The 104065-nt window shown below is 66.8% G+C and carries 88 protein-coding genes; 43 read left to right on the top strand and 45 right to left on the bottom strand.

What is annotated here, in order from left to right:
- Positions 1 to 179, bottom strand: a 179-nt coding sequence (locus AAF184_02730) for an NTP transferase domain-containing protein (GenBank protein MEO0421222.1), incomplete at its 3' end; no start/stop codon positions are given.
- Entirely contained in the window at positions 179 to 682 is a 504-nt protein-coding gene (gene moaC / locus AAF184_02725) for a cyclic pyranopterin monophosphate synthase MoaC (protein ID MEO0421221.1), read from the bottom strand. The genes AAF184_02730 and moaC, both read right to left, overlap by 1 nt.
- 144 nt (positions 683 to 826) lie before the next feature.
- Here moaC and AAF184_02720 point away from each other — a divergent pair, with 144 nt between their 5' ends.
- The 3 genes from AAF184_02720 to glcF are packed head-to-tail and all read left to right on the top strand — an operon-like array spanning position 827 to position 4729.
- Positions 827 to 2338 carry an FAD-linked oxidase C-terminal domain-containing protein gene (locus AAF184_02720; GenBank protein MEO0421220.1) on the top strand — a complete coding sequence of 504 codons (1512 nt, stop codon included), beginning with the start codon at positions 827 to 829 and terminating at the stop codon, positions 2336 to 2338.
- A gap of 2 nt (positions 2339 to 2340) precedes the next feature.
- On the top strand, positions 2341 to 3459 hold the full coding sequence (gene glcE, locus AAF184_02715; GenBank protein MEO0421219.1) for a glycolate oxidase subunit GlcE: 1119 nt from the start codon (positions 2341 to 2343) through the stop codon (positions 3457 to 3459).
- 16 nt (positions 3460 to 3475) lie between these two features.
- Positions 3476 to 4729: a glycolate oxidase subunit GlcF gene (gene glcF, locus AAF184_02710; GenBank protein MEO0421218.1), complete on the top strand. Its 1254-nt coding sequence runs from the start codon at positions 3476 to 3478 to the stop codon at positions 4727 to 4729.
- Between the two features lie 110 nt (positions 4730 to 4839).
- Here the strand turns inward: glcF and AAF184_02705 are convergent, their stop codons facing one another.
- A complete protein-coding gene (locus AAF184_02705) occupies positions 4840 to 6456 on the bottom strand; it encodes an amidase (GenBank protein MEO0421217.1) in 1617 nt (538 codons plus the stop codon).
- Between the two features lie 170 nt (positions 6457 to 6626).
- Positions 6627 to 7904 (bottom strand): SPOR domain-containing protein, encoded by a 1278-nt coding sequence (locus AAF184_02700; GenBank protein MEO0421216.1) that lies wholly within the window; start codon positions 7902 to 7904, stop codon positions 6627 to 6629.
- Between the two features lie 264 nt (positions 7905 to 8168).
- Here AAF184_02700 and AAF184_02695 point away from each other — a divergent pair, with 264 nt between their 5' ends.
- A complete protein-coding gene (locus AAF184_02695; GenBank protein ID MEO0421215.1) occupies positions 8169 to 10667 on the top strand; it encodes a M1 family metallopeptidase in 2499 nt (832 codons plus the stop codon).
- Positions 10664 to 11176, top strand: a complete 513-nt coding sequence (locus AAF184_02690) for a DUF6702 family protein (GenBank protein MEO0421214.1) — start codon at positions 10664 to 10666, stop codon at positions 11174 to 11176. Before AAF184_02695 ends, AAF184_02690 begins: the two co-directional genes overlap by 4 nt.
- 19 nt (positions 11177 to 11195) lie before the next feature.
- Here AAF184_02690 and AAF184_02685 read toward each other — a convergent pair whose 3' ends face one another.
- Positions 11196 to 12152 carry a hypothetical protein gene (locus AAF184_02685; protein MEO0421213.1) on the bottom strand — a complete coding sequence of 319 codons (957 nt, stop codon included), beginning with the start codon at positions 12150 to 12152 and terminating at the stop codon, positions 11196 to 11198.
- A gap of 135 nt (positions 12153 to 12287) precedes the next feature.
- Here AAF184_02685 and AAF184_02680 point away from each other — a divergent pair, with 135 nt between their 5' ends.
- Together AAF184_02680 and AAF184_02675 are read left to right on the top strand one after the other, a co-directional pair.
- The gene (locus tag AAF184_02680; GenBank protein ID MEO0421212.1) at positions 12288 to 13709 is read left to right on the top strand and encodes a methyl-accepting chemotaxis protein; all 1422 of its coding nucleotides are present in this window, start codon (positions 12288 to 12290) and stop codon (positions 13707 to 13709) included.
- A gap of 48 nt (positions 13710 to 13757) precedes the next feature.
- Positions 13758 to 14270, top strand: a complete 513-nt coding sequence (locus AAF184_02675) for a hypothetical protein (GenBank protein ID MEO0421211.1) — start codon at positions 13758 to 13760, stop codon at positions 14268 to 14270.
- Positions 14271 to 14291: 21 nt separating this feature from the next.
- Here AAF184_02675 and AAF184_02670 read toward each other — a convergent pair whose 3' ends face one another.
- The 7 genes from AAF184_02670 to AAF184_02640 all read right to left on the bottom strand — a co-directional run bounded on the left by AAF184_02670 (position 14292) and on the right by AAF184_02640 (position 21156).
- Positions 14292 to 15473 carry a DUF1501 domain-containing protein gene (locus AAF184_02670; GenBank protein MEO0421210.1) on the bottom strand — a complete coding sequence of 394 codons (1182 nt, stop codon included), beginning with the start codon at positions 15471 to 15473 and terminating at the stop codon, positions 14292 to 14294.
- A 3-nt stretch (positions 15474 to 15476) separates the two neighbouring features.
- Positions 15477 to 17015 (bottom strand): DUF1800 domain-containing protein, encoded by a 1539-nt coding sequence (locus AAF184_02665; GenBank protein ID MEO0421209.1) that lies wholly within the window; start codon positions 17013 to 17015, stop codon positions 15477 to 15479.
- 92 nt (positions 17016 to 17107) lie between these two features.
- The gene (moaA, locus tag AAF184_02660; GenBank protein MEO0421208.1) at positions 17108 to 18148 is read right to left on the bottom strand and encodes a GTP 3',8-cyclase MoaA; all 1041 of its coding nucleotides are present in this window, start codon (positions 18146 to 18148) and stop codon (positions 17108 to 17110) included.
- An 80-nt stretch (positions 18149 to 18228) separates the two neighbouring features.
- On the bottom strand, positions 18229 to 19155 hold the full coding sequence (locus AAF184_02655; protein ID MEO0421207.1) for a MoxR family ATPase: 927 nt from the start codon (positions 19153 to 19155) through the stop codon (positions 18229 to 18231).
- Positions 19156 to 19168: 13 nt separating this feature from the next.
- Positions 19169 to 19969: a xanthine dehydrogenase family protein subunit M gene (locus AAF184_02650; protein MEO0421206.1), complete on the bottom strand. Its 801-nt coding sequence runs from the start codon at positions 19967 to 19969 to the stop codon at positions 19169 to 19171.
- A 64-nt stretch (positions 19970 to 20033) separates the two neighbouring features.
- Positions 20034 to 20507: a (2Fe-2S)-binding protein gene (locus tag AAF184_02645; protein ID MEO0421205.1), complete on the bottom strand. Its 474-nt coding sequence runs from the start codon at positions 20505 to 20507 to the stop codon at positions 20034 to 20036.
- A gap of 82 nt (positions 20508 to 20589) precedes the next feature.
- Positions 20590 to 21156 carry a carbon monoxide dehydrogenase subunit G gene (locus AAF184_02640; GenBank protein ID MEO0421204.1) on the bottom strand — a complete coding sequence of 189 codons (567 nt, stop codon included), beginning with the start codon at positions 21154 to 21156 and terminating at the stop codon, positions 20590 to 20592.
- Between the two features lie 257 nt (positions 21157 to 21413).
- Here AAF184_02640 and AAF184_02635 point away from each other — a divergent pair, with 257 nt between their 5' ends.
- A complete protein-coding gene (locus AAF184_02635; protein ID MEO0421203.1) occupies positions 21414 to 22556 on the top strand; it encodes an XdhC/CoxI family protein in 1143 nt (380 codons plus the stop codon).
- A gap of 6 nt (positions 22557 to 22562) precedes the next feature.
- Here the strand turns inward: AAF184_02635 and AAF184_02630 are convergent, their stop codons facing one another.
- The gene (locus AAF184_02630) at positions 22563 to 23732 is read right to left on the bottom strand and encodes a VWA domain-containing protein (GenBank protein MEO0421202.1); all 1170 of its coding nucleotides are present in this window, start codon (positions 23730 to 23732) and stop codon (positions 22563 to 22565) included.
- Here AAF184_02630 and AAF184_02625 point away from each other — a divergent pair.
- Positions 23731 to 24384, top strand: a complete 654-nt coding sequence (locus tag AAF184_02625) for a nucleotidyltransferase family protein (protein MEO0421201.1) — start codon at positions 23731 to 23733, stop codon at positions 24382 to 24384. The two genes, AAF184_02630 and AAF184_02625, sit on opposite strands and share 2 nt — an antisense overlap.
- Here the strand turns inward: AAF184_02625 and AAF184_02620 are convergent.
- Together AAF184_02620 and AAF184_02615 are read right to left on the bottom strand one after the other, a co-directional pair.
- Positions 24381 to 25847 carry an ATP-binding protein gene (locus AAF184_02620; protein MEO0421200.1) on the bottom strand — a complete coding sequence of 489 codons (1467 nt, stop codon included), beginning with the start codon at positions 25845 to 25847 and terminating at the stop codon, positions 24381 to 24383. The two genes, AAF184_02625 and AAF184_02620, sit on opposite strands and share 4 nt — an antisense overlap.
- Positions 25848 to 25851: 4 nt before the next feature.
- On the bottom strand, positions 25852 to 26598 hold the full coding sequence (locus AAF184_02615) for a response regulator (protein MEO0421199.1): 747 nt from the start codon (positions 26596 to 26598) through the stop codon (positions 25852 to 25854).
- 411 nt (positions 26599 to 27009) lie between these two features.
- Here AAF184_02615 and AAF184_02610 point away from each other — a divergent pair, with 411 nt between their 5' ends.
- The 7 genes from AAF184_02610 (at position 27010) to AAF184_02580 (ending at position 37319) form a co-directional block, all read left to right on the top strand.
- Entirely contained in the window at positions 27010 to 27507 is a 498-nt protein-coding gene (locus AAF184_02610; protein MEO0421198.1) for a plastocyanin/azurin family copper-binding protein, read from the top strand.
- A 213-nt stretch (positions 27508 to 27720) separates the two neighbouring features.
- Positions 27721 to 28206 carry an EF-hand domain-containing protein gene (locus AAF184_02605; protein ID MEO0421197.1) on the top strand — a complete coding sequence of 162 codons (486 nt, stop codon included), beginning with the start codon at positions 27721 to 27723 and terminating at the stop codon, positions 28204 to 28206.
- A 237-nt stretch (positions 28207 to 28443) separates the two neighbouring features.
- Positions 28444 to 29400: a LytTR family DNA-binding domain-containing protein gene (locus AAF184_02600; GenBank protein MEO0421196.1), complete on the top strand. Its 957-nt coding sequence runs from the start codon at positions 28444 to 28446 to the stop codon at positions 29398 to 29400.
- A gap of 68 nt (positions 29401 to 29468) precedes the next feature.
- A complete protein-coding gene (locus AAF184_02595; protein MEO0421195.1) occupies positions 29469 to 30692 on the top strand; it encodes a molybdopterin molybdotransferase MoeA in 1224 nt (407 codons plus the stop codon).
- Between the two features lie 19 nt (positions 30693 to 30711).
- Positions 30712 to 31128, top strand: a complete 417-nt coding sequence (locus AAF184_02590; GenBank protein MEO0421194.1) for a hypothetical protein — start codon at positions 30712 to 30714, stop codon at positions 31126 to 31128.
- A gap of 96 nt (positions 31129 to 31224) precedes the next feature.
- Positions 31225 to 33969 (top strand): pitrilysin family protein, encoded by a 2745-nt coding sequence (locus AAF184_02585; protein MEO0421193.1) that lies wholly within the window; start codon positions 31225 to 31227, stop codon positions 33967 to 33969.
- Positions 33970 to 34334: 365 nt separating this feature from the next.
- Positions 34335 to 37319 (top strand): diguanylate cyclase, encoded by a 2985-nt coding sequence (locus AAF184_02580; protein MEO0421192.1) that lies wholly within the window; start codon positions 34335 to 34337, stop codon positions 37317 to 37319.
- Between the two features lie 18 nt (positions 37320 to 37337).
- On the opposite strand, the gene AAF184_02575 is transcribed toward AAF184_02580, so the two are convergent.
- The gene (locus AAF184_02575; GenBank protein ID MEO0421191.1) at positions 37338 to 39317 is read right to left on the bottom strand and encodes a S9 family peptidase; all 1980 of its coding nucleotides are present in this window, start codon (positions 39315 to 39317) and stop codon (positions 37338 to 37340) included.
- Between the two features lie 274 nt (positions 39318 to 39591).
- Between AAF184_02575 and AAF184_02570 the strand changes: the two genes are divergently transcribed.
- Entirely contained in the window at positions 39592 to 42672 is a 3081-nt protein-coding gene (locus tag AAF184_02570; protein ID MEO0421190.1) for a S8 family serine peptidase, read from the top strand.
- A 111-nt stretch (positions 42673 to 42783) separates the two neighbouring features.
- On the opposite strand, the gene uppS is transcribed toward AAF184_02570, so the two are convergent.
- From uppS to AAF184_02550, 4 genes are all read right to left on the bottom strand, one after another.
- The gene (gene uppS, locus AAF184_02565) at positions 42784 to 43560 is read right to left on the bottom strand and encodes a polyprenyl diphosphate synthase (GenBank protein ID MEO0421189.1); all 777 of its coding nucleotides are present in this window, start codon (positions 43558 to 43560) and stop codon (positions 42784 to 42786) included.
- 39 nt (positions 43561 to 43599) lie between these two features.
- Complete coding sequence (locus tag AAF184_02560; GenBank protein MEO0421188.1) at positions 43600 to 44007, bottom strand: transcriptional regulator; 408 nt, start codon at positions 44005 to 44007, stop codon at positions 43600 to 43602.
- The gene (locus AAF184_02555) at positions 44000 to 44605 is read right to left on the bottom strand and encodes a hypothetical protein (GenBank protein MEO0421187.1); all 606 of its coding nucleotides are present in this window, start codon (positions 44603 to 44605) and stop codon (positions 44000 to 44002) included. The genes AAF184_02560 and AAF184_02555 overlap by 8 nt, the downstream gene beginning before the upstream one ends.
- Before the next feature lie 98 nt (positions 44606 to 44703).
- Positions 44704 to 45936, bottom strand: a complete 1233-nt coding sequence (locus AAF184_02550; protein ID MEO0421186.1) for an AAA family ATPase — start codon at positions 45934 to 45936, stop codon at positions 44704 to 44706.
- Between the two features lie 175 nt (positions 45937 to 46111).
- Between AAF184_02550 and AAF184_02545 the strand changes: the two genes are divergently transcribed.
- A complete protein-coding gene (locus AAF184_02545) occupies positions 46112 to 47362 on the top strand; it encodes a hypothetical protein (protein ID MEO0421185.1) in 1251 nt (416 codons plus the stop codon).
- A 26-nt stretch (positions 47363 to 47388) separates the two neighbouring features.
- On the opposite strand, the gene AAF184_02540 is transcribed toward AAF184_02545, so the two are convergent.
- Positions 47389 to 48609, bottom strand: coding sequence for a glycerophosphodiester phosphodiesterase family protein (locus AAF184_02540; GenBank protein MEO0421184.1), 1221 nt, complete (start codon positions 48607 to 48609; stop codon positions 47389 to 47391).
- Between the two features lie 71 nt (positions 48610 to 48680).
- Here AAF184_02540 and AAF184_02535 point away from each other — a divergent pair, with 71 nt between their 5' ends.
- Complete coding sequence (locus AAF184_02535) at positions 48681 to 49976, top strand: MFS transporter (GenBank protein MEO0421183.1); 1296 nt, start codon at positions 48681 to 48683, stop codon at positions 49974 to 49976.
- Between the two features lie 89 nt (positions 49977 to 50065).
- A complete protein-coding gene (locus tag AAF184_02530) occupies positions 50066 to 51877 on the top strand; it encodes a DUF885 domain-containing protein (GenBank protein ID MEO0421182.1) in 1812 nt (603 codons plus the stop codon).
- Between the two features lie 124 nt (positions 51878 to 52001).
- On the opposite strand, the gene AAF184_02525 is transcribed toward AAF184_02530, so the two are convergent.
- The 8 genes from AAF184_02525 to AAF184_02490 form a co-directional block, all read right to left on the bottom strand.
- Positions 52002 to 52541 (bottom strand): hypothetical protein, encoded by a 540-nt coding sequence (locus AAF184_02525; GenBank protein MEO0421181.1) that lies wholly within the window; start codon positions 52539 to 52541, stop codon positions 52002 to 52004.
- 12 nt (positions 52542 to 52553) lie between these two features.
- On the bottom strand, positions 52554 to 53270 hold the full coding sequence (locus AAF184_02520; GenBank protein MEO0421180.1) for a HupE/UreJ family protein: 717 nt from the start codon (positions 53268 to 53270) through the stop codon (positions 52554 to 52556).
- Between the two features lie 67 nt (positions 53271 to 53337).
- Complete coding sequence (locus AAF184_02515) at positions 53338 to 55245, bottom strand: integrin alpha (protein MEO0421179.1); 1908 nt, start codon at positions 55243 to 55245, stop codon at positions 53338 to 53340.
- A gap of 110 nt (positions 55246 to 55355) precedes the next feature.
- Positions 55356 to 56111, bottom strand: a complete 756-nt coding sequence (locus AAF184_02510; protein MEO0421178.1) for a hypothetical protein — start codon at positions 56109 to 56111, stop codon at positions 55356 to 55358.
- 91 nt (positions 56112 to 56202) lie between these two features.
- Positions 56203 to 58563, bottom strand: coding sequence for an MMPL family transporter (locus AAF184_02505; GenBank protein MEO0421177.1), 2361 nt, complete (start codon positions 58561 to 58563; stop codon positions 56203 to 56205).
- A gap of 73 nt (positions 58564 to 58636) precedes the next feature.
- The gene (locus tag AAF184_02500) at positions 58637 to 59803 is read right to left on the bottom strand and encodes a YCF48-related protein (GenBank protein ID MEO0421176.1); all 1167 of its coding nucleotides are present in this window, start codon (positions 59801 to 59803) and stop codon (positions 58637 to 58639) included.
- Between the two features lie 30 nt (positions 59804 to 59833).
- Positions 59834 to 61195, bottom strand: coding sequence for a DUF1329 domain-containing protein (locus tag AAF184_02495; protein ID MEO0421175.1), 1362 nt, complete (start codon positions 61193 to 61195; stop codon positions 59834 to 59836).
- 38 nt (positions 61196 to 61233) lie between these two features.
- Positions 61234 to 63099 (bottom strand): DUF1302 domain-containing protein, encoded by a 1866-nt coding sequence (locus AAF184_02490; protein MEO0421174.1) that lies wholly within the window; start codon positions 63097 to 63099, stop codon positions 61234 to 61236.
- A 352-nt stretch (positions 63100 to 63451) separates the two neighbouring features.
- On the opposite strand from AAF184_02490, the gene AAF184_02485 reads away from it, so the two are divergent.
- From AAF184_02485 to AAF184_02420, 14 genes are all read left to right on the top strand, one after another.
- Positions 63452 to 65584: a hypothetical protein gene (locus AAF184_02485; protein MEO0421173.1), complete on the top strand. Its 2133-nt coding sequence runs from the start codon at positions 63452 to 63454 to the stop codon at positions 65582 to 65584.
- A 162-nt stretch (positions 65585 to 65746) separates the two neighbouring features.
- Positions 65747 to 67135, top strand: coding sequence for a wax ester/triacylglycerol synthase family O-acyltransferase (locus AAF184_02480; GenBank protein ID MEO0421172.1), 1389 nt, complete (start codon positions 65747 to 65749; stop codon positions 67133 to 67135).
- Between the two features lie 134 nt (positions 67136 to 67269).
- Entirely contained in the window at positions 67270 to 67692 is a 423-nt protein-coding gene (locus tag AAF184_02475) for a DUF6524 family protein (protein MEO0421171.1), read from the top strand.
- 181 nt (positions 67693 to 67873) lie between these two features.
- A complete protein-coding gene (locus AAF184_02470; GenBank protein ID MEO0421170.1) occupies positions 67874 to 69046 on the top strand; it encodes a diguanylate cyclase in 1173 nt (390 codons plus the stop codon).
- Positions 69047 to 69117: 71 nt separating this feature from the next.
- Positions 69118 to 69699, top strand: a complete 582-nt coding sequence (locus AAF184_02465) for a TetR/AcrR family transcriptional regulator (protein MEO0421169.1) — start codon at positions 69118 to 69120, stop codon at positions 69697 to 69699.
- Between the two features lie 47 nt (positions 69700 to 69746).
- A complete protein-coding gene (locus AAF184_02460) occupies positions 69747 to 70073 on the top strand; it encodes a DUF1330 domain-containing protein (GenBank protein ID MEO0421168.1) in 327 nt (108 codons plus the stop codon).
- Positions 70070 to 71062 (top strand): alpha/beta fold hydrolase, encoded by a 993-nt coding sequence (locus AAF184_02455; GenBank protein ID MEO0421167.1) that lies wholly within the window; start codon positions 70070 to 70072, stop codon positions 71060 to 71062. Before AAF184_02460 ends, AAF184_02455 begins: the two co-directional genes overlap by 4 nt.
- Positions 71063 to 71141: 79 nt before the next feature.
- Positions 71142 to 72626, top strand: a complete 1485-nt coding sequence (locus AAF184_02450) for a SulP family inorganic anion transporter (GenBank protein ID MEO0421166.1) — start codon at positions 71142 to 71144, stop codon at positions 72624 to 72626.
- A gap of 12 nt (positions 72627 to 72638) precedes the next feature.
- Positions 72639 to 73493, top strand: a complete 855-nt coding sequence (locus AAF184_02445) for a universal stress protein (GenBank protein ID MEO0421165.1) — start codon at positions 72639 to 72641, stop codon at positions 73491 to 73493.
- 151 nt (positions 73494 to 73644) lie between these two features.
- Entirely contained in the window at positions 73645 to 75774 is a 2130-nt protein-coding gene (locus tag AAF184_02440; GenBank protein ID MEO0421164.1) for a molybdopterin oxidoreductase family protein, read from the top strand.
- 199 nt (positions 75775 to 75973) lie between these two features.
- On the top strand, positions 75974 to 76540 hold the full coding sequence (locus tag AAF184_02435) for a hypothetical protein (protein ID MEO0421163.1): 567 nt from the start codon (positions 75974 to 75976) through the stop codon (positions 76538 to 76540).
- The gene (locus AAF184_02430) at positions 76515 to 77300 is read left to right on the top strand and encodes a hypothetical protein (GenBank protein MEO0421162.1); all 786 of its coding nucleotides are present in this window, start codon (positions 76515 to 76517) and stop codon (positions 77298 to 77300) included. Before AAF184_02435 ends, AAF184_02430 begins: the two co-directional genes overlap by 26 nt.
- Positions 77301 to 77347: 47 nt before the next feature.
- Positions 77348 to 78259 (top strand): hypothetical protein, encoded by a 912-nt coding sequence (locus tag AAF184_02425; protein MEO0421161.1) that lies wholly within the window; start codon positions 77348 to 77350, stop codon positions 78257 to 78259.
- Positions 78260 to 78460: 201 nt separating this feature from the next.
- A complete protein-coding gene (locus tag AAF184_02420; GenBank protein MEO0421160.1) occupies positions 78461 to 79387 on the top strand; it encodes a hypothetical protein in 927 nt (308 codons plus the stop codon).
- A 2-nt stretch (positions 79388 to 79389) separates the two neighbouring features.
- On the opposite strand, the gene AAF184_02415 is transcribed toward AAF184_02420, so the two are convergent.
- Positions 79390 to 79836: a DUF2007 domain-containing protein gene (locus tag AAF184_02415; protein ID MEO0421159.1), complete on the bottom strand. Its 447-nt coding sequence runs from the start codon at positions 79834 to 79836 to the stop codon at positions 79390 to 79392.
- A gap of 76 nt (positions 79837 to 79912) precedes the next feature.
- On the opposite strand from AAF184_02415, the gene AAF184_02410 reads away from it, so the two are divergent.
- Together AAF184_02410 and AAF184_02405 are read left to right on the top strand one after the other, a co-directional pair.
- On the top strand, positions 79913 to 81658 hold the full coding sequence (locus AAF184_02410) for an oligopeptide transporter, OPT family (GenBank protein MEO0421158.1): 1746 nt from the start codon (positions 79913 to 79915) through the stop codon (positions 81656 to 81658).
- A gap of 16 nt (positions 81659 to 81674) precedes the next feature.
- Positions 81675 to 82208 carry a hypothetical protein gene (locus AAF184_02405; GenBank protein ID MEO0421157.1) on the top strand — a complete coding sequence of 178 codons (534 nt, stop codon included), beginning with the start codon at positions 81675 to 81677 and terminating at the stop codon, positions 82206 to 82208.
- A gap of 25 nt (positions 82209 to 82233) precedes the next feature.
- Here the strand turns inward: AAF184_02405 and AAF184_02400 are convergent, their stop codons facing one another.
- The 7 genes from AAF184_02400 to AAF184_02370 all read right to left on the bottom strand — a co-directional run bounded on the left by AAF184_02400 (position 82234) and on the right by AAF184_02370 (position 89870).
- Positions 82234 to 83136, bottom strand: coding sequence for a hypothetical protein (locus tag AAF184_02400; protein MEO0421156.1), 903 nt, complete (start codon positions 83134 to 83136; stop codon positions 82234 to 82236).
- On the bottom strand, positions 83133 to 83765 hold the full coding sequence (locus AAF184_02395; protein MEO0421155.1) for a hypothetical protein: 633 nt from the start codon (positions 83763 to 83765) through the stop codon (positions 83133 to 83135). The genes AAF184_02400 and AAF184_02395 overlap by 4 nt, the downstream gene beginning before the upstream one ends.
- A 5-nt stretch (positions 83766 to 83770) precedes the next feature.
- Positions 83771 to 85684, bottom strand: a complete 1914-nt coding sequence (locus AAF184_02390) for a sulfotransferase (GenBank protein ID MEO0421154.1) — start codon at positions 85682 to 85684, stop codon at positions 83771 to 83773.
- 33 nt (positions 85685 to 85717) lie between these two features.
- A complete protein-coding gene (speB, locus tag AAF184_02385) occupies positions 85718 to 86680 on the bottom strand; it encodes an agmatinase (protein ID MEO0421153.1) in 963 nt (320 codons plus the stop codon).
- Positions 86681 to 86687: 7 nt separating this feature from the next.
- On the bottom strand, positions 86688 to 88355 hold the full coding sequence (locus tag AAF184_02380) for a DUF885 family protein (protein MEO0421152.1): 1668 nt from the start codon (positions 88353 to 88355) through the stop codon (positions 86688 to 86690).
- Positions 88355 to 88864 carry a hypothetical protein gene (locus AAF184_02375; GenBank protein MEO0421151.1) on the bottom strand — a complete coding sequence of 170 codons (510 nt, stop codon included), beginning with the start codon at positions 88862 to 88864 and terminating at the stop codon, positions 88355 to 88357. Before AAF184_02375 ends, AAF184_02380 begins: the two co-directional genes overlap by 1 nt.
- A gap of 145 nt (positions 88865 to 89009) precedes the next feature.
- Positions 89010 to 89870 carry a zf-TFIIB domain-containing protein gene (locus AAF184_02370; GenBank protein ID MEO0421150.1) on the bottom strand — a complete coding sequence of 287 codons (861 nt, stop codon included), beginning with the start codon at positions 89868 to 89870 and terminating at the stop codon, positions 89010 to 89012.
- Between the two features lie 129 nt (positions 89871 to 89999).
- Between AAF184_02370 and AAF184_02365 the strand changes: the two genes are divergently transcribed.
- Entirely contained in the window at positions 90000 to 91142 is a 1143-nt protein-coding gene (locus tag AAF184_02365) for an alpha/beta hydrolase-fold protein (GenBank protein MEO0421149.1), read from the top strand.
- A 22-nt stretch (positions 91143 to 91164) separates the two neighbouring features.
- On the opposite strand, the gene AAF184_02360 is transcribed toward AAF184_02365, so the two are convergent.
- On the bottom strand, positions 91165 to 91854 hold the full coding sequence (locus AAF184_02360) for a peroxiredoxin-like family protein (GenBank protein MEO0421148.1): 690 nt from the start codon (positions 91852 to 91854) through the stop codon (positions 91165 to 91167).
- Positions 91855 to 92154: 300 nt separating this feature from the next.
- Between AAF184_02360 and AAF184_02355 the strand changes: the two genes are divergently transcribed.
- Positions 92155 to 92493 carry a P-II family nitrogen regulator gene (locus AAF184_02355; GenBank protein MEO0421147.1) on the top strand — a complete coding sequence of 113 codons (339 nt, stop codon included), beginning with the start codon at positions 92155 to 92157 and terminating at the stop codon, positions 92491 to 92493.
- A 2-nt stretch (positions 92494 to 92495) separates the two neighbouring features.
- Here AAF184_02355 and AAF184_02350 read toward each other — a convergent pair whose 3' ends face one another.
- The 7 genes from AAF184_02350 to AAF184_02320 all read right to left on the bottom strand — a co-directional run bounded on the left by AAF184_02350 (position 92496) and on the right by AAF184_02320 (position 99092).
- Positions 92496 to 93527 carry an ATP-binding protein gene (locus AAF184_02350; GenBank protein ID MEO0421146.1) on the bottom strand — a complete coding sequence of 344 codons (1032 nt, stop codon included), beginning with the start codon at positions 93525 to 93527 and terminating at the stop codon, positions 92496 to 92498.
- 6 nt (positions 93528 to 93533) lie between these two features.
- Positions 93534 to 95054, bottom strand: a complete 1521-nt coding sequence (kaiC, locus tag AAF184_02345) for a circadian clock protein KaiC (protein ID MEO0421145.1) — start codon at positions 95052 to 95054, stop codon at positions 93534 to 93536.
- Positions 95041 to 95346 carry a circadian clock KaiB family protein gene (locus tag AAF184_02340; GenBank protein ID MEO0421144.1) on the bottom strand — a complete coding sequence of 102 codons (306 nt, stop codon included), beginning with the start codon at positions 95344 to 95346 and terminating at the stop codon, positions 95041 to 95043. The genes kaiC and AAF184_02340 overlap by 14 nt, the downstream gene beginning before the upstream one ends.
- Positions 95343 to 96191 carry a response regulator gene (locus AAF184_02335; protein MEO0421143.1) on the bottom strand — a complete coding sequence of 283 codons (849 nt, stop codon included), beginning with the start codon at positions 96189 to 96191 and terminating at the stop codon, positions 95343 to 95345. Before AAF184_02335 ends, AAF184_02340 begins: the two co-directional genes overlap by 4 nt.
- Positions 96192 to 96350: 159 nt before the next feature.
- Positions 96351 to 96758: a response regulator gene (locus AAF184_02330; GenBank protein ID MEO0421142.1), complete on the bottom strand. Its 408-nt coding sequence runs from the start codon at positions 96756 to 96758 to the stop codon at positions 96351 to 96353.
- Complete coding sequence (locus AAF184_02325; protein ID MEO0421141.1) at positions 96755 to 98239, bottom strand: PAS domain S-box protein; 1485 nt, start codon at positions 98237 to 98239, stop codon at positions 96755 to 96757. Before AAF184_02325 ends, AAF184_02330 begins: the two co-directional genes overlap by 4 nt.
- Positions 98240 to 98402: 163 nt before the next feature.
- Positions 98403 to 99092, bottom strand: coding sequence for a haloacid dehalogenase type II (locus tag AAF184_02320; GenBank protein ID MEO0421140.1), 690 nt, complete (start codon positions 99090 to 99092; stop codon positions 98403 to 98405).
- Between the two features lie 151 nt (positions 99093 to 99243).
- Between AAF184_02320 and AAF184_02315 the strand changes: the two genes are divergently transcribed.
- From AAF184_02315 to AAF184_02295, 5 genes are all read left to right on the top strand, one after another.
- Positions 99244 to 100884, top strand: a complete 1641-nt coding sequence (locus tag AAF184_02315) for a long-chain-fatty-acid--CoA ligase (GenBank protein MEO0421139.1) — start codon at positions 99244 to 99246, stop codon at positions 100882 to 100884.
- A gap of 146 nt (positions 100885 to 101030) precedes the next feature.
- Positions 101031 to 101642: an inorganic pyrophosphatase gene (locus tag AAF184_02310; GenBank protein MEO0421138.1), complete on the top strand. Its 612-nt coding sequence runs from the start codon at positions 101031 to 101033 to the stop codon at positions 101640 to 101642.
- Between the two features lie 117 nt (positions 101643 to 101759).
- Positions 101760 to 102410, top strand: coding sequence for a peptide-methionine (S)-S-oxide reductase MsrA (msrA, locus tag AAF184_02305; protein MEO0421137.1), 651 nt, complete (start codon positions 101760 to 101762; stop codon positions 102408 to 102410).
- Between the two features lie 48 nt (positions 102411 to 102458).
- The gene (locus AAF184_02300; protein ID MEO0421136.1) at positions 102459 to 102809 is read left to right on the top strand and encodes a hypothetical protein; all 351 of its coding nucleotides are present in this window, start codon (positions 102459 to 102461) and stop codon (positions 102807 to 102809) included.
- Between the two features lie 105 nt (positions 102810 to 102914).
- Positions 102915 to 104065, top strand: a 1151-nt coding sequence (locus AAF184_02295; GenBank protein ID MEO0421135.1) for a PAS domain-containing protein, incomplete at its 3' end; no start/stop codon positions are given.

Below are 104065 nucleotides of genomic sequence, written 5' to 3'. Positions count from 1 at the left end.
CGCTGATCGGCGCGCACGGAGAGCTTTACCTCGCCGTCCAAGACGGTGCTGAGCAAGTCGTGGGTCACGGCCAGCTGCGTGCGCTGGTCGTGATAGCGCAGCAAGGCCTTGTCCTCGCGCATACGTCGGCTGCGTCCGCCCGCGAGGAGCAATCCGTGTAAGGGGGCCACAACGCCCATTACACCGTCTCTCCCGTACGCTCGAAGTCGCGCTTACCGCCCGCCTTGGCCATCAGCTTCACCTCGTGCAATACGATGTCGTGGGACAGCGCCTTGCACATGTCGTACACGGTCAAGGCGGCCACGCTGGCGCCGGTCAGGGCCTCCATCTCCACCCCGGTGCGGCCGCTGACACCCACGTGGCATTCGATCCGCACTTCCCGCGACGCCTCGTCGAGATCGATGTGCACCTTGCAGTTCTCGAGCGCCAAAGGGTGGCAGAAGGGGATGAGTTCGTGGGTTCGCTTGGCGGCCATCACCCCGGCGATGATCGCCGTATCGAACACCGGGCCCTTCTTGGTGCGCCCCCCGCCCGCCTGCAAGGCCTCCACCACGGCGGGCGGCAAGGCCACGCGAGCGAGCGCCGTCGCCGTGCGACGGGTGACCTGCTTGTCGCCTACGTCGACCATTGTGGGCCGGCCAGCCGCGTCCACATGACTCAGAGATTGCGAGGGGTCGGACACTGATCGTGCACTGCGGAGAACAATGCGTCAGTTTACCCGGGCGAATGTGACAGGCACTAGTGATCCTACGGACGATTCGCGGCTGATAGACTCAGACTTAAGTCAAAACCGCCGCCCCTGGCCCGACGCAGGACGCCCATTTCGATGACCACCGCCGCCCACGATCCCGCCCTCGACGGGATAGATGGCGCCAGGAGCGCTGATCCCGAAGGACTGCTGCTCGCCCTGCGCCGGCACTTTCCAGACAGCGACGACGTCATCACCGGCGAGGAAGCCCTGCGCCCCTTCGAGTGCGACGGGCTCAGCATGTACCGCGAAGCGCCGCTCTGCGCGGTCTTGCCGACCAGCGCCGAGATGGCCGCCGAGGTACTGCGCCTCTGCCACCGCCACGGCGTCCCCGTGGTCACGCGGGGTGCTGGCACGGGCCTGTCGGGCGGCGCCCTGCCGATGCGCCACGCCGTGCTGCTGGTCATGTCGCGCATGAACCGCATCGTCCAGATCGATGAGAAGAACCTCACGGCACGGGTGCAGCCGGGCGTGACCAACCGCGCCATCTCCGAGGCGGTGGCCCACCTCGGCCTTTACTACGCGCCAGACCCCTCCTCCCAGATCGCCTGCACCATCGGCGGCAACGTGGCGGAGAACTCCGGCGGCGTGCATTGCCTGAAGTACGGCCTGACGGTGCACAACGTGCTCGCCGCACAGATGCTCACCGTCGACGGAGAGTCGATCGGCCTGGGGCACCGCGCCCTCGATGGTCCGGGCTACGATCTGCTCGCCCTCGCCCACGGCTCCGAGGGCATGCTCGGCGTGGTCACGGAAGTCACCGTGCGCCTGCTGCCGGCGCCGCCAGAGCGAACTGTCTTGTTAGCCAGCTTCGATGAGGTAACGGTGGCAGCGGAGGCAGTCGCCCGGGTCATCGCCGCCGGTGTCCTACCCGCGGGCCTCGAGATGATGGACCAGGCGGCCATCTGCGCCGCGGAGGACTTCGTGCACGCCGGCTACCCGCGCGGTGCCGCCGCCATCCTGCTATGCGAACTCGACGGCAGCACGGCGGAGGTCGAACATGATGCGGAAGCGGTCAGCGTGCTCTTGCACGAAGCGGGTGCGACCGCGGTAAGGCGCGCCCGTGACGAGGACGAGCAGGCACGCTTCTGGTCGGGTCGCAAGGCCGCGTTCCCCGCCGTCGGCCGTATCGCCAACGACTACTACTGCATGGATGGCACCATCCCGCGCCGCGCCCTGGCCGATGTGCTGGCGCACATTCAGCAACTCGCCGAGCGCCACGACCTTCGCGTCGCAAACGTCTTTCACGCCGGCGACGGCAACCTGCACCCGCTGATCCTCTTCGACGCCAACGAGGCGGGCGAACTCGAGCGCGCGGAAGCGTTCGGCAGCGATATCCTCGCCGCCTGCGTCGAGGCCGGCGGCACCATCACGGGCGAGCACGGCGTCGGGCGGGAGAAGATCAACGAGATGTGCCTGCAGTTCAGGGAAGCCGAGCTGTCCCAGTTTCACGCCGTCAAGCGCGCCCTCGATCCCGATGGCTTGCTCAACCCCGGCAAGGCCGTACCCACCCTCGCCCGTTGCGCCGAGTTCGGCGCAATGCACGTGCACGGCGGCAATCTGCCCCACCCCGAGTTGGAACGCTTCTGACGGTGCCCACGCCAGAGCACGATCACACCGAGGCGCTGGTGGACGCGGTGCGTCTGGCCGCCCGCCGCCGCGAACCTCTTCGCATCGTGGGCGGCGACAGCAAGCGATTCCTGGGTCGTCGCACGCCCTACGCGCAGGAGCTCAGCACACGCGAGCACTGCGGCGTGGTGACCTACCAACCGGAAGAGCTGGTGTTGACCGCCCGCGCCGGCACGCCGCTCGCGCACATCACCGAGCACCTGGCTGCCCACGGCCAACACCTGCCCTTCGATCCGCCCCAGCTCGGCCCCGGCACCACCTTTGGCGGCGCCATCGCGAGCGGCCTGTCCGGCCCTGCCCGGCCCTTCGTGGGCGCCACCCGCGACTTCGTCCTCGGTATCCGCATGATCAACGGTCGGGGCCAGGTGCTACGCTTCGGCGGTGAGGTGATGAAGAACGTTGCCGGCTACGACCTATCAAGACTGCTCACGGGCGCCTTCGGCACGCTTGGCGTGCTCCTGGACATCTCGGTCAAGGTGCTGCCCGCGCCTGCACACGTTCGCACCATTTGCGCCTACATGAGCGCGCGCGAGGCGATCGACTGCTTCACGAGACTCCGCGCCAGGGCCTTACCCGTGACGGGCGCCATGTGGCACGACGGCGAGCTGTCCGTGCGACTCGCGGGCAGCGAACGCGCCGTGGAGGCAGGAGAGACCACCCTACGAGCGCTCATCCCCGACACCGAAATAGCTAATACTAACGATCGCTGGACCGCCCTGCGCGACCTCAACGGCCGCACCTTCAAGCGGTCGCCGGAACAAGGCTTGTACCGACTGTCGGTGGCGCCGGCGTCGCGCCCGGTCGACTTGCCCGGCACCTGCGTGATCGACTGGGCCGGTGCTCAACGGTGGTTGATAACGGACGAGCCGATCAGTCTCATTCGTAACGAGGCGGCAGCGCTCGGCGGTCACGCCACGCGCTATCACGGGCCCGGCGCGACGGCGCAGTCACCGCCCGAGGAGAGCGTAGAAGATGCCTTCCATCCCCTGCCGCCGGCCACCTACGCCCTCCACCGACGCCTGAAGGCGGCCTTCGACCCGCACGGCGTGCTCAACGCCGGTCGACTCTACCCAGGGATTTGAAAGGGATCTGAACCCGATGCAGACCGCTATCGACGAGCATCTCCTCCCTCCCCACGCACGCGCCCAGGCCGATGCAGCGCTGCGCAAGTGCGTGCACTGCGGCTTCTGCAACGCCACCTGCCCCACCTATCAACTCACGGGGAACGAGCTCGACGGCCCCCGCGGGCGCATCTATTTGATCAAGCAAGCCTTGGAAGGCAACGCGCCCACGCAGGTGACCCAGCGCCACCTCGACCGCTGCCTCACCTGCACCGCCTGCGAAAGCACCTGTCCGTCCGGCGTTCCCTACCACACGCTGCTCGGCATCGGCCGCGAGCTCGTCGACGAGCAGGTAGCACGCCCAGGCTCCGGCGGCTTGAAGCGCAAACTGATCCGGACCATCGCCTCGCGCACCTGGCTCTTTCGACTGGCCGTGTGGCTCGGGCGGCGCCTGCGCGCCGTGCTTCCAACCGCCTTGCGCGCTGCCGTGCCCACGCAAGGGAAGCCCCTGCGGCCCTCGCCCGAAGGCGCAGCATTACGGGCGGAGACAGACGCTCCGACAGCCGTCCTGCTGCGCGGCTGCGTGCACCCCGTGCTGGCACCCGCCACCCATGAGGCGGCGACCCGCGTGCTGACCCGCCTTGGCACCAAGGTGATCTCCGCGCGCGAGGTGGGCTGCTGTGGTGCGCTCCATCACCATTTCGGCGATGCCAAAGGTGCCCGACGACGCGTCCAACGCAATGTCAGTCGACTGGCTCGCCTAATGGATGAAAAAGGTGTCGAGTCGATCGTGACGACGGCCAGCGGCTGCAGCGCCTTCATGCGCGACTACCCATCGCTCCTCGCCGACCCGCACACGGGCGCTATCCCCGCCGAGGCGCAGCGCGTAGCCGACGCCCTGCGCGACATCGCGCAGGTGCTGCCCCCCGAAGCGCTGGCCGCCCTCACTACCGCCGAGGCCACGAGCCGGCGCGGACCGCAACTGCATTGCCCATGCACGCTGGAGCACGGCTTGGGCTTGAGCAGTCGCGTGCGGGAAGTGCTGCAGGCCGTGGGTCTGGATGCGAAGGCGGACCCGCACGCGGGCGCCTGCTGCGGATCCGCGGGCGCCTGGTCGGTGCTGGAACCGGAGATGGCACACCGCCTCGGCGAGCGCCGTGCAGGCCAGCTCGACGCGGACGACCCCGACCTCATCCTGTCCGCCAACGTGGGCTGCCAGCAGCACCTATCCCGCCACACGGACACCCCCGTGCGGCACTGGATCGAAGAGGTCGAGGCGCGTACGCGATAGTGCCCTGAGTTGTCGTTGAGTAATGCGCACGGGAGTTTTCGTTCCTGAGCGCGGCGCGACGACGAGCGTGGCAGGCCCCGCGACACTCAACGAACTCCCAACTCAGGGCACTAGATCGTCGCGCGGTAGGTCGGTAGCACGCGTCCCCCGTGCTGCTGCTCGAAGGCGTACGCCAGACGCAGGAGCAACGGCTCGGACCAAGCGCCCGCGAACAGGGAGATGCCGATCGGCAAGCCGTGCACTGCACCCGCTGGCACGGTGATGTTGGGGTAGCCGGCCCGCGCCGCGGCGCTCGAACTGCTGATCCCCACCCAGTTATCCCCGTTCACCCAATCCGTGGTCCACGCGGGTCCGTTGGTGGGCGCCACGATCGCATCCAGGTGGTGCTCACCCAGCGCCGCGTCGATACCCTCATCGCGGCTCATGCGCCGCACCTTGGCCAGGGCCTCCAGGTAAGCGGGATCCTCCACCCCGGCGGTGGCCTCTGAGGCGATCATGATGTCCTGGCCGAACCAGGGCATCTCCTGCTCGGCATGGGCCTCGTTGAAGGCGATCACCTCGGCCAGGGTCTTCGGCCCATCGCCGTCACGGGTAGCGAGGTAGCGCTTGAGACCATCCTTGAACTCGCTCTTCAGCACCTGATAGGACGCTTCGCCATAGTCATTCCAGTTCTCGATATCAACCGGGTCGATCAGCTCAGCACCGGCGGCACGCAAGGAGTCGAGGGCCCGCTCGTAGACCGCATCAACGCCCTCGTGGCGACCGTTCCAGCGCCGCATCACGCCGATCCGCGCACCGCGCAGACCATCGCGGTCGAGGAACTGCGTGTAGTCGCTGTGCGCGTGATCGGCCGCGGCGCTGGTCGCTGGGTCGCGTGGATCAACGCCCGCGACGCCGCCCAGTATCACGGCAGCACCGGTCACGTCGGTGGTCATCGGGCCGGCCGTATCCTGGGTGGCGGAGATCGGCACGATGCCGGCGCGGCTTACCAGCCCCACGGTCGGCTTTAAGCCGACGATGCCGCAGGTACCCGCCGGGCACACGATCGACCCGTTGGTCTCCGTCCCGATCGCGCCCGCGCAGAGGCCGGCCGCCACCGCAGCGCCGGAGCCGGAGCTCGAGCCACAGGGGTTGCGGCTGAGCACGTGCGGATTGCGGGTCTGACCGCCGCGCCCGCTCCAGCCGCTCGAGGAGCGCTCCGAGCGGAAGTTCGCCCATTCGCTCAAGTTCGTCTTGCCGAGAATCAGGGCACCGGCCGCCTCCAGCCGTTCGGCCACGGTGGAGGCGCGCCCGGGCATGCAATCCATCAACGCCAGGGAACCCGCGGTGGTCAACATCCCCGCACTCAGGGCACCGGCCGTGTCCAGGTTGTCCTTGAGCATGAGGGGCATGCCGTGCAGGGGACCCACATCGAGACCGCCCTGGCGCTGGCTATCGCGGGCGGCGGCGAAGGAGCGCACCTGCCTGTTCGTCTCGAGCACGGCGCGCAGGGTGGGGCCAGCGCTATCGAGGTTGTCGATGCGAGCGAGGTAGGCCTCCACGATGGACGCGCAGGAATGGCGTCCGCTATCCATCCACTCACGCAGTTGCATCAGGTGAGCCGAGGCCAGGGCCTGCACCGGCGGAGGCGTGCGCTTGGTGCCGTAGGGGGTGGCGGCAAGGGTCCGCGAACCGGCCATCGCCGCGGTGCTGGCGATCGCCAGGCGAATGAAGTCGCGTCTGTCCACGTCGATTCTCCTCGAGAGCTCGCGAGCCGACGAATTCGACCCCCTACTCACTCGATGGTAGTCCGAGCGGAGGCGCGACGCGCGGTGGTTAGCTCAAGGAGTGCCGGTCATGGCGAAGACGGTGGCGGCAAGGTGTTGGCGCTGGCTAGGGGATTACCTAGGAAAGCTCGCTAGGGCTGCAGGGCCTGCAGGGCGCCCACGCGTCGCAACCAAGGATCGCCACTCGCCAGCAGCGGGCGCACCGCCGTCGCGGCTTCGCCGGCCGCTGCACGGCCATCGAAGAGCCCGAGCACGACGGCATAGCGCACCGTGCCGCCGGCCTGGTAGGCCACCACGTACAGGGTGTCGTCCAGCTGCGCGCGGAGCTTGTCCGCGAAGCCCTCGGCGGTCTGCGCCGTGGACATGCTCGCCAGTTGCAGCACCCACGCTTGCGGCGAGGCCTCCTCGAAGTCCGAGGCGGCGCTGACCATCGCGGGCGCGCTTTGCGCAGGAACAGCGGTGGGCGCGGGGGCCGGGGTCGTCGGCGGCGGTGTCGGTGTCGGTGACGACCTGACCACGCGCGCCACGGGCGCCGGCTCAGCGATCGCGTCCCGAGGCTCTATGGGGGGTGCGACCACGTTCGCGGGCCGCGCCGTGCGTACCGCACCCGCGGTCGTCGTGGTACTGACCGATGACTCGCTCGGCTCGCGCCGCTGGCGACGCAGTTCGGCGAGCTTGACGACGGCGCCTTCCTCGCCGGCGGCGGCTGCTCGGCGCAAGAGGTCCTCGGCGCGATCGGTGTCGACATCCACCCCCCGCCCCGACATCAGCAACGACGCCAGGTTGTACTGGGCCTTGGGGTAGTTCTGCTCGGCGGCGCGCGCGAACCAGCTTGCCGCCTCCGCGTAGTCCCTCGGCACGCCGTTGCCGGTGGCGTAGAGCACACCGAGGCCGTGTTCCGCCCGCGCCAGGCCACGCCGTGCGGCGGCTTGGTAGAGCTCGTAGGCCTTGCCGTAATCCTGTGGCAGCCCCTTACCCGTGTGGTAGAGCAGGCCGAGATCGTACTGGGATTCCGGCAGTCCGCCGTCGGCTGCCTCGCGCCACCAGCGCGCGGCCTTGCCGTAATCCTGTGCCAGGCCGTCGCCGGCGTAGAACTTGGTCGCCAGGTTGTGGCGGAACTCCAGGTCCATTCCAGGCGCCGCCTGCTCGTAGAGCTCGGCGGCCGTCCCGGCCGAGCGCTCGACCCCTTGGCCGAACTCGTACATCAGCGCCAGGGTGGCTTGGGCGCCTGCGTCACCTGCGTCCGATAAGGGACGTAGCAGGTCCAGCGCGAGCTTGTAGTCGCCGCGGCGCCAGGCCGCGCGAGCGTCATCCAGGGGGTCGGCATGAGTGGTCCCCGCGCTTAGCACCAACAGCGTGGCGAGGAGGGCGGGTATCAAACCGGGGGCAGTAGCAGCGAATCGCGTCATTTTTAATTATCGGTAGATCAGTGAGTCTTGCGATATCCAGGTCCTGTTCGTCGACTTGCAGCCGGCGACGGAGCTGACGGGCGGGCGGTAGTGTAACGCCACGGGCAGCTCCGACGCCCGTGTTGCCGTTTCCCGCCTCAGCCTCGATCGAGATCTCGACGCCTGGCGAGGCGTCCATGGAGTCGACGCCCACCCGCCCGCGAGCTCCCAACCCTCTGCTAGGCTTGGCCGCTTCCCTCATCACCGCAACCTGCTCAAATCCCTATGAGTCACCGTCTCCTGATCGCCCTCGTGCTCCTGTTGCCCCTCGGCGTCGCCCACAGCGACGCGATTCGCCAGACCAAAGGCGACTTCTACGACGCCTTCCGCCAGCTGGGCGTCGACCTGCCGACGGCCAACGTCTACCGCACGGCCTCCGGCGCCCCCGGGCGAGAGTACTGGCAGCAACGCGCCGACTATCGCATCGACGTGGCGCTGGACGAGAAGGCCCGGCGCATCACCGGCGTGGTGGAGATCACCTATCACAACAATTCGCCAGACCGCTTGCGCTACCTATGGCTACAGCTGGATCAGAACCGCTTCGCCAGGGACTCCCTCGAGGCGCGCTCGAAGACCGCCGCCGACGCGGCGGGGCGCAACACCTGGCGCGACGCGCAGGGTGAGGGCAAGGACGTACTGAGCTACAAGGCGATCGCTCAGCATCAGAATCGCCAGGACGTCGAATACGGCTTCGAACTCGGTGCCGTCACTGACGGCACGGGCAACGCCCTTGCGCACACGGTGGTCGACACGATGATGCGCGTGGACCTGCCGACCCCCTTGGCGAGCGGCGAGCGCACGGTGCTGCGCATCGAGTTCGCCTTCAACGTGCTGCTGGAGATTCTCAACGACTCGCGCGGCGGCTACGAGCACTTCCCCGAGACGGATACGGCCCTCTACTTCCTCGCCCAGTGGTATCCCCGCGTGGCGGCCTACACGGACTACGCCGGCTGGCAGCACAAGCAGTTCCTCGGCCGCGGCGAGTTCACCCTCGAATTCGGCGACTTCGAGGTGGCCATCACCGTGCCCGCCAACCACATCGTGTCCTCCACCGGTGAGCTGCAGAACCCGGATGAGGTGCTGAGCGCCACCCAGCGCGAGCGCCTGGCCAAGGCGCGCACGAGCGAAGCCGAACCCGTGTTCATCGTGACGCCCGAGGAGGCGCTGGCGAACGAGAAGACCCGCAGCGCCAAGACCAAGACCTGGGTGTTCCAGGCCGAGAGCGTGCGCGACTTCGCTTGGTCGAGCTCGAGCAAGTACGTCTGGGATGCGATGTCCCACCGCCAACCGGGCGCCACCTACGACAACGTGCTCGCCATGTCCTTCTACCCCAACGAGGCCGGCAGGATCTGGGCGGACTACTCCACCCACGCGGTCAAGCACACGATGGAGGTCTACTCACGCTTCTCCTTCGACTACCCCTACCCCAGCGCTCAGTCCGTGAACACCTGGAAGAGCGGGGGCATGGAGTATCCGATGATCACCTTCAATGGCTATCGGGAAGATGAGGTGGACGCCGACCCCGAGGACCTGGTGGACGACGCGCGCAAGAGCACCTATTCGCGCAAGACCAAGTACGGCCTGATCGGCGTCATCATCCACGAGATCGGTCACATCTACTTTCCGATGACGGTGAACTCCGACGAGCGCCAATGGACCTGGATGGACGAGGGCATCAACAGCTTCCTCGACTACATGGCGGCGTGGGAGTGGGAGGAGAACTACCCCGCCTACCGCCCTAACCACGTGAACGTGCTCGACTACGTCACCGACTATATGACCAGCGAAGACCAGGTGCCGATCATGACCAACTCTGATTCGGTGCTGCACCTGGGCCCCAATGCCTACACCAAGCCGACGGCGGCACTGGTGGTGCTGCGCGAAACCGTGATGGGCCGCAAGCTGTTCGACTTCGCCTTCAAGGAGTACTCCCGCCGCTGGCGCTTCAAGCGCCCGACCCCCGCAGATTTCTTCCGCACGATGGAAGACGCCTCGGGCGTGGATCTCGATTGGTTCTGGCGTGGGTGGTTCTACTCGACGGACCACGTGGACGTGGCCATCCGCGACGTGCGCGAGTATCAGATCTCCAGCACCAACCCGGATATGGAAGGCCCCCTCGCCCGCGCCGAGCGGGAGCGCGAGGTACCCGAAGCGCTCGGCCAGCGTCGCAACCGCGAGGAAGGTCGAGCCACCTACCTCCAACGCCACCCCGAGCTCGCCGACTTCTACAACGAGAACGACGAGTTCACGCCCACCAACAAGGCGCGCAACGATCACGCCGACCTGCTCGATGGCTTAGAGGACTGGGAGTACGAGGCCCTGCGCCGCGCCGTCGCCGAAGGGCAGTTCATCTACTTCGTCGACTTCGACAACCTGGGCGGTCTGCCCACGCCCCTGCCCCTGGAGATCACCAACGCCGACGGCACGAGCGAATCGCTGATGCTGCCGGCGGAGATCTGGCGCCGCGACATCGCCAGCGTGACCAAGCTGCTGATCCGCGAACAAGCGATCAGCGCTGTCGCCCTGGACCCCCAGCACCAGACCGCGGACGCGGATTTCGCCAACAACCACTTCCCCCGACGCATCGAGCGCTCGCGTATTGAGCTGTATAAGTCGGAGAACGACACCCGTGACCTCATGCGCGAGACCCTGGACAAGCTCCGCGAGCGCAAGGCGGGTGAGGACGGCAAGGTGCGCACGGTGCCGCTGACCGGCGCACCGTGAATAGGACGCTGGCGCGCCGCGCGCGGGACGGGCTACTCGCCGTCCTCGCGCTGGCCAGCATCGGCGCTGCCGACGCCCACCGCGGTCCGGGCAGCGTGACCCGCATCGTGTGGAACCCCCGGAGCGAGCTCACGGAGATCACCCATCGCCTGCACGTGCACGACGCCGCCGTGGGGGTGGCCCAGGTCGAGGGCATCGAACGCCTCGACTTCGCCAGCCTCGAGGATCGGGCGCGTGCCGCGCTGTACGTCGAGGGCCGCTTCGCCGTGCAACTCGACGGCGAAACGCTAACCTTACGCACCCTGGGGGCGGAGCTGCGCGATGACTACTTGCTCATCTACCAGGAGTCGGATCGCCGCCTGAGCGACGGCACCCTACGGGTGGCCAACGATATCCTGCGCGATGCCTTCACCGAGCAGATCAATGAGGTGAACGTGCATCTGCCCGTGGGCGTGCGCACGCTTCGCTTCACTGGCGACGATAGCTGGCACGGACTGGCGAAGCACTGAGCGACCTCTGGGCGAGCGCTCACGACGACTCGCCAGCGCCCCCGCGCCCCTTGCGCCGCGCTTGCTTGGCTACGGCACGGCGCTCGCGCTTCTCCGTCTCCTTCTGCTCGCGGACTTCCTGCCGCGCTCGCGCCTCGGGCGACTGGGCGATGGCGTTGAGGCTCTCCAGCACATCTACCTCGCCCTCGGCGAGCAGGGTGTCGAAGTTGTCTCGGCACACGATCCAGGTGGCCCCGATCACCGCCAGCAACACCACGCCCATGAGCAAGGCGTAGGTGAGCACATCCGCTAGATCCCCCAACCAGTCCGGTGGGTACCAGCCGGTCACGGCACCGATCAGGGCGCTCGCGATGGGGCCTACGATGCCGATCTCGACGAACAGCAACACCATGACCCACATCGTGACCTGGAAGACGAACAGGCGCACGGCGAGGTCCCAAAGGGCCCGCAGCCACTTGCGCCGGTAGCACAGGGTGGCCATGGCCACGGCGTAGGCGGCAGCCACGGCCAGCATGTCCGCGAGCAAGCGCACCACGGCGTCGGCCACTTCCAGGGGCTCGGGCGATGCACCGAGGAGTCCCGGTAGGCTCACCGCACCGCGCCAGGCCTGCGCCAGAACCAGCACGAGTATCGCCGGCCCGATGGAGGCGGCCAGCCAGGGAAAGTCGCCGGAGTCCGCCTGGTCCGAACGGAACAAGTAGCGTCGAATCAGCGCCGCCTGCGCCGCGCCTAGCAAGGCGGCCGCGGGGTTCACGACACCGTCCAGGTCTATCGAGGGCATGAGCAAGGCCAACAGTTCGCCGGCCAGCACGCCGAAGACCGCCAGCGCCAGCAAATTTCGCCGCGGCGCCGAGCCGAATACGAGCTGCAGGCGTCCCTGGGTGCGCTGCTCGCCAGACACGAGCTCGCGCACCGTCGGCACCATGTCGCCCAAGCCATCCCGCGCCACCGAGCGCAGCCACTTCAAATCGTACATGGGTCTAGTCTAGCGACGGATTTCGATCCCGGTAATGCAATCCTCTGACCGCAGTGCGCACTGATCGACAGTTCGCGGAACGGACATAACCGAGACTTGGGCGTTCCGTTGTAAGCCGACGAGAGATCAGCTGACATGGCCGCTCACGCACCCGCCACCCCAAGCCACGACGCGCACGATTCATCCCAACTGGGCACCGTCCTGCGCGAAGTGTCCAATCAAGCCACGCTTCTCAGCACCGAGATCGTGGACATCTCCGCCAACGTCGCCACCGTCAGTGGTCAGGTGGTTGAGCAGGCCTCCCTGTTCTCGCGCCTGGGCCAGGACGCGGACGAGATGGCCCAGGTCAACCAGCAGATCACCGCGGCGGCCGAGGCGGCCCGGAGCGTCTCCAGCCGTACCTCCGCCAAGGTCGAAGAGTCGCGAGGGCAGGTGGACAGCGCCGTGAAGACGATCCACGAACTGGTCGAGGGCGTCAGTCGCGTCGGCGATCAGCTGGAGGGGATCAAGAAGACGCTCTCGGGCGTCACCAGCGTCGCCGCCGAGATCGATCGCATCGCCCGCCAGACCAACCTACTGGCGATCAACGCCTCCGTGGAGGCGGCCCGTGCCGGCGAGGCGGGGCGTGGCTTTGCGGTCGTGGCCGGCGAGGTGAAGGCCTTGGCCACGCAAACCTCGGAGGCCACCGCCGATATCGACAAGACCCTGCGCGGTCTCGCCTCCCAGTTCGAATCCCTGATCGCCGAGGGCAGCAAGAGCACCCACGCGGCTGAAGAGGTTCGCTCAGGCACCACCGCCATCAGCGAACTCGTGGTCACCGTGGACACGGCGATGGGCGAGCTGGGCGAGCAGGCCGATAGCATCGACACCGCTGCCGAGCGCATCGGGCAGCAGGTCACCCACATGCAGGACGCCTTCCGCGGCATGGTGGGCAAGGTCAACGACGCGAGCGCGGCGCTCAGCGACACGTCCACGCGCGTGGACAAGCTCATCAACGTCGGCGAGACCGTGGTTGGCCTCACCGCGACCAGCGGCATCGACACGCCGGATACGGAGTTCGTTCACCTGGCCCAGCGCACCGCGGCCCAGATCGCCCAGCTCTTCGAGCAAGCGCTCGACAGCGGACAGCTCACGATGGAGAGCCTGTTCGATCGGGAGTATCGACCGATCCCCTCCACCAATCCCGAGCAGGTGATGACCAAGTACGTCGACTTCACCGATCGCCATCTGCCGGCGATTCAGGAACCACTGCTGGACAACACCAAGATCCTGTTCTGCGCCGCGGTGGACGGCAACGGCTACCTGCCCACGCACAACAACAAGTTCTCCCAGCCACAGGGCTCGGATGTGGCGTGGAACACGGCTAACTGTCGCAATCGCCGCATCTTCGACGACCGCGTCGGGCTCGCCGCGGGACGCAACCGTGCGCCACAACTCGTGCAGACCTACCGGCGCGACATGGGGGGCGGCCAGTACGTGATGATGAAGGACATCTCCGCGCCGATCGTCATTCGCAACCGCCACTGGGGCGGGTTTCGCATCGGGGTGAAGGTCTGAGGTCGGGCAGACGCTCTGCCTCGCCTACGCAACCGCAGGACTCTCATCATGTCGCTCGTCACCGCCTGCCGTCATCTGCTGATCGCGAGCGTAGCCAACATCTTCGCTTGGTCGGGCATCGCCCACGCCAGTGACAACGTAACGATCACGATCAGCCCCGTTCTTCCCGATCGCACCCTCGCCCGCGCGGGGGGCGAGCCCGTGACTTCGGTCGTCACCATGCTAGGTGAGACGGTCATGCTCACGATCACCAACGGTCGGGACTTCACCCTTGCCGGCCTCGGCGGGTTGGCGGGCACACGCCTGGACGAAATGCCCACCGATGGCGATGTGGTGCACATCACGCCTGAGCCCAAGGAGAGCGAGGATGGCTACGTGCTACGCATTCAGACCTCGCGCTGGCGTAACGGCCAGGTGCGCGTGTTCAGCAGCACCGTGGGCGCCAGTGCCGGCGAGTGGGTTCGCCTGTGGGGTCGAAGCCAAGCGCCGGACGCGCGCAAGGTGCAGCGCTTCAGCGCGGGCATGCGCGAGGAGTCGCTCTACGTGATGGTGGAGCCGTGAGCCACGCTCGCACGGCGTGGCTCAGGCGATGAGATCGCGCACCGGCGCCACACGCCGGGTGTCCGGAAACACCTCGTTCCCCAACACGCGCTCACCCAAGCCGAGATGATCGGCGAGCACACCTTTGATCAGTGCGCGAGTGTCCAGCGTGGGCCGCAAGTCGCGCGCCTCGTGCAGCGCCTTCGGCGCCAAGCCCGGCCAATCCGTCACCACCTGGCGTCCACGCACGGCGCCGCCGACCAGAAAGCCCGCCCCGCCCGTGCCGTGGTCCGTGCCCTCGGTGCCGTTCATGGCCACCGTTCGCCCGAACTCGGTGAGCACCATCACCACCGTGTGCTGCCACGCTGACCCCAAGGAGACGCGCAAGGCGTCGAGCCCCGCGTCCAACTGGCGAAACTGACGCGGCAGCGCGGGACCGCTCTCCTGCCGCGCGTGGGTGTCCCAGCCGACGGACTCGAGCATCACCACCCGGGGACCTTCGGGGGCGGCGAGGAAATCTCCGGCCGCCTGGGCCAGCGCACCGAGATCGCGACGCCCACGCGGCGATCCCTCGTCCATCGGCACGAGATCGTTGATCTCGCGTGCTTGGGCGAACGCCTCCCCTAGGGTGGCGTCTTGGTCGTACAGGCGCTGCAGGCGGTCCAGGAGTTCTGCGTCCGGCGCGGGTAGGGCGGACGGCGACCAGGAACTCACGGGCGCCTCCCCCCGCAGAACCAAGGGCATCACCGGCACGATCGCCATGGCGGGAGACGTCGCCCCAAGGGCTGCTACCGCTCGGTTGAGCCACCCGGACGACAAGCTGTAGGGCACCACCCCACCGTGCTCCAGGACGTTCTGCGCATCGAAGTGGGAACGACCCTGATAGGGAATGCAGTGGGCGTGCAGCACCGCCAGCTCACCCGCCGCCCACCGCTCGTGCAGCCGGGGCAGTCGCGGGTGCAGGCCGAAGAAACCATCCAGATCCAGGGCCGTGTTCGCCTCTTCCCCCGGCGGCGCTAAGCCCCCCCCTCGGCGAGCCGCTTCAAAATGTGGATCCCCGAAGGCTGGCACGGCCGACAATCCATCCATGCCCCCGCGCAGCACGAGCAGCACGAAGCGCGGGTCGTCCTCGCGGCGACCGGGCGCGGCGGCGAACACCCGGCTCGAGGCCACCCCTGCCAGCAGACCGATAGATTTTATTAGCTCACGGCGACTTACGGGCATTCTCTACCTCCGCATGAACTCGGGGCTCAACAGCAGCAGCGCCAGCGCCTGTGAGGGCGATGAAGCGCCGGCGACCGACCGTGTCACCCGGTCGGAGTAGGCGCTGCCGAGCACCTCGGCCCCGAGCTGGCCGACATCGCGGGTGGCTGAGGCCGTGCGTTGGGCGAGGCGGGTCGCCCACTCGATCCGTTTCCATACGCCATCCGGCGAAGCCCAGTGTGCTTCCAGGTCGGACCAGCCGTCGGGGCCAGGGGCGAGATACAGGCCCTGCCCCATCACCCGCGTGGCACGCACGAAGGGCCGCACCTTGGCCGTCGGCACTTCCAAGGCTCGTAGCACGGACACCAGATATTCTTCGGGCCGCTTGAACTTGCGTGGCGGCCCCTCCCAGGCGTCGGGACACTCCAACAGCAAAGCTCGGTAGGTGGCGGTCAAGTCGCCATCGCTCTTGCGAAAGGCGCGCGCGACGCGGGCCACGGCTCGCGCTGGTGGTGTGTCCGCGATGAAGTGTCGACAGAGTTTGGTCGCGATGAACTGTGCGGTGTTCGGATGGTTCGCGAGATCATCGAGAATCGCTTGTCCCTGAGCCATGCCACCCTGCTCGTAACGCTTGCCGAGCACGGTCACCGCGCCCGGTTCGTGGGCACGCGCGTCGAAGTAGTAGAACGCCTCCCAGCCAGCCTCCTCGTAGGGCGCTCGCAACGCCGTCATCTCGCGCGCCAGAACACCTAGCGGATCCTCTGCGTGGATCACACGATTGAGGCGCGCACGTTTCTCATCGCGTGTCCCCAGCACCTCGCGCACACCCCAGCCCGTGAGGGCGCGAGCGAATTGCTCGACGTCGTCCTGATCGTAGCCACCATCCACGCCCACCGTGTGCAGTTCGAGGATCTCGCGCGCATGGTTCTCGTTGAGTCCCAGGGTTTTTCGGACCGGGCCACTATGCGCTTGGGCGTAGGCCTTGGGATGCTCGGCGTAGAACGAGTGCGGGCCTACGCTGCGGTAGTTGTCGAGGTAGCGCTGCATCGCCGGGTGGCGGGTCGCCGCCTGCAACAGGTCGGCGAAGCTGCCGGTGATGTTCGGCCGTATCACATCGCGCTCGAAGGCCGGCGGCAGCAATCGCATCGCCCGGCTCAGACCGGAGACGCTGAAGTGGTTGATCCAGAAGTGCACCAGGCGCTCGCGAAAGGGCGTATCGGAGCCGACGGCCACTGCCAGGCGAGCCTCGCTCGCGGCTAGCGCACGGGCTGACTCTTCCTTGCGCTGGATCTTGTTCCGCGATTGGGAATCACCCATGCCCGCGACGTCGACGCCTTTGCGCTCGAGGCGGCGATAGACGTCGCGTTGGGCTCTAGCGAAGGGCTCGTAGAGGATGTCCTCACGGGAGGGAGGCAAGGCGCGCAGCGCGGACGGCAGCGCCGATGTCGGGGTGAGCTGGGCGAGGAGCCAGCCTCGCGGATCCTTGGCGATCGCCGTCAGGTCACCTGGCCGGGCGCCGAGGCCGAAGCGGTTGGCAGCGATGGTAGCGTCGTGCAGCGACATAACCGTATCCGATGGATCACTCTCAGATAACGGCCTGAGCTCGGCGGCGTTGACCCACGCCAGCTCAAGCGCCCGCGCGCCGTGGGAGTCCCTCAACCGCCGATGTAGTACATCTCGATCTTCTCGCCACGCGGTGCGCCCTCGGCGCGTTGTTCGCTGTAGCGATCTGCACGACCACGCCAGACGGCGGCGACCAGCTCCTCGAGCCCCACATCGTCCAAGCCATCGCGCAGGGGCGCGCGAAGATCGAAGCCCTCGGTGGCGAACAGACAGGTGTAGAGCTTGCCCTCGGAAGAGAGGCGAGCCCGAGAGCAGGCACCGCAGAAGGGTTCGGTCACCGAGGTGATGAAGCCGATCTCCCCTGCCCCGTCGGCGTAGCGATAGCGGCTCGCCACATCGCTCGCGTGGCGACGCTTGACCGCCTCCAGGGGCCAGCGCTCATGAATCAAATCGACCAGGTTGCGCGCGGGCACCATGTCCGCGTGCTGCCAGTGGTTGATGTTGCCGACGTCCATGTACTCGATGAAACGCACGACCACGTCCGTGCCGCGGAAACGCTCCAGCAGATCGAGCACCGTGTGGTCGTTCACACCGCGCTGTACCACGGTGTTGATCTTGATCGGCCGAAGGTCCGATTCCAGGGCGGTCTCGATACCGTCGAGCACCCGTGGCACGCCCCCGCGACCGCCGCTCATGGTGGCGAACACCTCTGGATCCAGGGAATCGAGACTCACGGTGATCCGATCGAGACCGGCGGCCTTGAGCATGGCAGCCTGCTGTCCGAGCAACACTCCGTTGGTGGTCAGGGCGATGTCGTTGATGCCCTTCAGCTGAGAAAGCTCAGCGATGAGATCCGCCAGGCCAGGTCGAAGCAAGGGTTCGCCGCCGGTGATGCGCAGCTTGCTCACGCCCAAGCGGGTCGCCGCCCGTGCCACACGCACGATCTCGGCGAAGCTCAGCCGCTCGCCAGGATCGAGGAAGCGGAAGTTGCGGTGGAACTTGTCCTCGGGCATACAGTAGGGGCAGCGGAAGTTGCAGCGATCCATGACACTGATGCGCAGATCGCGCAGGGGGCGCCCGAGCGTATCGCGCGGGCTGCCCGCCGGCGCCTCGAGGCCCGCCCCGAAGGTCACCGGTGTTTCGGCGACCGTCGTTGGCAGGTCTGCCTGCTCGGCAGGCGATGAGCCGTCATCGGTTGGGGGAGTGGTGTCGCTCAAGGTCCTGTCCGTGTCTGCGCATCGCCGCGCACCTGCGCCAGCAGGCGGGCCGCCTCGGGGCCGCGAATGCGGGCGATGTCTTCCTGGGTCTTCAGTAGCGCGCCGAGCGTATCGTCCACCAGTTCCCCGGTCAGGGTCGACGCCTCGAGTTGGCTCAAGGCATTGGCCCAATCGATGGCCTCCGCCACCCCCGGTGCCTTGTACAGGCCCTGCTCACGCAGGCGCTGCACGAAGGCCACGAGCTGCTGGCCGAGGGCTTCGCTCACCACCGAAGCACGACTGGCGACGATGCGCTGTTCCGTCTCAGCATCCGGGTAGTCTACCCAGTGATAGAGGCAACGGCGCTTAAGCGCGTCATGCACTTCGCGTGTTCGATTCGAGGTCAACACGACGATTGGCGGCACCGGCGCTCGCACCGTGCCCAACTCTGGTATCGAGAGTTGAAAATCCGCCAACAGTTCCAGGAGCATCGCCTCGAAGGGCGGATCCGCCCGGTCCAGCTCGTCGATGAGCAACACCGGCGCGCCGCGCGCCTGGGGTCGCAGGGCCCGCAGCAGCGGCCGTTCGAGCAGGTAGCGCTCGTGGTAGAGATCCTGCTCCAGCCCTTGCGAACTCTGGGCCTCCCGCTCCGCCGCGCGGATGTGCAGCAGCTGTCGCGGGTAGTCCCACTCGTACGCTGCCCTCGCAAGGTCCAGGCCCTCGTAGCACTGCAGGCGAATGAGCTCGCGCCCGAGGGCGCTCGCGAGCGCCTTGGCGAGCTCCGTCTTGCCGACGCCCGCCTCCCCCTCGAGGAACAGGGGGCGATGCAGGCGCAAGGCCAGAAAGGTGGCCGTGGCGAGCCCGCGTGAGGCAACGTAGCCGGCGCCTGCGAGGAGCGTGGCGGCGCCGTCCACGTCCGCCGGCAAGGTTTGCGCCGCGTGCACCGACGACGGCGCCTCAGCCACCTGCCGCGTCGACAGCTCGCCCCGCCATCACCTCCACCAAATGGGCCCGATAGGCCGAAGAGGCATGGAGGTCTTCGTTGAGGGCCACCTCATCGGGCACGGTGATACCGGCGAGCGCCGCTCGCGAGAAGTCTGCCGCCAGCGCCTGCTCCATCGCCGGCACCCGGAAGACCTGTTCACCAGCCCCGGTCACGGCGACGCGCACTTGCGTGGCCGTCTGCGCCACCATGACGCCGACCACCGCGTAGCCCGAGGCGGGATTGGGAAACTTCACGTAAGCCGCGCGCTGCGGGATGGGAAAGCTCACCTTAAGGACCAGTTCATCAGCCTCGAGGGCGGTCTCGAACATGCCGGTGAAGAACGCCTCGGCGTCGAGCGCGCGACGGTCCGTGTGTACCGTGGCGCCCAAGCCCACTAGCGCTGCCGGATAGTCGGCGGCAGGATCGTTGTTGGCGATGGCCCCGCCCAGGGTGCCGCGATTGCGTACCTGGGGATCACCGATCCTTGAGGCGAGATGGGCCAAGGCCGGTATCGCCTCTCGCACTAGCGCATGCCGCGCCACTTCCGCGTGGCGCGTCATCGCGCCGATCACGAGCGCTTCCCCTGCCCGCGACACACCGTGCAGGGGCGACACCCCATCCAAGGCAATCAGCTGGGATGGGCTGGCCAAACGCAGCTTCATCGTCGGCAGCAAGGTCATGCCGCCGGCCAGGAACTTCGCTTCCTCATCGGCCTGAAGCGCGGCCACGGCCTCCTCGACCGACGTGGGGGCTCGATACCCGAAGGAGTACATACTCAACGTCAACAGCTCCGTTCAGTGGCTGGCAAGGGGCAGGCGCAGATCTGCTACCGCGACATCATCCATGCGCTAAAGCCAGCTCCTGCGCGGCCGCCATCACGGCATCCACGATGCCCTGGTAGCCCGTGCAACGACAGATGTTGCCGGCCAACCACTCGCGTACCTCCGCCTCCGATGGCGTGGGGTTGTGCTGCAGAAGGTCGGCAGCGCTCATGATCATGCCGGGCGTGCAGAAACCGCATTGCAGGCCGTGGAACTCGCGGAAGGCCTCTTGGATGGGGTGCAGTCCATCGGCATCGGCAAGGCCCTCGATCGTCGTGACCGTCGCCCCGTCCGCCTGCACGGCTAGCATGGTGCAGCTCTTGGCCGAAACCCCGTCGAGGTGAATAACGCAGGCGCCGCACTGGCTCGTATCGCAGCCCACGTGGGTGCCGGTGAGGTCGAGTTGGTTGCGCAGGAACTCCACCAGCAACGTTCGCGGCTCCACCTCGCCGTGAACTTGCCGACCGTTGACCGTCATCGCCACCTTCATCACATGCAACCCCTCATCGCCGGTGGACGCGCGCCGCGGCGGCGACGGTCACACTGCGTCGTCCGCACCGCCTGAGACCTTCTCATCCGCGACCGAACAGAATGAATAACAAAGTGCCCAACGCCACCGCACCGCCAGCCACCATCAGCCACGCCTTGCTGCCGCCCCCCTTCGCCGTCGGCGACGCGTCGCCATCGACCACTTGCGTATCGGCGCCGATGCGCTCGGCGAAGGCGTCGAAGAACTGATCTGAGATCTTGCGCGCCACCCCCACCACGAGGCGCGAACCCACCTGAGCCAGCTTGCCCCCCACCTTCAGGGTGGCCGCGTAGGTCAGGACCGTTTGCGCACCATCTTCGGCGAGCTCGACGGTGGCCGTGCCGCGGCCGAAGCCCGCCGCGCCGCCCTTGCCCTCGCCGTGCATGGTGTAGCGGGCAGGCGGGTGGAGTTCGGTGAGCGTAATCGTGGTCTTGAAGCGGGATTTGACGGGCCCGATGGCGGCGGTGAGGACCGCATTCACCTGCTCGTCCGACACCCGCTCCAGCGATTCGCAACCCGGAATGCACGCTTGCAAGGTGTCCGCCTCATGCAGGGCATCCCACACCTGCTGGCGCGGCGCCGCCAAGCGGTACTCACCGGCGATATCCATCGATCCCCCACGAACAACTCGGGAGCCTGATCGCTCCCTGCTCCAGGCTGGCGCGACAACCGCCTGACGGCCCGGCGCGCATCCCGCTGTAGCTTAGCATGCGATTTTCTGCCTTCAGCGCGTGGGTCGTGCGAGAACCTAGTGGCCTGTCCCGTAAGTTCGTTGAAGAACTCGCGGGACAGGACACTAGGCGTAAGATGCACGAGCGGGGCGACCGATCCGCCCCGCGTCCTGCGATCACGGAGACCTGCCGACCCATGACCATGCGCGCCCTTTGCGAGCAGTTTCACCGCTGGCGAGACGAGGCCGAGGCGATGGTGCTCGCCACCGTGATCGATACGGCCGGCTCCACCTACAGCAAGGCCGGCGCCCAGATGCTCATCGCCCCGGACCAGGGCCATCGCGGCTTGCTGAGCGGCGGATGCCTGGAGGGTGATCTCACCCTGCACGCGCAACGCTGCCTCACAGAGGGTCGCCCGCGGGTGGTGAGCTACGACATGCGCAACCGCGAAGAGGACGAAATCTGGGGCCTGGGCCTCGGCTGCGACGGCGCCCTCGACATCCTCCTGCAACCGCTGACTGACGAGGAAGCTTGGCAGCCCTTCGCCGCCATCGCAGACGCTGCCCGTTCCGGTCGACGCGCCGCCTGGGGGCTGGTAGTCGGACCTGCGCCCGGGCACGAGGAGGCTCCCCATCCCCTGCTCGGCAGCAGCGTCGTCCTCACGGACCCCACCAACGCCTCGCAGACCCGACGCGTGCGCGGCGCCCTCGATGAGACCGGCCTCGAGACCATCACCGAGCGCTGCCGCGACGTCGCCCTCGCCGGTGGTGTCGAGCGGCTCGCGCTTGCCGATGGGCAGGGGACGTCCCTCGATGTGCTCGTCACACCAGTCAACACACCTATTCGCCTACTGGTCGTAGGCGCAGGCCCAGACACGCTACCGCTCCTGCGCATGAGCCGGGAGCTCGGCTGGTACGTCACGCAGGCGGACCACCGCCCGGGCAGCCTCGCGGCCGCCAAGGACGGCGCACCGGTCGATGTCTCCGTGGAAGTGATCCCCGGTCGACTGCGCGAGCACCTGGCCCTCGACCGCTTCGACGCGGTGGTCATCATGAGCCACCACCTGGTGAGCGATCGCGCTTACCTGGAGGAGCTGGCCCTGTCCGAAGTGCCCTTCATCGGCCTGCTCGGGCCCGCCGCACGCCGGCGTCGATTGCTCGCCGATGTTACCGAGCGCCTCGCCAATGGCGGCGATCGCGTGACCGGTCTGCGCGATGCCCGCGCCCTCACGGCGCGCACCCATGGCCCCGTCGGCCTCGATCTCGGCGCCCGCGACCCCGCCGGTATCGCCCTCTCCATCGTCGCCCAGGTGCAGCAGTTTCACGCTCGCAACGGCTGATTCGCCTCAGAACGCCAGCAACCTCGCCAGGTCTTCCAACGAGCGCAGATTGTGCGCCGAACGCATCTCATCGACGTGGGGTAGCAGGGCGCGAATGCCGTTGGCTCGCGCCTCGAAGCCTGCGTAGCGCAAGAGCGGGTTGAGCCAGAGCCAACGATGCGCGAGGCGCTGCAGGCGGGCCGCCTCGCGACCCAGGCGATCGTGCGCTTCGCGTTCGAGCCCATCGCTCAGCAGGACCACCAACGCCTGGCCCGCCAACACGCGGTGGGCCCAGCGCCGATTGAACTCACCCAGGCAATCCGCAATGCGCGTTCCCCCATCCCAATCGGGCACCAGGCCACTCACCCGGGCGACGGCAAGGTCGGCGCTCGGGTGGCTCAGGGCCCGTGTCACATGACTGAGGCGCGTCGAGAAGACGAAACTGAACACCTCACGACGCTGCAGGGTGAGCGCGTGAGCGAAGTGCAGAAACGCTCGCGAGTAGGCCGCCATCGACCCGGAGACATCACACAGCAACACCACGGGCACTTGGCGCGAGTCGTTCCGGACACGGGCGAGCGCTGCGAGCTCGCCGCCGTAGCGCCGACCCTCACGCAGGGTGGCTCGCAGATCGATGCGCGAGCCCGTGTTTGGCGATGGCCGCTGACGGCGGGTCGGCCGTCGCGGCAGGGTGGGCAGGAGCTGGGCGATCGCGGCCTCGGCTTGCGCGAGCTCAGCGCTGGTCATCTGGGCGAAATCGCGCGTCCCCAGCGTGTCGCGATCGGACACGGTGAGGGGCGCATGGCGTGGGTGCATGGAGGCGGGTCGGTCTGCGCCCCGGCCGTCGTCCAAGCGCGGGCGTCCCCCTTCGAGATCGAGCGGCGGCGCGTCCTCGCCGGGTGGCGGCGCGTCCTCCCGGGCTTGCAGCGGCTGCGGCGTGCGCGCAACGGCGAAGAACACGTCGAAGAGGCTGTCGAAGCAAGCCCGCGTTTCGGGGTCGCGCACGAGCGCCGCGTGCAAGGACCAGTAGGTATCCTCGCGCGTTGCCAGCCCCACTTCGTGCACGCAGCGCAGGGCCTCCAGCACCTGCGCCGGCCCCACCGCCACGCCGTGCGTGCGCAAGGCGCGCGCGAAGGCGATGATGTGACCCGTGATGCGGGGCAGCGACGACGACGATGGGGGAGAAGGCGTAGCCATGGACGATCACACCGGCCCTGGAAGCGAGCCAGTGTTGCCGCCGCTGCCCGGCCGGATCAAGCCGGTGCTGCTGGCGGCCGGCGCGTCGCGGCGACTCGGCCAACCTAAGCAACTCGTCCAGTGGGGCGGCAAGGCGCTGGTCGCCCGCGCCGTCGACGCGGTGCTCGCGACCAGCCCACACCTCGCGCCGGTGACCGTGGTCACGACGAGTGCGCTGCGCCCCGCCATCGCTCGAGCCCTCGCCGGCCAACCGACCCTGCTCCTCGACAATCCCTTCGCCGAGCGCGAGGGCATGGCCAGCTCCCTGAGATTGGCGGTCGCGGCGGCCCGGTCGGCTCAGGCGGACGCGCTGATGATCATGCTCAGCGACCAACCGCTGATCGACGCTGGGGCTCTGCGTCGCTTGTTGAACGCGTGGATCGAGGCGCCAGGGCGCGCGGTGGCGAGCGCCTACGGCGAGGTGAGCGGGGGCGTCCCCGCCGTCTTCCCGCCCTCGATGTTCGCCGCCCTCGCCGGTCTGCGCGGCGACGTCGGCGCGCGCGCGGTGCTGCGAGCCACATCGTTCACCTCGGTGGCCATGCCTGAAGCGGCGCTGGACATCGATCGGCCAGAGGATCTGGCCCGCCTTCCGGCGACGTCCGCGCGCCCCTAGTCAGCGGCCATCGGCAAAATCACGCGGGCGACCAGACCCTCACCCGGTGCACTGGTGAGGCTCAACTTGCCACCTAACGATTCGATCAATGCATCGGTGATCGCAAGACCCAATCCTGCGCCGCCGGTTTCGCGCGAACGCGAGTCTTCGATCCGGTAGAAGGGTTCGGTCAGCTTGGCCAAGGCCTCCGCCGGCACCCCCGCCCCCTCATCGCGCACGGTCACCGTCAACAGCTGCTGCGCCGGCGCTCCCACCAGCGCCACCACGAGGTGAGCGCCCCGGCCGTAGCGCACCGCGTTCTCCACCAGATTGGCGAGGGCCCGGCGCAGGGGAGGCCCCGCGACCGCAACGCGCGCGTCCTCGCCGGGCGGATCCTCCACCTGCAAGGTGACCGCGGCGCCGGCGGCCTCGTGGGGTTCGAGCACATCGCGCAATAGGGGCACCAGGTCGAGCGCGGTCGGTGCCTCTCGGGCCTGCCCGCCGCCAGGGGTGGCGCTGGCATGGCGCGCGTAGGCCAGCGTGTCATCGAGCAACGCGCTCATCTCATCGATGTCGGCGATGGCCTTCTCGCGCTGGGTCTCGTCGGTGATGTACTCCGCGCGCAAGCGTAAGCGCATGAGGTAGGTGCGGTAGTCGTGGGCGATCGCCGCCAGGGTCATGGTGCGTTGCTCGACCAGGCGCCGAAGGCCGCCCTGCAGGCGGTTGAAGGCAGCGGCGACGCGACGCACGGGGCCGGGGCCGCGCTCCTCCAGCGGCTGGGCGTGCAGGTCGTCGGCGAAGGCCGTGATGCCCTGGGCCATGCGCGCCAGGGGGCGCGACGTGGCGAGCGACGCCCAGATCAACCCAGCCAGGAGCGCCAGCCCCACCACCGAGCTGATCACGAGGATCAGCGATAAGGCCAGCTGCCGCCGGTGCAGCGGGCTCGCTTCCATCACCAGCGCGCCGCCGCCGTCGAGCTGCACGATCAGGGCGAAGCCGCCGGTGCGCAAGGCGCGGTGGCGGGGTCGGCGGTGGGCATGGGCGCCACCCTGTGGCGAACGCGATCGCTCGGCGCCGTCCCCTGCCCCCGGCGGTGGTGGCGGGCGCGTACCACCGGGCGGCGGTTCGCGCTCGTAGGCGTAGAAGGCACGGGGGGCCAGCGCGCGCTCGTACACCTGGGCCAGATGGCTGGAGGCGGCGTCAGTTCCCGGATGGGGATCTTCGGCCGGGAAGGTCGGCACCAGCCGGTAGCGTACGAGCGGCGAGTTGACGGCGCGCAGCACTCGCGCGTGCTCCTCGGCGGGTGTCGCCTCGAGCAACTCGATGGTGGCCACCGTCTGCGCCACCAAGGCGGGGCGCAAGGGCACGCCGAAATCTCGTACGCGCAGCCAGGCACTGCCCCCGACCAACGCGATCTGCAGGGCCGTGAGCAGGGCGAGCACGAGGATCAACACGCGCATGCCGAGACCGTCCGACACCACCATCGGACTATTCGCGATGCACGTCGACGGCGAGCAGGTAGCCACCGCCGCGGACGGTTTTGATCAGCTGGGGATCGCGAGGCTTGTCGCCTAATTTTCTTCTAAGGCGCGAGAGCTGCACGTCGATCGCCCGGTCCACGGGGGCCGCGTGGTCGGCTCGGGTCCAGTCCAGGAGTTGGTCGCGGGAGAGCATCCGGCGCGGATGACGCACGAAGGCACTCAGCAGATCGAACTCGCCCTGCGACAGCACGACGACGGCACCTGCGGGGTCGATGAGCGTGCGCTCATCCAGATCGATGGTCCACTCGGCGAAGCGGTAGCGCTCGTGGGCAGGCTCGGTCGTGGGAGCGGCCTCAACGGGCTCGGCCAGTCGTGCGTGGCGACGCAGGACCGCGCCGATTCGCGCCATCAGCTCGCGCGGGTTGCAGGGCTTTGGCAGGTAATCGTCAGCCCCCACTTCGAGGCCCACGATGCGATCGACGTCCTCGCCCCGCCCCGACAGGAGGATCACGGGCACGGTCCCCGCGGCGCTCAAGCGACGACATATGGAAAGCCCATCCTCGCCCGGCATCATGATGTCGAGGACCACGAGGTCGATCGACGTATCGGCCAGCAGCCTGTCGAGGTCAGCCCCGTCGCGACAGGCGGTGACGCGCAGTCCCTGCTTGAGCAGGTAGTCCTGCAGCAGGTCGCGGATCTCCTGATCGTCCTCTACCAGGGCGATGTGGGGTTCGGAAGACGGGCTGGCACTCATAGGGGCACAGTTCAACAGATCCATGTAAGCCACGGATCGGCCGATTGTAACGCCTTCATTACAGGGCGATGAGGTGGCTCAACCGCCCTTGGAATACGTGAAACAACGTGACAGGCCCGAACTGAGGGCCGCGGCGCAGGTCAGACTCGTGGACGGCCAAGGGGCGTGACCCAGATGCCGCTTCGGCGCAACCGAGCATCTAATTTCACGCGCTTCCGACGGCCAGGGTGTTGAAACGAGAGAATTATCGTAGGTACCCTGCCTCACCGTTATGCGTTGGGCACCCGGGGGGGAGCACCATCGATGCTGGCTGAATGCCGCGCGACCGACCGTCTTCCCTGGCTGTGCCACCCACTCTCATCACGTGGGGCACGCGAAACTGCATTCCATCCATCGTTTCGGAGTTTGTTTGTGAAGACGAAAACAACCACAACGGTTTCCCTGCTCGCCGCCCTGTGCATGGCCACCTTCGGCATCTTTTCCACCGCCAGCGCCGAGCACCACGAGAGCACGACCGGGGGCACCACCCACACGGTCGCCGCTCAGGGCGTGAAGTTCAGCCCGATGTTCCTCTACATCGAGCCCGGCGACACGGTGACCTGGACCAACATGATCGGTCACAACATCGAGACCATCGACATCATGGTCCCCGAAGGTCAGGAAAAAGTCCTGACGGAGATGGGTCAGCTGCCGGCGATCAAGTTCGATACTGTGGGCATCGTGGTCTACAAGTGCACGCCGCACTGGGGCGCGCGCATGGGCGGCGTCATCGTGGTCGGCAAGCCGGATGACCCCAACGCGATCATCGATGCCTACACCGCTGCCATCGAAACCGATCCCAGCTCTAAGCCGGCCAAGGGCCTCCTGAAGAAGCTGCGCGTCGACATGGAGTCCAAGGGCCTGCTCTGAGGCACCGCTCCCCTGGCGCGGGTGATCGTCGGTCGCCCGCGCCTGCTCCCTCTCGATCTACTGTGAGCCCTTTGTAACAGCCGCGCCGCCCGGCGCCGCACGCGCTCACAAACGGCTTATTCCTGTGCAAGGTGCGTGAGGCATCGTAATGCTCCAGGCAGGGTTGAAGGACAGCCCTCGCTGATGGTTCAACGAACTGATCAGGAGCACAAGATGATCCACCTTACGAAGTCTCTCTCCACGCCGCTGCTGCTCGGCATCGCCCTGGCGCTTTCGAGCAACGTGACCTCAGCCGACCCAGGCTCGGCCCGGGGGGAGCGTCCCGACCCGGCGGAGCGCCTGGCGCAGGTCGACACCAACGACGATGGCCTCATCAGCCGCGAGGAATTCGTGGCGGCGCGGGCCGACCACTTCGCCATGCTCGACCGCGACGGCGACGGCTACTTCAGCGAACTCGACATCCCCGAACGCCTGCGCGGCCGCGATCACGCCCAGCACCGTCACGAGCGGATGCTGGCGGAGTTCGACCAGGACGGCGATCGCCTGGTAAGTCAGCTCGAGTTCGAGAGCGGCCCCACGCCGCACTTCGATCGCGCGGACAGCAACGGCGACGGGCAGATCGATGCTACCGAGGTACACCAGCTCCACCCGGGCCACGGGCGGGGTGGACGCAAGCAAGAACGGTCCGAGTACCAGTAATCTGCGGCGCGGCGGGCCCAGGGCTCGCACGGACGGACGGCGCATCGCCCCGGCGATGCGCCGTCCTTACCGCTGGACACCCAGAACCTGTCGCCTCCCACGACCGTTCGTGCAGGCGACCGACCTCCGGCGAAGACTTCGACGCTCCGGCTTACCACCCACCTGCTCAATACCATTAGGCTCTGCGCTCACCTATCGAGCGCGCGATTGCCGAGATCGCGCCGCGAGGAACTGACCATGGCCTTGAGCAACGCCACCGTGCTCGGCGTGGCACCGCTGTCCAGGGCGTTGCCGGCTGTGGGCATCGTGCTCGTCGCGCTGTTCGTGTTCGTCAAGCCCGAAGCAACCTCGGGATATCCGTTTCTGGCCCGGCTCGGGTTCTGGAGCGTGCACATCGGTGCAGGCCTCGGCAGCATCGTGCTGGCCAGCGCACTGCTCCGCCCGTCCGCCGTCCACCGCCTGCCGCTGGCGATCGCGCTGCTGCTGACGGGGCTGACCGGCGCCGCCCTGCTGGCGCCGGTGTACTGGCTGCTCGAGTTGCTCACGCCAGCCGAACTCGTGGCAGCGCCGGACGACTGGTTGGACCACTACGCCGCGGGCGGAGCACTGCAAGCGGTAATCGCCGAGTTCATCGAGGTGGCGCCGATGTTCGTGGGCGCCTGGTTCGCCGTCAATCTGCCGCTACTGCTGCGCAAGGAGCAGGCCGCGACCGCCGACCCAGCCCCCAGCGCCCCTTCGCCGCCGATCCTCCCGGAACCGAACAAATCGCCATCGGCGCATGAATCGGGCCCCCCGCCCGCTCCCCACCCCGACCTTGCGCCTCACCAACCCTCGGAGCGCCGCGCACCCCGCGGCGTGCTCGCGCGCCTGCCCCGGGCCCTCGGTGATGACGTGGTGGCCATCTCATCGGACATGCACTACCTGCACGTGCACACCACGCTCGGCAAATGCATGCTCCTCGGCACCCTGCGCGATGCGGCGACGGAACTCGGCGATCAGGGCTTGCTCGTGCATCGCTCCCACTGGGTCGCCCACGCCCACGTGCGCCGCATCCTGCGACGCGGCGCCGCCTGGGAGTGCCTGATGTCCACAGACCTGCGCGTGCCCGTGAGCCGTCGCAAGCAGAGCGAGGTGGCGCAGTGGTACGGGCAGAGCGGCGATGGCGTGGCGATGAGCGCGCGCGAGACCGGCTAGGCGATGCACGGGGATCTCCAGGGCTTCTGCTAGGCTTGGCTCCCGTTCCCACCCGACGTAGCCCACCCATGCTCCTCCAACCAAAGCAAGCCCATCAGCGCATCCTGGACACCATCCCCGAGCTGCCCGCTGAAGCGGTACCGCTGGAGCGGGCCGCGGGCGAGGTGCTGCGAGAGCCCGTCACCGCCGAACGCGATCAGCCCCCCTTCGACCGGGTGACGATGGATGGCATCGCCCTGCGCTACGACGCCTACGCCGCAGGCACCACGCGCTTGCGTTCCCTCGGCACCCAAGCGGCGGGCGCGGCCGCGATGCAGGTGACCGATCCCAGCACCTGCGTCGAAGTGATGACCGGCACCCCCCTTCCCCTCGGCACCGACTGCGTGGTGCCCGTGGAGCGGATCATTCGAGAGGAGGCGGCCGACGGCATCGTTCACCTACAGCTCGCGGACGATGCCAATCCCGTGCGGCACGAGTTCATCCATCCGCAAGGATCGGACTATCTGCGGGCCAGCACCCTGCTCGGCCCCGGCATTGCCCTGGGGGCGCCGGAGCTGGCCGTGCTCGCCTCCAGCGGGCTCGCCACCGTGCAGGTGTCGAGGCGCCCGCGCATCGCCGTGCTGCCCACGGGCGATGAGCTGATCCCGCCTGGCGCGCCGATCGAAGATCACCAGATCCGGCGCTCGAACGACTTCGCGATCAGCGCAGCCCTGCGCGCCCGCGGCCATCGCCATCTCGAGGTGGAAGCGCTCGCGGACGACCCCGCCCTGCTCGAGCGCGCCATCGCGCGACACCTCGAACGGCAGGACGCGTTGGTGCTGACCGGGGGCGTGTCCATGGGGAAGTTCGACCATCTGCCGAAGATCATGGACAAGCTCGGGGTGGAACGGGTGTTCCACAAGATCCAGCAACGGCCCGGCCGCCCCATGTGGTTCGGCGTCCACCCGGGGCGCGGCGTCTGCGTGTTCGCCTTACCGGGCAACCCCGTATCGAGCCTGGTCTGCCTCACCCGCTACGTGCTCCCGGCGCTGGACCACGCCATGGGACTCCCCGCACCCGCCCCCGAGTGGGTGCAGCTGGCGGAGGCCGTGACCTTCAAGCCCAACCTCTACTACCACCTGCCGGTGCGCCTAACGCACCGAGAACAGGACGGCGTCGCCCTGGCCCTACCGCACCCAACGAATACCTCAGGTGATTTCGCCTCCCTGGCCGGCAGCCCGGGCTTCGTGCAGCTACCCGCCGGCGAGAGCACTTTTCCCGCCGGGTTCGTGGCCGATCTCTGGCGCTGGTGAGCAGCGCCCAACGACGCCGATGAAGGGATCAGACTTCGAGGCAGCACTCGCCGAAGGCAAGCGCAACTCGCTGGGACGTACAGTAGAGGTGGCCGAGGCGGTGCTGGCGGACAAACGCAAGCTGAAGGCGCTGTTCGCCTGCTACGCCAGCGATGATGAGTGGGTGCGCCTGCGCGTATCGAACGCCCTCAAGCGCGTGATCCGCACCCACCCGAGCTGGATCGATCCGTGGCTGGACCCGCTGCTAAACGACGTGGTCACCCTCGATCAACCGTCCGCCCAGTGGACGGTCGCCCAGCTGTGCCTCGAGAACCAGGACCGCCTCTCGCCGCCGCATAGCGCACGCTATGCAAGACACGTCGGCCCGAGCGGCAATTCTTCCGATGGCATGGCTTGCGTGGCCATCCGATCACCTTCACGCAACAACGATTCGTGATGCAGGCGTCCGCGAAGCGCCTGCGACGCTGCACCGATCTGCAGCATCTAGTAGGGTTCGCAGTCCCTTCCATCTCACGTCGTGGAGAACCCCCGGATGAGCAACGCCCCCCGGCCCAGCTGGCTGGCCCGCCTCGCGGCCCTCGCGCTCGCCCTGACCGTCACCAGCAACGTCAGCGCCGCCGACATCGACATCCCCTACGAGAAGTTTGTGCTCGACAACGGCCTGCGAGTGATCGTGCACGAGGATCGCAAGGCGCCGATCGTGGCCGTGAGCATCTGGTATCACGTGGGCAGCAAGGACGAGCCGCAGGGCAAGAGCGGATTCGCTCACCTCTTCGAGCACCTCATGTTCAACGGCACGGAAAACTACGACGACGAGTTCTTCCGCCCCCTCGAAGACGTCGGCGCCACCCAGTTGAACGGCACCACCTACTTCGACCGCACGAACTACTTCGAGACCGTGCCCACACCGGCGCTCGAACTGGCCCTGTTCCTCGAGTCCGACCGCATGGGCCACCTACTCGGCGCCATCACCCAGGAGAAGCTCGACGAGCAGCGCGACGTGGTGAAGAACGAGAAGCGCCAGGGTGACAATCAGCCTTACGGCCTCGTTAACTACAAGATGCTCGAAGGCATCTTCCCGGAAGGTCACCCCTACCGCTGGTCGCCGATCGGCTCCATGGAGGATCTGAACAACGCCTCCCTGGACGATGTGAAGGAGTGGTTCAAGACGCGCTACGGACCTAACAACGCCGTGCTGGTGCTGGCCGGCGACATCGACGCGGCGACGGCGAAGCCCCTGATCGAGAAATACTTCGGCGACATCCCGCCGGGACCGCCCTTGCATCGCCGTCGCGAGTGGGTGCCGCGCCTCGACGCCAACGTCTACGAGACCATGCAGGATCGCGTGCCCCAGACGCGCCTCTACCGCTCCTGGCCGGCGCCTGCCACCAACAACCCCCAAGTCCAGCGCCTGGACCTCGCGGCGGCCGCCCTCGGCAGCGGCAAGAACTCACGCCTTTACAAGGCCCTGGTGTACGACACGCAGCTCGCCACCAGCGTCTCCGCCACCATGAGCGAGCTCGAGATCGCCGGTAACTTCGACATCGAGGTGACCCTCAACCCCGACGCGGATCTCGACCAAGCGATCGAGATCCTCGACGCCACCATCGCCGAGTTCCTGAAGACCGGCCCCACCAACGATGAGATCGAGCGTGCCCGCACGTCGATCGAAGCGGGCGTGGTGCGCGGCCTCGAGCAGGTCGGCGGCTTCGGCGGCAAGGCCACCACCTTGGCCCGTGGCGAACTCTACGCCGGCAACCCCGCCGACTACGCAGTGCGCCTGGCACGCCTCAACGAGGCGACGTCCAAGGAAGTGAAGGCGATCGCCAACGACTGGCTCTCGCAGGGCTACTACCAGCTCGTGGTGAGCCCGTACGGCGATCCCAGCGCCACCAGCGCCGGCGTCGATCGCTCGAGTCTGCCGGAGCCCTCGGGCGAGGCGAACCTGAGCTTCCCGACCATCGAGCGCGCCACGCTCTCGAACGGCATCGAAGTGGCCCTGGCCAGGCGCTCGACGGTGCCCGTGGTCAACGTGGCCGTTCAGTTCGATGCGGGCTACGCCGCCGACGTCGGGCGCAAGCTCGGCACGTCGAGCTTCGCCCTCGCCATGCTGGATGAGGGCACGGCTGACCGTACGGCGTTGGAGATCAGCGCCACCGCCGAGCGCCTGGGCGCCAGCATCAGCGCGGGCTCCAACCTCGACGTCTCCACGGCCAGCCTGTCCGCCCTCGTCGATAAGCTGGATCCGTCGCTGGAGCTGTTCGCCGATGTAGTGCGCAATCCGCTCTTCGCCGAGGCGGAGATCGAACGCCTGCGCCGTCGTTGGCTCGCCACCATCGGCCAGGAGAAGGTGCAGCCCGTGGGCCTCGCCCTGCGCGCCCTGCCGCCGCTGCTGTACGGCGAGGGCCACGCCTACGCCATTCCCTTCACGGGCTCCGGCACGGAGGCCTCCATCACCTCGCTCACGCGGGAGGACCTGGCCGAGTTCCACCGCCAGTGGATCCGCCCCTCGAACGCCACCATCTACGTCGCCGGCGATACGGACCTCGAGCGCATCGTGCCGCTGCTCGAGAAGCACTTCGGCAAGTGGAAGGACACGATCGACAGTCCGCCGGAGAAGGTGGTGGCGCAGGTACCCGATCAGGAAGGCTCTCGCGTGTTCCTGATCAACCGCCCGGCAGCGCCCCAAACCCTGATCCTGGCGGGCCACCTGGCACCGCCCAAGGGCGACCCCGCGAACATGGCGATCGAAACCATGAACGACGCCCTGGGCGGGCAGTTCACGGCGCGCATCAACATGAACCTGCGCGAGGACAAGGGTTGGGCCTACGGCGCCTACTCGATCCTCTACGACGCGCGCGGCCAGCGCCCCTGGCTGCTCTACGCGCCCGTGCAGAGTGACCGCACCGGCGATGCGATCGCCGAGATGCAGCGTGAGGTGGCCGAGTACACGGGCGAACGCCCGACCACCGAGGAAGAGGTTGCCCGGGTGGTGAACAACGCCGTTCGGTCCTTACCCGGGCAGTTCGAGACGGCCGGCGCCGTGCTCGGCGCCATGCTGTCGAACGCGCGCTACGGGCGCCCGGACGACTACGTGCGCACCCTGGTGCCCCGCTACCAGGCGCTGGAGACGCAGGCCGTGCGGGAGCAGGCTCAGCGCGTGCTCAAGGACAAGCCGATCACCTGGGTCATCGTGGGTGATCTCAGTGCTATCCAGGAGCAGGTAGAGGCCTTGGCGCTCGGCCCCGTTGAGGTGCTCGAGGTATCTGACCTCTAGGCGGATCGCCCAGACCCGCGGCGTGGCTCATGGCCGCGCCGCGGGGGCTTGCGCGTCTGTCCAGCGTTCGCGACCCTCCAGCCAAGCCGTCGCTGGTTCGATCGACATTGGCTCAGCTACCCACGGTCTCTGCCGCAGCGAGCCCCCAATGCTCGTCAAGGCGCAGGCCCAAACCTCACTCTGAGCGCTGAATGGCAGCGACGCCCCTTCGACCGGCAGTCGTCGCCCCCGGGCCGAGAACTGCGTGATCCACACCGCACTTTGACGGCGCGCCCTTGCGCCAGCGTGAACTGTTGCGCCGGGCGCAACCCACCGCAGAGGCATACTTGCGCGGAGCGCATCTCCGGACCCCACGCTTGAACGCCATGCAATCGCGCCCTACGCACGCCCGCTTCGGGCCGATCTCGCTGCTTCTGGCGGCCGCCACGCTGTGTGCGATGCCCGCCATGGGCCTCGATCGCGATCTGCAGAGCAGCCAGTGGATTGAGCGTCATTGGAACTCGCGCAACGGCCTGCCCTCGGAGACCGTCTGGGAGGTGCACCAGGACGGCGATGGATACCTGTGGATCGCCACCGACATAGGCCTCCTGCGCTTCGATGGCCTGGACTTCCACCTGTTCAATGGCGAAGCGGTGGAGGCCTTTCGCAGCAACGACGTACGTAGCCTCGACGAGGCCAGCGATGGCACCTTGTGGGTGGGCACCTACGGGGGTGGTGTTCTGCGGCGTCGGAACGGTCGCTTCGAACGCTTCGACGAGAGCCAGGGACTGGTAAGCCCAGTCGTCTTCAGCGTACGCGTCGATGGCGAGGACAACGTCTGGGCTGGCACCACGTCGGGCGTTTGCCGCATGCGGCAGTCCGAGGCGGTTTTCCAGTGCTGGACGCCCGAGGACGGCGTCGCCGAGGGGCGAGCCGCCCGGATCTCCGTGAGTGAGCAGGGCGATGTATGGGTGGGCTCATTGGATGCAGGCTTGACCCTGTTCCGGGATGAGCAGATTACCGTGTTCGATACGGACGACGGTCTCAACAGCGCACAGATCTTCTTTACCCACGACGACCCGGACCTCGGCGTCTTCGTGGGCACCTACGCGGGCGGTCTCTATTCGGTCGACCCAAGTGAGGGGGTCACGCCGCTGCCTCGCGGCGGCATCCCCGACGACGCCGTGGTGCTGAGCGCGACTCGAGACCTCGATAACACGCTGTGGCTAGGAATAAATCAAGGTGGCTTGCGCAGCTATCCAGATGGGCGCCTTATACGAACGAACAGTTTCGATAACCCCCACCCGTTTGGCATAAGCGTTGATCGTGATGGCGCGCTATGGGCAGCAACCACAGTCGGCTTATTTCAGTTTCGCGACGGGGACTTCACGCCGTGGGGTGCGCCGGAAGGCCTTGCCAACAGCACCTTCGTGCTCGCCGAGAACCCAAAGACCAAAGCGGTATGGGTTGGCACGGAAGGCAAGGGGCTATACCGAATCGCGCCGAATGGCGACATCGCCCACTTCACGACCGAACAAGGGCTCCCCGCGAACAGCGTCTCCGCGCTCTGGATGGACGATGATGGCACCCTGTGGGTGGGCACCTTCGGCGGCGGTATCGCGATCATGCGAGAGGGCACCGTCGAGGACATCATCAACGCGGACGATGGCCTCGCATCAAACCAGATTGCGGTCGTCTTTCGCGACCTTGACGATGTCGTATGGATCGGTACTCCCGCCGGAGTCAATCGCCTCCGCGCGCAAGAGATCACCCATACGCTGACGATCGACGATGGTCTTCCAACCAACTTCGTCCGACACATCGCGCAGCGAGGTGCCGGTCAACTACTCCTATCCACGGAGGAGGGCATCGCGTTTCTGGCTCCCGATTCGATCGAGGTTACCCGTGTGCTGGATGTGGACAGCGGCCTCGACAACGAGGTGATCGGTGCCACCTACGTCGACGACCGCGGCATCGTCTGGATCGGCAACCGCAACGGCGGACTCAGCCGCCTGGACGGCGACACGCTTTTCCAGTTCAAGCCCGAGCACGGTGTGAGTGCTCGCTCGGTCATGGCCATCACCGAGGATCTAGAGGGCAATCTCTGGCTCGCAGGTCGGGCGGGGATCTCGCGGATTGATCGCGCCGAACTGGATGCTGTGGCCCGCAGCGAGCAAACCCATGTGTCCTATCAGCGACGCTTCCGAGAGTCCGACGGCCTGCGCAGCCCAAAGGTCTTTGGCGGGTTCCAGCCCCCTATGTTGCGCGCCAGCGACGGGCGGGTGTGGATCGCCACCAATCGTGGCGCCACCGTGGTGGAACCCTCGCAGCTACGAACACCGGACACTCACCTGTCTGTCGTCATCGAAGCGGTACGTGCGGACGATCGACCTATCCCCCTGACAGACCCGATCCGGATTCCCGCCGGCGCCCGCGGCGTGGAAATCGACTATACGGTGCCGCGCTTGAACGATGCGGATCAGATGCGGTTTCGCTATCGACTCCACAGTGGCAGCAACCGTTGGCAGAACGCTGGCGTGAGACGAACGGCTTTCTTCACGTCCCTACCACCGCGCGCCCGCACCTTCGAGGTGCAAGCCACCTGGGAGGATCGTATCGATGGTTTCATGGAAGCGACCAGCACGCCGCTAGCGCTCTACGTGGAGCCGACGTGGCACCAGAGCCGCTGGTTCCAGGGATTGCTGTTGGTGCTGCTGCCAGCGCTACTCTTCCTTGGCTACCGCATCGCTTTGAGCGATCAGCGCCGCCGCCAGCGCTCCCTGCAACGGCTGGTCGACCAACGCACCTCAGAGCTGCGATCAGCGCTCGAGACGGTGGAGCAGATGTCCCGTCGCGACCCCCTCACCCAGGTGGCCAACCGGCGACACTTCGAGGAACGTCTGCGCGAAGAGTGGGCACGCACGGTGCGCCATCGCCTGCCCTTGAGCGTGATGATGCTCGATATCGACTACTTCAAGCAGTACAACGACAGCGCCGGGCACCTAGAGGGTGACGATTGCCTGAGGGCCGTGGCGGGCGCCTTGGCGGAACACGTACGCCACCACGACTTCGTCGCGCGCTACGGGGGCGAGGAGTTCATCGTCCTGCTCCCCGACACCAGTGGCGAGCAAGCCCGAGTGGTGGCCGAGCGTCTGCTGGTCGGCATCCGAGCCCTCGCCTTACCGCACCCAGGGCGGCCGGATGCGATCGGCGTGGTCACCGCGAGCGGCGGCTTCGCCACGGCGGAACCTGGTCATGTCGACCATCCGGAAGAACTGATCAAGCGCGCCGACGAGGCCCTCTACCTGGCCAAGCGCCAAGGCCGCGACCGCGTGGTCTTCGATCGCGACCCGAAGCGCCAGACGGCCTGACGCCTCGCCGCCAGCCGATCAATCCACGCCCAGGTGGCGCTCCAGGAACTGCGCCACCTGCGTGTAGGCGGTCACCCGATTGCCCAGGCGCGAGATGCTGTGGCCCTCATCAGCAAAGCGCAGGTACTGCGCCTGCCCCAGGTTGTCGCGGATGGCCTGCACGAAGCGGTCTGACTCGGTAACCGGGTCACGTGGGTCGTTGGCCCCGTGGATCACCAGCACCGGCGACTTGATGCGATCGACATTGTTGATGGGCGAGATGCTACGGAAGAACTCGCGGTCGTCGGGGTCGTTGATGTCGCCGTATTCGATACGGTCACTGGCCTTGAGCGCCGGCGATGCCTCCTCCAACGCACGCACCCAGTCGGATACCCCGACGAAGGACACGCCGGCCGCAAACAGATCCGGGAACTCACCGAGACCGGCGTTCGTGAGATAGCCCCCGTAGGAGCCCCCCATCAGGGCGACGCGCTCGGCGTCCACTCGCCCGTCTGCGCGCAGGAACCCGACCGCATCGGCCATATCGCGCACGGCGTTCGGCCGTTGGCGCTGATTGTCCAGGCGGGCAAAGCGCTTACCGAAGCCCGTCGAGCCACGGAAGTTGAGGTCGAACACCGCCACACCCCGGGCCACCAGGTACTGGGTGACGGCCCGGAAACTCGGGCGTGCCTGCCCCGTCGGCCCACCATGGACCATCATGACCACCGGTGGCCTAGGGCCTTGCCCGTCTATTTCGTTAGGTAGATAGAGCAAGCCGTTCAGGCGCACGCCGTCTCGTGCCTCGAAGTAGAGCGACTGGGGTTCCACCATCGCGGCGCGATCCAGGCCTGCGGTGGATGCGGGCACCACCGCATGGGTCTCGCCCGCCGCCACGTCCCACACCCAGAGGTCGCCCGGTGTTCGTGGGCCTGTCACCTGCACCATCAGTCGCGGGGCGTGGTGCGCTCCACTGAGGTTGTAGACGCCCCGCGGCAGCACTCCCGGCGCGTGCAGGGTGCGCCCCGTGCGCAGATCGCGCACCTGCAGGCGACTGTAGCCGCCATCGTTGATGCCCCACGCGACGTAGCGGCCATCGCCAAAGACGGCGAGGGTCTCAACGTCTGCCTGCGGTGTCTCCAACAGGCGGAGCGACTCGGTCGCGAGCTCGAAGTAGGCCAGCGCCGAGTACTCGCGATCCTGATTGGTGAGCAGGTAGAAGCCAGCGCCGTCCGCGTCCCACACGAAGCGGCTGTAGTCGGCGGCGATTTCCGGCTTGAACAGCGGCGAGATCGCGCCGCTACTGGCATTCAAGAGGTAGACATCGTCGGCATCCTCGCCGCGGGTCTCCGTGACGATCACGGTGTCACCGTTCGGCTGCCAGGCGTTGGCGAAGAAACCGAAGCTGCCCTCGAACACCTGACGGTCTTCATCGCTCGAGAGACTGGCGACGTGGATGTCGAAGTCCACGCCGTTGCGGGCCGTCGTGGCGTAGGTGAAGTGCTCATCGTCGCTCGCGAAGCTGCCGAACACGACGAAGGCCTCCGAGGCGGGTAGCACCTCTGTCTCGCGCAAACCGTCGGCGCTGATGCGCGTGTAGCCCTGACGTTCGTTACCGTCCCGGTCAGCCCCGTAGACGATGGCCGAGCCATCGGGCACCCAGCGGAAGCTGCGCACCCCGCGGCCGAAGGTGAGTTGGCGCGGGAATCCGCCGTCCACGGGCACAATCCACAGCTGAGGCTCGCCGGTGACGCCCGTCACGTAGGCGAGCTGACGCCCGTCCGGCGACAGCTCGCCACTGGCGCCGCGTGCCATCAGGTAGCGCACGATATCCGGCCGCCCCCCCGCCAGGGCAGGCGTTTCGCTGGACGCGCTGGGCACATCCTCCGGCCATGGCCAATCGCTCTGCGCCTGCGCGGAGAGCGGCGGCAGGATCACCCCAAGCAACAGAGCGCCTAGGAAAGCCCGCCGCGTCGGCGCGCTCGCGTGCCTGATCGTCGCGAGAAGATCTCTGGTGGTCATCCGCTTCCTCCATGTCGGGGTGTGTGCCCGTCTGCACCATAGAAGAGTCTGAGCCATGATGCACTGCGAGACGCCGAGCGCTTGCTAACGTCGGCGCTGCGCGGCATTGCTTGCCGACGGATCAGCGTGCATCGCGCCTTGAGGGTTACGACATAAGAGTCCCTTGTGGCTACCTGCCCATCCTGTATTTTGCATATCGCTCCGAAGGCCGGGCAGGCACCGCCTGCGCACCCGGCCGAACGCATCACGGACAGCTATTCACAGGATGGATACCATGCCGAAGACCAAGAAGGGGACTGCGCTAGGCGCGCTCGCACGCGTTGGCCTAACAGCGAGCGTCACGGCCCTCGCCGCGTCGGCGAACGCTGCTGATATCACCACCCGACCCAGCCACAAGGGGGTCGAAGCTGCACGCCTCACCACGCCCGTGCGCCGGGCAGCTCCCGCGGCTCCCGCCGAGCGAGCCGACTACCTTGTTCGCCTAAGGGCCGCACCAGCCGCACGCGGCGGCGCCCTCGCGAACATCGACGCCGAGCACGCGAGCTTCCGCCGCGATCGCCTGGCGAAGCTGCGTGGCCGCGTCATCAGCGAGCTTCGCCTGGCCACCAACGGCTTTCTGGTCAACATGAGCGAGAGCGAGGCCAGGTCGCTGCGTGAGGATCGTCGGGTCCTCAGCGTGCGCCGCACCGGCATCTACACCAACCAGCTCGAAGACACCGTGCCCTACATCGGCGCCTCGGCCGTACAGGAGCTCGGCTTCGATGGCGCTGGCATCAAGGTCGCCGTCTTCGATAGCGGCATCGACTACACCCACGCCGACCTCGGCGGCGAAGGCACCTTGGAAGCCTACGAGGCGGCCTACGGCACCGACACTTCCGATTCGCGCAACACCTCGCGCGACGGCCTCTTCCCCACCGACCGCGTGGTGGAGGGTTTCGACTTCGTGGGTGAAGTGTGGCCGAACGGCGACCTGATCCAGGACGACGATCCCATCGACTTCGAAGGTCACGGCAGCAGCGTGGCCGACATCATCGGCGGCAACATCGGGGTGGCACCTGGCGTGGATCTCTACGCCGTGAAGGTCTGCTCCGCCGTGTCCTCCTCCTGCAGCGGCACGGCCCTGATCCAGGGCATGGAGTACGCCCTCGATCCTAACGGCGATGGCAACATGGACGACCGCGTGGACATCATCAACATGTCCCTCGGCGCCAACTACGGCCAGCCCTTCGATGACGACCTCTCGGCCGCCGTCGACAGTGCTACGGCAGCGGGCGTGCTCACCGTCGCATCCGCAGGTAACAGCGCGGACAATCCCTACATCACGGGCACCCCGGCAGCAGCCGCCACGGCCCTGTCCGTCGCCCAGACCCAGGTCCCCTCGGCCGGCTTCCAGCAGGCGGAGATCGAGGACTTCGGCAACGTAGATGCGTCCTTCCAGACCTGGTCCGGCGAACTCACGGAAGTGATCTCCGGCGTGGTCCAGTACGGCGACGGCGAGGGCGGTGCCCTCGACGGCTGCAGCCTCGACCCGGATAACCCCACCGAGTCCAACCCCTTCCCGCCGGGCTCCCTCGACGGGCAGATCGTGATGGTCGACCGCGGTGTCTGCTTCTTCTCCGAGAAGATCTTCAACATCGAACAGGCCGGCGGCATCCTCGGCATCATCGCCCAGAACACGCCGGACGCCCCCTTCCCCGGTGGCTTCGGCGACAACACGCCGGAACCGCTCATCCCGGGCTTCATGATCGGCCAGACCTCGGGCGATCCCCTGCGCGGCAGCGACACGGTGGTCACCTTCGACCCGGCCAACGTGCGCTCGCTGGTCGGCAGCGTGGTGGCCTCTTCCTCGCGTGGTCCCTCGGGCTTCGATAACCGCATCAAGCCGGAGATCGGCGCACCGGGTGCCAACGTCTCCGTGGCCACGGGTACCGGCACCGCTCGCCGCGTGTTCGGTGGCACCTCAGGCGCCGCACCGATGGTCGCCGGCTCCGCCGCTCTTCTCCTGCAGGCCAGCCCCGGCTCCAGCCCACTGGATCTGAAGCAGGCGCTGATCAACGGTGCGGAGACCGACATCCAGAACGATGACACCTTCTCCCTGCTCGCTCCGATCTCGCGTATCGGCGGCGGTGAGGTTCGCGTCGACAGCTCCTTCGCCCTCCCGGCGGTCGCCTACGACGCCGATGACGAAGCCGGCGGTGGTCTGAGCTTCGGCGTCGTGCGCGCCGGGCGTACCACGGCCACCCGCGTGCGCAACCTCGCGGTGAAGAACATCTCCGACGAGCCCTTGAGCTACACGGTCACGCCCACCTTCCGCTACGAAGAGGATGCCGCCTCCGGCGCCGCTGCCGTGGAAGTGGCCGAGACCATCACCGTGGCCCCGGGCAGCACGGCGACTGTGCCTGTGACCTTGAGCATCACGCCGGCCAACCTGCCGGACAACGCCATGGACTCAGGACTGGCAGGTAACGATCCCGGTCCCTTGACCACTCAGGAGATCGACGGTTACCTGGTGCTCACCGCCGAAGACCACGAGCTCACCGTGCCCTGGCACGTGCTGCCGCTGAAGGTGGCCCACACCATCCCCGACAGCTTCGAGTTCAGCACCGGCGGCGAGGGCGCTACGGTGGGTCTGACCAACTTCGCCTTCGGTACCGCGCAGATCGACACGTTCTCCCTCCTGGGCACGAGCGACGACCTGCCGGAGGGCGACGCGGGTGCCCAGAGCCCGGTGCCCGACCTGCGCGCAGTCGGTGTGGCCACCTTCGAGTCCACCTGTGCCGCTGGCTTCACATGGGCCTTCGGGGTGAACGCTTGGGAGACCGCCACGCACCTGTTCCCCGTGCGCTACCAGGTGGTGCTGGATACGAACCGTGATGGCATCGACGACTTCGCCATCTTCAACCAGGATCTCGATCCCGCCGTCTCCAACAGCAACCAGGCGACCTTCGTGGAAGATCTCGCCACCGGCGCCCAGTCAGCGTTCTTCTTCACCGTGCACTCGATGAACAGCGGCAACGTGCAGCTGCTCATCTGCGGTGAGCAGGTGGGCCTCACGGCGGAGGACATCGGCGTCACGCCGGTGGACGCTCGCTTCGAAGCAATCGACTTCTACTTCGGCACCGGCGTCACCGACACGATCGATGGCATCACCATCACGCCGGCCGGTGAGCAGTACGTCGGCGCCGTCGAGGACATCCCCGGTCGCACGCAGGGCCTGGTGGAGATCAGCGACTTCGGCAAACTGCCCGAAAACTCGCAGGAAATCGGCGTCATGCTGATGACCGACGGGGTGCGGGCACTGCCGGGCGCGGCGTCGCGTCGTACGGCAGCGGTGCTGCTGGAAGCGACCGAGTAGCCTGAAGCGATAGGCCGGTGTCGGAGCCCGAGGTTCCGGCATCGGTTACCAAAGGGGCGAGCCGCTTGCGGTTCGCCCCTTTTTTTCACCCGGCCGGCAGCAGGTCGAGGGTCAGCGGGCGCGGTGGACCCTCGAAGCCTTGGCGGTGGCGGGCGCGTCGCCCAAGCGACCAAAGCGCCGATTGCGCAGGGCGAAGGCCTCGATGGCGTCGGCGAAGTCTTGTGCGGTGAAATCCGGCCACAGGACGTCGGTGAAGTGCAGCTCGGCGTAGGCGCACTCGAGCAGGAGAAAGTCACTCAAACGACGCTCACCGCCGCTGCGGATCAGCAGATCGACATCGCTGATCGGCTGCCTGGCGTGCACGAGAGCGGCGAGGCGATCGCGTAGGTGAGATGCGTCATGGGATTTCTCCGACGGCGGTCGCCCGGGGATCGACGGGCGGTTGGCCACCGCGCCGCCGCTCGCCAGGCGCTCGACGCTCTCGCGGCTGGAGTAGTCCACGGCGATCCGCAGCCGCATACGGTCACCCTCCGCGGTGGCCGCCTCCGCCGCATCGATGGCGCCGCGCAAGGCCCTGCCCAGGCGATCGCGTCGACCGATCACCTCGAGGGCGATCCCCTGCTCGAGGCAGGTACGCACTTCCTGCCGCAGGTACTCCTGAAACAGGGCCATGAGCACGGTCGTCTCGCCGAGGGGTCGCTGCCAGTTGTCACTGGAGAACGCGAACAGGGTGAGTTCCGCCACCTGCCGCTCGACCGCACACTCGACGATGCGGCGCACGGCCTTGGCTCCCCGGCGGTGTCCGGCGCTTCGCGGCAGACCTCGGCGGGTGGCCCAGCGACCGTTGCCGTCCATGATGATGGCGACGTGCGCCGGTGTTTTCCGCATAGTACTTTGCACTACAGAGTGAATAGGCAATGAAAGGGGTCAGCTATGCCGGGTCGCGGCGATCAGTGACTCCATGTGCTCGAGGTAGCGCTCGAGGGCCCGCCGGCCCTTCGCCAGCAGACGGTATTCGCTGCGCGGACTGCGCCCCTCGAACACCTTGCGACAGGAGACGTAGCCCGCCTGTTCCAGCTTGCGCGCATGGCCGGCGAGATTGCCGTCCGTGAGACCAAACAGTTGCTTCAACTCGGAGAACGTCAGCATATCGTGCACTGCCAGCGCGCTGACGATACCGAGGCGAATACGCTCGTAGATCAGCCGGTCGTGATCGCTGTCCGGCCCCTTGCCGATGCTGCTGCTCACCGCATCGAGCGCTGCACGCTTGCGCTCGCCCGCCTCTCCCTCTGCGGGCGATCTCCGCGTGGCGCTACGCTTGCTCGACTCAGCCACCGTGCTCCCTCCAGATGTACGCGCCGACAGCGATGTGCGACAGGCCGAAGCCGGCGATTAGCCAATACTGCTGTTGAGGCACCTCCAGCACGACGCACGGCAGGCCACAGGCGAGGCACAGCAGTCCGAGCACGCGGACCGCACGCACGGACACGGCGCCGGCGGCACATACGCTGGCGCCATAGCCCAACAACCAAGTCGCCGCCACCAGCGTCAGCTGTCCGCGCGAGAGCATCGCGATCGACAAAGTGCCACAGGCCAAAAAGCCGGGCAGCAGCGCGAACAGGAAGCGTCGCCCTACCCCCTGCGCCACCATGCTCGCGCCATTGCGTGCCGCCTTGCGCATCATCATGAAGATGCCCGCCGGACCGGCGATAGCGGCAGCAGCGAGCCAGATGAACGGCCACCAGTCGGCGAGCGAGGCCATGCTGAGGGTCAGGATACCCGCCACGCACGCCATCACCCCAGCGAAGACCGTCGCCGCTCCGGACACGGAGGTGAAGGCACCGCCCGACGCCATGGTGGCGCGGATGTAGCGCAGATTGACTTCAGCCGCGCTGCGCAACGCCGTCGGGGCTTGAGTCTGAGGGGTAGCCATGGTCGCGACCCTATCGAAACGCCTACCTGGGGTCAATGCTACAGAGTACTTTTCGCCATAAAGTGCGAGCTGGTCATCGTCACGGATGATGACCAGCTCTACTTGCGCCCTTCGGGCCAGCGCCAGGTCGGCTGATCGAGCATCGACTGACCGCACACCGCCGTCTCACCCAGCTCGCGCTCGAGCTGCAAGGTCTGGCAGTGCGGCGCGGCTTCCAGCGCGGCGATCAGACGCGAGGCGTGGGAGACCACCCACACCTGAGTGCGCGCCGATGCGGTGGTGATCAGTCTGGCTAAGGCAGGCAATAGGTCCGGGTGCAGACTCGTTTCCGGCTCGTTCAGCACCATCAGGGGCGGCGGTCGTGGCGTGAGCAGCGCCGCTACCAGTAGCAGGTAGCGCAGCGTGCCGTCGGACAGCTCGCTCGCGTCGAGGGGGCGCAGCAGCCCCGGCTGGTTGAGGCGCACGGACAGCCAACCCGCCTCGCTCGCCTGCACGTCCACCGCTGCTCCGGGGAACGCGTAGTCGATGGCGTCGTCCAGGGCCGCGACATCACCGATCTCGCGAATCGTCTCCAAGGCGGCGGCGAGGTGGCGGCCCTCGTCGTCCAGCGCCGTGGTGCGCGTGCCCACCTGGGGCTGGCGCGCGGGGGCATCGGCGTCGGTGCGAAGGTGATCGTAAAAGCGCCACGCACGCATGCGCTCTCGCAGGGTGAGTACTTCGGGCGCCTGGTCAGGATCGGCGAGGTGCGTGAGCACGCTGTCGAAGCCGCTCATGTGCTGGGTCACCACGTGCCACTCGCGGCCGCGGCGAACACGCACCATCGGACCGCGCCGTTCGAGCAAGGTCGAGGCGGGACGCCAGGCGGGCCCCGCCCAGATGCACTCGTGCTTGATCAGAGGATCCCGGCCGAAATGCGACGTGCGTCGGCTGCCGTCGGCCAGCACCACCTGTGGGGTGGATTCGGGCAAGCCCAGACCGATCGCGTAGCCGAAGTCCTCACCGCCGAATCCCAGGCGAAGGCGCACCACGTGCTGGCGTGGTTGCCCCTGCACGGGCACTTCGCCGCGGCGCATGCGGGCGCCGACGGTTTCCGGCCCGGCCCACAGCACGGAAGACAGGCCACCTTCACGCGCGAGCGGGGCTACGGGACCATCGCTCGCCGCGGCGGCCAGCAGGCGCAGGGCGCGATAGAGATTGGACTTACCGCTGCCGTTGGGGCCACAGACCACGTTCAGCCCGCCCAAGGGCGCGATCAACTCACGCAGGGAGCGATAGTTGGCCACGGCGAGGGTGCTGAGGCCATCCTCTCGCGCGTGCTCTTCCCTATCCATCCGCCTCGCTCCATCCCCGGCCGCCTTCCCCGAACAGTGCCTGGCGCATAGCAGCGCCGCAAGCCGGTTGAGCGGCCGAATCACGACCACACGATGTGACGACCATCACGACTCCCGGCCACGGGGAGTAGTTAACTCGAAGCTCGCAAACACCTCGCTTCGGAGAACGGCAGGGATGATCTGGCACACGCGCCGCAGCCACCCGACTCGCGCGCTCACGATGGCTGGACATCTAAGGCTTGGCGGCCTGCTTGCGATCGGGATCGTGGCCCTCGCGCCTCCCTTCGCTCACGCCCAAAGCTGCGCCGTCCCCGCGGGCGCGTCGTCGTGCCTGCGCCTGGAACTCGCCGAATCCCATCGCCACACGCTCGGCGAACTCGATCTGACCGTGACCGGCCAAGCGCCCGCCGGGGCCGCCAACGGCACGACCCCGCTGTTTGCCAGCCAACTGAACCTCACGGGCCTCGACGGGCGACTGCGCTACGAGTTGCGATACGCCTTCGACACCGGCGACATCCTCCGCGCCCCGGCCGACGAGGCGGCACGCCTGCACACCCTCGCGGCGGAGCAGCGCGAGCAGCGCTGGGGCCTGCGCCTGGCCACGATAGGCGGCCATCCCGCCGTGCTCGAGCATCGCCTGACGACGCAGCAGCGCTGGACCGTCCACGGCGTGCGCCTGCAGGGCGAGGAAAGCACGGAGTTGCGCTGGCAATCGCCCCGCGCGGATATCGAGTTGCACATGCGCGCGCCTCGCGCGGACCAGGTCGACGGCGCCACGGGGCTGCGCTGTGACACCTCGGCGTCGATGACCCTCAAGCCCGGCGCCGAGGGGAGATCCGTGCGCTTGCGGGCCAAGGGCTGCAAGCTGCCAGCGTCCGCTGGCGAGGGCGTCGGGAGCGACGGCGCGGCGTCCGCCCTCGAGCTCAGCTACCGTCGCGAAGATACCGTCGGCAGCGATACGATTCGTCTCGAGCAGCTCGCCGCCCGCCCCATCGGCGCGCCACGCGCCACGCACACCTATCGATTCCAATGGCAACATCAACGCAGGCTCGGCGCCTGGCGCACGGCCGCGCAGGCATCGCTGCGCCACCAGCAGGGTGCCGCGGCGACTGATCCAACCCTGCGCGCAACGGACTCCGCCTTGCAGTGGGCGGCCAACGCCTCCATCGCGCGCGAGTTGAACGGCGGCACCGCCTTCGCCCGCTGGAGCAGCTCAAGCGCAGCTGCCCCCCTGTACGCCCCACCGGCCGTCGGGCGCACCGACCGGCTCCACCTGGGCGTGGATCTCTCGCGTTGGCTCGTCGAGCGCATGCCGCGCGCGGCGCCGTCGCTCGTCATGCAATGGCAGGGATCGGTCTCCAGCACCCCCGACCGGCCCCGCGATCACGATCAGCGCATGGACATCAAGGTGGCCATGCGCTGGTGAGGCGGTGGCGCTAGTGTCCTGTCATGTTAGGGCGTGGTTGGCCCGCCGTCGTCTGCGAACCCTCGACGCGAGAGGACAGCGGGGCCCGGATCATCCGCGAAGACGCCATCCACCCCGTGCGTCAACAAGATTGCTAACTCCCGCTCCGCACTCAGCACGTCGCCGTGCTCGCCCAGCACGCGGAAGGGCGCCTCGGGACGCAGCGTGTAGGCGTGTACGGCGAGGCCCAGGCCCTTGGCGGCGGCGAGCAACGGATGCACCTCGCCGGTCAACCGCGGCAGCGGTGACCCGGGTCCCGCAGTCTCCCTCGGCAACAGGGCCGTAAGCCACGGTCCGAGTGCATCCGCGTAGCTATCGCCCAAGGCAGACAGGGCGTCACAGGACACCATCGATGCGTAGGTGAGCGCCTCCCCGCGTTGCATCCCCACAGCGGCGGCCAATGCACCGTACACCTCGCCGGGATCGTGGCCCGCGCGGGCGTGGTAGACCGTGTCCCAGGGGTGCGCAAACGCGAGGGCGGGGGGCTCGGGCGCGTTGCCCAGATCGCCGAGCAGTTGCACCAGCGGCAGCTTGACCCCCGCCGTTGGCATGATGCGATGGGCGAGCTGCAGCAGATTCTCGATTTCGAAGGACTGGATGTAGACGCGAGCCGGGTCGACGAAGTCCTCCGCCTTCAGCGTATCGATGAGCATCTGGCTGATGGACTGTGCAATCGCGGTGCCGTCGAGGTGGTGCCCCTCATGGGAGAAATAGGTGGGGTGCTTGGTCTCCGGGTAGATTCCAACCGCCCTGTCCGCCCCTTCGAGCTCGCGCACGAGGGCGATGATTTCAGCCAGGGTGGGAATGGTCTCGGCGGGGAAGCGAGCGTCGTTCTGAGGGCGAAGCTCGGGCAGGCGCTCGCGCGCGCGCAGGGTGCGCAGCTCGGCCAGGGTGAAGTCTTCGGCGAACCAGTCGGTGCGCGCCTCGCCGTCCACGCGCTTGGTCGTTCGGCGGTTCGCGAAGTGCGCGAGCTCAGCCACGTTGGTCGTGTCGTCGAGGCTGTTCTCATGGCGTGCCACCAGCACGCCATCGCGCGTGAGCACCAGATCGGGCTCGATGAAGTCGGCGCCTGCGCGAATCGCCTCGCGATAGGCCGCCAGCGTGTGCTCCGGGGCCCGCGCGCTTGCTCCGCGGTGGGCAATGATCATCGCCTGTGGGGTCGGCGAAGGCGACGCTGGCGGTGGTGTGCTGGACATGATGTTGGGCATCCCTCTTCCTGCACCGTGGCGGCGAATGGATGGGGCCGACGATGACTCACCCTAGCGAATGCTAGGATCGCGTGCGATCGCTTTGCACGTATCCCAGCGGAGGCACCCGTCTGACCGATCCACTCGATGCCCCCCGAGCCGAGGAGCAGCCCGAACCCGAGGGCCAGTACGCCCTGCTCGGGGCCAGCGTGCTCCTCGCCATGGGACTGTGGTTCTCCGCCTCGGCGGTGGTGCCGCAACTCGCCGAGGAGTGGGCCCTGGCTGGCGGTCAGTCGGGCTGGCTCACGGCCAGCGTGCAGCTGGGGTTCGTCCTGGGCGCCCTGGCGAGCGCATTCACCGGGCTCGCCGATCGCCTGCCGACGCGCACGCTGATCGCCGTGAGTGCCGCCCTCGCGGCCCTGGCCAACGCGGCGATCACCCTGCCCGGCACGGGCTTCGAAGGGGCGCTGGTCCTGCGCGGCCTCACGGGCATGCTCCTCGCGGGCGTGTACCCCCCGGGCATGAAGCTGGTCGCCAGCTGGACGCGCAAGCGGCGCGGCCTCTTCGTCGGCATGCTGATCGGGGCGCTCACGGTGGGCTCCTCCATGCCTCACCTGCTCAACGCCACCCTCGCCGATGCCGGCGGCAGCGCCCTGCCGGCCTGGCGAATGATCGTGCTCGGTGCGAGCTTACTGGCACTCCTGGGCGCCGCCCTCGCCCTGCCCCTGCGGCTCGGCCCCTTCGCCGCCCCGCCCGGCAGCGGTGCCTTTCGCTGGGGCGAGGTGCCGGCCCTTCTCGGCGCCCGTGACGTGCGCCTGGCCAACCTCGGCTACCTTGGCCACATGTGGGAGCTGTACGCCATGTGGACCTGGGTGCCGCTTTACCTATCGCTATCCTTCGCTTCGCAGGGACTCCCGGAAAGCAACGCACGCTGGGTCGCCTTCGCCACGATCGCCATCGGCGCACCTGCCTGCGTCGTGGCCGGCTGGTTTGCGGACCGCCTCGGTCGCACGGCGGTCACCGCCATCGCGATGGGTCTGTCGGGGCTGGCCGCCCTCGGCGCCGCTGCGAGCTTCTCCCATCCGCCCCTGCTCTCGGCGATCTGCCTGGTGTGGGGTGCGGCTGTAATCGCCGACAGCGCCCAGTTCAGCGCCGCGGTCAGCGAACTCACGCCACCCCATCGCATCGGCACCGCCCTCACGCTGCAGACGGCGCTGGGCTTTCTCCTCACGATGGTGAGCATCCAGCTCCTCCCCGTGGTGGCCGAGCGCGCGAGCTGGCCGATGGCCATGGCCCTGCTGGCGCTGGGTCCGATCGTCGGCGTGGCGGCGATGCTGCGCCTTCGCGCCCTGCCGGAGGCCACCGCCATGGCCGGCGGGCGCCGTTGAAGCGCAGGGCGAGTTGTAGCCTGCAACCAACCCGGTGAGCCGGGCATCAACGGGCGTACGGAACTCATCAACACAGGGGACTGCCGCCCATGTTCGCCCTCTCCCACCCGCCATCGCGCCTGGCCGCGAAGGCCGCCGCCGCTGTCGTCGCCACCGGCCTACTCGCCAGCACCGTTCACGCCGCCGAGGAGTATGACGATTGGGTGGAGCGCTCGAACGCCCACGCCAACGTCGTGCTCGAGATCCTCGCCAAGTACAACCCCGAAGGGGCCGGTGCCCTCGGCGTCGACGGCCTCGATGAGAAGATCATCGATCTGCGTCCACAGCGCTCTGAGCGCTTCAACGCCGACGTGGCCGCCGCCCGCGAGGAACTCGCCCGACGACTCGAGCAGGAATCCCACGCCCTGGTGCGGCAGGACCTGGAGATCCTCCTCAAAGCCACCGACGACACGCTCAAGAGCAACGCCCTGAACCGCGCTCACCTGATCCCCTACAACAACGTGGCGCAAACCGTGTTCCAGGGCATCCGCGCCCTGATCGATGACCAGATCCCCGCCGAACGCTACCCCGCCGCCGTGGTCCGCCTGCGACGCTACGCCGGCATGGAGGATGGCTACACCCCGCTCACGGAGTTGGCCAAGGCAAACACGGCCGCTCGCTTCGACGTCGACGGTCTGCAGGGGCCCTATCGGGGCCAGGTGGAACAAGATCTGCAACGCGCCGGCCGCTTCGTCGAAGGCCTCGAGCAACTGTTCATCAAGGCTGAGGTGGCGGGCTGGGAGAAGCCTTACGCCAAGCTCAAGGCACAACTGGAAGTCTACGAGCAATGGCTGCGCGACGAACTGCTCACCCGCGCCCGCGACGACTACCGTCTGCCGCCTGAGCTCTACGCCGACGCCCTTCACAACTGGGGCGTCGATGCCTCCCCGCAGGAGCTGATCGCCATCGCCACCCAGGGCTTCGCCGACATCAAGAACGAGATGATCGCCCTCGCCCCCCTGGTGGCCGCCGAGCACGGCTTTGACAGCACGGACTATCGCGATGTCATCCGCGAGCTGAAGAAGCAGCAGATCCCCGCCGACCAGATCCTGCCCTTCTACCGCAAGGTGCTGAGCGAGCTGGAAGCGCGTATCGAAGAGAACGATCTCGTTAGCCTGCCCGAGCGCGAAGCGGGTATCCGCATCGCCTCCGACGCGGAGACGGCGGCCCAGCCGGCCCCACACCTGGATATTCCGCGCCTCATGGGCAACACCGGCGAGTACCCCAACTTCGTGCTACCCAAGCTCGATGCGACCACCGCCAACCACGGTGGCGGCCACGACGACAACTACGAGGCCGGCGCCTGGACCCTGACCGCCCACGAGGCGCGCCCCGGCCACGAGCTGCAGTTCTCCGCCATGATCGAGGGCGGCGTGTCTTACACCCGGGCCGTGTTCGCCTTCAACAGCGCCAACGTGGAGGGCTGGGCCCTCTACGCTGAAGCCATCGTGAAGCCCTACATGCCGCTCGACGCCCAGCTGATCGGCCTCCAATACCGCCTCGCGCGCGCCGCACGTATGTTCCTGGACCCCATGTTGAACCTCGGCGTGATCACGCCCGAGGAGGCCAAGGCCGTGCTCACCGACGAGGTGGTGCTGGGCGAGTCCTGGGCCCAGAACGAGATCGAGCGCTACACCTACCGCATCCCCGGCCAGGCCACCGCCTACTACTACGGCTACACCAAGCTCCAATCCCTGCGCACGCGCACGGAGCTGAAGCTGCGCGATCGCTTCGACGCCAAGGCCTTCCACGACTTCATCCTGGCCCAGGGCCTGCTGCCGCCGGAGTTGCTGGAGCAGGCGGTGATGGAGACCTTCGTGCCTTCGCAGGCACCGGCGAGATCAGCCTCTGCGCGGCGTTGATCCGCTCAACCCGTCCGCAGCCGAGTCTCCCTGTTCCGGCGCTTGCCGGCAGGGAGACCAAGGTTCAGTTAGGTGAAGTTGATCGATTCACTTGGCCGCGGATCGAGGCGCCACGGCGGAACGCCTACGGTGCATCCATGTCTTTGATGCCGACGTACTGCCCGCCGAAGCTCAGGTCGATGGTCACCGCTTCTTCACCATCGTTGCGCCAGTACCAGCCGTGGGTGCCATCGAAGAGGGCGGAGAACTTGCCCTGCATCTCCCGCGCATTGCTGACCGCGTAGCTCTCGTAGTACCCGGTCGTATCTCCCTCCGGCTCCCCGTGCAGGTCTACGTGCACGACGGCACTGGCGATCCAGCGATACTCCAAGCGCTGACCTGAGGTCATGATCAGCTTGTACTCGATCCCCTCATCGGGAGCCAGGGTCACGACGTGGCTTCCCGGGGCACTTGCGGCCACCGCCGGCGGCTCGTCGCCAGCCTCGGCGGCGGCGGCGGGAGCGGGCCCCGCCAGCTGGAGCAAGCCGAGACGCTGGCCGATGCCGGTCGGATCGACCCCGTACTCCGCGGGCAAGACGGCGGTGAGCACGATCGTGACGCCGAGCACGAGCGCCGCGGCCAGCGCGCCCAGCGCGTTGCGAGGGCTACCTGCAGAGGCTGTCATGGATAATCCCTCCTAGGAGAAGTAATAGCCGCCGAGTTGCAAACCGATCAACACGACACCTGCGGTCATCAGCAGGGTATTGGTCAGCAATGCTGCGCCGGCGAAGGAGCGGTGGCGGCGCCACAGATTGAGCAACATGAGGATCACGCCGAGCGCCAACAGCTGGCCGATCTCAACGCCCACGTTGAAGGCCAGCAGGTTGCCGAACAGATGCTCGCGCGGCAGCTCGAAGTCCTGCAGCTTGGTCGCAAGACCGAAGCCGTGCACCAGGCCGAACAACGCCACCATGAGCTTCGGTTCCGGACGAGGCAGACCGAGCGCTGGAAACCCGCTGAGGTTATCAAAGCCCTTGTAGAGCACTGACAGGCCGATGACCGCGTCCACCAGGTAGGCGTTCAGCGATAGGCCCGCGAGCACGCCGAGAAGCAAGGTGGTGCTGTGACCGAGGGTGAACAAGGTCACGTAGGTCAACACGTCGCGGCTGCGCACCAGCAGGAACATCACGCCGAAGAGGAACAGCAGATGGTCGTAACCGGTCACCATGTGCTTGGCGCCGATGTAGAGAAACGGCCCGATCAGCAAGCCGCTCGCCTGGCTCAGGAAGTCGCGCGTGCCCTCGTCCACGCCGTGGCCGAAGCTCGGGGCCGCGGCGCCGAGCAGTAGCAGCAGCGTCGTGAGCGTAAACAGGAGCGCACCTGGGCGGGCGCGGTAGGCGAGTGTCGGTGACATAGGTTCGGCGAGATCAACGGCGTGCGGCGACCCGAGTGTAGAGCATCTCGCGCGACGGCAGGTCGCCTCAGGGGCAGGTGTCGCTGACGCCGGACGGTCCAGGCGGCTGCAACCGGCGCTGGAAGAGCGTCAGGGCGTCACCGATGTCGACGACCCCGTTGCCGTCGAGATCCGCGTCCCCGTCGTCCGTACCGAGCACGTCGCGCATGATGAACCAGTCCTGCGCCAGCACGATGCAGTCATCATCGAGGTCGGCGTCGCAGGCGTTGCCGTAGCCATCGCCGTTCGTGTCTCGCTGATCGCCATTGGGCACGTCGATGCAGTTGTCGAGTCGATCGGCGATGCCGTCGGCGTCGCTGTCCGCGCGGCCGTAGAGGACGAAGGCGGCACCTGCCGTGAACGCGTTCGGGGCACCGATGGTCAAGTCGTCGGTGCCATCGCCGTTGACGTCCCCACCGGCCGACATCGTCAACCCGAAGGTATTGTTGCCACCGTCGTCCAAGGTCAGCACGACGCCGCGGCTGCCGTCTCCGCCGTTGGCCGCGAACAAGTTCTCGAGATCGACCTGGGCCGGGAATCCGCCTTGGCGGCCGAAGAGCAGGTAGGCACGCTCGTTCGAGGCGGCGCCGATCACCAGATCGGTCAGGCCGTCGTGATTCAGATCCCCACTGGTCAGGGCCGTCAGCGAGTTGCGCTCGTCGCGGGCGGGGATGATCTGCACGCCGGCGCTGCCGTCGCCATCGCGTAGCTGGTTCAGATCGAACTGCGGTTCGAAGTTGTCGCCGCGGCCGTAGATGATGAACACCTGAGGGGGCGTCCCGAAGTCCGTGACGACGAGATCGTCCCGGCCATCGCCGTTCCAGTCCACGCCACCCAACAGCTTCGACCCGACAAGCGAGACGTCCCGACCTGTCTCGATAACGAAACCGAGGGCGCCGTCCGCGACCTGGGGCGCGAAGGCGCGCATGTCGTACTCCACCGGGAAGAGCTCCGTGCGGCCGTAGATCACCACCACTTGGCCGAGGCCGAGGGCGACGATCGCCACGTCATCCAGACCGTCTCCGTTCAAATCGCCAGCGGTGCTCACGGCGGTGCCGACGCGGCTGTCCTGCTCGAAACCATCCAGGACGAACCCCAGCGTGCCGTCGTTGCCGCCGCCGGCGGTCCAGTCGAGCAGATCGTTGTTGTTGCGCAGGCGATCGGTGGGGCCGTAGACGACGTAGCTTCGTCCGACTCCCTTGGGACGAGCGAGGTCGGGCAGGGAAGCTGCAGGGCCGCCGATGATCAGGTCGGAGATCCCATCACCGTTTACATCGCCGGCGGCGGCCAGCGCCCGTCCTGCCTCCTCATCGGGCAGCCCGGGCGGGGACTCCGGTTCCACGGAGCCGACGAAGTTGGCCCCCACGCCATTGAAGGTCAGTTCGTCGACATCGAAGATCGCCGGGAAGGGGGCGGCGCCGAGGCGCCCCTCCAGCAGGTAGGCGACGCCCGCACCGAGCGAGGGCGCCGCGAACAGCAGATCGTCCGTGCCATCACCGCTGAGATCACCGATGTCCGCGGCCGTCTCGCCGAGACGCACGGAGCCGAAGAACGTCGTGATCAGAAAACCCGCGCTGCCGTCCGGATTCGCCGCAGGGGTGAGTTGAGTGAGATCGATATCCGCGCCGAGCGCATCATCGCCGTAGAGCACGAAGACGCCACCGCTACGGTTGTTGCCGTCGAAATCGAACCCCGGGGCGCCGAGGGCGATGTCCGCGACGCCATCGCCATTGATGTCACCGCCCGAAGTCACCGCCTCGCCGACGGCGTCCTCATCCACCGCGCCGAGGATCGCAAGTCCTACGCTCCCATCTCCACCGTTCTGCGAGAGGAAGCTACTCACCTCGATCTCCGGGGGAAATACGGCCGCCTGTGCGAGGGTGCTCGCGAGCGCCACCCAACCGGCCGCCCAGCTCAACTTGACGCTGCCGCCCATGGGACACCTCCTTGTGTTGCGCCTACGATAGCAAACCAGCGGGTTCGCTCGGTGATTTGTAGAAACCACGCTGTTGCCGAACGACGATACACCCCAAGATGCAGCATAAGTTACGGCGTGGAGTTGTATCCGGCGACTCGAAAGGCGACCACCTGGTTGTCGTATCCCGTCGGGATCAGGACGAGTCCGGTACTTGCCTGATAGCCGTGGTTAGCGCTGCCAACGCCCTCCACGGCGGTGACCGAGGTCACCACGCCGTCGACCAACTGCACCAATGGGCCGTCGACCGGCGTCACCTGGAGCACGTGCGCGTCGACCACTTCGATGCCATCGATATCGGTGAGCCAGGCGGGGCCGATCACCTCGACGCCCAGAGACTCAAGGTCGATGCGCCACAGGCGCTCGCCCCCGACCCACAGCACGTCGTGATCCACGGCGATACCGTTGGCGCCCGGGAAGGCGGGCTGCGGTGTCAGCGTGGAGATTGCCGATGAGGGAGACACGACGTAGACGTGGCCGGCGGCGGTATCTGTGACGAGCAGCGTGCCGTCCTCGCGGACGGCGATGTCGTTGGCGACACGAGACGGCAACGCAATGGTGGCTTCCGCTGATAGATCTGCCAGGACGTACACGCGGACCGTGTTGCGGTCGACGACGTAAAGGCGCTCATCGTGACGCGCCATCCCCAGCGGCGCGTCCAGGCTGTCGATCAGCCGTTCCGTCACCACCTGACCGTCAGCCGAGAGTTCCGTTAGGTAGCCCGTACCGTCGGTACCGTAGTCGCAGACGTTCGAGACCAGCAGGCGATCGCCCGGCATCGGCAATACGGTCTCGGGCTCACAGAAGGCACCCTCGGCGATCCACACCGGCGCGACGATCAGGCATCGCTGCGAGCGCTGCGGCGGAGGCGGCGAGCAGACCCAAACCCATGGAGATGCTCATGGGCCGGGTGTATCCCTACGCGGTGGATCCCGCCGGCACGGCCTCGTCCGCGCTGGCCTGCTTGCCCGTATCGTAGTACTTGTCGAGCTTGATCAGCATCCGCGCCAAGGCGGGCAGCAGGACCAGGGCACCGAGCATGTTCCACAGGAACATGAAGGTGAGCATCACGCCCATGTCGGCCTGGAACTTGATGGGTGAGAAGATCCAGGTGCCCACGCCCACGGCCAGGGTAAAGCCTGTGAAGGCCACCGCGGTGCCGGTGGTCTTCAGGGTCTTGTAGTAGGCCTCACGCAGGCGGATACCGCGCTCGAGGTAGCGCTCCAGGCGACTGTAGATGTATATGCCGTAGTCCACGCCGATGCCCACGCCTAGGGCGATCACGGGCAAGGTCGCCACCTTCACGCCGATACCGAGCCACGCCATGAGCGCCTGGGCCAACACGGAGGTCAGCGCCAGCGGCAGGATGATACAGAGCACCACGCGCACGGAACGGAAGGTGATCAAGCAGAGCACGGCCACCACGCCGTACACCCAGGCGAGCATCTCGTATTGGGCGCGGGCGATCACCATGTTGGTCGCGGCCTCGACCCCCGCGTTACCGGCGGCGAGCTCGAAGCGCACGGTCTCGCTGTCGTAGCGTTCGGCGAAGTCCGACGTCGCCGCCACGACCCGCTCGAGGGTGGCCGCCTTGTGATCGTCCAGGAACACCAGCACGGGCGCCATGCTGCAGTCCGTGTTCATGAGCGTGCTGGGCGCACGGCTGGTGCTGTTGTTCAGCACGAGTCGATTGCGACTGAGCACGGCCCACTTGAGGTTGCCCTCGTTCATGCCGGCGTTCACCAGCTTGGCCACGTTCACCAACGAGAGCGCCGACTGCACGCCGGCCACCGTCGCCAGCTCCGACTGCAGGCGATCCATAGCCGTCACGGCCTCGTAGCTGCCGCACTGCTGGCTCTCGGTCTGCACCATCACCACGAACACGTCCGTGCTGGTGGAGTAGTGCGCCGTGAGGTAGGCGTTGTCCTGGTTGTAGCGCGAGTCCGGGCGCAGTTCCGGCGCGCCGGGATCGAGATCGCCGATCTGCAGCCCGCGGCCGCCGATCAGCCCCACCACGAAGAGCAGCGCCGCCACCCCCACGGTGATCCGAGCCGTCGTGGGATGGGAGAAGTTGGAGACGAAGCGCCACAACGGCTGCGGCTTGCCGCTGCGCGAGGCGTAGAAGTTGATGCACCCCTTGGAGACGCCCGAGAAGGACATGAGCAGGGGCAGGAGCACGAGGTTGGTGAGGATCAGCACGGCGATGCCGAGGCTGGCCGTGACCGCGAGCTCCTTGATCACCGGAATATCGATCACCCGCAGGGTGAAGAAGCCGATGCCATCGCTCACCAGGGCGATGATGCCGGGCGTGCACAGGCGCCGGAAGGTCTCCCGGCACGCCTTCTCACACGGCGCGCCGAAGGTGGACTGGATGGCGATCGTGTTGACCATCTGCACGCCGTGGGAGATGCCGATGGCGAACACCAGGAACGGCACCAGCATGGAGTACGGATCCAGGCCGAAGCCGAGAGCACGCAGGAGGCCCAGCTGCCAGACCACGGCCACCGTCGAGCAGAGCAAGGTGATGCCCGTGGCGTAGGGGCAGCGCGAGTAGGCGAAGAGCAGCACCATGGTGATCAGGAAGGCGATGGCGAAGAAGGTGGCCACCTGGCTGGAGCCCTCGATCAGATCGCCGACCACTTTGGCGAAGCCCACCATGTGGATGCGGATGTTGTCGGTCTGGTAGATGTCGCGAACGCGCGTCTCCAGCTCGCGGGAGAGCTGGCGGTAGTCGAGACGCTCGCCCGTGGTCGGGTTCTCATCGACGATCGGCGCCAGGATGATCGAGGACTTGAAGTCGTTGGCGACGAGTCGGCCCACGGTACCCGAGCGCAGCACGTTCGCGCGCAGCTCTTCCAGGCTCTCGGGCGAGCCGTCGTAGGAGTCGGGCACCACCGTGCCGCCGACGAAGCCCTCCTCCGTGACCTCGCTCCAGCGCACGTTGGGCGTCCACAGCGATTCGAGGCCGCCCTTATCGACGCCCTCCACGTTCAGGAACACCTCGTCGGTGATCTGCTTCAGCGCCTCCTGGTACTCGGCGCTGAAGATATCGCCATCCTCCGCGGCCACCACGATACGAATCGTGTTGCCGAGGGCGGCCAGAGCGGCGCGGTTCTCGATGTAGTTCTCGATGAAGGGATGACCCGTGGGGATCATCTTCAGGAAGCTGGCATCGGCGCGCAGCTGAGAGGCCTGATAGCCGAGCGCCAGGGTGGCGATGACGAAGGCGATCAGCCACAGGGGGCGGTTACCGAAGAAGAGCTTCTCGAAGAAGCTCACGAGGGCGCCCGTGGGCTGCTCAGGCAATTCGTTCGCCTGGTCGTCTTGCGTAGCCAAGCTGGCCTTCCTTAGCTTAGGGAATTTCCACTCGGTGGATGCCGGCTGCACCGACCACCACCACATGCGACGGGTCCGCCGCCGCCACACCGCTCAACGACAGGCGATCCTCTCGGTAGCTCACCGAGAAGGTGCGCCCGTGATCGGCGCTCACCAGGATGGCGCCCGAGTTGCCCACCAGGACCACCCGACCATCGGCCAGGTGCGTGCCGGCGGTGAGCGAGGCCTGGTTGGCGACGTCGATGCGCTGCCACTGCTCACCACGGTCCGTCGAGCGATAGATGTTGCCGCGCAGGCCGAAGGCGAGCACGTAAGCCTCATCACCGTCCGTGCCGGTGAGCACACTGAAGTAGGAGCCCTCGTAGGGGCTGTCCAGGGTGATCCAGGTGGCGCCGCCGTCATCGGAGCGGTACAGCAGACCCGCTTCGCCAACGAGATAGAGCGTGCCGTCGCCGGCCTGATCGATGCCGTAATAGTGATACTTGTCCGGGTTCTCGATGTTGCGCGCCGCAAGGGTCCACGCCTCGCCGCCGTTGGCCGTCGCGAACAAGGTGCCGTAGGCGCCCGCGGCCACGCCTTTCCCGCCATCGTCGAACCACAGGGCCAGGAAGGGATTGGAGGGCCCCTCATCGAGGGCTGTCTGGAGATCTTCCAGGGCCCACTGGGCATCTTCCACGGCGAGGGAGGCGTCCATATCGTCAGCCCCCTCTTCCAGGGCGTCGAGGGCCGCTTGGGCGCTGGTGATCTTCTCCTCGGCGAAGGCGATCTCCTGCTGGGTGGCCTTCACGCCATCGAAGCGCTCGGCCCAGGTGGCGCCACCGTCCTCGGTGGTCAGCACCATACCCTCATGCCCGCCGGCGGCACCGCGCTGGTCATCGATGAAGGCAACGCTCGTAAGGTTGACCGACAAGGGCACCGTCGCCTGGGTCCAGGAGTCGCCGCCGTCCTCGGAATAAGCGATCAACCCGCGCTCGCCGACAGCCACCAGACGGTCGCCGGCACGCGTCACCGCGAGCATCAAGGCCTCTGCGACGGTCGGATTCTCGAGCGCCGGCAGATGAGTGAAGTCGACGGACTCTTGCGCCTTCGCCGGCGCCATGGCCACCAGGGCCGCCGCCAACAAGGCACTGAGGGGTGAAAGGCGAAGCGGGCGCCGAACGCCCGCTTCTTCAGAGATAGACAACAAGGATCGCTCCCTCACCGAGCGAACGACTTAGCCACGCCCAGCGCGGCGCAGGGCCGACGGCGTGTACTCGGTCGCGTTGGTCTTGTAGTTCCACTCGTAGGTGTAACCGGAGAGCTCGTTCTCGAGGCCGATCGGCAGGTAGCGACCGTTGACGAGATCGTACTGCACTTCCACGGCGTACCAGGGCACCTTCACGTGGTAGTGAGTCATGCTGTGCGCTTCCTTCACGCGCCACAGCTCACCGCGACCGTCGTACTGGTCGACGGCGACGATCTGCCAGGTGTCCTCGTCGATGTAGAAGGTGCGGCGCGAGTACACGTGGCGCTTGCCATCCTTGAGCTTGGCATCGACCACCCAGACGCGACGCAGCTCGTAGCGCAGGTAGTCAGGGTTGATGTGGCCTTTGCCCAGCATGTCCTTGTAGCGCACGTCCTTGTTCAGCAGCTTGTAGTTGTTGCCGCCGATGTACATCTCACGCTTGCCCACCAGCTCCCAGTCGTAGCGATCGAGGGCGCCGTTGAAGAGGTCGAGATCATCGGAGGTGCGCAGACCGTCCGCCGCCGTGCCAGGGCCGTCGTAGGCCACGTCCGGGGCGCGACGCACGCGACGCTGACCCGCGTTGTAGAGCCAAGCAGCACGAGGTTCCGCCACTTGGTTCAGGTTCTCGTGCACCAGCAGCACGTTGCCCTCCAGGCGCGCCGGCGCGTCGATGCGCTGCTTGTAGAAGAACAGGCGGTTGGCGTCGATGTCGCCGTCCAGCTGGTTGGCCCAGCTGACCTGGTCTTCGAACACGATCGGGCTGAAGCTGGCGTTCTTCTGCACCGGGATCTGGGTGTAGGTGCGCTTCACGCTGCCACCGCGGTAACGCAGGATGTGGTTCCAGATCACTTCGGTGCCGTTGGCGGGAATCGGGAACGGGCAATCGGACTCGTTGTTGGTGATGCCGTTGCCGCCTTCCACGGTTTCCACCACGGTAGCGTTCGCCTTGATCTTCGCGTACACCTCGGCCGGATACTCGGCGATGCGATGGCTCGGATAGACGGGGATACGGTAGGTGTCCGGATAGCGCTTCAGCATGCCGATCTGGCCTGCGGAGAGCTTGTCCTTGTACTCCTCATGGTTGGCCGCCGTGATGGTGAACAGCGGTGCCTCGTCTGCGAAGGGATCTACCAGGGGCTTGCCCGCAACGAAGTCCGACGGAGGACTCGCCAGCGGCTCCCAGGCCGGAATGGAGCCATCAGCGTTGCCGGCACGCTCGGCGCCGATCGGTGTGAGCTCGTCGCCGCCCAGGCGGGCCGCGTCGTCGGCGGACACGGCGGCCGCCAGCGGATGCGCGAAGACGGACAGCACCGCGGCTGCCACGGTGGTGGAGAATTTGACGTTCAGCATTGTTTGGGAACCCCCTCGAGGTGATCGGCGTTGTTAGCTCAGAAGCTCACGCCGAAGCTGAGCGAGAAGAAGTCTCGGTCGCGGGACACGTTGTAGTCGCCGCCCGAGAAACGGGTGTAGGCAATGTCGCCAAAGTAACGGTTGTTGTAGTCACCGGCGAGGCGCAGACCCAGCACCTGGCGACCCTCCACGAAGATGGGCGCAGGCTCCGGGTAGTAACCGTCCACGTCGTGGGACCAGGCGATGCTCGGGCGCAGGTTGATGCCCTTGAACGCGTTGAGGTACTGCCACTCCAGGCGCAGGCGATAGCCCCAGGAGGTATCGGTCAGGAAACCGTCCCGGGTGCAGTTCTCCGGCGACGGATTCGGGACCAACCCGAGTGCCTCGTTGCCTTCACAGTTGACCGATAGGCCCGGCGCGAGTTCCAGGTCGCCGAAGTCGCCGATGCCGAAGGTGGCCGAACGACCGAAGCGCAGCTCTGACTGATCGGGCACGTCCTGCACCGAGGCAAAGCCCACTTCCGCCACCACGCTCAGGCGATCCGCCCCCATCACCCGTTCAAAAAACTTCACAACCGTGGCTTGCAGCTGAAGCATGTCGAAGCGTTCGAAGCCGGCGAAGTCCTGACCCGGCGCCGTGGTCAACACGGTCGGCGTCAAGGTGCTCCAGGGCGCGCCGGCGACGCCGGCTTGGAGCAGCTCGGTAGTGTTGATCTGCGCTGGCAGGTCCTGGCGATAGCTCGCCTCACCGGACAGGGCGAAGCCGCCGACGTTGGTGTTGAAGCTAAAGCCGTAGAGCTTGATGTCGTCCGGGAACTCCGCGAAGTACTGCGGGTTGCCGCCGAGGGGATCGCCAGGGATAAAGAAGCCGCCGGTGCCAGCCTCGCCCCCGAGCAGCACGTTGCTCGAGGTGGTGCCGCCGAGCAGCGGCAGGCGGCTGTGGTAGTTCACGAAGTACAGGCCGAACTCGGTGAAGTTCAACTCCTCGGCGAAGTACTTCAGGGAGATACCGAACTGGCCCTGGTTGTCCGGTTCGCGGTCGTCCGTGCGGGTGATGAACAGGCCGTTGGCCAAGGCGGCCTGGTCGGACACGTTCACCGGTTGCACGGTCACGAAGTTACAGCCGTCGGCGGCCACATCCACGGTCGAGAAGAAGGTGCCGCAACCGTCGATCGGGCTCTTCTGCCACTCCCACTGGTAGAAGGCTTCGACGTTGAGGGTCTCGGTGAGGCCCAAGGAGGTGTAGACCATGCCGACGGGCAGCAGGCCTTCCTTGATCTCCACGCCGGGCCGGCGGAAGGCGGTCACGTCGACCGGGTTGATGATGTTGATGCCGTTCTGGATGAACGTGCTCTCACCCCAGCTCACCACCTGCTCACCGATGCGCAGCTCGCCGGGCATGGAGCCGAGGTTGAAGTCACCGTACACGTACGCGTCCAGGAGCTGCGCGCCACGGGTTCGCGCGAAGTCGTTGAAGCCGCTGTCCTCCAGGGGCTGGTTCGGCGTGTAGGCGTTGAGGGAGTTGCCGAAGGGTCGATCGCCCTCGGTCAACTCGATGTCGTACCAGTACTTGAAGCGGGTGAAGACGCCGATGTTGTCGGTCTGCAGCTCCAGCTGGTGCAGGCCCTTCACGATGAAGGAGGTCTGGGCGCCCTTCTCGAAGTTGAGGTTGCCATCGTCGGTCACCGAGGTGGAGGCCCGGCCGCCCTCGAAGTTGCCGGAAAAGACCAGCGCGGGATCGACCCCCTCCGTACGCCAGCTCGAGCCGATGGAGATGTTCGAGGTGAAACTACCCTCGATCTCCCCGATGCGAAATTCCCCGGCGGTCGCGGGCAGAGCGAGCACTAACGGCGTGGAAAGAAGGCACGCCGAAATCGGATGGCGCAGGCGCTGGTTCATGAGCATATGGAATCCCCGAAGGACGGTGGCGGGCGCAGCCCGGACGTCCTCGCGAGCGTGGTCGTGGACACCGCATCCATCGTCCACCCCCTCGACGACGCTTCCCCAGCTATCGACCGAACGACTAAAACCCTCGCGAATGCTAGCACTTGACCCAAAGCGTGAGAACGCCCAGACGACGCTAAAAGCATCGATCGCTTTTCCGGCGATGCAACATTAGGTGACTTGAGGTGGCGGGCGCCGTCCTCCCTCGGCGATCGCCTTGCCATGCTTTGAACAAGCAGCGTACGCTCCGCGGTATTCTATACCGGGGGTGGAGAGCCGCCCTCGATCCATCCAGTGGTTAAGGAACGTTCGTATGGGAAGTCGTTGCCGTGCAGTCTTGGGCCTAGCAGCCGTCGCCGCGCTCGGGGGTTGTGAGACCGACGGGGATATCGGCATCGAGCCAGTGCAGGTGACACGGCCGGTCTTCGCTGCCAAGTACGTAGCCACCGAGGCGCTCACCGACGCCGACCGGCTACAGGCCCCGTACCCGAACGACATCTACTTCGCCGGCAGCGAAGATGGCACCCTGAACCTGCCGCTGTCGCCCCTGACCACCCAAGGTGCGCTGATTCCGCAGGTCAATCGCCTCGACGGCTATCCGCTCACCGCCAACGTCAGCATCCCGATGACGACGGAGACGGACCTCACCAGCATCGTGCCGTTCCTGCCGGACCCCACCACGGGCTTGCCGAGCATCCCCAACCCGAACCTCTTCGTCACTTTCGTCAACGCCGACTTCCCGGGCGGCTTCGCGGCCATCCCGCTGGTGCCGGGCATCACCGATGCGATCGCCGACTACACGGTACGCGTGTCGCCGTCCGTGGACGCCTCGGGCCAGCCGAGCAACATCCTCGAGATCGTGCCCCTGAAGCCGTTCCTGCCGGACACCACCTACGCCATCTACCTGCTCTCGAGCATCACGGACGTCAACGGCTCCGCACTCTCTGCAGACGTTGAGTTCGCCACCATCCGCGACGCTCACTTCGCCGGCGAGGCGGTGGAGAACGCGATCCTGGAAGGCCTGCGCGCCGCCGCCATCGGGCCGCTGCTGGACCAGTCCGCGCTGCTCGGCATCCCGGGCGAGGCGATCGCCATGGCCTTCAGCATGTCGACCATGTCCCTGCGCAACTCGCTGGAAGTGATCGACGAGACTCAGGGCCCCAGCACCGCGGTGCTCGCGCCCTCCGGATTTACCACCGCCGACGTCATCCCCGGCGTCCCCGGCGTGGCCGACATCTTCGTGGGCACGCTGGATGTACCCTACTACCTCGATCCGGCCGACCCCTACGGCTCGACCTGGCAAGGCGCTGGCGGCACGGACCTGAACCGCTTCAACCCGGTGCCGGTGCCGCGCACCACTCTGACCATTCCCGTGCTCGCCACGGCGCCTAATGCCTTCAGTGGTCAAACCAAGCCGGACACGGGTTGGCCCGTGCTGGTGTACCTCTCGGGGGTGAACAGCGATCGCTCGTCCATGCTGGCGCTGTCCGACTCCTTCGCCGCCGCCGGCTACTTCGTGATCGGCATCGATCTGCCCTTGCAGGGCATCATCGATCCGGCCAATCCCCTGTTCCAGGGCCCGGGCAACCCGCTCAATCCCTTCGGCGATAACGAGCGCCACTTCTTCCTCGACCTGTTCAGCAACACCACGTTCGTCCCCGGCGCCGACGGCATCACGGACACGGGCGGGCAGGTGTTCACGATCAGCTTGACGGACCCGCTCACGGCCCGCGACTACGTGCGCCAGACCACCGCCGACTTCACCACCCTGATCCGCACGCTGCCGACGATCGACCTCGACGCGGACGGCGAACCGGATCTCGACACCTCCCGCATCCATCACACGTCGGTGTCCCTGGGTGCCATCGAGAGCGCGACGCTGCTCGCCGTCAACGACGAAATCACCACCTCCACGCTCAGCAGCCCTGGCGGTAACTTCACCCTGTTCCTGACCGACGATGACAGCTTCTTCGGACGCGGCCTGGTGGCGGGCCTCGCCGCCTCCGGCATCATCGAAGGCACCGTGAGCTTCGACTACTACGTGCGCGACTGGCAGCACGGCCTCGACGCCGTCGACGCCCTGAATGGCGCCATCGCCGCCGCCGCGCTGCATCCCCTGCACGTGATCGAGATCCTCAACGACAACACGGTGCCGGATAACTCCACCGACCGCTTCGCTGAGGTGGCCGGCCTGCTGGATGTGTCGATGACGGCGGTGGATGCGGCAGGCGTGCGCGGCATCGTGCGTATGACCGACGGGGGCCACGTGTCCTACCTCGATCCGAACAGCCTCATCACCGACCTCGATACGGGCGAGGTGATTCAAGGGCCGAATCCGCTGGTCACGGTGGAACTGCAGACCCAGGCGGTGACCTTCGCGGTGACCAACGGCACGACGCTGCCGGTGGATCCGGACACGGGCACGGGCTGCGACTGCGTACAGTAGGCCGACTGCCTATCCCTCTTTGCGGCCCGCCGCGCGCGGCGGGCGTGCACCAGGCGAGCCGGCATCACCCGGCTCCCAACCGCCCTCGCGACGCCATCAGCGCCGTCGCCCGCTGCGCGCCACCGTAACGGCCCGCCCAGGTCCTCGTTAGGCACAGGCTAGATGAGTGAGACGCTGACACCGATCGACACGGCCTGGTTGCACATGGAGGATCCGAGCAACCTCATGATGGTGACGGGCGTGCTCACCTTCACCGGCAAGCTCGACCTCGCCACCTTCAAGCACACCTTCTGCGAGCGTCTGCTTCGCTACGAGCGCTTCCGTCAACGCGTGGTGCCGGGGCCGACGCCTCTGCAGCGTCCCCGCTGGCGCACGGATCCGACTCTCGCCGTGGACGCCCACGTGCACGCGATCGCCCTCGACGACCCCCAAGATCACGACGAGCTGATGCGTCTCATCGGCGAACTGGCGAGCACGGGACTCGACTTCGACCGCCCGCTCTGGGAGGTGCACCTCATCGAGGCGTTCCGCGGCGACAGCCTGGCCGTGATGCGTTTCCACCACGCCATCGCAGATGGCTCGGCGATGGTGCGGGTGATGTACGACCTGATGGATCCAACGCCGGACGCCGCGCCGTCCGCGCAGGCCCCGCGCGCCGAGGATCGTCACTCACCCTTGCCAGGCCCTGCGCTGCTCGAGCCCGCCCGACACGCCCTGAAGGTGGGCGGCCAGGTGGCCGACGTGCTCTCGCGCGAACTTCGAGAGAGCCTGCGCCGGCCGGCCCGAGCGCTCGAGATCGGGCAGACCCTGGGCCAGGGCGCCGCCGTGCTCGGCAACGCCCTGGCCATGGCGCCGGATCACGACACGCCCTTCAAGGGCCGGCTGGGCAAGGCCAAGCACGTGGCGATGTCCGCGCCGGTGGCCTTGCAGACGGTCAAGGACATCGGTGCCGCCACGGGCACCAAGGTGAACGATGTACTCCTGAGCGCCATGGCGGGCGCCCTCGGGCACTACCTGACCGAGGAACGCGGCGTCGATGTGGCCAACGCCAGCGTACGTGCGGTGGTCCCGGTGGACCTGCGACGCCACCCGAGCACCAAGCTCGGCAACGAGTTTGGCGTCGTGTTCCTCGCGCTTCCCATCGGCATCGAGAATCCCCTGCAGCGCCTCTACGCCGTCAAGCACGCCATGGACGAGCTCAAGGCCTCCCCCGAACCGTATGTATTCTTCAGCTTATTGAATATATTCGGTATGGCGCCGGACGTGATGGAGACGCAGATCGTCAACCTGTTCGGCAGCAAGGCCACCCTGGTGATGACCAACGTGAAAGGCCCGGCCGAGCCGCTGCGTTTCGCCGGGAGCGCGGTGAAGGACATGACTTTCTGGGTGCCGCAGTCCGGCCGCCTCGGAATGGGCGTATCGATCATGAGCTACGCGGGCTCGGTACGCCTCGGCGTGATCACGGACGCAGGCCTCGTGCCCGACCCGCAGACGATCACCACCCGCTTCACCGAGGAGTTCGCTCGCCTGCGACGTCGCCTCGCCGACTGAGCCACGCCTGCTGCATCGCACGTTCGGCGTTAGCCGGAACGGCGCTTGACCCCCTGTGCCGGCGCCCGCCATCATCGCGCCAGCGTCGGCGCCCGCCAGGTCCGGCCGTGCCCACTCACCGGAAGAGCTCCCCCATGGCAAACTCGTTCACCCTGCAAGGCGTGCTGCTGCGCTTCATCGCCGCCTTCGGCCTCGTCATCGCCACCTACAACCCCACGCCGTACAACTACATCGAGTGGCTGCGAGCGAACCTCACGGCGGGCACGACCGGTCCCGAGCACTGGTTCGTGCTGGTGGTGCTGCTGATCGGATGGGTGATCTTCTTCCGCGCCACCTGGCGCTCCCTAGGGCCCCTCGGGGTGCTGCTCACGGCCGGATTCTTCGGCACCTTCGTCTGGCTACTGGTCGATCGCGGTTTCGTGATGCCGTCCGGGCGCGGCCAGATGATCTGGACAGCGGAGCTGTCCTTGGCTGCGCTGCTGGCGACGGGGCTGTCGTGGTCACACGTGCGGCGGCGTATCACCGGGCAGGTGGATACGGACGATCCCGACAATTAGGGACTGCCCGAGCGCCAGCTGCTCAACACCCCGGGGCTGCCCGCCCTCAAAGCGCGACCTGCGTCTCGGATCGACCGCGGTGCCCGCTCCAAACGAAACCTCGGTGCACGAAGTGTGCCGGTGTTCCTGATCGCGCAACGCAGCGCGTAGACACTACGCAGGTCTCGCAGGAAGATCGGTCATGGCTGAGTACGCAACAATTGACGCACGAATCGATGGCCAGCTCCACGAGCGGCTCGTCGCGGTGCTCTATTCGCAGACTCTGCCTGCCATCACCGGATCGCTGGTGCTGGCGGCAATCGACCTCGCGTACTACTGGTCTCGCCTGCCCATGGCATCGATCGCGGGCTGGCTATCGCTGATCGGGGCGGGACTCAGCTTTCGCTACGGCCTCTTCCTTGCGCGGCGCTTCCACCAACAACGCCTGCCGAGGCTGATGTGGGAGCGGCTCTACGCCGCCTCGACCCTCGTGGCCAGCCTCGGTTGGTGTTTTTTGACCATCGTCAGCACCACACACCTCGATCTCGCCGGCAATCACTTCGCCAACCTGTCCATCGCCGGCCTGGTGGGCGCCTCGGTGGCCTCGCTGGCCGGATCACGGCTGGCCTTCATCTGCTTCGCCGTCCCGTTCATGGTGACGGTGCCCTTCGCTATCAGGCCGTCCAGCTTCGACGAGTGGTGCTACCTATTGCTTTGGTACGCTTACTTCGCAACCCTGCTCAAGAGCAGTCGCGGCGTGCATGCGGCATTGGTGGCAGCGGAGCGATCCCGCCTGGAGAACTCTCGCCTGGTAGGCGAGCTGGAGAAGCTCGCCGATCGCGATCCTCTCACAGGCCTCGCCAACCGACGGGCCCTGGCGGACGCCTTCGAAGCCGCCTGGGCTGGCCGCAGCAGCGGGCAGGTCGGCGTGCTCCTGTGCGATGTCGACCACTTCAAGCAGTACAACGACGCGCTCGGGCATCAGGCCGGAGATGAGTGCTTGCGTCGCCTCGCGGAGCTCTTCGAGGGGCTGACCCACAACCGTGATGCCCTCGCTTGCCGCCTTGGCGGCGAGGAATTCCTCATCCTGTTGCGCGACACCACCCCGGACGGCGCCAAGGCGTTCGCGGAGCGCGTTCGCCAAGCGGTCACGGCGTTGCAGCTGCCTCATCTAAGTTCGCAGACCCAGCCCCACGTCACGGTCAGCATCGGTGTCGCCACCGCCGTGGCCAGCCCCGCGAGCGATCCGGACACGCTGATGGGTGCCGCCGACAAGGCACTCTACGCGGCAAAAGCGGCGGGTCGAGACCGCGTCGTGATGTCCGCCGACAGCTCACCCGCCAGACAGTCCCTAGCCAGCAGTCAGTCCGCCTGAACCCTCATGGCGGGCCCCGGATTCGCCCGTTCGCACTTGCAAATTCACCGATCGGTGAATATGGTCTGCGAATGGCACGCACCAAACAGTACGACGAGGCCGACGCGCGCGCGGGCCTGCTCGCCACCTTCCTGGAGAAGGGCTACGCCGAGGCCTCCTTGGCAGACCTGGAGGCGGGTTCGGGCCTGAACCGGCGACAGATTTACAACGACTTCGGCGACAAGCGGAGCTTACTGCTGCAAGCCATCCAGGACTTCAAGACGGCGGTGGTGGGGCCGATCCTACAGCCGCTAGAGCGGTCGGCCCTGGGCGCGGACGCGATCCGCGGCACCCTGCTGAGCATGGTCGACGGTGCCGACACCGCCGAAGGACGCCTCGGCTGCCTCATGTGCAACACTTCGCGCGAACCCATCGCGGGCGACCCCGACGTCCGCGAGCAGCTCGATAGCTTCTTTCGTCGGGTGGAAGGCGCTTACCGCAAGACGATCCACCGCGCGCTCACCCTCGGCGAACTGCCCCCAGACACCAACTCGCGGACCCTGGCGAGGTTTTTCCTCGGGATCCACGTGAGCGTTTGCGTACTCGGGCGGGGTGGCGCCTCGAAGGCTGTTCTGCGAGACCTCACCAGCGAGGCCCTGGCCAAGCTCGGTTGATTTTTTTTCGCATTTAATTCACTGATCAGTGAAGATTGGAGATGACCATGACGGATGACCACGAGGTGTACTTGATCGCGCAACTCGAGGTGTCGGACCGCGACACCTTCATGCGTGACTACGCGGGGCCCTTGCAGCCGCTGAACGAGAAGCACGGCGCGACCGTGATCGCGGCCTCCGCACAGGCCCAGGTGCTCGAAGGGGAGTACGACCGCAACCTCACGGTGGTGCTCAAGTTCCCGTCGGCTGCCGCCCAGCAAGCGTGGTACGACGACCCCGCCTACCAACCGTTGATCCAGCGCCGCCAGGAACTCACCAATACCGATGGCTCCACGCTGATCGTGGTGCCGGCCGCGCAGGGAGAACCCGCATGAGTCGCCTGGCCCTCGTGAAGGAGACGAGAACACCCGCCTCGACAACGTCCTCGGCATCGACCCAAGCGCGGACGCGAGAGGACGCTCAGCTCGATGACTGGACCTTCGGCGGCAGCTGGCCCTACGCGCCGAAGTGGTTCGAGAGCGGCGACGGGCGCATGCACTACATCGACGAAGGGCCGCGCGATGCCCGCCCGGTGATCCTGGTGCACGGCAACCCCACCTGGAGCTACCTGTACCGACGCTTCATCAACGCGCTGGTGGCGCAGGGCCACCGGGCGATCGCCTTCGACCACCTCGGCTTCGGCCGGTCGGAGAAGCCAGATCATCCTTCCCTGTACGAGATACCGGCACACGGCGCCCGCGCCGAGGCCCTCCTCGAGGCGCTGGACCTGCAAGATGCCACCCTGGTGGTGCAGGACTGGGGCGGCCCGATCGGCCTCACCTGGGCCGCCCGCCATCCCGAACGGGTGCGCAGCCTGGCCATCCTCAACACCTTCTGCCATCGCCCGCAGATGGCGACGGCATTGCCGCTGCCGCTCACCCTCTTCTGCACACCAGGGGTGGGCGAGGTGATGGTCAAGGGCATGAACGCCTTCGTGAAGGTCTTTCTGTTCAAGGCCGGATTGGTGCATCCGCAACGCCTGAGCAAGCAGGACCAGGCTGCCTACCTGGCGCCCCACCCCAACTGGGCCTCGCGCACGTCCATGCTGGTATTCCCGCGGCAGATTCCGAGCGGGCCCCAGGGGAAGGTGAGCGACTACCTCGATGAGATACACCGCGAGCTAGTGCCCGCGTTCAGGCACAAGCCCGTGTTCATCGCGTGGCCGATGAAGGACGTCGCGTTCACGCCCGACATGTTGGACGACTACTGGCTACGCGATTTTCCTGACGCCCAAGTACATCGCATAGACGATGCCGGTCACTACATCCAGGAAGACGCCCATGAGCAGGTCATTCCCAAGCTCCTGCCCTTTCTCACGCTGTAGCCTCACCTAGCGCCCTGGTCGACACTTGGCGCCGCGTGACCTGTGGCACACTACGCCGCCCTCCCCACCTGGCACCCCCATGATCTCCCCCTACCGCTATCGCGATCAGTGGTTCGGCAACGTGCGCGCCGACGTGCTCGCCGGCCTCGTCGTCGCCCTCGCCCTGATCCCCGAAGCCATCGCGTTCTCGATCATCGCGGGGGTAGACCCCAAGATCGGCCTCTACGCCAGCTTCTCGATCGCCGTCATCGTCGCCATCACCGGCGGGCGCCCGGGGATGATCTCGGCGGCCACCGCAGCGACGGCAGTGCTGATGGTGACCTTGGTGAAGGAGCATGGCCTGCAGTACCTGCTCGCCGCGACGGTACTCGCCGGCTTGATCCAGATTGGCGCTGGCCTGCTCAAGGTGGGCACGCTCATGCGCTTCGTCTCGCGCTCGGTGATCACGGGCTTCGTCAACGCCCTCGCCATCCTGATCTTCATCGCGCAGCTACCGGAACTGATCGGTGTGCCGCCGCTCACCTACATCATGGTGGCGGCAGGGCTTGCCATCATCTACCTCTTCCCACGGCTCACCCGCGCGGTGCCGTCCCCCCTCGTGTGCATCCTGGTATTGACGGCCATCACCATCAGTTTGGGACTCGATCTGCGCACCGTCGGCGACATGGGGGAGTTGCCCTCAACGCTGCCCGTCTTCCTCATCCCCGATATCCCCTTCACGCTCGAGACGCTCCAGATCATCCTGCCCTACTCCGCGTCCGTGGCCGCCGTCGGCCTGCTCGAGTCCTTGATGACCGCCACCATCGTGGACGATCTCACCGACACGCGTAGCGATCGCAACCAGGAGTGCATCGGCCAGGGCCTCGCCAACACCGCCACCGGCTTCATCGGCGGCATGGCGGGGTGCGCGATGATCGGCCAGTCGGTGATCAACGTGAAGTCCGGCGGCAGAGGGCGCCTCTCGACCTTCTGCGCGGGCGTGTTCCTACTCTTCATGATCGTGGTGCTGGGCGACTGGGTGGCGCGCATCCCCATGGCCGCCTTGGTGGCGATCATGATCATGGTGTCCATCGGCACCTTCAGTTGGTCGTCCCTGCGCAACCTGCGCAGCCATCCGCGCAGCGCGTCCACCGTGATGCTCGCCACGGTGGCGGGTGTGGTACTGACCCACAACCTCGCCATCGGCGTGCTCCTCGGCGTACTGCTTTCGGGGATCTTCTTCGCCGGCAAGATCGCCCAGATCTTCCGCGTCAGCTCCACGCTCTCGGCGGACGGCACGAAGCGCGTGTACCAGGTGGAAGGTCAGCTATTCTTCGCTTCCTCCGAAGCCTTCACGCGGGCCTTCGATCTTCGCGAAGCACTGGAGAAGGTAGTGATCGATGTGAGCCGGGCGCACATCTGGGATGTCTCCAGCGTAGCCGCCCTCGACCTGATCGTCATGAAGTTCCGCCGCGAGGGCGCGGAGGTGGAGCTGGTGGGCCTCAACGAGGCCTCGGAGACGATCGTCGACAAGCTGGCCCTGCACGACAAACCGGGCGGCGTGGACGCCCTCATGGACACTTGAGGAGCCTCACCCATGTCTAAGCTACTCGCCCTGGTGGACGGCTCGATCTACTCGCGCAGCGTCTGCGAACACGCCGTGTGGATCGCGCAGCGCGCGGGCTTTGCCGTCGATCTACTGCACGTGCTAGCTCGTCGGCGCAATGAAGGCGGCGGCGGTAACCTGAGCGGCAACATCAGCCTCGGCGCCAAGTCCACCCTGCTGAACGAGCTCACCGAACTGGACGGCGAGATGGCCAAGCTGCAGCAAAAGCGCGGTCGCGCCATCCTGGACGACGCCCGCCAGATCCTAAGTGACGCCGGCGTGGATGAAATCACCACCCGCCTGCGCTTCGGCGATATCGTGGAGACCGTCGGCGCCGATGAGGCCACGGCCGACATGGTGTTGATCGGCAAGCGCGGCGAGGATGCGGACTTCGCTTCCACCCACCTCGGCTCCAACCTCGAGCGTATCGTGCGTTCATGCCACAAGCCGGTGATGGTGGCCGCCCGCGCGTTCACGCCCGTCGAGCGCGCGGTCGTGGCCTTCGATGGCGGCGAGAGCGTGATGAAGGCCATCGCTTACATGGAGCAGAGCCCGATCTTCAACGGCGTGGCGTGCGAGCTGCTGTACGTGGGCGAGCCTAACAACGCGATGCGCGAGCACCTCGACGCCACCGTCGCACGGTTGCAGGCCGCAGGACGCGAGGTCAGCACCGCCATCCGCGCCGGCCAGCCGGAACAGGTCATCGCGAGCGCCGTCGACGAGGGTGGTGCCAACCTGCTCGTGATGGGCGCCTACGGCCACTCACGCATACGCACCCTCATCATCGGTTCGACCACCACCACCATGATGCGCTTGTGCCGCGTGCCAGTGCTGCTGTTCCGCTAGGCCCTGCGCCAACCGCCTTTGCTAGCCTGCCCGAGTTCCTGACCGCCTTGCCCGGAGGGGCGATCGCAGCGCAACATCCCTCCACGTTCCACCGCCCGGAGAACTCCTGTACGGTGAGTTGCATCGTCAACGCACTCGCTGGGGGTCGAACGTGGTCGCAGTCAAGAAGGAAACGCATTTCGGGGGTTGTCCGCACGATTGCCCTGACACCTGTTCCATGCTGTTCGAGGTGGAAGACGGCAAGCTCACGGGCGTACGGGGCAATCCGGAGCATCCGCTCACGCGCGGCGGTCTTTGCGTCAAGCTCAAGGACTACGAGAAGCGCCACTACCATCCCGATCGCGTGCTCTACCCGATGCGCCGCGTGGGCGCCAAGGGCGAAGGCAAGTTCGAGCGCATCACCTGGGATGCCGCCCTCGATGAGATCACCGACCGCTGGAAGGCGATCATCGACGAGCATGGCCCCGAGGCGATCCTGCCCTACAGCTATCTCGGCCATCAGGGCCTGGTGCACGGCCTGAACGGCGCCGACGCCTTCTTCAACCGCATGGGCGCCACCGTGTGCGAGCGCACCTTCTGCGGCGAAGGCTCCGCCACCGCCTGGCTGCTCACCCACGGCCCGAGCGGCGGCATGGACCCGGAGAGCTTCATCCACTCGAAGTTCATCGTAATTTGGGCCTGCAACTCCGTCAGCACCAACCTGCACCACTGGCACGTGGTGAAGGACGCGCAGAAGGCCGGCGCCAAGGTGGTGGTGATCGATGCCTATCGCTCGCGCACGGCGAAGGAAGCCGATTGGCACGTGGCGCCCAAGCCGGGCACGGACGGCGCTCTGGCAATGGCCATGCTCAACGTCATCATCGAAGAAGACCTCATCGATAAGGACTACGTGGCCAACTACACGGAGGGCTTCGACGAACTCGCCCAACGCGCCCGTACCCGCACACCGGAGTGGGCCGCCGAGATCACCGGCGTCGACGCCGACACCATCCGCCAGCTCGCCCGCGAGTACGCCAAGACCCAGCCCGCCGCTATTCGCATCGGCGTCGCCCTGGAGCGTCACGCGGGCGGTGGTCAGACCATCCGCGCCGTGTGTTGCCTGGCCGCGATCACCGGCGCCTGGCGCAATGTAGGCGGCGGCATCTACCAGATGCCCGTGTGGGAGCACCCCTACGCCTTCGACGTCATCTGCCGCCCGGACCTGATCCCCGAGGGCACGCGCGTGGTCAACGCCCTGCAGCTCGGCCGCGCGCTAGTGGGCGAGACGCCCCTGGATCCACCAATCAAGTCCTTTATGTGCTGGAACGCCAACCCGGTCACCCAGGCGCCGGAGACGAACAAGATCATCGAGGGCCTGAAGCGCGACGACATGTTCGTGGTGTCCGCCGAGCACTTCATCTCGGACACGGCGGCTTACGCCGACATCCTCCTGCCCGCCGCCATGGGGGCGGAGATGGAGGACATCATCCTCTCCTGGGGCCACAACTACCTCACCTACAACGCCAAGTGCGCCGAGCCGCCGGGGGAGGCCATCCCCAACCAGGAGATCTTCCGTCGCCTGGCCGCACGGATGGGCTACGAGGAAGAGAACTTCAAGTGGTCGGACAGCGAGTGCCTGGAGCACTACATCGACTGGAACTCCCCTGCTTGCGAAGGCATCACCCTCGACCTGCTCCGCGAGCAGGGCTACGCCCACCTCAGCATCGGCGGGCGGGACGATCGCGCGCCCCACGCGCAAGGCAACTTCCCCACGCCCTCGGGCAAGGCGGAGCTAAAGGCCTCAGGGGCGGCGGGCGGTGACTTCGTGGCTGGCCCCTTCCGCCAGATGTACGACCACAAGCAGCCGGGCACGGAGATCGATCCCTTGCCCGACTACGTACCGCCACGCGAGAGCCCGGCCACCAACCCGGAGTTGGCAGCGAAATACCCGTTGAACATCGTGTCGCCGAAGAGCCACGGCTTCTTGAATTCCTGCTACGCCAACCTCGACTGGAAGATCAAAGGCCAGGGCGAGCAGTTCGTGATCATCAACCCGGCCGACGCGTCGAGCCGGGGGATCGCGGACGGCGCGAAGGTCCGCGTATTCAATGACCGTGGCGCCTTCGAAGGCGTGGCGCGGGTGAGCGATGACGTGAACGCGGGGGTGGTGGTGGCCACGCTCGGCTACTGGCGTCAGCTGAACCGGCCGGGCACGGTGAACTCGATCAGCTCGGCCGAGTTCGTGAACATGGGCCACGCACCTACCTTCTCCGATAACCTGGTGCAGGTGGCCGCGGGCTAGTCAACTGCTTAGTGCGGGTCGCCCTCAGCGATCCGCACTCCCTTGCTTGGCCGAGAACACCCTCGGGCGCCGGACCATATAGCGCGCCAGCGAAGGTGGCGCGGCACGAGCGAAGACACCGACCACGCCGCGTCCGTCACGGTTTGATCACTTTGCGCAGGCAGTTGATCCGCGAGACCCTCGTGGTCAGTATGCGCGCATGATGCGCAAAGCCCTCTTGCTCGCCCTCGCGCTTACGGCCCTCGTCGGGTGCGCCACCGTCGTGCGAGGCACGACCGATACGCTTACGGTGACCACCTTCCCTGAAGGCGCAAGGGTGGTCTCGGACATCCCCGTGTCAACTGACGACGCGTCCGCTAGCGCGTCTGGTGGCGTTTACGGTTGCAACCCTACGCCCTGCTCGATCGAGGTGCCCCGGCGTTCGGTCGGTCGCCTCACGGTATCGCTCGAGGGGTACCAAACGATCAGCTACCGAGTCGTCTCCTCCGCCACCACGAGCAACGATGTCGTGCCCCCGGGTACGCTCATCGCCGGCCTGCCGCCGGGCAGCTACGTGGTCGTCGGTACGCCCCAGGGAGGCCAGGTCGGCCTGCGCGGCGCGAGCGGCCTCACGGGCCTCGCCACCTACGGCGCGGGCAGCGTCATCGACGCGGTGAGCGGTGCCAATCTGAACGTGGCCCCGCGATCGGTGACCGTGTTTCTCGCGCCGACCACGGCGGCCACAGGAGGCGAGTCCACCGATGACACGATGCCCGCAGTTCCTTAAGGCCGCGACGCTGCGCGCAGCGCTGCTTGCCGTGCTCCTCACGCAGCTCGCCGCGTGCACCACGGTGAACCGAGGTACGACGGACTATTTCTTCGTCGATACGGTGCCGCAGGGTGCGCAGGTGAGCATCACGCGAACGACCGCCGGGAAGCCCGCCGAGTGTCCGAGCACGCCGTGCGCCATCGCGCGCCCCCGCGCCGACGAGTTTGTCGCCACCATTACCTACGACGGTTATGAGCCTGTGGAGCTGCTGGTGCTGCACAGCACGCAGCGTGCATCCTTGAACGGCACGGTCATCGGCAACACCGTGGTGGGTGGCGGCTTGACCGTCGCCAGCGCCGCGCTCGTCGGAGCCTGGGCGGGCGAGGTGGTGACCTTGGGGTTTGGCGGATCTGGCTTCTCGGGGGCTTTCGCCGCAGCCTCCGTGCCCCTGGCAGGTGGCGTCGTGGCCAGCATGGCGGTCATCGACCTGTCGACGGGGGCGGGGCAGAACCTGTTCCCTAACCCCGTGGTACTGGCGTTGGCGCCGGAGGGAGAAGGCGCGACCGAGTCGATCGATCCTCGCGTGGCGCTATTCGAGGAGCAGCTTGTATTGGAGGCGCGCAAAGACCGCTCCTGTGGGCGATCGGAGGCGCGGTATCGGTCGGAGGCGTGTGTGGAGGCGCGTCGGGCGTTGAGTACCAAGAAGCGCGAGATACGGGAGGCCTCGAAGGCGTTGTTCACGGTGGTGGGGGCGTCGGCGGAGAAGGCAGGCCCCTAGAGGGGCTTACCCCTTGGCTTGGCCATAGCAACTTGGAGGGCGATCAGGTGGAACACCCGGACGATCTGGATCCCCTGTACGTACGCTACAACGGCGGCATGCTCGGGTACTTTCTGTCCGGCGCGCCCGCGCGCTACGCGGCGGCGTACTACCCGGTGCTGGCGGGTCGGATGAACGCGTTCCTCGAGGAGATCGGTTGCCTGCCCATCCTCCCGCCGACGCCGCCCGCGCCCGACGCGACACCGCGCGTGATGCAGGAGACCCTGTTCCAGGTCGCCCTGGCGTCGGAGGCGATACGCGATGCCGCCCTGATGACCGCGACGGCGTTCCACGGCGTGATCCTGCGTGACGTCGATCCGGACGCGGCAGCGAAGGCGGAGCAGACGGCGCGAGGGCTCCTTCAGAACATGGGCGTTGCCGACGAGGCGCTGGATGCGTTCGCAACGGCCGTCACGCCCGAAGAAAACGGCTGGGTGTCAGCGGATGAACTGCACACCGCGGGGCTACAGTTCCTGCACGCCGTCATCGCGCCGGTGGCGACAGCAGCGCGCACGGCCTTCGTCGCCATGCCTTTCCAGCCCCCCTTCGACACCTACTTCAGCGACTTCTATCGACCCTTGCTGAGGGAACTCGGGTTACACGCACTGCGCGCCTGGGGCGGCCTCGCCCGAGAGAGCTATCAGGCGTTGATCGGCTTGCTCATACGCAAGTCGGGCACGGTGCTGGCGGACCTGACGAGCGCCAACGCCAATGTGCTCCACGAAGTGGGCATGGCGCAGGGGATGGAGAAACCGTTGTTGCTCATCCTTGCGCGCGACGCGCAGTTGCCCCCCAGCAACCTCCTCGACCTCGCCATCGTCGCCTACGATCGTTCCAACCCGGACTGGCAGGCGAGTGCGATTCGCGACAGCGCAGCGGTGCTCTCGCTCTCCCTCCTGGGACGATCGCTGGACAGCTGAGCGGGCGCTCGCGCCCCCGATCGCGCCCTCCCTTCGCACTTGCCGGCACCCTGACGGGCGGGGAAAGCACCTCGCTTGAGCCCTTTCGTGGGTTTCTTACGTGTACTCAATGAGCCGCCTGATAGCGGTCAACCGATAAGGGCGAGTCATGGGCTCGCCGACGACCCGCACAGAACGCCAACAGGGCGCCGGAGACACGCAATGCCTACGAACCAACGACCTTCTTACCGCCCACTCCACCTTGCCGCGCACGAGGACGCGCTGCGAAGTGCGCGCACCGCGTTGCTGCTGTGCTGCGCACTCCTCGGCACCCTCATCGGCGCTGCGCCGGCGCTCGCCCAGAATCCGACCGTACCCGTTCGCTTCGTTTACACCAGCAACACCACCTTCAACATCGTCGAAGACTGCTGGTTCTGCTCGGCGCCCGACCAGATCTACTACATCGGCATCGCTTTCCGCGCGCGCTTCGGTGACCCGGCCAGCATCTTCGTGGACGTCCGCGACACTCGCGACTATCCCTTCAACGGGCCGGGTCAGGTCCAGTTGAACCCCTTTGGTGACTACGTGTTCTCGCGCAAACCAGACGACCCGACGATGCTGGTGCCCGACGTGGAGTTCGTTGCGGACGAGGAGCAACCCATGCTGTTCGGGATCATCGTCATGGTGTTGGAGCGCAACCCCAGCCTGTCGCCCAATGCCATCCTGGACGCCACACGCGAGGCGGCTGACGACACGTTCGTGCAGTTGCTGAGGGAAGAGGTCGGCTTCGCCACGCTGACCAGCGAGACGCTCACCGACATCCCGGGCATTGCGTTCAACATCGCAGAGCGGGCCGCTGAAGCCATCCGACTCGACGTGGACGACGTGATCGAGGAGCAGGTGTTCTCCGGACTCAACCCCGATCACAAGATCGGTGCGAGCTCAATCATCGGCACCGCCTTCCAGAACCCGGAGACCGCACGCCGCGTGGAGGATGAAGCGAGATCCGATTCCTTCGTAGCACTCGATATCGACGCGATTGGCCATCGCCTGTTCCAGCGCCTGCGTCGACTGAACTACAAAGCCCAGCGGTTGGTGGAGATCAACGCGAAGTACGACTTCGAGCTGAGCGGCATGGCCCTCGAGTGAGCTCAGCGCGCGGGGCGCTGCAGGGCCGGCTCGACGCTATCGCTCGGACACGGCGCGCCGCACTGCCAACACTCGGCGAACTGGCCGTCGATGTGCTCACCGCACTGGGTGCAATGCCACGCGGCCTCTTCGCCGTCCGGCTGGGCGAGGAACTCGCTCAGCAAGCCCTTCGCCCGCAGCCAGTCGGCCGGCTTGGTCACCCACAGCTGCGGCCAGCATTCGAAGGCGGGAATCTCACCGAGGGCGCCGGAGAGGAACTGGTTGCGGATGGTGCAGCCGATGCCTTCGCCCTCGAGGATGTTCTTGAGGTGGACGATGGTCATCAGGTTGTCTGCGGTGTGAAGTTTGCGCGCCACGCACCATAGTCTGCCATAAGCACGCCCCGGCGGCGCCAGCACCCGATGTTCGCTGCCGCGGTGGATGACAGACCCGACCGGTTGTGGTTCCATCAGCCAGCATCCACGCCTGCTCTCACGCCCGCAGGCGGACTGTTCAGGACGACTGCAAAGCGAAGGAGTGCAGCGCGTGGCCGAGACTGTGTCAGCGGCGAGTCCCCTCATGGACGATCGCCTGCGTCGTGGGCCTTACCCGGAGCTTTCCTGGCACGCCGTCATCGTCGGCTGGTTCCTGGGCGCCATCATCGCCGTCTCCATCGGCTACGCCTCGCTCAAGCTCGGCTTCTCCATCGAGGGCTCGGAGCTCGCGGCTATCCTCGGCTTCGGCATCCTGCGCGGCATGCTGCGACGCCGCTCGATCGTCGAGAACAACGTGGCGCAGACGGTCGCGTCGGCGGTCAACGGCGCGTCCTCGGGGATGATGTTCTCGGTGCCCGCGATCTTCATCTTGGGTTATGGAAACGAGTTCAACCCGGTGCTGCTCACCTTCGGCTGCATCGCCGGCGCCTTCCTCGGCATCGCCTTCATCATCCCCCTGCGCAAGCAGATGATCGACTTCGAACGCCTCACCTACCCCGGTGGTGTGGCGGTGGCGACGATCCTGAAATCTCCCGGCGCGGGTGTGCGCAAGGCACAGTTGCTGATCGGTGCTGCGCTCGTGAGCGGCCTGGTGCATTACTTCAGCCAGGCGAACGGCGTGAGTAACTGGGGCATGGGCGCCATGCTCGGCCTGCCCGAGTACACCAACATCACCTGGTACCTGTCACTGCTCACGGTGGGCGTGGCATTCATCGCCGGTCGCGGCGGTGTGGCCTTCATCATCGGCGGCTTCGTCGTGTACTTCCTGATCGCCCCCTTGCTCGCGGCCACGGGCATGCTGCCGACCACCGAGGCAGGCGAGATCATTCGCGACCCCGAGGCCCTGCGCGGCCTGTTGTTCCGCCCGATCGGCATCGGCATGCTGATCGGCGGCGCCATGACCGGCGTGGTGCTGGCCCTGCCCCTGATCATCAGCGCCATTCGTTCGATGCAGAGCGCGGCGAAGCTCGAAGCGGCGATCTCCCGCGACGAGATGCCGATCAAGCTCCTCTACTTCGCCATCGCGGGCGCGGCCGTCGTGCTCTGCGTGATCGCGGTGCTGTCGGTGGAGTCGGTTGGGCTGCTGCGCGGCCTTGCGATGGCGGTGCTCGGCACCCTGTGGATCTGGATGTCGGGGATCATCCTCTCCGAGGCGATCGGCCGCACCAACTGGTCGCCGCTCTCGGGCATGACCCTGATCGGCATCACCCTGCTGATTCTCGTGACCTCCGGCCTCGAGTCGTCGGTGGATCGCATCGTGGCGGCCGTGGTGGTGGGCGCTGCCACCTGCGTGGCCATGTCCCAGGCCACCGACCTGATGCTGGACTTAAAGACCGGCTACCTGGTCGGCGCCACCCCGCGCAAGCAGCAGCTTGGACAATTCTTAGGTGCCTGGCTCGGCCCACTGGTCGTGATCATGCTGGTCTTCGTGTTGCACGAAGCCTATGGCCTCGGCAGCCCGGAACTGCCGGCGCCGCAGGGGCAGGCCTTGGCGGCCACCATCGAGGGTATCCTCGGCGGCGACGTGCCGGTGGAGAAGTACATCGCCGGCGCCTTCCTGGGCGCCTTGCTCTCCGCTGTGCAGGGCGGACTCGGCGTCACCGTCGGCCTCGGCTTCTACCTCCCCTTCAACATCGTGCTCACCTACTCCCTCGGCACCCTGACGCGCATCGTGGCCGATCGCCAGATGGGCGCCGAATGGAGCGAATCGGTGGGCATACCGATCGCGGCGGGACTCATCGTGGGCGAGGCGTTGGTGGGCGTTGGCTTCGCCGTGCAAGCCGTGCTCGGCAGCTGAGCCGGGAGAACTAGCAATGATTGGACGTGGATACGTACTGCTGATCATCGGATTCCTCGCCGGCACCTACGTGGCCGCCCTCGACCCGGACAGCACGAACTGGCGCTGGTTCGTCCCGGCGGTGGTCATCGCCGCCCTCGGCGTGCAGCAGATCAAGCAGGCGCAGGCGAGCGCCGCCCGCAACTCGACGCGGCTCACGGCCGATCGCGCGGAGCTGGAGCAGGCGCTCTCGAGCATCGTGAGCAACCTGACGGAGCTGCGCAGCGCTGGCGATGCGGTGCCGCCCTTCGAGCTGCGCTTCGAAATCGATCGCCTCTTCCGCGGTGACCTCATGCGCTTCGCCGACGCGCGCGACACGCTGGCACAGCTCTACGGCCTGCAGGCCTACGCGGACATCGTGAGCGAGTTCGCGGCGGGCGAGCGCTACATCAACCGCGTGTGGTCGGCCTCCGCAGACGGCTATCTGGATGAGGTATCGACATACCTCGATAAGGCGCAGGTGCAGTTCGAGCACGCCCTACGTCGCCTGGAGGCCGTGCAGGCCCACTAGCCGCCTGTTGAAGAGCCTCAGGCGGCTAGCGCCTCTCCGCGGCCGTTCGCTCCCGGAGGTGACCGACGCAGGCGCTGAATTGCGCCGAGGACTCCCGCGCGTGCCCCGTCCATAGCTCGCGCGCGATCGGGCCGTGCTGCGGGTCCTCAAAGCGCAGGTGCAAAGCCGCGGACTGCGCCAAGGACTCGACCAAGGCCAGCACCGCATCCCCCTCGAGGGCGTAGCCACCGGAGCCCCGCCGACTGGCTGCGGCGGTCCACGGCGCGGACCACTGGGCGCTACCCACCTGGAGTAGGAGTGGCCCCGCCGCCGGGTCTTCACGCTGCGTCGGCAGCGAGAGCGCCAGCTGCGCGCGCCCTGGCGACTCCTGCCGTGGCCCAGGACGGAAGCTGATCGCCAACTCCGCGGGCGTCGAAAAGGCTGGAAAGTCCACATGCGTTCGCAGCAGGCAACGATCCCCGTAGGTGGCGAAGAGCCAAGGATCTTGCAGCTCGGCGAGCTCACCGCGCCGATAGCGTTCCAACAACGCCAACGACATGCGGCCGTAGCGCCCGTACTCGCCGCCAAGCGCCTGCGTGCCGGCACAGGTGTTGACCCAACCGTCGTCATCGACGAACACCAGAAACTCCATGCCGACCTGCAGAGAGACGCCACAGGCACCGCCGAAGCCACCGCTTTGCAGGGCTTGGAAGGGCAATGTCCCTTTGAAGCGATCGATCAACTCGAAGCGCATCAGCACGGCGTCGCGAAAGCGCTCGCCAGGAGGCAGCATCTCCCCGCCCGTGATACGTGCGCGAAACACGTTGTCCGCCCGCTCGTAGATCCCCGCCAGCGACGTCGCCGCACACGAACAGCCCCAGGCGGGCGCCGCGAGCATCCCTAGCAGAAGGAGTGCAAGCGGCGACAGCGCGCCTACCCTCGTCCTCATTCGGACACCTCCTCCAGCGCCAGGTAGGTACCTTCGGGGCTGAGGCGTACGCGAAGATCGCGGTAGCTGAAGGCACCGTCCGCGCCCGCTCGTACCCCGTAGGCAGGGTCGAGTCGGTCAACGATGTCGAAGAACTCGCGAAGCTCGGCCGGATCGAGGCTGCGCAAGGTACGCTCTACGCGTTGCTTCAGCTCGTCGCCCGGGAAAGGCTTCCGAGAGGTCACGAGATCCAACGCCTCGTTCAGGCGGTACGCCCGGCCACCCTCCTGCTCCTGGATCAGACGCAGGGAGTCACACGTGGTGAGTGTGGCTTGGGGCTCGCGCAGGAAGTAGGTGTCGCCGTACGCCAGGCGTACCGGCGCGCCGCAGTCTTCCGGCGCCATAGCGACGAGCGACAAGGTGTCGACCGCCTCGCCGCGCAGCACCCGCTCCACCGCCAAGGTGAACTCGATCGTGCCGTCGTCTCTGCGCTGCGCTGACTGGACCTTACCCTCGACGATTATCCGCGCGGTGCCCAACGCATCCAAGGCCTGCTCCCAATCGCACGCGCACGGTGCCGTGCCACCTATCACGGGGAATAACAACAGGCCGGCGGCGGCAGAGGCGGCGTGAGCCAATAGACGCGCCAAAGCGCTCACTCGTCCCACGTCACGCCCGCATCGCGAAGCGCGTCGCGCAGGGGATCGAGCAGCGAGCCCCAAGCCTGGTGGCGATGCACGTGGCGCGCACTGATCGCCTCGCGCACCTGCAACTCGCTGAAGGTGAAGGCGGCTTCGCGACGGGTCGATGTATCCAGGCACGCCGGGTCCCACGCCAGCCCGGCGTGCTCGATCGCCGCTCGCGCGTGGGGCTCGGGATCGCCTGCCAGGGCTTCGTAGCGCACCTCGTGTACCAGCGAGGGGAAAGCGCTTTTCCAACCTTCCATGAGCCGCTCACTCTCGGCGTAGAAATGCGCCAGATCCGCTAGCTGGCAGGCGTAGCGGTGGCCGTCCGGGAAGCGACGGGAGTAGATCGACAGGCACACGTCGAGCGGGTGGCGACGCATCCAGATCACGCGGGCCCGAGCCCCGAACATGCCGGCGATGAGGCCCACGTGTTGCATGTTGTGGGGCATCTTGTCCGTGAGCGCTGTTGGCGCCCGCGAGAGCGTCCCAGGCACGCTGCGCGCCTTGTAGTCCGCGGCCAACACAGCCCATTGGGCGGCACTCATCGCTTGCGGTGCGGGCAGCGTGCCGCGCGCGAGGGCGTGCTCGTACCCGGCGGCGATGAAGGCCATGGCCTCGTTTTCCCCGCCCATGTGCACGCCCGGCAGACCGCCGAGGATACGCTCCATCAAGGTGGTGCCGCTGCGTGGCATCCCCAGGATGAAGACCATGGTGGGCGGCGTTGGCGTCGGCTGAGGAGCGCCGCCGAGGACACCTCCGTAATGCGCTAGGCGCTGGCCGTTGATCCGAGACTCCTGGGCGCTGTCGTAGGCGGCCCCTCGCGCGAGGAGCTCCGCGTGCTGGACGCGGTTGGCGGCCGAGAGTCCCTGCCAGGCCCTGTCCATCGCGCCCGCCCGCTCCTCCAACCGGGCGTAAGCGAAGCGAAGCAAGATCTCGTGGCCGGGACGAAACGCCTGCTGCGCTTCGAGGAGGGTCGCCAGCGTTTGCGCCGCGCCTGCTACCTCAGGCGCGGGCAACAGATCCGCTAACAGCTGCCAGGCACGGCCGTCGTCCGGGCGCACGCTCAGCACCCGCCTCAAGGCGCTCGAGGCCTCGGCAAGCGCATCCTCCAGCCGCGAGACTCGCGCTTCCAACAGGTCGCACTCGATACCCGCCGCGCCTTGGGCCTTCGCCGTCTCGAGAGCCTCGCGGGCGGGCTTGGGGCGGCGAGCCGACAGCAGTAGATCCGCATGAGCGAGGTAGTCCTCGGGGCGGGCGGGGCGGAGCAGGCTGAGATAGCGCTCGTGCGCACTCACCGCGTCGTCGTAGTCGCGTAGCGCAGCGGCCGCCTGGCTGCGCCACCGCCAGCGCTCCGGGTCCTGCGGCTGTGCCTGGGTCATGCGTTTCGCCAGGGCGCGGCCGCCGGCCCAATCGCCGGCACCGGCTAAGGCCTGCGCGCGCAAGCCGTCCAAGGTGCTGTCCGCCGCTGCCATGGCGAGCACGGTCGACGTCTCCTGGAACGCCTTCAAGCGCAGCAGCCGCTCGGCGGCGGGGCGCAGCACGGCGGCGTCGCCGGCTGCGGCCTGCGCGGCGTTCACGAACCCGCCGACAGCCTCTTCGCGTCGCGCGAGGCGCTCCAGCACGAGCGCGCGGTTGAAGTGGTACTCGGGCACGTGGGCATCGATGGCGAGCGCCGCATCGAGGGCAATCAACGCCTCGCTTAGCTGGCCTTGCTGAAGGCGTACGGTGCCCAGGCCATAGTGGGCGTCGGCGCGCTGCGCAGCGCTGGCAGAGGTCGCTGCCGTGACCGCTCCGTAGAGTTGGCAAGCGATGTCCAGCCGCCCTGAGCGATGCGCGGCCTGGGCGTCGATGAGCCCCTGGGCGACATCGCCCTCAGTCGTCACGGCAGCACACCAGAACGCCGTACGCGATCATCTTCACGACGACGCAGGCCCGCCGGGGCGAGCCGCGTACAGCCCCGTGAACTCGTAGGCGATGTGCGCGGCCGCCAGGGCCGTCATCTGCGCTTGGTCGTACGCGGGCGCCACCTCAACCACATCGCCACCCACCACATCGAGTCCCATCAGGGCGCGCAGGATCGCCAACGCCTGGGCGCTGCTGAGGCCGCCGCTCACGGGTGTGCCCGTGCCGGGCGCAAAGGCCGGGTCGAGACAGTCGATGTCGAAGCTCAGGTACACCCTGTGGCCCTGCAGGATCTCGCGCGCTCGCGCAGCGGTGGCAGCCACGCCCTCGCGGTGCACGTAGGGGGCATCGAGAATCGTAAAGCCCATGGTGTCCGGGTTGTGGGTACGGATGCCGATCTGCACGGATCGGGCCGGATCGACCAGACCCTCGTTGACGGCGTGACGGAACATGGTGCCGTGATCGTGCACACGACCAGGCTCGTCCTCCCAGGTGTCGCTGTGGGCATCGAAGTGCAGCAGGGACAGGGTGCCGTGCTTGGCGTGCATCGCCTTCAGGATCGGATAGGTGACGTAGTGATCACCGCCGAGGGCGAGGGTGGCGACGCCGGCATCGAGGATGCTGGCGAACTGCTCCGTGATGCGCGCCTGTATCTGCGCCGGGCGCCCGAAGTCGAAGAGCACGTCGCCGTAGTCGACCATCGCCAGGGCCGTGCGCGGATCGAAGGCCATGCCGTACGGGCGCTCCCAGGCCATCACCGCCGAGGCGGCGCGCACGGCCGCCGGTCCACCGCGGGCGCCGGGGCGATTGGTGGTGGCAAGATCGAAGGGCACGCCCACCACGGCGAGCTCAGCGCCCGTGAGATCCCGCGTGTACTTGCGGCGCAGGAAGCTCTGGATGCCAGAGTAGGTGGGCTCGACGCGTTCGCCGCGCAGCGGGCCATCGCTGATGGCGTGATCGATGTGGTGCTTGGTCATCGCCGCCTCAGTGGGTGGCCAACAAGGGCACGTAGGGTAAGAGCTGACGCAGCTCGTCGTCGTGCCCCGTCATCTCGTAGCGAATGAGGGATATAGGTATGCGACCTGCCGCCAGAAACTCATCGTGAAAGGCCCTCAGCTCGAAGTCATCGCCGAGCTGGCGGGCGCGGTCGGCGAGCAGGGCCTCCATCTGCACCATGCCGATGAGGTAGCCCATGCCGTAGCCCGGGGGGCGGCGCAGGTAGATCTCCGCGTCCACCCGCGCCACGTTCTCGTCGAGAAAAGGCACGCGCTCGACCATGTAGCGGGTGGCCTCTTCCACGCTCATGCGATGCTGTTGCATCTCGATGTCGGCGCGCACGCGCACCGCTCGCTTGATGCCGAAGATGTGGAAGAGTTCGCGGGTGCGCGGCAGCTCGTCCAGCAGGCCCGCGTTCAGGAACATCTCCTCCAGGTACACGGCCCACCCTTCCACGCGCGCGCCCTCCCAGTAGGGCGAGCGGATCGGGTCCTGCTGATTGGCGGCGTACAGCCAGTCGAAGCGGTGGCCGGGGATCACGGCGTGCACATGATCCGGGCGGGGATCGCGATACTGAATCTCCTCCCAGAAGTTGCGGCCCTGGGCGCGCACCATCCAGGGCACGTTGGTGGCCAACTCCCCCACGTAGGGCGGCACCGTGATGATGTCGCGCTCGACGATGAACGCGCGGATCTGCTCATCGGCCGCCCGAATGCGGGCCTCGTACTCTTCAGCGCTCTGGGCGGGTTGCAGCACCGGCAGGTGGCGATTGCGATGACGCTCCAGGGTGAGGTAGGCGACCAGGCGCTCGTACTCACGCTCGCCCAGGGTCAGCAAGGCATCGGTGTTGAGGGGGATCAGTTTTACCTGGCGCACGTACCAGTCGAACTGCGCTCGCCCGACCCCCGCCGTGCCCTGCCATTCGGCCCTGTGCTCATCGAGCCAGGCATGGAACTGGACGACGGCATCGCGCGCCTTCCTGGCCTGGGGCACCAGCTCCGCCTGGTCTTCCGCGACCCGGGCCAGCAAATCCTCGTACCACCCGATCACCCCGGCCGGTGGTTCGGCCCGATAGGCCTGGCCGTGACCCACCCCATCGTGATGGGTGAGGTTGTACAGGGCCAGGGTGACGTAGTCCGCGGCGGGATCATCTAGCTGCGCGCGTGCACTGGCGAGCAGCGCGGGGACGCGCTCGAGTCCATCGCGCAAACGCTGCAGGTCTTCTCCGCTCGCCGGGAATTGTACGAAGGGGAGTCGTTGGATCCGATCGACGTAGTGGCCTGGGTCACGCGCCCAGGGGCGGGACACGCGCAGGCGAAACTCGAGCCCATCCAGCAGGCTGCGCACGAGCAGCCAATCGACCCGTTGGCTGCGATCCCAGGACACCTCCGCGAGCGCTCCGTGGCGCTGGCGCAGGCCGCGCAGGGTGCTCAGGGTGGCGGCGATCGTGCCGGCAGACCAATCGGCCACGCCGCCCTCGTCCCGCACGGGCTCCATGAGGGCGCGGGTGCTGGAATGCACCTCGAGGAGTTCAGCGTAGGCTCGCTCAACGGTCAACGCCGGCGAGGGTTGCGCGCTCACCCACGAGGAAAACATCCCCATCGACAGAGCGCACCACGCCAGCACTGCGACGCCCCGGCGCGGGGAATGGGGCATCAATAGTCTCGCTGGCGATCCGAGGACTTGTTGTTCTTCTTGCCGAAACTACCGCCGAAGATATTAATTAGGCCGACGGGAGCACTGTCGTTTACGCCATACTCGATGCGACGCTCGTTGGCCGGATCGTAGGTGGGCAGGATGCGCAGGCTAGTGCCGAGCAGCGCATCGAAGCCCTCGAGGGCGACCTTGTTCGACATGCGTTCGCGTTCGAGCAGCATCGCCTGCATCTCACGGCGCTGAGAGCGCCAGATGTCCGTGCGCACGCTGTCCGGCAGTCCCAGAGGATCGCGGCGCCCGTACACGACCACCTCGTCTTCCACCGCGGAGGCGAAGGGCACCTGCGGACGCGCCGGGGGCGCAGGAGCGGCGATTTCGCTGCTCGAGGGCAGGGACAGGTCAGCGGCGGGCGCATCGTCTGACTCCGCCAGCTGCGCCGACAAAGGTCCGGCGGCGAGGCCGAGCCCCAAGGTGCTGATGAGTAGCGCGGCACGCGATTTAGCATTCATGGCTTTCACCCTCCGAATGGTGATGGGCCGACCCCAGTTGAGCGGCACCCAACGCTAGGGTCCGGGCAACACTCAGGGCCTATATCCCGACGATAACGCGGATCGAGGCACAGGCGAAACCGCGGCGCCTACACCCCTGGGCCGCTCAGAACAGCCGACCTACGATGCTTAACAAGTCGACGACATCGCCGATGCTCACATCGATATCACGCGGTGGCGACCCCAGACCGCCATCGGGCATGTGCGGCAGCGAACTGCGGCCCGGGCCGGCATCCCCGGGCCCCACCCCGGCCAGTGGGTTTGGCTTGGGCAGCACGTTCAGCTCGGCGCCGGCTCCGGCCAGCTGCATCAGGATGGCCAGTTCTCGATCGTCGAACCACACGCCGTGAGCGGTGCACACATCTACGATGATGCCCGATCGGTGGGCGGGGTTACGGCGCGTCATGATGGTGGCGCACTCGGGGCAACGCAGGTACACCACCTTTCGCTGATCCGGCAGGGGCCCGGCACTTGGCAGCTTGAGCATGCGTTCGCGCAGGGGCGACTGGCGCGTACGATCGTTCAACAGCGCGCCTAGCACCTCGTGATCGAGGAAGACGCCGCCGCAGTCGGTGCACTGGTCCACCAAGGTGTCGGCCAGCAAGCGCGCCTCCAGCGGCTTTTCCTCGCAGCGCGGACACTCCAGGGGCTTCTCGCGTTCGTCCTCCATCACCCTCGCCGGGGCCTGCAGGTCGCCACCGCACTGGGAGCAGTGCTTGTAATGGGCAGGATTGAGCGTGAGGCAGGCGGGGCAGCTGACCGTCGACATCGCTGCGTCGCAATATCCGCAGCGACGAGCCGTGGAAGGGTTCTGCGCTCCGCAGCCACCACAGCGCACGCCGTGCGAGGACTGCGCGTCCCGGGCCGGCACCTCGAAGGTGCAGCCGCAGCGGCATCGGGCACGCGTACCCGGAGCACGATTGCTGACGTCGTACCGCAGTTTGCAGGCGGGACACTGAATTATCATGACGAGCTGGGCGAGGAGTGCTGAAGCGTTCGGTGGGGACACCGGAATTTACCACGGCGTCCCCGGCGAGCCGCCAGCACACGGTTCACGCCCGGACGAACTCGCCGGCCTAGCAAAGGAGAGCAGCGCTTGCTGAAACGCCCCAACTGGCTCGAGGGTCGCCTGTTGACGCTCGAACACACCTCGACGCTACTGGCGGACAACCCCCTGGGCGACCCGACCACGCGCAAGGTGCACGTCTGGCTCCCGCCGCAGTACGACCGCGACGCGGGCCGCGCCCGACCTCGCCCCCTGCCGGTGCTCTACGACCTCGCCGCCTACACCTCGGCCGGCCCCGCCCACGTGAGCTGGCGTGGCTTTGAGGAGACCATCCCCGAGCGGGTGGCGCGCCTGCTCCATGAGAAGAAGATCGGCCCGTGCATCCTGGTGTTCCCCGATTGCTTCACGGGCCTCGGCGGCAACCAATACGTCAACTCGAGCGCGATCGGCCCCTACGCCGACTACCTGACCCGGGAGATCGTACCCTTCATCGATGAAGAGCTGCGTACGCTCGCCGACCGCGACCACCGCGGTTGCTTCGGCAAATCCTCGGGGGGCTACGGCGCACTGGTGCAAGGCATGAAGTACTGGCGCACCTGGGGCGCGGTAGCCAGCCACGCCGGGGATGCCTACTTCGACTTCGTGTACCGCAGCGGTTGGCCGGAGACCCTCACGCTGCTGGCGCGCTACCGCGAGCAATCATCGCCGGCGGAGAAAGCGAAGGCATCGGCGCGCGGCAAGAAGAAGCCACTGGCCGGCAAGAACGCGCGAGACAAGGCGCTCGCGGAAGGCTTCGATGATGGTCGCGTCGCACGCTTCCTCGAATACGCCTGGCAGCAACCGCGTCTGACCGGCCATGAGATCCATACGCTCATGAATCTCTGCATGGCCGCGACCTACGATCCGGACCCCACCGCCCCGAACGGCTTCCGCCTGCCCTTCCACCTGGACACGGGCGAGCTGCTCAAGGCGCGCTGGCGCCAATGGCTCACGCACGATCCGGTGAACATGGTGAGCCGCTACCGCAAGGGCCTGCAAAACCTGCACGGGCTGTGGATCGACTGCGGCTGGCGCGACCAGTACCACATCCACTTCGGCGCCCGCCAACTCTCGGCAAAGCTGCACGACGCGGCCATTGAGCACGTGTACGAGGAGTTCGACGGCACCCACTCGGGGATCGACTACCGCCTGGACCGCAGCCTCCCCTACCTCTACAAGGCGCTAGCCCCCTAGTGGACAGCGCCTAGAATTCCCGTTAGCGACTGTTGCGCAGGGGAGCCAGAGGCTTTTGCGTCAGCACCACCTCGGCGGCGGTGAGCAGCAGGCGCGGGTCCACACGGTAGCGGAAGTTCGGATTGACGTAGCTGAAGCGGATCACGCCTTCGGCGTCGATCAGGAACACGGCCGGCACGGGCAAGGTGTGGTGGTCGTAACCGGAAGCGGCCTCGAGGTCGATGCCGTAGCCCTTGTACTTCTCCACGTCCTCATCCGCCATGCGGAAGGCCACACCGAAGGCTTCAGCGACTTCCATGCTGGCGTCCGACAGGAGGGCGTAGCCGGGGGCTGGCGCATCGTCCTCGCCCTCGATCGCCATCTCAGCCACGGCCGCGGCCAGGGTCTTCACGCTGTCGGCGCTGGCGAAGAGCAGGTCGTAGCCGAGGGCCTGGAGGTCGTCTTCGATGGCGCGCATCCCCATCAGCTGGGCGTTGCAGTAGGGGCACCAGCCGCCGCGGTAGAAGGCCAGGAGCACGGGCCGCTCGAGCTGCTCGGGGTTGAACTCGTAGGCCTCACCTTCCGAGGTGCGCAGGGTGAAGGCCGGTGCCTGGCTACCCACCAGCACGGGCGACACCCCTTCCGCCGACTCGGCCACGACGGCGTGGGCGGGAACGCTGAGAGCCAGAACGAGCGCGGCGAGCAGTGGCCGGACGAGGGAGGCGATGGTCATCGATGGAACTCCGAGTTGGTGAAAGCATGAGCCGCGAGCGCGTCGCCGCTCGGCTGGCGCAGAGGCGGTCGACCTGAGCACGTTGCGTGAACCAGCAATCGGTTACGCGCCCTTCTAGGGCATAGAATCGGCGCTGCGCGCCATCGCGGTGCATCTTCCGCACCGAAAGCGTGCAAGCCTTTGAACGCACAGCGTCCCGCCGCGTGCTTGCGCCCAGCGGCCCGTGGCATGGAAACTGCACACTGAAAGCCGGCGGCCTCGGCACCGGCCGACGCTGACGGAGCACAGTCCGGAGGATCCATGAAGCTCATCACTGCCATCATCAAGCCCTTCAAGCTCGACGACGTACGCAACGCCCTGTCCGATGTCGGCATCCAGGGGATGACCGTGACCGAGGTGAAGGGCTTCGGCCGGCAAAAGGGTCACGCCGAGCTCTACCGCGGCGCCGAGTACGTGGTCGACTTTCTGCCCAAGGTGAAGCTGGAGATCGCCGTGGATGACGGCCTCGTCGAACAAGCCCTGGAGGTGATTCAGGGCGCGGCCAAGACGGGCAAGATCGGCGACGGTAAGATCTTCGTCTCAACGCTCGAGCAGGTCATCCTCATCCGCACCGGCGAGACCGGCGCCACCGCCCTCTAGCCCTACTCAGGCGGCGAGTGCGGGAGAGTGAACGACACCTTGCACCCCTTGCGGTAGGCGGGATCGACCCAGATCATCCCTCCGTGGTAGTCCACGATCTTCTTGCAGACCGCCAGCCCCAACCCCTTGCTGCCGATCGCAGCTTCGGAGTGGGCCAGTTGGGCGAATACGCCGAACACGTAGTCGCCCTGCCCATCGGGAATTCCCACGCCGTTATCACAGACGTCGATACGCCAGTCCACCTGGCGCTCCGTGGCGTTAACGGTCACCTCAGGGGCAGTGTAGGAACGGAACTTCAGCGAATTGGCCACCAGGTTCTGCAGCAGCTGCACCATGTGCACCGGGTTGGCCACGACGGTCGGTAACGGCGTCTCCGCCATCACCACGGCGTCCGTCGCTCGGATCTCGGCACCGAGGTTGGCAAGTACGTCTTCGAACACACGCCCCAGATCGCACGGCACCTGCGTGTCCATATCGCCACCCAAGGCGGCGTAATCGATCAGGGAGCTCACCATGCCCCGGCCACGCGCGGCGATGTCCTGCATCATCTGCACGAGCTTCTGAGCCTCGGTGGGCTCCGGCTTTGCGAAGTCCTCAAGGTAGGCCAGGGCCAGCTGTTCGATCGTACGCAACGGCTCTTGGAGGTCGTGGGAGACGGTGTATGCGAATTCTTCGAATTCCTGCGCCTTGCGGAACACACCACGCTCGCGTTCCCGTCGAGAGGTCACGTCCCGCAACACTACCAACCAAGCCGGCGTGTTGCCCCAGCTGATCCTGCTAGCGTTCAGTTCAGCAAGCCGTATGGACGTGCCGCTGACGAGTTCGATCTCCGCCAAGCCCGAGGCCGCCACGGGCACACCGAACAGGCGACCGACCATCCCCTCGTCACGAGCGTGACCGAACAGCCGATGAGCAGCGGTGTTAGCAAAGCAAACGACACCGGCCGGGTCGATGACCACCAACCCATCCGCCATTGCCGCCAAGAGCTCATGCCCTTGCGCCTTGCCTAATACCCCACTGCCATCGGGATCCATTAGGGCTTAAGGATCTCGGAACAGATCGGCGACACGCTCTTGCTCGCTCGCTGCCACGTGGGTGGGATTGCCCGCCATGATGCCGGTGACCGTGCGGAAGGTCTTGCCGATCTGCATCCCTGTCTGGTCGATCGCGAACTCTCGGATGTCCCTGTCGTGCCGCGAACCACGCATCTTGAGCACCGCGATACCGCGGGTAATTTCCCCGAAGAGCTCCACGTAACGCAGCAGAATGATCGAGTCGGTGATGGTCGAGATGTGCGCTTCGGTGATCGACGTACCTCCCATCAGGGAGGGAGTCACCGACGTGAACAGCCCGACGACTTGTTCGCGTTTGATGGCAGCGGTCAGTCCCAACACGAATTCGCGGAAACTCTTCGGGGAAGCTCCGCGCTCCAGCGCCGACAAGCTGTCCACCGCAATACGCGTCGGCTTGAACTCCTCGATCAGGGAGCGCATCCGCACCAGATGTTCCTCGAGCCCCATCACCTCCGGATAGTCACACACCACCTTGAGGCGCCCTTGACGCTCCATGGTGACAAAGTCGAAGCCCCAACCGTCAGCGTTGCGGATCAGCTGATCTCGACTCTCCTCGTAGGCGAAGAGCAGGCAACGATCATCGGCGCCACCGCCCGCCAGGAACTGGGAGGCCATGAGGGTCTTGCCTGTTCCCGTGGCGCCCGACACGAGCACAATGGAGTCGCGGAAGAAGCCGCCACCACACATCTCGTTGAGCTCGCCGTTGCCGGAGGTGGTACGTACATTGGACGTCTTCTGATTGAGCATCTCCGCCGAGAGGGGCACGCCCACGATGCCCTCATCGGCGATCACCGAGAACGGATACTCACCCTTCTGGTGATCGGTACCGCGGAACTTCAGGATCTCCATCGTGCGACGGCGCTTCTCGTTCTCCAGCACGTTGCGCAACACGACGACGTTATCCGCCACGAACTCCTCGACCCCATGGCGGGCGATCTCGCCGTACTCATCGGTTCGCTCGGCGGTCATGACTGCCGTCACTCCGATGCTGCGCAAGGAGGCAGCAATCCTCAACAGCTCCGAGCGCACGATGATGTGATTGTCGAACTTGGTGAACACGGCGCCCAGGGAGTCCAGCGATACGCGCCTGGCGCCGACACGCTGTACGGCGTTCTCCAGGCGCGCCATCAGCGCCCCGAAATCGAACTCACCGGTTATCACCGACTCCTCTTCGACCACCGGCGAGGCATCGACGATGGCGAGCTTGCCTTCGGCCTCCCAAGACGCGAGATCCCAGCCGAAGCTGAGCATGTTCTTTTTGATGTCCGCTGGCGTCTCCTCGAAGGTCACGAAGACACCTGCCTCTTCGTAGTCCAGCAACCCGCGCGCCAGGAACTGGACGGCGAATACTGTCTTTGAACTGCCTGCCGTGCCCGACACCAACGTGGTGCGACCAACGGGCAAACCGCCGTTGGAAATCGAGTCGAAGCCGTCGATGCCGGTCTTCAGCTTGGTCACCGCGCCAGCGTTTGCATTACTCACCCGCATTACCTCCCTCTGCTTCCTGCCGCGGCTCGACGCCGATAGCCCTAAGCACCGCTGCGTGATCGGATAGATCACCGATGACTCTGCGAATCGGGCCCGGCGATTCTTTAATGAGCGTGGGCGTGGCCATCACCCTCGAGGCTTCCGCGAGCTCGGGCGTCTCCAGCACGTCCACCACTGTCAGTTGGTACGGCTGACGCAGAGTTTCGCCGAACAGCTGCCGAACGTTGCGGGCCGCCGTTTCGCCGCGATGGCTGCGCCCCGTAATGAAGAGCCTTAGGTGAAACTCGTTCATCGACCTGCCGCCCTCTCGTCGTTGATCCCGCTCGCTCCCACGGACTGCCTGCGGTAGTACGAGCACAAGTTGCCGATCAGTTCCAGCAGCAGGTAACGCGACTCCTCCACCCGCGCACGCATTTTCTCCGGCGCGCCGCCGCTGCCCTGCATGCGTAATGCCTCGGTGTGTATTTCCACCACATCGCGTGGCTTGGCCAGCAGGCGCCCCATCGTGTCTGCCATGCTCCGCAGGCGGTCGCTCAAGCGATGATCCACATGGAACGCGCGCTGCTCGATCGCATCACCCACCACCTCAGCGTACGCCGTGACCAGTTGCTCGAACGCGCTCGGTACAGCCAGGCGCAAGGCCCGCTGCCCGTAGAGCTGCGAGCTGACCGGACTGCTCCCGTCGGAGCCGACCTCCTCGGTGAACGCGATCTCTCGCTCGTAGCGGGCGCGCTCGAGATCACGCTTCAGGCTGAAGCGTTCCACCGAGTAGCGGATGGAGCGCTGCAAGATCTCTGCTGTGAGGTCGCCCTTGTCCAGGTAGTCCTCCACGCCCATGTGCAGGGCACGGCGCGCCACGTCCTGGTCAGCGTTGCCTGTGAGGATGATCGTGGGGTAGATCCTGATTCGATCGCCGAAGCGTGACACGGTCTCGATACCCTGGCTCCCCGGAAGGCCCAAGTCGAGCAGCACCACGCCCACCGGCGGTTCCGCATCCATTCGATCGAAAGCAGCTTCCATCGTGGCGCAGGACACCAACGAGTACGAGTAGCCATCCGAGCCGTCGCGCAGCAAGCGCGACAGCAACATGTGCTGGACATCCTCATCGTCGATCGCGAGCACGGCGAGTGTGGGCAAGAGCGTCTCCGGGGCGGGGCTCCGCGCGCCGCGTCAATGAAATCTCAAGGACGCATTGTGGACAAATCCTGACCCACCTGCCGGCGCACGCGGCAACAATTTCGATTGACCAAAATTGTGCCGCAGCTTGCTGGCGGCGATGCTAATCGAATCGTTCGTTCAGCGTGCTTCGTAGAGCCGAAGGATCTCAGCCACGTCGGTGTCGTCGAGGGGCTTGACGACGTAGCCGGCGACGATGGGCAGACTCTCGGCCCGGGCTCGGTCGCTGGGGTTCGAAGAGGAGGTGAACATCATCACCACGAGCGTGGACGGAAGGGTCCCGTCTTCGACCCGTGCCTGCAGAGCGCTGACCGTTTCGAAGCCGTTCAGGCCAGGCATGTTGATGTCCATGAGTACGAGCGGATTCTCCGGCTCGCCGGCCAGCAACCCCTGGTCGACTTGATCGATGAACTGTTGGCCCGAGCGGGCTTCCAGCACCTTGCCGAACTCGTCGCGACGCCCGAGCTTGCGTTTGACGACGTAGCGATCCACCTCATCGTCGTCGACGACAACGGTCGTGATCTTCAATCACCCACTCCTTCCAATGGCAGCCTCACCCGAACCTCCGTGATGCCCTCCTCGACCACCCGGGCCCTCACCACACCCCCCATCCGTTGCACGTAGCGGCGCACCAGGGCGAGGCCGAGTCCATCGCCGGCGCGAGGATGCAAGCGGGAGAAGGGCTGAAACATCTGCTCGGCCTGCTCCCCGTCGATCCCCACGCCATTGTCGTTCACGGTGATCACGATGGATTCACGCACCTGCCAGCTGCACACCCTGACCCACGAGGGGCGATCGTGGGCGCGAAAGCGTACCGCATTTGCGAGCAACTGGTGGAGCACGACCATCAGCGCCTCGCGGTCGCAGAAGAAGGGCGCGTGGTGGCCGATGTCCAACACCAGACTGGACGGGCTCAAGGCGTTCGAGGGCAGGGCCCGCCAGAGGTGCTGGACCACTGCCTCGAGATCGATCGCCGCGCGCCCCAGTGGCTCATCGCCCGCTGTGGCCAGACGCAGCACCGCTTCCACCTTGTTGGCGCTACGTTCGGCGATCTCGGCGATACGCCGGAGGTTGTGACGCAGAGACGGCTCGTCCTGCGCGTTCAGATCCTCCAGACAGACATCCGCCATACCCTGGATCGAGGCGAAGGGCGCCTTTAGATCGTGGCTCGCGGAGTAGGAGAACTGGGTGAGTTCATCGTTCAGGCGACGCAACTCCCGAGCCTGCGCCTCAGCCGCTTCGCGCGCGGCCTGTTCTCGTTCGATGGCCAGCCGCTCAGCCAGGTCGACCACGGTGGCCAGCACCATGCGCTCACCCTCCCAGGTGATCGGCGTGAGCGCCACCTCGAGACGGAACTCGCTGCCATCGCGTCGACGACCATGGAGTTGCTTGCCCTCGCCCATGGCGCGGGATCTCTCTTCGTGCAAGAAGCCTTCGCGGTAGCGATGGTGGCGATCAGCGACGTCCGCCGGTACGAGATCTTCGATGGGGGCGCCGATCATCTGCGAGCGTTCGTAGTCGAAGAGCAGCAGCGCCTGGCGGTTGGCGTACACGATCTCCCCGTCCGGGCGCACCATCAGCGTGGCCGTCGCGGCCGCCTCCAGGGCGGTTTGCGCCAGGGACTCGTTAGCCTTGCGCGCACTGATGTCGATCGCCGTGACCAAGGCCCAACGCTCCCCCTCCCACTCCACCGGGTTCAGGGCGAGTTCCAGCGGAATCGTGGCCCCCGAGCGCGTACGACCGCGTAGCTCACGCCCCTGCCCCATGGCACGTCTGACGGGCACCCGATGGTAGGCGGCCCGCAGGGCGGGATGATGTTCTCGATCATCGGGAGGTAGCAGACGTTCGACCGGTTGCCCGACGAGTTCGCCCTGCCCGTACTCGAAGGTCGCATCCAAGTGCTCGTTGGTCATCCGGATGATGCCGTCGGGAGAGACCAGCACCAAAGGCACGGGGGCGAGCGCAAACAGATCCGCGTAGCGCTCCGCTAGGGTGGCGGGCTTGCCCATCCGAGTTCCTTGCTGCGAAGGCAGCGAACGACGCGTGAGGATTCAGCCCACAAGTGTCAACGCTTTGGGTGCGGAACGCATCTCCCGCCTGTCAGATATTTGTTTTCAATCGTTCACCCACGGTTCATTGATGATGCAAGGAGATTACTCAACGTGCGGTCGATCAAACCAGACCAAGCACCTCCGGCAAGGCATCCAGCGAACCCACCTCGGCATGAGCGCCGCGCGGTAAGCGCTCGGTCGGCGCACCCAGACGGTTACACCACACAACGAATAGCCCGAACTGCGCAGCCCCCGCCACATCCCAGCTGTTCGATGACTGAAAACTGACCTCATCCGCCTCGACGGAGAACCGCTCCAAGGCCAGGCGGTAGACCCGCGGATCAGGCTTGAACACCTGCACCTCATCCACGCTGATAACGGCATCCAGCAGATCGACGATCTGCGCCCCCTGCACCGCCTGATCGAGCATGTCGCGCGACCCATTCGAGAGCACGGCCGTGTGCACGCCGGCCGCGCGCAGGGTGCGCAGCACGCCGGGCACCTCGGGGTAGGTCGCAAGGGTCGCGAAGGACGACAACAGGGCCGGTGCGATGTCATCGCGACGCCCGCTTAGCCCAACGCTATCGAGCGCGTAGTCCAGCGCTTCCTCCACCACCTGCGCGAAGGGCACCCAAGCACCCATCAAACTTCGTAGCCAACTGTACTCGAGCTGCTTGGCTCGCCAGACAGACGCCACCTGATTCGCATGTTCACCGAGCAGCGGCAGGTGCTCGCGAGTAGCACTCGCAAGATCGAAGAGCGTGCCGTAGGCATCGAAGACACAGACACGGGTTTCTTCCGGCTTTCTCACGCCACCCTCCGTTCAGCTATGCGGCACTGCGCCACAAGCACGGAACGCTTGCGGCCGCGACGCCGTTGGTGTTGAGTTCGCGGATGTTTCTTCAACGGTGATGACCACGGGCGGTCATCGCCATCGCCCAGGCTTAAGAGGAGCCAGCGCCATGCACGGACTGATGATGCGCACGCCGCTCACGATCACCTCCATCATGCGGCACGCGCAGATCAACCATCCGCACGCCACCATCGCGGACATCACGATGGACAACCCGACCCATCACTACACCTACCGCGAGGCCTTCGAACGCACGGCGCAACTCGCGCACGCCCTCCAGGGCTGCGGCCTGAACGCAACGGACCGCGTGGCCACCCTGGCCTGGAACGACCACCGCCACTTCGAACTTTACTACGGCGTTTCCTGCAGCGGTTACGTGCTGCACATGATGAACCCGCGCCTGTTCCCCGAGCAGGTGGTCTACGTCATCAACCACGCCGAAGACCGCATCCTGTTCATCGATCCGATGTTCCTGCCGTTGCTGGAGAAGCTCGCCGACAAGCTGCCCACGGTGGAGCGCTACGTCGTGCTCACCGACGACGCCCACATGCCGCAGACCCCACTGCCGGGCGCCCAGAGCTACGAGTCCTTCATGGCCGGCCACCCGACCTCGTTCGACTGGCCCGAGCTCGACGAGGATACGGCGAGCTCCATGTGCTACACCTCGGGCACCACCGGTAACCCGAAGGGCGTGCTCTACAGCCATCGCTCCACCGTCCTGCACGCCATGGGCTGCTGCATGACCGACGCGATGGGCGTGAGCAGCAAGGACCGCCTGCTGCCGGTGGTGCCGATGTTTCATGTGAACGCCTGGGGCGTGCCCTACGCGGCGCCCATGGCGGGCGCGGACCTGGTCCTGCCGGGGCCGAAGATGGGCGACGGGCAAGCACTGTTCGAACTGATCGAAGGGCATCAGGTGACTTGCGCCCTCGGCGTGCCCACCGTGTGGCTCTCCCTGCTGGAGTACGCGCGCAAGGCCGGCGGCAAGCTGGCCAGCCTCGACCGTACGGTGGTGGGCGGCTCCGCCTGCCCGAAGGCGATCATGGACGAGTTCCGCGACGTGCACGACGTGCGCGTGGGCCACGCGTGGGGCATGACCGAGACCAGCCCCATGGGCACGATCAACACGGAGAGCCGTCGCGTGGCGGATCTGCCCGAGGAGACCCGCCAGGCGCTCGCCCTCAAGCAGGGTCGCGGCACCTTCGGGATCGAGATGCGCATCGTGGACGATGAGGGCAAGGAACTGCCCTGGGACGGCGAAGCCTTCGGCCCCCTCCAGGTGCGCGGCCCCTGGGTGTGCTCGGCCTACTACCGCCAGAGCGAGGAGCAGCAGTCGCACACGGCAGACGGCTGGTTCGACACGGGGGATGTGGCCACCGTCGACGACTACGGCTACATGCAGATCACCGACCGCACCAAGGACGTGATCAAATCAGGCGGCGAGTGGATCAGCTCCATCGAGCTCGAGAACCTCGCGGTGGGCTTCGAGGGCGTCGCGGAAGCGGCGGTGATCGGCGTCGCCCACCCCAAGTGGTTCGAGCGCCCGCTGCTCATCGTACGGCCCGAGGCAGGCGCCGAGATCGACGCGAAGGCCCTGCTCGCGAGCTACAAGGGCCAGGTGGCCAGCTGGTGGATTCCCGATGCCGTGGCCTTCGTGCAGGACATCCCCCACACGAGCACGGGCAAGATCTCCAAACGTCAGCTGCGCGAGCAGTTCGCCGACTATCAGCTCCCCGCCGACGGCGGCTGAGCAAAAGTGCCGGTCAGTCGGTTGACGCAGCGCACCTAAGGTCTCGATACTTCCCGCCCCCAACTCCCCCTTTTGGTCCGCTGCAAGAGCCATCGGCGGGCGATGCGCTCCGTGCGCGGACGCCCCCCCAGGCGAGGAACGACACGATGAGCAAAGACTATCTGGCCTGGCGCCCGCACCCCTGGCACGGCATCGAACCCGGAGATCAGTGCCCCGAGGTGGTCACGGCCTACGTCGAGATGACGCCTTACGACCTGGTGAAGTACGAGATCGACAAGAAGTACGGCTACATCCGCGTCGATCGTCCCCAGCGCAGCGCGTCCATCCCGCCGGCGCTCTACGGCTTCATCCCGCGCACCCTCTGCTCGCATCAGGTGTCGAAGGTCACGGGCCTCAACCTACCCGGCGACAACGACCCGCTGGACATCTGCATCATCTCCGAGCGCCCGATCGAGCGCGCCAACATCATCCTCGACGTGAGGGTGATCGGCGGGCTGACGATGATTGACGGCGGCGAGGTGGACGACAAGATCATCGGCGTCTTCGTCAAGGACAACATGTACGGCGGTGTGCAGACCCTCTCCCAACTCCCCGGTGTGCTCGTCGAGCGCCTCGTGCACTACTTCGAGACCTACAAGTGGATTCCGGGCGGTGAGAAGAAGGTCGAGATCCGCGAGCCCTACGGCCGTGAGCAGGCCTACCGCGTGATCGAGGCCGCCCTGGCCGACTACCAGACGGAGATCGTCGAGGCCGACTGACCTCGCCGCTACGCGTTACCGGACCTCGCCAGCGGGTGGATCGCCGTGGGAGGGGATGTTGAAATGCCGTCCCTTCGGCCCGATCTGAGGGGGTTCGGAGAAACGCAGGAGCGCACGATGTTCGGAATCGGCAAGAAGACCACTCTCCCCACGGCCCAGGACGCCCTGCCCGGACGCGAGCAGGCGATCCCCCTGGACAACCGCCACTTCGTTAACGGCAACGCCCTGCGCGGCCCCTTCCCGCAGGGCCTGGAGTCGGCCGTCTTCGGCCTCGGCTGCTTCTGGGGTGCCGAGCGCCTGTTCTGGCAACTAGAGGGCGTGCACTCCACCGCCGTCGGCTACGCCGGGGGCATCACACCCAACCCCACCTACGAAGAGGTGTGCAGCGGCCGCACGGGCCACACGGAGGTGGTACTCGTGGTCTACGACCCCCAGGTGATCCGCTACGACCAGCTCCTGCAGACCTTCTGGGAGGCCCACGACCCCACCCAGGGCATGCGCCAGGGCAACGATGTGGGCACCCAGTATCGCTCCGCCGTATACACCACGAGCGAGGGGCAGGCCGCGACAGCCCGCACCTCACGTGAGGCCTACGCCGCCCAACTCGCCGCCAAGGGCTTCCCCGCCATCACAACGGAGCTGGCCCCCGCGCCAACCTTTTACTACGCCGAGCAGTATCACCAGCAATACCTGGCGAAGAACCCAAACGGCTATTGCGGGCTTGCAGGAACGGGTGTCAGCTGTCCCCTCCCCACCGCTAGCGCCTGAGGCGACGCTGGTGCCGCGAGGCCTCCCGCGCGACGTAGAAGCGATGTCGTGAGGGAGGCCCTCGCACGCTTACAGCGAGTGGTGAAGGCCTGGTTCGTCACCTCCCTCGCGCTGGTGCTGCTGGTGGCGGGGCTGATCCTGTTCCCCTTCCCCATTCCGCTCGGCCTGCCCCTCATCGTGATCGGCCTGGCGTTGCTCATCTCCTCGAGCGATGCCAGCGCTGAATTGATGACGCGAATCCGCCGCCGCTACCCGCGCTTCGACGCCGCCCTGCGGCGCACGGAACCGAAAATTCCCGGCTGGCTGCGCGCGCCGATCCGCAAGACGGACCCGCTCCTGCAGGACTCATCAGCGGACGCGGCGAGGGCAACACACGACGATACGCCGTCCCCTTCGTAGACCAGTTCTCACTTCTACTCCCCCGAAGCGCTGATCCCTCAAGGTGCGCTGCACGCCCCCGATGCAGGCGTTGAGCCCAAGTCATCTACGAGGACCAACGTGACTGTGCCCAATTCCACTGACGAACGCGCTTGGTGCAACAGCGCCGAGGCCGGCGCGGATGTACTACGCGCCCTGAACACCGCCCAAGCCGTCATCGAATTCGAACCCGATGGCACGATCATCGGCGCGAACCAGAACTTCCTGGACGCGGTGGGCTATCAGGCACACGAGGTGCAGGGCAAGCACCATCGGATGTTTGTCGAACCGGGCTATGCCTCGTCCGACGAATACCGCCAGTTCTGGGCGAAGCTCGGCGCCGGCGAGCAGGATTCCGGTCGCTACATGCGCGTGTCGAAGCAGGGCGAGGAGGTGTGGATTCACGCTACCTACCTGCCCGTGCCGGATGCCACGGGCAGGGTGGCCCGGGTGATCAAGATTGCCACCTACGTGACCGACAGTATTCTGACCGAGCGCGCTCGCAACGAGCGACTCCTACAGGCGCTGCAGACCACCAGCACCAACCTGATGGTGGCCGACGAGTCGCACAACATCACCTACATGAACGACCGCGCGCGCGACCTATTCCAGGACGCCGCCGACGACATCCGCCAGAGCCTGCCGAACTTCGACGCTAAGCGGCTCATCGGTCAGAACATCGACGACTTCCACCGCAACCCGGCGCACCAGCGCAGCATGCTGGCGGGCATGAAGGAAGCCGTGACCAGTCAGCTGAACGTCGGCTCGCGCACCTTCGGCTTCACCGCCAACCCGATCGTCGACGAAAAGGGCCGGCGCCTGGGCACCGTGGTCGAGTGGCTCGACCGCACGGGCGAGCTGACTATGGAGGCGGGCGTCAGCAACATCGTCAACGCAGCCGCCAGCGGCGACCTTACTCAGCGCATCGACGTCAATGGCAAATCAGGCTTCTTCAAAACCCTGGGTGCGGGCGTCAACTCCCTGCTCGACACATACTCGGACGTCATCGAGCAGATCCGAATCGCGGCCAACGAGGTCACCTCCTCCGCCGAGGAGATCTCCAAGGGCAACGTGAACCTGGCCCAGCGCACGGAGGAGCAAGCGTCGAGCCTCGCCTCCACCGCGTCCAGCATGGAGCAGATGACCGCCACCGTGAAGCAGACGGCGGACAACGCCTCGCAAGCGAGCGAACTCGCGGTCAACGCGCGCGACGAGGCGAGCCGCGGCGGGGACATCGT

The sequence above is a fragment of the Pseudomonadota bacterium genome, assembly GCA_039815145.1.
Lineage (GTDB): Bacteria > Pseudomonadota > Gammaproteobacteria > Steroidobacterales > JBCBZW01 > JBCBZW01.
Note: the sequence above shows the minus strand (reverse complement) of the source record. Positions and strands in the feature narration are given on the sequence as shown.

Excerpts from the sequence above, each read along its gene's own strand:
- AAF184_02480 (MEO0421172.1), top strand. The coding sequence starts at position 65,747 with ATGAGTGAGACGCTGACACCGATCGACACGGCCTGGTTGCACATGGAG.
- AAF184_02615 (MEO0421199.1), bottom strand. The coding sequence starts at position 26,598 with ATGAGTGCCAGCCCGTCTTCCGAACCCCACATCGCCCTGGTAGAGGAC.
- AAF184_02515 (MEO0421179.1), bottom strand. The coding sequence starts at position 55,245 with ATGGGCGGCAGCGTCAAGTTGAGCTGGGCGGCCGGTTGGGTGGCGCTC.
- uppS (MEO0421189.1), bottom strand. The coding sequence starts at position 43,560 with ATGCGGAAAACACCGGCGCACGTCGCCATCATCATGGACGGCAACGGT.
- AAF184_02590 (MEO0421194.1), top strand. The coding sequence starts at position 30,712 with ATGAAGGGATCAGACTTCGAGGCAGCACTCGCCGAAGGCAAGCGCAAC.
- AAF184_02375 (MEO0421151.1), bottom strand. The coding sequence starts at position 88,864 with ATGAATGCTAAATCGCGTGCCGCGCTACTCATCAGCACCTTGGGGCTC.
- AAF184_02620 (MEO0421200.1), bottom strand. The coding sequence starts at position 25,847 with ATGGTGGTGTCGGACGGTCTCGGCATGCGCGTGTTGATCCTCGTGCTC.
- AAF184_02630 (MEO0421202.1), bottom strand. The coding sequence starts at position 23,732 with ATGGCTACGCCTTCTCCCCCATCGTCGTCGTCGCTGCCCCGCATCACG.
- AAF184_02400 (MEO0421156.1), bottom strand. The coding sequence starts at position 83,136 with ATGAGGACGAGGGTAGGCGCGCTGTCGCCGCTTGCACTCCTTCTGCTA.
- AAF184_02570 (MEO0421190.1), top strand. The coding sequence starts at position 39,592 with ATGCCGAAGACCAAGAAGGGGACTGCGCTAGGCGCGCTCGCACGCGTT.
- AAF184_02360 (MEO0421148.1), bottom strand. The coding sequence starts at position 91,854 with ATGACCATCGCCTCCCTCGTCCGGCCACTGCTCGCCGCGCTCGTTCTG.
- AAF184_02355 (MEO0421147.1), top strand. The coding sequence starts at position 92,155 with ATGAAGCTCATCACTGCCATCATCAAGCCCTTCAAGCTCGACGACGTA.
- speB (MEO0421153.1), bottom strand. The coding sequence starts at position 86,680 with ATGACCAAGCACCACATCGATCACGCCATCAGCGATGGCCCGCTGCGC.
- AAF184_02625 (MEO0421201.1), top strand. The coding sequence starts at position 23,731 with ATGGACGATCACACCGGCCCTGGAAGCGAGCCAGTGTTGCCGCCGCTG.
- AAF184_02495 (MEO0421175.1), bottom strand. The coding sequence starts at position 61,195 with ATGCTGAACGTCAAATTCTCCACCACCGTGGCAGCCGCGGTGCTGTCC.
- AAF184_02485 (MEO0421173.1), top strand. The coding sequence starts at position 63,452 with ATGGGAAGTCGTTGCCGTGCAGTCTTGGGCCTAGCAGCCGTCGCCGCG.
- AAF184_02545 (MEO0421185.1), top strand. The coding sequence starts at position 46,112 with ATGATCTGGCACACGCGCCGCAGCCACCCGACTCGCGCGCTCACGATG.
- AAF184_02420 (MEO0421160.1), top strand. The coding sequence starts at position 78,461 with ATGCCTACGAACCAACGACCTTCTTACCGCCCACTCCACCTTGCCGCG.
- AAF184_02595 (MEO0421195.1), top strand. The coding sequence starts at position 29,469 with ATGCTCCTCCAACCAAAGCAAGCCCATCAGCGCATCCTGGACACCATC.
- AAF184_02670 (MEO0421210.1), bottom strand. The coding sequence starts at position 15,473 with ATGCCCGTAAGTCGCCGTGAGCTAATAAAATCTATCGGTCTGCTGGCA.
- AAF184_02700 (MEO0421216.1), bottom strand. The coding sequence starts at position 7,904 with ATGACGCGATTCGCTGCTACTGCCCCCGGTTTGATACCCGCCCTCCTC.
- AAF184_02580 (MEO0421192.1), top strand. The coding sequence starts at position 34,335 with ATGCAATCGCGCCCTACGCACGCCCGCTTCGGGCCGATCTCGCTGCTT.
- glcF (MEO0421218.1), top strand. The coding sequence starts at position 3,476 with ATGCAGACCGCTATCGACGAGCATCTCCTCCCTCCCCACGCACGCGCC.
- AAF184_02600 (MEO0421196.1), top strand. The coding sequence starts at position 28,444 with ATGGCCTTGAGCAACGCCACCGTGCTCGGCGTGGCACCGCTGTCCAGG.
- AAF184_02525 (MEO0421181.1), bottom strand. The coding sequence starts at position 52,541 with ATGACAGCCTCTGCAGGTAGCCCTCGCAACGCGCTGGGCGCGCTGGCC.
- AAF184_02605 (MEO0421197.1), top strand. The coding sequence starts at position 27,721 with ATGATCCACCTTACGAAGTCTCTCTCCACGCCGCTGCTGCTCGGCATC.
- AAF184_02555 (MEO0421187.1), bottom strand. The coding sequence starts at position 44,605 with ATGGCTACCCCTCAGACTCAAGCCCCGACGGCGTTGCGCAGCGCGGCT.
- AAF184_02530 (MEO0421182.1), top strand. The coding sequence starts at position 50,066 with ATGTTCGCCCTCTCCCACCCGCCATCGCGCCTGGCCGCGAAGGCCGCC.
- AAF184_02430 (MEO0421162.1), top strand. The coding sequence starts at position 76,515 with ATGACACGATGCCCGCAGTTCCTTAAGGCCGCGACGCTGCGCGCAGCG.
- AAF184_02350 (MEO0421146.1), bottom strand. The coding sequence starts at position 93,527 with ATGGATCCCGATGGCAGTGGGGTATTAGGCAAGGCGCAAGGGCATGAG.
- AAF184_02540 (MEO0421184.1), bottom strand. The coding sequence starts at position 48,609 with ATGCCCAACATCATGTCCAGCACACCACCGCCAGCGTCGCCTTCGCCG.
- AAF184_02340 (MEO0421144.1), bottom strand. The coding sequence starts at position 95,346 with ATGAACGAGTTTCACCTAAGGCTCTTCATTACGGGGCGCAGCCATCGC.
- AAF184_02550 (MEO0421186.1), bottom strand. The coding sequence starts at position 45,936 with ATGGATAGGGAAGAGCACGCGCGAGAGGATGGCCTCAGCACCCTCGCC.
- AAF184_02640 (MEO0421204.1), bottom strand. The coding sequence starts at position 21,156 with ATGGATATCGCCGGTGAGTACCGCTTGGCGGCGCCGCGCCAGCAGGTG.
- AAF184_02575 (MEO0421191.1), bottom strand. The coding sequence starts at position 39,317 with ATGACCACCAGAGATCTTCTCGCGACGATCAGGCACGCGAGCGCGCCG.
- AAF184_02435 (MEO0421163.1), top strand. The coding sequence starts at position 75,974 with ATGATGCGCAAAGCCCTCTTGCTCGCCCTCGCGCTTACGGCCCTCGTC.
- AAF184_02585 (MEO0421193.1), top strand. The coding sequence starts at position 31,225 with ATGAGCAACGCCCCCCGGCCCAGCTGGCTGGCCCGCCTCGCGGCCCTC.
- AAF184_02665 (MEO0421209.1), bottom strand. The coding sequence starts at position 17,015 with ATGTCGCTGCACGACGCTACCATCGCTGCCAACCGCTTCGGCCTCGGC.
- AAF184_02445 (MEO0421165.1), top strand. The coding sequence starts at position 72,639 with ATGTCTAAGCTACTCGCCCTGGTGGACGGCTCGATCTACTCGCGCAGC.
- AAF184_02460 (MEO0421168.1), top strand. The coding sequence starts at position 69,747 with ATGACGGATGACCACGAGGTGTACTTGATCGCGCAACTCGAGGTGTCG.
- AAF184_02635 (MEO0421203.1), top strand. The coding sequence starts at position 21,414 with ATGACCATGCGCGCCCTTTGCGAGCAGTTTCACCGCTGGCGAGACGAG.
- AAF184_02405 (MEO0421157.1), top strand. The coding sequence starts at position 81,675 with ATGATTGGACGTGGATACGTACTGCTGATCATCGGATTCCTCGCCGGC.
- AAF184_02470 (MEO0421170.1), top strand. The coding sequence starts at position 67,874 with ATGGCTGAGTACGCAACAATTGACGCACGAATCGATGGCCAGCTCCAC.
- AAF184_02645 (MEO0421205.1), bottom strand. The coding sequence starts at position 20,507 with ATGAAGGTGGCGATGACGGTCAACGGTCGGCAAGTTCACGGCGAGGTG.
- AAF184_02680 (MEO0421212.1), top strand. The coding sequence starts at position 12,288 with ATGGCCGCTCACGCACCCGCCACCCCAAGCCACGACGCGCACGATTCA.
- AAF184_02370 (MEO0421150.1), bottom strand. The coding sequence starts at position 89,870 with ATGATAATTCAGTGTCCCGCCTGCAAACTGCGGTACGACGTCAGCAAT.
- AAF184_02520 (MEO0421180.1), bottom strand. The coding sequence starts at position 53,270 with ATGTCACCGACACTCGCCTACCGCGCCCGCCCAGGTGCGCTCCTGTTT.
- AAF184_02450 (MEO0421166.1), top strand. The coding sequence starts at position 71,142 with ATGATCTCCCCCTACCGCTATCGCGATCAGTGGTTCGGCAACGTGCGC.
- AAF184_02465 (MEO0421169.1), top strand. The coding sequence starts at position 69,118 with ATGGCACGCACCAAACAGTACGACGAGGCCGACGCGCGCGCGGGCCTG.
- AAF184_02475 (MEO0421171.1), top strand. The coding sequence starts at position 67,270 with ATGGCAAACTCGTTCACCCTGCAAGGCGTGCTGCTGCGCTTCATCGCC.
- AAF184_02695 (MEO0421215.1), top strand. The coding sequence starts at position 8,169 with ATGAGTCACCGTCTCCTGATCGCCCTCGTGCTCCTGTTGCCCCTCGGC.
- AAF184_02380 (MEO0421152.1), bottom strand. The coding sequence starts at position 88,355 with ATGCCCCATTCCCCGCGCCGGGGCGTCGCAGTGCTGGCGTGGTGCGCT.
- kaiC (MEO0421145.1), bottom strand. The coding sequence starts at position 95,054 with ATGCGGGTGAGTAATGCAAACGCTGGCGCGGTGACCAAGCTGAAGACC.
- AAF184_02685 (MEO0421213.1), bottom strand. The coding sequence starts at position 12,152 with ATGTACGATTTGAAGTGGCTGCGCTCGGTGGCGCGGGATGGCTTGGGC.
- AAF184_02650 (MEO0421206.1), bottom strand. The coding sequence starts at position 19,969 with ATGTACTCCTTCGGGTATCGAGCCCCCACGTCGGTCGAGGAGGCCGTG.
- AAF184_02315 (MEO0421139.1), top strand. The coding sequence starts at position 99,244 with ATGCACGGACTGATGATGCGCACGCCGCTCACGATCACCTCCATCATG.
- AAF184_02310 (MEO0421138.1), top strand. The coding sequence starts at position 101,031 with ATGAGCAAAGACTATCTGGCCTGGCGCCCGCACCCCTGGCACGGCATC.
- AAF184_02455 (MEO0421167.1), top strand. The coding sequence starts at position 70,070 with ATGAGTCGCCTGGCCCTCGTGAAGGAGACGAGAACACCCGCCTCGACA.
- AAF184_02675 (MEO0421211.1), top strand. The coding sequence starts at position 13,758 with ATGTCGCTCGTCACCGCCTGCCGTCATCTGCTGATCGCGAGCGTAGCC.
- AAF184_02415 (MEO0421159.1), bottom strand. The coding sequence starts at position 79,836 with ATGGAACCACAACCGGTCGGGTCTGTCATCCACCGCGGCAGCGAACAT.
- AAF184_02490 (MEO0421174.1), bottom strand. The coding sequence starts at position 63,099 with ATGCTCATGAACCAGCGCCTGCGCCATCCGATTTCGGCGTGCCTTCTT.
- AAF184_02325 (MEO0421141.1), bottom strand. The coding sequence starts at position 98,239 with ATGGGCAAGCCCGCCACCCTAGCGGAGCGCTACGCGGATCTGTTTGCG.
- msrA (MEO0421137.1), top strand. The coding sequence starts at position 101,760 with ATGTTCGGAATCGGCAAGAAGACCACTCTCCCCACGGCCCAGGACGCC.
- AAF184_02720 (MEO0421220.1), top strand. The coding sequence starts at position 827 with ATGACCACCGCCGCCCACGATCCCGCCCTCGACGGGATAGATGGCGCC.